The 111,293-nt window shown below is 65.9% G+C and carries 110 protein-coding genes, 1 other RNA gene and 1 pseudogene (2 of these 112 running past the window's edge); 58 read left to right on the top strand and 54 right to left on the bottom strand.

Annotated features, from left to right (window positions below; genetic code table 11):
• The 3 genes from J2T07_RS09735 to J2T07_RS09725 all read left to right on the top strand — a co-directional run.
• A protein-coding gene (locus J2T07_RS09735; RefSeq protein ID WP_306849374.1) for a protein-L-isoaspartate O-methyltransferase family protein crosses the window boundary here: on the top strand, positions 1-423 show its 3' portion. The gene continues 237 nt to the left of window position 1, outside the view; 423 of the gene's 660 nt are visible here — the last part of the coding sequence; its start codon lies off the left edge, out of view; the stop codon is at positions 421-423.
• A 35-nt stretch (positions 424-458) separates the two neighbouring features.
• Complete coding sequence (locus J2T07_RS09730) at positions 459-1,859, top strand: TolC family outer membrane protein (protein WP_306849372.1); 1,401 nt, start codon at positions 459-461, stop codon at positions 1,857-1,859.
• 406 nt (positions 1,860-2,265) lie between these two features.
• Positions 2,266-2,604 carry a hypothetical protein gene (locus J2T07_RS09725; RefSeq protein WP_306849371.1) on the top strand — a complete coding sequence of 113 codons (339 nt, stop codon included), beginning with the start codon at positions 2,266-2,268 and terminating at the stop codon, positions 2,602-2,604.
• Between the two features lie 59 nt (positions 2,605-2,663).
• Here the strand turns inward: J2T07_RS09725 and waaA are convergent, their stop codons facing one another.
• A complete protein-coding gene (waaA, locus tag J2T07_RS09720; protein ID WP_306849539.1) occupies positions 2,664-3,929 on the bottom strand; it encodes a lipid IV(A) 3-deoxy-D-manno-octulosonic acid transferase in 1,266 nt (421 codons plus the stop codon).
• A 71-nt stretch (positions 3,930-4,000) separates the two neighbouring features.
• On the opposite strand from waaA, the gene lpxL reads away from it, so the two are divergent.
• Positions 4,001-4,927, top strand: a complete 927-nt coding sequence (gene lpxL, locus J2T07_RS09715) for an LpxL/LpxP family Kdo(2)-lipid IV(A) lauroyl/palmitoleoyl acyltransferase (RefSeq protein WP_306849369.1) — start codon at positions 4,001-4,003, stop codon at positions 4,925-4,927.
• A gap of 212 nt (positions 4,928-5,139) precedes the next feature.
• Positions 5,140-6,054, top strand: a complete 915-nt coding sequence (locus tag J2T07_RS09710; protein ID WP_306849367.1) for a VirK/YbjX family protein — start codon at positions 5,140-5,142, stop codon at positions 6,052-6,054.
• Here the strand turns inward: J2T07_RS09710 and J2T07_RS09705 are convergent.
• The 6 genes from J2T07_RS09705 to J2T07_RS09680 all read right to left on the bottom strand — a co-directional run bounded on the left by J2T07_RS09705 (position 6,001) and on the right by J2T07_RS09680 (position 10,885).
• The gene (locus J2T07_RS09705; protein WP_306849365.1) at positions 6,001-6,795 is read right to left on the bottom strand and encodes a glycosyltransferase family 2 protein; all 795 of its coding nucleotides are present in this window, start codon (positions 6,793-6,795) and stop codon (positions 6,001-6,003) included. The genes J2T07_RS09710 and J2T07_RS09705 overlap by 54 nt on opposite strands.
• Entirely contained in the window at positions 6,785-8,065 is a 1,281-nt protein-coding gene (locus J2T07_RS09700; RefSeq protein ID WP_306849363.1) for an O-antigen ligase family protein, read from the bottom strand. The genes J2T07_RS09705 and J2T07_RS09700 overlap by 11 nt, the downstream gene beginning before the upstream one ends.
• Positions 8,062-9,201, bottom strand: coding sequence for a glycosyltransferase family 4 protein (locus J2T07_RS09695; protein ID WP_306849361.1), 1,140 nt, complete (start codon positions 9,199-9,201; stop codon positions 8,062-8,064). Before J2T07_RS09695 ends, J2T07_RS09700 begins: the two co-directional genes overlap by 4 nt.
• 61 nt (positions 9,202-9,262) lie before the next feature.
• On the bottom strand, positions 9,263-9,469 hold the full coding sequence (locus J2T07_RS09690; RefSeq protein ID WP_167031395.1) for a zinc-finger domain-containing protein: 207 nt from the start codon (positions 9,467-9,469) through the stop codon (positions 9,263-9,265).
• A gap of 163 nt (positions 9,470-9,632) precedes the next feature.
• A complete protein-coding gene (locus J2T07_RS09685) occupies positions 9,633-10,223 on the bottom strand; it encodes a YceI family protein (protein WP_306849359.1) in 591 nt (196 codons plus the stop codon).
• Between the two features lie 68 nt (positions 10,224-10,291).
• Entirely contained in the window at positions 10,292-10,885 is a 594-nt protein-coding gene (locus tag J2T07_RS09680; protein ID WP_306849357.1) for a malonic semialdehyde reductase, read from the bottom strand.
• Positions 10,886-11,020: 135 nt separating this feature from the next.
• Between J2T07_RS09680 and J2T07_RS09675 the strand changes: the two genes are divergently transcribed.
• Positions 11,021-11,986, top strand: coding sequence for a mitochondrial fission ELM1 family protein (locus J2T07_RS09675; RefSeq protein WP_306849355.1), 966 nt, complete (start codon positions 11,021-11,023; stop codon positions 11,984-11,986).
• Positions 11,987-12,106: 120 nt separating this feature from the next.
• On the opposite strand, the gene recG is transcribed toward J2T07_RS09675, so the two are convergent.
• The 4 genes from recG to rpoZ form a co-directional block, all read right to left on the bottom strand.
• Positions 12,107-14,224 carry an ATP-dependent DNA helicase RecG gene (gene recG / locus J2T07_RS09670; RefSeq protein ID WP_430539336.1) on the bottom strand — a complete coding sequence of 706 codons (2,118 nt, stop codon included), beginning with the start codon at positions 14,222-14,224 and terminating at the stop codon, positions 12,107-12,109.
• 17 nt (positions 14,225-14,241) lie between these two features.
• The gene (locus J2T07_RS09665) at positions 14,242-14,625 is read right to left on the bottom strand and encodes a RidA family protein (RefSeq protein WP_306849353.1); all 384 of its coding nucleotides are present in this window, start codon (positions 14,623-14,625) and stop codon (positions 14,242-14,244) included.
• An 8-nt stretch (positions 14,626-14,633) separates the two neighbouring features.
• Complete coding sequence (locus J2T07_RS09660; RefSeq protein WP_306849351.1) at positions 14,634-16,817, bottom strand: RelA/SpoT family protein; 2,184 nt, start codon at positions 16,815-16,817, stop codon at positions 14,634-14,636.
• Between the two features lie 112 nt (positions 16,818-16,929).
• Positions 16,930-17,220 (bottom strand): DNA-directed RNA polymerase subunit omega, encoded by a 291-nt coding sequence (gene rpoZ / locus J2T07_RS09655; RefSeq protein ID WP_306849349.1) that lies wholly within the window; start codon positions 17,218-17,220, stop codon positions 16,930-16,932.
• A gap of 177 nt (positions 17,221-17,397) precedes the next feature.
• Here rpoZ and J2T07_RS09650 point away from each other — a divergent pair, with 177 nt between their 5' ends.
• Positions 17,398-18,225, top strand: coding sequence for an MlaA family lipoprotein (locus tag J2T07_RS09650; RefSeq protein ID WP_306849348.1), 828 nt, complete (start codon positions 17,398-17,400; stop codon positions 18,223-18,225).
• A 272-nt stretch (positions 18,226-18,497) separates the two neighbouring features.
• On the opposite strand, the gene J2T07_RS09645 is transcribed toward J2T07_RS09650, so the two are convergent.
• The 8 genes from J2T07_RS09645 to J2T07_RS09610 all read right to left on the bottom strand — a co-directional run bounded on the left by J2T07_RS09645 (position 18,498) and on the right by J2T07_RS09610 (position 26,283).
• Complete coding sequence (locus J2T07_RS09645; RefSeq protein WP_306849347.1) at positions 18,498-18,794, bottom strand: STAS domain-containing protein; 297 nt, start codon at positions 18,792-18,794, stop codon at positions 18,498-18,500.
• Positions 18,791-19,471 carry an MlaC/ttg2D family ABC transporter substrate-binding protein gene (locus J2T07_RS09640; RefSeq protein WP_306849346.1) on the bottom strand — a complete coding sequence of 227 codons (681 nt, stop codon included), beginning with the start codon at positions 19,469-19,471 and terminating at the stop codon, positions 18,791-18,793. The genes J2T07_RS09645 and J2T07_RS09640 overlap by 4 nt, the downstream gene beginning before the upstream one ends.
• Positions 19,472-19,492: 21 nt before the next feature.
• Complete coding sequence (mlaD, locus tag J2T07_RS09635) at positions 19,493-20,368, bottom strand: outer membrane lipid asymmetry maintenance protein MlaD (protein ID WP_306849345.1); 876 nt, start codon at positions 20,366-20,368, stop codon at positions 19,493-19,495.
• A 58-nt stretch (positions 20,369-20,426) separates the two neighbouring features.
• Positions 20,427-21,194, bottom strand: a complete 768-nt coding sequence (gene mlaE / locus J2T07_RS09630; RefSeq protein WP_306849344.1) for a lipid asymmetry maintenance ABC transporter permease subunit MlaE — start codon at positions 21,192-21,194, stop codon at positions 20,427-20,429.
• Positions 21,191-22,003, bottom strand: a complete 813-nt coding sequence (locus tag J2T07_RS09625; RefSeq protein WP_306849343.1) for an ABC transporter ATP-binding protein — start codon at positions 22,001-22,003, stop codon at positions 21,191-21,193. Before J2T07_RS09625 ends, mlaE begins: the two co-directional genes overlap by 4 nt.
• Entirely contained in the window at positions 22,000-22,617 is a 618-nt protein-coding gene (gene gmk, locus J2T07_RS09620; protein ID WP_306849342.1) for a guanylate kinase, read from the bottom strand. Before gmk ends, J2T07_RS09625 begins: the two co-directional genes overlap by 4 nt.
• 121 nt (positions 22,618-22,738) lie before the next feature.
• Positions 22,739-24,061, bottom strand: coding sequence for an amidohydrolase family protein (locus J2T07_RS09615; RefSeq protein WP_306849341.1), 1,323 nt, complete (start codon positions 24,059-24,061; stop codon positions 22,739-22,741).
• 32 nt (positions 24,062-24,093) lie between these two features.
• Entirely contained in the window at positions 24,094-26,283 is a 2,190-nt protein-coding gene (locus J2T07_RS09610) for a penicillin acylase family protein (protein WP_306849340.1), read from the bottom strand.
• A 114-nt stretch (positions 26,284-26,397) separates the two neighbouring features.
• Between J2T07_RS09610 and J2T07_RS09605 the strand changes: the two genes are divergently transcribed.
• The gene (locus tag J2T07_RS09605) at positions 26,398-26,844 is read left to right on the top strand and encodes a nuclear transport factor 2 family protein (protein WP_306849339.1); all 447 of its coding nucleotides are present in this window, start codon (positions 26,398-26,400) and stop codon (positions 26,842-26,844) included.
• A 2-nt stretch (positions 26,845-26,846) separates the two neighbouring features.
• Here the strand turns inward: J2T07_RS09605 and J2T07_RS09600 are convergent, their stop codons facing one another.
• A complete protein-coding gene (locus J2T07_RS09600; protein WP_306849338.1) occupies positions 26,847-27,767 on the bottom strand; it encodes a M14 family metallopeptidase in 921 nt (306 codons plus the stop codon).
• A 30-nt stretch (positions 27,768-27,797) separates the two neighbouring features.
• Complete coding sequence (locus J2T07_RS09595) at positions 27,798-28,274, bottom strand: MarR family winged helix-turn-helix transcriptional regulator (protein WP_306849336.1); 477 nt, start codon at positions 28,272-28,274, stop codon at positions 27,798-27,800.
• Between the two features lie 54 nt (positions 28,275-28,328).
• Here J2T07_RS09595 and J2T07_RS09590 point away from each other — a divergent pair, with 54 nt between their 5' ends.
• Entirely contained in the window at positions 28,329-28,700 is a 372-nt protein-coding gene (locus J2T07_RS09590) for a VOC family protein (protein WP_306849334.1), read from the top strand.
• A gap of 7 nt (positions 28,701-28,707) precedes the next feature.
• Here J2T07_RS09590 and J2T07_RS09585 read toward each other — a convergent pair whose 3' ends face one another.
• Positions 28,708-29,571, bottom strand: coding sequence for a YicC/YloC family endoribonuclease (locus J2T07_RS09585; RefSeq protein WP_306849332.1), 864 nt, complete (start codon positions 29,569-29,571; stop codon positions 28,708-28,710).
• A 79-nt stretch (positions 29,572-29,650) separates the two neighbouring features.
• Between J2T07_RS09585 and rph the strand changes: the two genes are divergently transcribed.
• The 8 genes from rph to pepQ all read left to right on the top strand — a co-directional run bounded on the left by rph (position 29,651) and on the right by pepQ (position 37,386).
• Entirely contained in the window at positions 29,651-30,382 is a 732-nt protein-coding gene (gene rph, locus J2T07_RS09580) for a ribonuclease PH (protein ID WP_306849330.1), read from the top strand.
• On the top strand, positions 30,379-30,888 hold the full coding sequence (locus J2T07_RS09575) for a GNAT family N-acetyltransferase (protein ID WP_306849328.1): 510 nt from the start codon (positions 30,379-30,381) through the stop codon (positions 30,886-30,888). Before rph ends, J2T07_RS09575 begins: the two co-directional genes overlap by 4 nt.
• Before the next feature lie 4 nt (positions 30,889-30,892).
• A complete protein-coding gene (rdgB, locus tag J2T07_RS09570; protein ID WP_306849326.1) occupies positions 30,893-31,486 on the top strand; it encodes an RdgB/HAM1 family non-canonical purine NTP pyrophosphatase in 594 nt (197 codons plus the stop codon).
• Positions 31,483-32,640 carry a radical SAM family heme chaperone HemW gene (gene hemW / locus J2T07_RS09565; RefSeq protein ID WP_306849324.1) on the top strand — a complete coding sequence of 386 codons (1,158 nt, stop codon included), beginning with the start codon at positions 31,483-31,485 and terminating at the stop codon, positions 32,638-32,640. Before rdgB ends, hemW begins: the two co-directional genes overlap by 4 nt.
• 115 nt (positions 32,641-32,755) lie before the next feature.
• Positions 32,756-34,963 (top strand): DUF1631 family protein, encoded by a 2,208-nt coding sequence (locus J2T07_RS09560; protein ID WP_306849322.1) that lies wholly within the window; start codon positions 32,756-32,758, stop codon positions 34,961-34,963.
• On the top strand, positions 34,960-35,307 hold the full coding sequence (locus J2T07_RS09555; protein ID WP_306849321.1) for a PilZ domain-containing protein: 348 nt from the start codon (positions 34,960-34,962) through the stop codon (positions 35,305-35,307). Before J2T07_RS09560 ends, J2T07_RS09555 begins: the two co-directional genes overlap by 4 nt.
• A 58-nt stretch (positions 35,308-35,365) precedes the next feature.
• Positions 35,366-35,980, top strand: coding sequence for a hypothetical protein (locus J2T07_RS09550; RefSeq protein ID WP_306849319.1), 615 nt, complete (start codon positions 35,366-35,368; stop codon positions 35,978-35,980).
• A gap of 74 nt (positions 35,981-36,054) precedes the next feature.
• Positions 36,055-37,386 carry a Xaa-Pro dipeptidase gene (pepQ, locus tag J2T07_RS09545; protein ID WP_306849316.1) on the top strand — a complete coding sequence of 444 codons (1,332 nt, stop codon included), beginning with the start codon at positions 36,055-36,057 and terminating at the stop codon, positions 37,384-37,386.
• Here the strand turns inward: pepQ and J2T07_RS09540 are convergent.
• The gene (locus J2T07_RS09540; RefSeq protein WP_306849314.1) at positions 37,371-38,441 is read right to left on the bottom strand and encodes an acyltransferase family protein; all 1,071 of its coding nucleotides are present in this window, start codon (positions 38,439-38,441) and stop codon (positions 37,371-37,373) included. The genes pepQ and J2T07_RS09540 overlap by 16 nt on opposite strands.
• Positions 38,442-38,579: 138 nt before the next feature.
• Here J2T07_RS09540 and cydP point away from each other — a divergent pair, with 138 nt between their 5' ends.
• Genes cydP through cydX form a run of 4 tightly spaced genes read left to right on the top strand, consistent with a single transcriptional unit; the run spans position 38,580 to position 41,658 of the window.
• The gene (cydP, locus tag J2T07_RS09535) at positions 38,580-38,798 is read left to right on the top strand and encodes a cytochrome oxidase putative small subunit CydP (protein WP_306849311.1); all 219 of its coding nucleotides are present in this window, start codon (positions 38,580-38,582) and stop codon (positions 38,796-38,798) included.
• Positions 38,798-40,366: a cytochrome ubiquinol oxidase subunit I gene (locus J2T07_RS09530; protein WP_306849535.1), complete on the top strand. Its 1,569-nt coding sequence runs from the start codon at positions 38,798-38,800 to the stop codon at positions 40,364-40,366. Before cydP ends, J2T07_RS09530 begins: the two co-directional genes overlap by 1 nt.
• Positions 40,367-40,377: 11 nt before the next feature.
• Positions 40,378-41,508: a cytochrome d ubiquinol oxidase subunit II gene (cydB, locus tag J2T07_RS09525; RefSeq protein WP_306849309.1), complete on the top strand. Its 1,131-nt coding sequence runs from the start codon at positions 40,378-40,380 to the stop codon at positions 41,506-41,508.
• 12 nt (positions 41,509-41,520) lie between these two features.
• Positions 41,521-41,658 (top strand): cytochrome bd-I oxidase subunit CydX, encoded by a 138-nt coding sequence (gene cydX / locus J2T07_RS09520; protein ID WP_306849308.1) that lies wholly within the window; start codon positions 41,521-41,523, stop codon positions 41,656-41,658.
• Between the two features lie 158 nt (positions 41,659-41,816).
• Here the strand turns inward: cydX and J2T07_RS09515 are convergent, their stop codons facing one another.
• Both J2T07_RS09515 and J2T07_RS09510 read right to left on the bottom strand, forming a co-directional pair.
• Positions 41,817-43,109, bottom strand: coding sequence for an aminopeptidase P N-terminal domain-containing protein (locus J2T07_RS09515; protein ID WP_306849306.1), 1,293 nt, complete (start codon positions 43,107-43,109; stop codon positions 41,817-41,819).
• On the bottom strand, positions 43,106-43,672 hold the full coding sequence (locus J2T07_RS09510) for a UPF0149 family protein (RefSeq protein ID WP_306849304.1): 567 nt from the start codon (positions 43,670-43,672) through the stop codon (positions 43,106-43,108). The genes J2T07_RS09515 and J2T07_RS09510 overlap by 4 nt, the downstream gene beginning before the upstream one ends.
• 116 nt (positions 43,673-43,788) lie before the next feature.
• Between J2T07_RS09510 and J2T07_RS09505 the strand changes: the two genes are divergently transcribed.
• The 11 genes from J2T07_RS09505 (at position 43,789) to J2T07_RS09455 (ending at position 53,461) form a co-directional block, all read left to right on the top strand.
• Positions 43,789-44,013, top strand: coding sequence for a TIGR02449 family protein (locus J2T07_RS09505; RefSeq protein WP_036116258.1), 225 nt, complete (start codon positions 43,789-43,791; stop codon positions 44,011-44,013).
• An 8-nt stretch (positions 44,014-44,021) separates the two neighbouring features.
• Positions 44,022-44,330, top strand: coding sequence for a cell division protein ZapA (locus J2T07_RS09500; RefSeq protein WP_306849301.1), 309 nt, complete (start codon positions 44,022-44,024; stop codon positions 44,328-44,330).
• A 7-nt stretch (positions 44,331-44,337) separates the two neighbouring features.
• Positions 44,338-44,520: non-coding RNA, 6S RNA (gene ssrS, locus J2T07_RS09495), on the top strand.
• A 109-nt stretch (positions 44,521-44,629) separates the two neighbouring features.
• Positions 44,630-45,241, top strand: a complete 612-nt coding sequence (locus J2T07_RS09490; RefSeq protein WP_306849299.1) for a 5-formyltetrahydrofolate cyclo-ligase — start codon at positions 44,630-44,632, stop codon at positions 45,239-45,241.
• Positions 45,238-45,696, top strand: coding sequence for an EVE domain-containing protein (locus J2T07_RS09485; protein ID WP_306849298.1), 459 nt, complete (start codon positions 45,238-45,240; stop codon positions 45,694-45,696). The genes J2T07_RS09490 and J2T07_RS09485 overlap by 4 nt, the downstream gene beginning before the upstream one ends.
• Positions 45,693-46,349 (top strand): ribose-5-phosphate isomerase RpiA, encoded by a 657-nt coding sequence (gene rpiA, locus J2T07_RS09480; RefSeq protein ID WP_306849296.1) that lies wholly within the window; start codon positions 45,693-45,695, stop codon positions 46,347-46,349. The genes J2T07_RS09485 and rpiA overlap by 4 nt, the downstream gene beginning before the upstream one ends.
• A gap of 98 nt (positions 46,350-46,447) precedes the next feature.
• On the top strand, positions 46,448-47,914 hold the full coding sequence (locus J2T07_RS09475) for a DNA recombination protein RmuC (protein WP_306849294.1): 1,467 nt from the start codon (positions 46,448-46,450) through the stop codon (positions 47,912-47,914).
• Between the two features lie 197 nt (positions 47,915-48,111).
• Positions 48,112-48,708, top strand: a complete 597-nt coding sequence (folE, locus tag J2T07_RS09470; RefSeq protein WP_306849292.1) for a GTP cyclohydrolase I FolE — start codon at positions 48,112-48,114, stop codon at positions 48,706-48,708.
• 2 nt (positions 48,709-48,710) lie between these two features.
• Positions 48,711-50,021, top strand: a complete 1,311-nt coding sequence (locus J2T07_RS09465; protein WP_306849290.1) for a hypothetical protein — start codon at positions 48,711-48,713, stop codon at positions 50,019-50,021.
• Entirely contained in the window at positions 50,014-50,676 is a 663-nt protein-coding gene (locus J2T07_RS09460) for a hypothetical protein (protein ID WP_306849288.1), read from the top strand. The genes J2T07_RS09465 and J2T07_RS09460 overlap by 8 nt, the downstream gene beginning before the upstream one ends.
• Positions 50,669-53,461: an AAA family ATPase gene (locus tag J2T07_RS09455; protein ID WP_306849286.1), complete on the top strand. Its 2,793-nt coding sequence runs from the start codon at positions 50,669-50,671 to the stop codon at positions 53,459-53,461. Before J2T07_RS09460 ends, J2T07_RS09455 begins: the two co-directional genes overlap by 8 nt.
• Before the next feature lie 296 nt (positions 53,462-53,757).
• On the opposite strand, the gene J2T07_RS09450 is transcribed toward J2T07_RS09455, so the two are convergent.
• The gene (locus J2T07_RS09450) at positions 53,758-54,138 is read right to left on the bottom strand and encodes a hypothetical protein (protein WP_306849284.1); all 381 of its coding nucleotides are present in this window, start codon (positions 54,136-54,138) and stop codon (positions 53,758-53,760) included.
• 105 nt (positions 54,139-54,243) lie between these two features.
• Entirely contained in the window at positions 54,244-55,200 is a 957-nt protein-coding gene (cysK, locus tag J2T07_RS09445) for a cysteine synthase A (protein ID WP_306849282.1), read from the bottom strand.
• Positions 55,201-55,294: 94 nt separating this feature from the next.
• On the opposite strand from cysK, the gene J2T07_RS09440 reads away from it, so the two are divergent.
• The 4 genes from J2T07_RS09440 to J2T07_RS09425 all read left to right on the top strand — a co-directional run bounded on the left by J2T07_RS09440 (position 55,295) and on the right by J2T07_RS09425 (position 59,595).
• Positions 55,295-55,639, top strand: coding sequence for a hypothetical protein (locus J2T07_RS09440; protein ID WP_306849280.1), 345 nt, complete (start codon positions 55,295-55,297; stop codon positions 55,637-55,639).
• A gap of 77 nt (positions 55,640-55,716) precedes the next feature.
• Positions 55,717-56,901, top strand: a complete 1,185-nt coding sequence (locus J2T07_RS09435) for a cation:proton antiporter (protein WP_306849278.1) — start codon at positions 55,717-55,719, stop codon at positions 56,899-56,901.
• Positions 56,902-56,912: 11 nt separating this feature from the next.
• Entirely contained in the window at positions 56,913-58,172 is a 1,260-nt protein-coding gene (locus J2T07_RS09430) for a TCR/Tet family MFS transporter (protein ID WP_306849276.1), read from the top strand.
• 58 nt (positions 58,173-58,230) lie between these two features.
• Positions 58,231-59,595, top strand: a complete 1,365-nt coding sequence (locus J2T07_RS09425) for a GGDEF domain-containing protein (protein WP_306849274.1) — start codon at positions 58,231-58,233, stop codon at positions 59,593-59,595.
• A 14-nt stretch (positions 59,596-59,609) separates the two neighbouring features.
• Here J2T07_RS09425 and J2T07_RS09420 read toward each other — a convergent pair whose 3' ends face one another.
• Both J2T07_RS09420 and J2T07_RS09415 read right to left on the bottom strand, forming a co-directional pair.
• Positions 59,610-60,314, bottom strand: coding sequence for a VIT1/CCC1 transporter family protein (locus J2T07_RS09420; RefSeq protein WP_306849272.1), 705 nt, complete (start codon positions 60,312-60,314; stop codon positions 59,610-59,612).
• Positions 60,311-60,913, bottom strand: a complete 603-nt coding sequence (locus J2T07_RS09415) for an FUSC family protein (protein WP_306849270.1) — start codon at positions 60,911-60,913, stop codon at positions 60,311-60,313. The genes J2T07_RS09420 and J2T07_RS09415 overlap by 4 nt, the downstream gene beginning before the upstream one ends.
• Before the next feature lie 105 nt (positions 60,914-61,018).
• Between J2T07_RS09415 and J2T07_RS09410 the strand changes: the two genes are divergently transcribed.
• Positions 61,019-61,525 carry a DUF1993 domain-containing protein gene (locus tag J2T07_RS09410; protein WP_306849268.1) on the top strand — a complete coding sequence of 169 codons (507 nt, stop codon included), beginning with the start codon at positions 61,019-61,021 and terminating at the stop codon, positions 61,523-61,525.
• Positions 61,526-61,578: 53 nt separating this feature from the next.
• On the opposite strand, the gene J2T07_RS09405 is transcribed toward J2T07_RS09410, so the two are convergent.
• Together J2T07_RS09405 and J2T07_RS09400 are read right to left on the bottom strand one after the other, a co-directional pair.
• The gene (locus tag J2T07_RS09405; RefSeq protein WP_306849266.1) at positions 61,579-62,340 is read right to left on the bottom strand and encodes an ABC transporter permease; all 762 of its coding nucleotides are present in this window, start codon (positions 62,338-62,340) and stop codon (positions 61,579-61,581) included.
• Positions 62,337-63,293, bottom strand: a complete 957-nt coding sequence (locus J2T07_RS09400) for an ABC transporter ATP-binding protein (protein ID WP_306849263.1) — start codon at positions 63,291-63,293, stop codon at positions 62,337-62,339. Before J2T07_RS09400 ends, J2T07_RS09405 begins: the two co-directional genes overlap by 4 nt.
• Before the next feature lie 196 nt (positions 63,294-63,489).
• Between J2T07_RS09400 and J2T07_RS09395 the strand changes: the two genes are divergently transcribed.
• The 5 genes from J2T07_RS09395 (at position 63,490) to J2T07_RS09375 (ending at position 67,704) form a co-directional block, all read left to right on the top strand.
• A complete protein-coding gene (locus tag J2T07_RS09395; RefSeq protein WP_306849261.1) occupies positions 63,490-63,981 on the top strand; it encodes a DUF1993 domain-containing protein in 492 nt (163 codons plus the stop codon).
• 26 nt (positions 63,982-64,007) lie between these two features.
• Positions 64,008-64,592 (top strand): DNA-3-methyladenine glycosylase I, encoded by a 585-nt coding sequence (locus tag J2T07_RS09390; protein WP_306849259.1) that lies wholly within the window; start codon positions 64,008-64,010, stop codon positions 64,590-64,592.
• Between the two features lie 90 nt (positions 64,593-64,682).
• A complete protein-coding gene (locus J2T07_RS09385; protein ID WP_306849257.1) occupies positions 64,683-64,964 on the top strand; it encodes a DUF2188 domain-containing protein in 282 nt (93 codons plus the stop codon).
• A 68-nt stretch (positions 64,965-65,032) separates the two neighbouring features.
• Positions 65,033-67,129: an ATP-dependent DNA helicase DinG gene (dinG, locus tag J2T07_RS09380; protein ID WP_306849255.1), complete on the top strand. Its 2,097-nt coding sequence runs from the start codon at positions 65,033-65,035 to the stop codon at positions 67,127-67,129.
• Positions 67,126-67,704, top strand: a complete 579-nt coding sequence (locus J2T07_RS09375; protein WP_306849254.1) for a HutD/Ves family protein — start codon at positions 67,126-67,128, stop codon at positions 67,702-67,704. The genes dinG and J2T07_RS09375 overlap by 4 nt, the downstream gene beginning before the upstream one ends.
• 142 nt (positions 67,705-67,846) lie before the next feature.
• Here J2T07_RS09375 and J2T07_RS09370 read toward each other — a convergent pair whose 3' ends face one another.
• Positions 67,847-68,137, bottom strand: coding sequence for a hypothetical protein (locus J2T07_RS09370; protein ID WP_306849253.1), 291 nt, complete (start codon positions 68,135-68,137; stop codon positions 67,847-67,849).
• 215 nt (positions 68,138-68,352) lie between these two features.
• On the opposite strand from J2T07_RS09370, the gene J2T07_RS09365 reads away from it, so the two are divergent.
• Positions 68,353-68,889 carry a lipocalin family protein gene (locus J2T07_RS09365; RefSeq protein WP_430539335.1) on the top strand — a complete coding sequence of 179 codons (537 nt, stop codon included), beginning with the start codon at positions 68,353-68,355 and terminating at the stop codon, positions 68,887-68,889.
• Positions 68,890-68,995: 106 nt separating this feature from the next.
• On the opposite strand, the gene J2T07_RS09360 is transcribed toward J2T07_RS09365, so the two are convergent.
• From J2T07_RS09360 to J2T07_RS09350, 3 genes and pseudogenes are all read right to left on the bottom strand, one after another.
• Positions 68,996-69,778, bottom strand: coding sequence for a hypothetical protein (locus tag J2T07_RS09360; RefSeq protein WP_306849251.1), 783 nt, complete (start codon positions 69,776-69,778; stop codon positions 68,996-68,998).
• 2 nt (positions 69,779-69,780) lie between these two features.
• Positions 69,781-70,487: pseudogene (locus tag J2T07_RS09355) on the bottom strand (transposase); the annotation flags it as partial.
• Positions 70,488-70,638: 151 nt separating this feature from the next.
• Positions 70,639-71,118: a hypothetical protein gene (locus J2T07_RS09350; RefSeq protein WP_306849248.1), complete on the bottom strand. Its 480-nt coding sequence runs from the start codon at positions 71,116-71,118 to the stop codon at positions 70,639-70,641.
• Between the two features lie 554 nt (positions 71,119-71,672).
• Here J2T07_RS09350 and J2T07_RS09345 point away from each other — a divergent pair.
• Both J2T07_RS09345 and J2T07_RS09340 read left to right on the top strand, forming a co-directional pair.
• A complete protein-coding gene (locus J2T07_RS09345; RefSeq protein WP_306849245.1) occupies positions 71,673-72,050 on the top strand; it encodes a YchJ family protein in 378 nt (125 codons plus the stop codon).
• Positions 72,047-72,355, top strand: a complete 309-nt coding sequence (locus J2T07_RS09340) for a hypothetical protein (protein ID WP_306849243.1) — start codon at positions 72,047-72,049, stop codon at positions 72,353-72,355. The genes J2T07_RS09345 and J2T07_RS09340 overlap by 4 nt, the downstream gene beginning before the upstream one ends.
• 188 nt (positions 72,356-72,543) lie before the next feature.
• Here the strand turns inward: J2T07_RS09340 and J2T07_RS09335 are convergent, their stop codons facing one another.
• The 4 genes from J2T07_RS09335 to gltB form a co-directional block, all read right to left on the bottom strand.
• Positions 72,544-73,338 carry an SDR family NAD(P)-dependent oxidoreductase gene (locus J2T07_RS09335; protein WP_306849241.1) on the bottom strand — a complete coding sequence of 265 codons (795 nt, stop codon included), beginning with the start codon at positions 73,336-73,338 and terminating at the stop codon, positions 72,544-72,546.
• Between the two features lie 135 nt (positions 73,339-73,473).
• Complete coding sequence (locus tag J2T07_RS09330) at positions 73,474-74,235, bottom strand: NRDE family protein (RefSeq protein ID WP_306849239.1); 762 nt, start codon at positions 74,233-74,235, stop codon at positions 73,474-73,476.
• A gap of 314 nt (positions 74,236-74,549) precedes the next feature.
• Positions 74,550-76,004, bottom strand: a complete 1,455-nt coding sequence (locus J2T07_RS09325; RefSeq protein WP_306849237.1) for an FAD-dependent oxidoreductase — start codon at positions 76,002-76,004, stop codon at positions 74,550-74,552.
• Positions 76,001-80,452: a glutamate synthase large subunit gene (gltB, locus tag J2T07_RS09320; RefSeq protein WP_306849235.1), complete on the bottom strand. Its 4,452-nt coding sequence runs from the start codon at positions 80,450-80,452 to the stop codon at positions 76,001-76,003. The genes J2T07_RS09325 and gltB overlap by 4 nt, the downstream gene beginning before the upstream one ends.
• Positions 80,453-80,716: 264 nt before the next feature.
• On the opposite strand from gltB, the gene J2T07_RS09315 reads away from it, so the two are divergent.
• From J2T07_RS09315 to J2T07_RS09300, 4 genes are all read left to right on the top strand, one after another.
• Positions 80,717-81,889 carry a murein hydrolase activator EnvC family protein gene (locus J2T07_RS09315; protein WP_306849233.1) on the top strand — a complete coding sequence of 391 codons (1,173 nt, stop codon included), beginning with the start codon at positions 80,717-80,719 and terminating at the stop codon, positions 81,887-81,889.
• 14 nt (positions 81,890-81,903) lie between these two features.
• Positions 81,904-83,259, top strand: coding sequence for a S41 family peptidase (locus J2T07_RS09310; RefSeq protein ID WP_306849231.1), 1,356 nt, complete (start codon positions 81,904-81,906; stop codon positions 83,257-83,259).
• Positions 83,260-83,361: 102 nt separating this feature from the next.
• Positions 83,362-83,622, top strand: coding sequence for a hypothetical protein (locus J2T07_RS09305; RefSeq protein ID WP_306849229.1), 261 nt, complete (start codon positions 83,362-83,364; stop codon positions 83,620-83,622).
• A gap of 104 nt (positions 83,623-83,726) precedes the next feature.
• Positions 83,727-87,944 (top strand): neuraminidase-like domain-containing protein, encoded by a 4,218-nt coding sequence (locus J2T07_RS09300; protein ID WP_306849227.1) that lies wholly within the window; start codon positions 83,727-83,729, stop codon positions 87,942-87,944.
• Between the two features lie 48 nt (positions 87,945-87,992).
• Here the strand turns inward: J2T07_RS09300 and J2T07_RS09295 are convergent, their stop codons facing one another.
• From J2T07_RS09295 to J2T07_RS09275, 5 genes are all read right to left on the bottom strand, one after another.
• Entirely contained in the window at positions 87,993-88,622 is a 630-nt protein-coding gene (locus tag J2T07_RS09295) for a hypothetical protein (RefSeq protein ID WP_306849225.1), read from the bottom strand.
• 4 nt (positions 88,623-88,626) lie between these two features.
• Complete coding sequence (gene tatC / locus J2T07_RS09290; protein ID WP_306849223.1) at positions 88,627-89,385, bottom strand: twin-arginine translocase subunit TatC; 759 nt, start codon at positions 89,383-89,385, stop codon at positions 88,627-88,629.
• On the bottom strand, positions 89,372-89,785 hold the full coding sequence (gene tatB / locus J2T07_RS09285; RefSeq protein WP_306849221.1) for a Sec-independent protein translocase protein TatB: 414 nt from the start codon (positions 89,783-89,785) through the stop codon (positions 89,372-89,374). The genes tatC and tatB overlap by 14 nt, the downstream gene beginning before the upstream one ends.
• 13 nt (positions 89,786-89,798) lie before the next feature.
• Positions 89,799-90,044, bottom strand: a complete 246-nt coding sequence (gene tatA / locus J2T07_RS09280) for a twin-arginine translocase TatA/TatE family subunit (protein WP_306849219.1) — start codon at positions 90,042-90,044, stop codon at positions 89,799-89,801.
• A 71-nt stretch (positions 90,045-90,115) separates the two neighbouring features.
• Complete coding sequence (locus J2T07_RS09275) at positions 90,116-90,805, bottom strand: lipid-binding SYLF domain-containing protein (RefSeq protein WP_306849217.1); 690 nt, start codon at positions 90,803-90,805, stop codon at positions 90,116-90,118.
• A gap of 109 nt (positions 90,806-90,914) precedes the next feature.
• Between J2T07_RS09275 and hemH the strand changes: the two genes are divergently transcribed.
• Both hemH and J2T07_RS09265 read left to right on the top strand, forming a co-directional pair.
• On the top strand, positions 90,915-92,036 hold the full coding sequence (hemH, locus tag J2T07_RS09270; RefSeq protein WP_306849215.1) for a ferrochelatase: 1,122 nt from the start codon (positions 90,915-90,917) through the stop codon (positions 92,034-92,036).
• On the top strand, positions 92,029-92,868 hold the full coding sequence (locus J2T07_RS09265) for an alpha/beta fold hydrolase (RefSeq protein ID WP_306849213.1): 840 nt from the start codon (positions 92,029-92,031) through the stop codon (positions 92,866-92,868). The genes hemH and J2T07_RS09265 overlap by 8 nt, the downstream gene beginning before the upstream one ends.
• Before the next feature lie 145 nt (positions 92,869-93,013).
• Here the strand turns inward: J2T07_RS09265 and cyoE are convergent, their stop codons facing one another.
• The 4 genes from cyoE to J2T07_RS09245 are packed head-to-tail and all read right to left on the bottom strand — an operon-like array spanning position 93,014 to position 96,371.
• Positions 93,014-93,925 carry a heme o synthase gene (cyoE, locus tag J2T07_RS09260; RefSeq protein ID WP_306849532.1) on the bottom strand — a complete coding sequence of 304 codons (912 nt, stop codon included), beginning with the start codon at positions 93,923-93,925 and terminating at the stop codon, positions 93,014-93,016.
• A 2-nt stretch (positions 93,926-93,927) separates the two neighbouring features.
• Positions 93,928-95,076, bottom strand: coding sequence for a COX15/CtaA family protein (locus J2T07_RS09255; protein ID WP_306849211.1), 1,149 nt, complete (start codon positions 95,074-95,076; stop codon positions 93,928-93,930).
• Positions 95,076-95,642 carry a hypothetical protein gene (locus J2T07_RS09250; RefSeq protein WP_306849210.1) on the bottom strand — a complete coding sequence of 189 codons (567 nt, stop codon included), beginning with the start codon at positions 95,640-95,642 and terminating at the stop codon, positions 95,076-95,078. The genes J2T07_RS09255 and J2T07_RS09250 overlap by 1 nt, the downstream gene beginning before the upstream one ends.
• Before the next feature lie 18 nt (positions 95,643-95,660).
• A complete protein-coding gene (locus J2T07_RS09245) occupies positions 95,661-96,371 on the bottom strand; it encodes an SURF1 family protein (protein ID WP_306849208.1) in 711 nt (236 codons plus the stop codon).
• A gap of 41 nt (positions 96,372-96,412) precedes the next feature.
• Here J2T07_RS09245 and J2T07_RS09240 point away from each other — a divergent pair, with 41 nt between their 5' ends.
• A complete protein-coding gene (locus tag J2T07_RS09240) occupies positions 96,413-96,649 on the top strand; it encodes a twin transmembrane helix small protein (protein WP_072322441.1) in 237 nt (78 codons plus the stop codon).
• Positions 96,650-96,709: 60 nt separating this feature from the next.
• Here the strand turns inward: J2T07_RS09240 and J2T07_RS09235 are convergent, their stop codons facing one another.
• Complete coding sequence (locus tag J2T07_RS09235; protein ID WP_306849204.1) at positions 96,710-99,307, bottom strand: TIM-barrel domain-containing protein; 2,598 nt, start codon at positions 99,305-99,307, stop codon at positions 96,710-96,712.
• Between the two features lie 270 nt (positions 99,308-99,577).
• Between J2T07_RS09235 and ilvA the strand changes: the two genes are divergently transcribed.
• The gene (ilvA, locus tag J2T07_RS09230) at positions 99,578-101,116 is read left to right on the top strand and encodes a threonine ammonia-lyase, biosynthetic (RefSeq protein WP_306849202.1); all 1,539 of its coding nucleotides are present in this window, start codon (positions 99,578-99,580) and stop codon (positions 101,114-101,116) included.
• Positions 101,117-101,123: 7 nt separating this feature from the next.
• Here the strand turns inward: ilvA and J2T07_RS09225 are convergent, their stop codons facing one another.
• The 5 genes from J2T07_RS09225 to J2T07_RS09205 are packed head-to-tail and all read right to left on the bottom strand — an operon-like array spanning position 101,124 to position 105,228.
• Positions 101,124-102,014 (bottom strand): cytochrome c oxidase subunit 3, encoded by an 891-nt coding sequence (locus tag J2T07_RS09225; RefSeq protein WP_306849200.1) that lies wholly within the window; start codon positions 102,012-102,014, stop codon positions 101,124-101,126.
• Positions 102,015-102,049: 35 nt separating this feature from the next.
• Positions 102,050-102,175: a hypothetical protein gene (locus J2T07_RS09220; protein ID WP_306849199.1), complete on the bottom strand. Its 126-nt coding sequence runs from the start codon at positions 102,173-102,175 to the stop codon at positions 102,050-102,052.
• A gap of 3 nt (positions 102,176-102,178) precedes the next feature.
• On the bottom strand, positions 102,179-103,792 hold the full coding sequence (ctaD, locus tag J2T07_RS09215) for a cytochrome c oxidase subunit I (protein ID WP_306849197.1): 1,614 nt from the start codon (positions 103,790-103,792) through the stop codon (positions 102,179-102,181).
• Between the two features lie 33 nt (positions 103,793-103,825).
• A complete protein-coding gene (gene coxB / locus J2T07_RS09210; RefSeq protein ID WP_306849195.1) occupies positions 103,826-104,725 on the bottom strand; it encodes a cytochrome c oxidase subunit II in 900 nt (299 codons plus the stop codon).
• A gap of 20 nt (positions 104,726-104,745) precedes the next feature.
• Positions 104,746-105,228 (bottom strand): DUF2244 domain-containing protein, encoded by a 483-nt coding sequence (locus tag J2T07_RS09205; protein WP_306849193.1) that lies wholly within the window; start codon positions 105,226-105,228, stop codon positions 104,746-104,748.
• Between the two features lie 171 nt (positions 105,229-105,399).
• On the opposite strand from J2T07_RS09205, the gene putA reads away from it, so the two are divergent.
• From putA to J2T07_RS09180, 5 genes are all read left to right on the top strand, one after another.
• Complete coding sequence (gene putA, locus J2T07_RS09200; RefSeq protein ID WP_306849191.1) at positions 105,400-108,561, top strand: bifunctional proline dehydrogenase/L-glutamate gamma-semialdehyde dehydrogenase PutA; 3,162 nt, start codon at positions 105,400-105,402, stop codon at positions 108,559-108,561.
• A gap of 139 nt (positions 108,562-108,700) precedes the next feature.
• On the top strand, positions 108,701-109,204 hold the full coding sequence (locus J2T07_RS09195) for a hypothetical protein (protein ID WP_306849189.1): 504 nt from the start codon (positions 108,701-108,703) through the stop codon (positions 109,202-109,204).
• A 155-nt stretch (positions 109,205-109,359) separates the two neighbouring features.
• Complete coding sequence (locus J2T07_RS09190) at positions 109,360-109,812, top strand: DUF2599 domain-containing protein (protein ID WP_306849186.1); 453 nt, start codon at positions 109,360-109,362, stop codon at positions 109,810-109,812.
• Between the two features lie 90 nt (positions 109,813-109,902).
• Positions 109,903-110,502, top strand: a complete 600-nt coding sequence (locus tag J2T07_RS09185) for a hypothetical protein (protein ID WP_306849184.1) — start codon at positions 109,903-109,905, stop codon at positions 110,500-110,502.
• A 119-nt stretch (positions 110,503-110,621) separates the two neighbouring features.
• Positions 110,622-111,293 carry the 5' portion of a hypothetical protein gene (locus J2T07_RS09180; protein ID WP_306849182.1) on the top strand. It continues 276 nt past the right edge of the window, so 672 of the gene's 948 nt are visible here — the first part of the coding sequence; the start codon lies at positions 110,622-110,624; the stop codon falls past the right edge of the window.

Below are 111,293 nucleotides of genomic sequence, written 5' to 3'. Positions count from 1 at the left end.
ACCGACGAGGTCCTCGAGATCGGCACCGGTTCGGGTTACCTCACCGCCTGCCTCGCCCGTCTCGCCGGCAAGGTCACCAGCATCGACATGCATGCCGACTTCGTCGAGTCCGCGGGCCAGCGTCTGGCAGCGGCGGCGGTGACGAACGTCTCGCTGGAGACGGCCGAGGCCGTCAACGGTTACAAGCCCACGGGCGTTTTCGACGCCGTCGTGGTCACGGGAGCCGTGCACACGGTGCCCGAGAAGTTCGTGCGCTGGCTGAAGCCTGGCGGGCGCATGTTCGTGGTACACGGCGATTCACCCGCGCAAACGGCGGTCCTGCTTACCCACGAGGGTGAGGGTCGCTTCCGCGAGGAGTCGCTGTTCGAAACGGACCTTCCCTACCTGGCGCATGCCGCGCCGGTGAAGCGCTTCGTGCTCTGACCCACCAGATTCCCTATCACCCACGAGGCGAAACCATGCGCTTGAAGCTGCTCACCGTCGCGCTGGCATTGGCCGCGATGCCGTTCGCGAGCCATGCGGAAGACTTGCTCGACGCCTACCGGCAGGCCCGGGCCAACGACCCGGTGCTGTCGCAGGCCGACTCCACCCGTCTCGCCACCGGCGAGGGCGTGACGCAGGCCCGGGCGCTGTTGCTGCCGCAGATCAATGCCCAGCTCAGCCTTAACCAGAGCGACCCGAACGGACCCTCACGCTCGATCGTCACCGATGCCGCCGGCAATCCGGTGGTCGATGGGGCCGGCAACCCGGTGCTCACCTCCGACGCGGGCCATACCCGCACCCGTGAGCTGAGCGCCACCATCAGCCAGAGCGTGGTCGACTTCAGCAAGTACGCCGACCTGAAGGCCGCGCGCTCCTCGTCGGAGGCGCAGGACGCCACCTATGAGGCGGCCTTGCAGCAGCTCGCCACCCGTGTCGCCACCGCGTATTTCCAGGTGCTGACCAACGACGACGCCCTGACCTTCGCCAAGGCGAACGAGCAGGCGCTGGCCCGTCAGCTCGAACAGGCCCAGCAGCGCTTCGATGTCGGCCTTTCCGCGATCACCGACGTGCAGGACGCCAAGGCCCAGCACGACACCGCGGTGGCCGCGGTGATCACCGCCGAGAACACGCTGGCGGATTCCCGCGAGGCGCTCACCCAGATCACCGGCAAGCCGGCCGACAACCTGAAGAAGCTGCGCGAGCAGCTGCCGATGGACCCGCCGTCGCCCAACGATCCGAAAGCCTGGGTGGCCGAGGCGGTCAAGAGCAACCCGACCATCATCGCCTCGCAGTACAACGTCGAGTCAGCCGAACACAGCATTTCGTCCGCGCGCGCCGGGCACCTGCCCACGCTCGATGCGACGGTCGGCTACAGCAAGAGCACGGCGTGGACCCAGAACGCCGGTACCGCGTCCTCCGCGGGCACGCTCGGCACCAGCAGTAACGGCCGTGGAGCGACCAGCGTGGGCCTGACCCTCAGCGTGCCGATCTTCTCCGGCGGCGCCACCCAGTCCCGCGTGCGCCAGTCGATCTACCAGCGTGACGCGGCACAGGATTCCCTGGAGTCGTCCCGCCGCCAGGTCGTGCGCGACACGCTGAACTACTACCGCTCGGTCGTTGCCGGCATCAGCAAGGTCGAGGCGACCAAGGCCGCCGTCGAGTCGTCCGAAAGCGCACGCGACGCCACGCAGGCCGGCTTCGAGGTCGGCACGCGCACCATCGTCGACGTGCTGATCGCGCAGCAGAACCTCACCCAGGCACTCAGCGACTATTCGCAGGCCCGCCATCAGTTCATCCTCGACAAGCTGCTGCTCAAGCAGACCGCGGGCACGGTGGATGTGAAGGACCTCGAGGCGATCAACGCGCTGCTGCAGTAACTTCGCCAGGCGCGTGATGGAAAGAAGAAAAAGGGCCCTCATGAACTGAGGGCTTTTTTTTGGTTCTTCGCGGAGGATCGGGGGGGCAACTTCGCGATTCGGCTCGGCTTCGCCCCCCTCACCCGGATGGGAAGCACCACGGCGAGCGGCAGCGGCACGTTGCGGGCTTTGCCCTTCTCCTCCAGCCCACCGCGGTCGTGGTCGAGCGGCCGGTGCCGGTGCCGGTGCCGACAGGGTCGGCTCCCACCGACAAAAAGTTCATTCGCGACGAACTTTCTTGTTTTGCCTCGGCATCCTATCGGAATCGGACTACAGCGCCTTGGGGCTATCGCCTGTACCAGCGCCACCGTGCTGGCTACATCATTCGCTAGCCCGGTCCGGGCGATCACAACGACCAAGGACGATCATGAAAACCCCGTTCCTCATCGGCGCCCTCGCGCTTGCCTCCTTTGCGACGACCGCGAACGCTGAATCCGATCCCTACGAGCCGTACGAGTACGAGTTGACCTATAACGGCAGCAGCAAGCGGCAGGCCTACGACCACGTCATGGTCGAGGCTCCCAAGAAGTGCGACGAGGAAGGTGGTTTTGTCGCCAACGTGCGCTACGACTACATCGGTGGCTGGGGCTCGATGGCCAACATGCATTTCCTGAAGGCCACCGTCCTGTGCAAGCCGGTACGCCCCAACGTTCCGCCGCGCCCGGTCGCTGATCTCTCGCGCCCAGGCGCCATGGTCCTGCAGTAACGTATCGGCCAGATCCATCGCCGAAGCCGCGCCCGCTGTCGAAGACACGACGGGCGCGGTTATTCCTGCAGCAAACTGTCGACCAACTTCATCACCTTGCCGACCGAGCCCCGCTCGCTGTCGAATACATGACGCGCAGCCTCGCCCATGTGCCGTCGCCGGGCAGGATCTCGCAGCAGCGACAACACCTGTTCGCCGAGCTCGTCGCCATCGTTCACCCGCTGCCCGCCCTCTTCGTCGAGCAGGGCCTGGGTGATTTCCTCGAAATTGAACGTGTACGGACCGACCAGCACGGGCTTGCCCAGCGCCGCCGGTTCCAGGACGTTGTGGCCGCCGATCGACACCAGGCTTCCCCCCACGAAGGCGACGTCGGCCGAAGCGAAGAAGCGCAGCAACTCGCCCATCGAATCGATCACGAAACACTGCGTGGTGTGGCTGGGAACGCCGTCGCCGCTGCGCGTGGCGACCTGGAAACCCAGGCTGCGCACGGACGCTTCCACGGCCTTGAAGCGCTCGGGATGACGTGGCGCGATCAGCAACAGGGCGTCGGGCAGGCGGCGCATCACGTCGAGGTGGGCTTCGAGCACGCACATCTCTTCGCCTTCGTGCGTGCTGGCGGCGATCCACACGGGACGCCCGGTACCCCACGCCTCCCGCATCGCCGTTCCCGCCTCGAGTGCCGCCTGCGGCACGGGCATATCGAACTTGAGGTTGCCGCAGACCGTGAGCTGGCTGGGCTCGGCGCCCAACAGGCGGTATCGCGCCGCGTCGGTACGCGATTGCGCGGCGATATGGCTGACACAACGCAAGGCGCGCTTCACCAGCGAACTCATCCGCGCATAGCCACGCAACGAACGCTCGGAAAGCCTCGCGTTGGCGATCAGCAGCGGAATGCCGTGGCGGCGGCAGGCGAAATACAGGTTCGGCCAGATCTCCGTCTCCACGATCACCGCCAGCCGGGGCCGGGTGCTGCGCAGGAAACGCTTCACGGCGAACGGCAGATCGTAAGGGAGGTAGACGCTGTGCACGCTGTCGCCGAAGAGCTGGCGGACACGCTCCGAGCCGGTCGGGGTCACCGTGGTCACCAGCATCGGCGCCTGCGGGTAGGCCTCCATCAGAGCCTTCACCAGCGGCTCGGCCGCATTCACCTCGCCCACCGATACCGCATGCACCCAGAGGCAGCCGGCCAGCCGTGGCTCACGGAAGCGGCCGAAGCGTTCGCGCCAGCGCACGTGGTAGTCGCCATAACGCATGCCGCGCGCCATCAGGCGGAGCATCACCAGCGGCGTAAACAGGTACATGGCGAAGTTGTAGAGCAGGCGCAGCAGCACGCGGATCCCTGGTATTGCCATCGACCGGGCAGTATAGCCGCCCCCATTCGTTACAATGACCGGCCATGCCCGGTATGCCCCGTCCCCACCTCACGCGCCGCCTGCTCACGCCCCGCCACTGGCCGGCGTGGCTGGGCGTGGCCTTCATCTGGCTGATCGCACACCTGCCCTTCCGCCTGCTGATGCGCCTGGGCCGGCTGGCGGGCCGCCTGGCCTTGCACCTGAACCCGGAGCGGCGGCGGATCGCGGCGACCAATATCGCGCTCTGCTTCCCGGAACTGGACCGCGCCGCGCAACAGGCGCTGGTCCGTGCCAACCTGTGCGACGTCGGCATGATGCTGGCCGAGTTCGCCCTCGGCTGGATGGGTTCCGACCGCGCCATCGCCCGGGTACCGGTCACGGTGGAAGGACTGGAACACCTGGAGGCGGCGCGGCGCGCCGGCCGCGGCGTCCTGCTCGTCGGTGGCCATTTCTCGCATCTGGAATTGTGCGCACGCCTCGTTTCCCAACGCATCCGCATCGCCGGCATGTACCGGCGCATGGATTCGGACGTCTTCGAATTCACCGTGCTTCGTTCGCGCCTGCACTACGCCGATGCGATGTTCGAAAAGGACGATATCCGCGGCACGGTGAAGTACCTGAAGGCAGGCGGCACGCTGTGGTACGCGCCCGATCAGGACATGCGCAGCAAGGACAATGTCTTCGTTCCGTTCTTCGGTGTGCCGGCGGCGACGATCACCGCCACGCACCACCTCGCCCGCCTGTCCGGCGCGCTGGTGATCCCCTTCTTCCACCGCCGTCTTCCCGGCGATGCCGGCTACGCGATGCGCCTCGGCGCTCCCCTGGAAGATTTCCCCAGCAAGGACGCCGCCTTCGACACGGCGCGGGTAAACGCGCAGATCGAACAAATGGCGCGCGAAGCGCCCGAGCAATATCTCTGGGTCCACAAGCGTTTCAAGACACGCCCGCCGGGCGAGCCGAAGATCTACTGAGCCCCTTACCTTTCTGGTGGAAAGCACGCTGGCGCGCGAAGCCGGCACCCAAAGCACGGCCTTGCAGGCCGCGATCTTTCATCGGGCTTTCCCTGATCTTTCGCGGTGCATAACGCCTGCACAACGACGAACCTTTCGTCCGAAATAACGAAAGCCTCGCGAAAAAACGCCAGCGTAGAAAGTGCGTCGTGCCCACTGGACGGACCTTTGCGATGCAGTCGATCTTTCGTTTCGCGCGATCACTACGCGGCCGTGCCGGATGGCACAGCACGCGCACGCATGCCATCGGTGCGGTACTCACCTATGCGCTGCGTTGTGTGTCGCGGTGGCGCGCGCACGATGCATGGCTGGCCTTTCTCGAGAAACCGCCGATGGCCGGCATGTCCTCCGTCGACAGCGTACTGGTAGAGCGCTACCAGCATCGCTACATCAGCAAGGCGTGGAGCAAGGAACGTCGCCTGAAGGCGCTTCGCGATCACTACGACTTCGCGCTGGCGCGTTTCCCACGCCCGTTCTTCCACACCCTCTACCGCGAGCGCCAGGTGCTGGCCGGACGGGTGACGCTGCGCGACGGCAGCCCGCTTTCACTGATCGTCAAAGCTCCGTTGCGCCGCGGCCGTGAAGGCGAACTCAGCCTTTCACTGACCGACGGGGACGGTCTGCAGATTTCCTATGCCACGATCTCCTTCATCGACGAAGGCCGCACGATCGTCGTCGGCTGCCTGCAGGGCGCCGCGAACAACGCGGGGCGAGACGTCGTGCGCGAACTCACGCGCCAATGCCATGGCCTGCGCCCGAAAAACCTGTTGCTGTCGATGATCCGTGCCCTGGCCGACGTCTACGCGGTCGAACGCGTGCTTGGCATCGGCAACGCCGCCCACGTGTTCGCTGGCATTCCGGACAAGGTAAAGGCCGACTACGACGCCTTCTGGATCGAGTCCGACGGGGTCGCCGGTGAAGACGGCTTCTACGAGCTTCCTCCACGCGAACCCATGCGTTGCGCATCGGAGATCGAAAGCAAACGCCGTAGCGAGTTCCGCCGTCGCGAGGCCCTGCGCCGCGAAGCCTGCGAGTTACTCGTCGCCGCGTTCGGTTTCGACCGTTCCGCTATCGCGCTGGCCGCCTGACCGGCGCAGCTCGTAAAGCTTGGCGTACTTCAGGAACGCGTAGAACGCGTGCACGCGCGCCGCGACGAAGCCAGCCCAGCCGCCACGCCAATGACCGCGCCAGAAGTAGTAACGGGCGAATGCCACCGCCGGATAGAACACCATCCGCGTACGCAGGAAACGGGGCGTCCGCGTGTGCCTGTCGCGCACCTGCAACGACGAATAGCGGTTGGCCTTGTCGACGCGTCCTTCGATGTCACGTTCGCCATGATGGTCGATCACCGCGTCCAGCCGCTGCACCGGCCCGTCGACGACGACGCTTTCATGCACCTGGTGGCCGCTCATGCGCGCCCGCGTATGGTCGAACAGGCGCACGTAGTGGTTGAGCCGCGCACGCTCCGGTTGCCAACGCCAGAACACCCACTCGCGGCGGAGCAGCATGTAACCGGCGGCTTGTGGCGTGTCGAGCGCGGCGCGGATGCGCTCCGCGGCCATCGCCGGTATCGCCTCGTCGGAATCGAGCAGCAACACCCATCGATGCCGGGCCAGATCGATCGCCGCCTGCTTCTGCGCGCTATAGCCGGCAAACGGCTGCACGTGGACACGGGCACCGTGGCGGGCCGCGATCTCGCGGGTTCCATCCGTCGAACCGGAATCGAGCACGACGATGTCGTCGGCAAAAGCCACCGAGGCGAGGCACCCGCCGATCGTGGCCGCATTGTCGAACGTGGTGACGACGACCGACAGCGGCTCACGCGGCATGACCGGCCTCCACATCGGACAGGTCGGCGAACAGGGCCGCGCACCACACCGACAGCAGCCATGCCGCCAGCAAACCCCACCAAGCCGAGTAGAACGCCATGTGCGTATTCAACGGAAACAGGATGGCGGCCAGCGCCACCGTCGGCGGAAACGCGCGCGCGCGCGCGACCGCACCGGCGCGCCACCAGGCGCGCGCCGCGTACACGGCGGCCGCGAGCCAGGCCATGAGACCGAGGGTGCCTGTTTCCGTGGCGACTTCGAGCACGACCTGGTGCGCGTGGCAGGCCCCCTCGCCTTCCCCGCATTTCTCGATCGTCAGGAAGTGATCGCCCGGTGAGGCCAGTGAAGGGTAGGCGACGCGGAAGCCACGCACGCCTACGCCGTTCACCGGATGCGCGGCGTACATGCGCAGCGACGTGGTCCAGATATCGAGACGGCCCGTAAGTGCCGCGTCCACTCCCGCGGAGGTGCCCGACAACGCCGGTAGCGTATGCGCCACGCGATCGCGGAAGCGCGGCGACACCTGCCACGCCAGCGCGAGGGCAAGGGCCACGACCACCCCGGCGGCGGCGCATGCGACCGCGAAGCGACGGAACGACCCGGCTTCGCGCCAGACGAAGCACAGCGTGACCACGGCATAGCAAATCCACGAGGCACGCGACCCGGACAAGAGCACCGGTCCCAGCGCGAGCAGGAAGGCGACGATGAGCCCATGCCATCCCCAGCGCTCGCGTGCGGCCCACAGCAGGAACGGCGCCAGCGCGGACAAGGCGGGGCCGAGCTTCAGGTTGTCCGCGCCGAAGATGCCAGAGAGCCGATCCGAGTCCGAAGCGCCCGCCAACCCATAGCCCGTGAGCGCCTGCACCCAGGCATCGGCCACCCAGACCGCGACCACCGCGGCCGTGGCGACGTAAAGCGCGCGGACCTTTCCCGGCCGGCGCACGGCGAAGCAGGTATATACGCCCAGCGGGGCGAAGCGCAGGATACCGGCGACCGTGCCCCAGCTCTTGCCGGGCGACACCGCGTCCACCGCGGAAACCAGCGCGGCCCCGGCGTAGGCCAGGAACAACCACAGGAACAGCTTCGCGCCCGGATGGTGGCGCAGCGCCTGCGGTTCGCGCACGAGTAGGAGGATGCTGCCAATGAGGGCGAGAAAGACCCCGAGCTCGGCGCTGCGCCCGAACGGCAGCAAGGCCGGTACCAGCCAGACCGGCAGCAGCGGCGAGGCAAGCCCCGCCCGGATCGCCGCGCCGAAGCTACGCCCGCTCACGCGGCCGGCACGCCTTCCACCACCTCCGCGTACAGCGCCAGGGTGGCCGACTGCATGTCGGACAGGCGATAGCTGCGCGGCGGTGGGATGGACGGTGCGAAGCGAAGCAGCTCCGCGACCCGTTCGACCAGCTTCTCGCGGTCACCCAGCGGGACGCGGCCGGCGGGATAGAGTTCGGCCAGCAATTCGCCTACGCCGCCGTGGGCGTAGCCGATCACCGGCCGGCACAGCGCCAAGGCTTCCACCACGGTGCGACCGAACGACTCGGGGCGCCTGGAAAGCTGCAGCACGAGCGTCGACATCGCATAGATATCGCGCACGTCCGACCGCTGTGGCGAGATCACCACCTTGTCGTCAAGCCCACGCTGATGGATCAGGTTACGCAGTTCGGCCACATAGGCCTCGCGACCGGGCTCGTCGGCACCGAGCAGGAGCAAGCGCACGTCGATGGCCCGATGGGTGAGGTCGGCGATCAGTTCGATCGCGTCCGCATGGCCCTTCAGGCGCGTGCCCCGTCCCGGCAAGGTCAGCAAGGGTGCACCTTCCAGCTGCGGGTATTGCTCGAAGAACGCGCGCTGCCAGCTGTCGTCGGGGCGGTAACCGTAGGGAAAAGCGTCGATATCGATTCCGCGGGGGATCACGGTGATGCGCGAGGTCTCGATGTCGCTGGGGTAATGGCGGAGCACGTAGTCGCGCAGGGTCTGCGAGACCACGATCACCCGTTCACCGCGCAAGAGGATCGCGCTGTAACGGCTGGGCGTGTTCAGGCCATGCACGGTGGTGACGAAGTGCGGGCGCGGCTTGACGCCCCGCATCGCCCACCAGCCGATCCACGCCGGCAGGCGAGAACGGGCGTGCACGATGTCCGGCTGGATGTCGCGCAGGACGCGGCGCAGCTTACCCACGGTGAACAGGGTGCCAAAGGACTTCTTGCCGATGGGCAAGGCGATGTGTTCGCTACCTTCGGCTTCCAGCTGTTCGACCATCCGCCCGCCGGCGGAGACGACGACGGAGCGATGGCCGGCCTGGACCAGGGCCTTGGCGATTTCCAGGGTCGAGCGCTCGGCTCCCCCCGAATGCAGGGCGGGAATGAGCTGTACGACGGTCATCGTCCGATTGGGAGAGACGGTGGCCATGGGTCGGTCCGTTTGAGAGGGTACGAGGACAATGCACGAAGCATGCCCACGTGGGGGCCGATCAGTCTTTCAGGACGTAGGTCGCGCCGCAATAGGAGCACTTCGATGTGCCGCCGTCGTCCTCGATGGGCAGATAGACACGCGGATGCGAATTCCACAGGTACATGCCCGGCATGGGACAGGACAGCGGCAGGTCGGCTCGGGTCACTTCGTAACGATTTTCGGCGTTCGCCGGGATCAGCGGGGCGGCCGCGGGATTGGGGCGCATGGGAAAACTCCGACGATGCGGTGGAACCGGGGATAAGAGGCGATGTTAGCAGGAACGAAATGCCGGGCGTGACGACGCGGCGGGAGGCAACGGCACCGCCGGAAACGAAAAAACCCGCGCCGTCACCGGCGCGGGTTCGGCTGCCTCGCGTGAGGCGGGCGGCTTACTTCTTTTCGGCCGAGGCGTCGTGCGCTTCGGTCGTGATGCGGATCTTGATCTCGTCCGAGACGTTCGGGACATATGCGCCCACGCCGAAATCCGAGCGCTTGATCGTGGTGGTGGCGTCGAAGCCGACCGTCTGCACCTTCATCATCGGGTGCGGGCCGACCTTGTTCAGGCTGACGTCGAGGGTGACCGGCTTGGTCACGCCGTGGACGGTCAGGTCGCCGGTGACCTTCAGCTTGCCCTTGCCCGCCGGCACGACCTTGGTGCTCTTGAAGGTGACGGTGGGGTACTTGGCGGCGTCGAGGAAGTCGGCCGACTTCAGGTGCTCATCGAGCTTGGGCACGAAGCTGTCGAGGCCCGAGAGCGGCAGGGTCGCTTCGACGGTGGCCTTGGACGGATCCTTTTCGTCATAGACGAGGGTGCCCTGGACCTGGCCGAGGTTGGCCGTCGGGTTGGAGAAGCCGAAGTGGTTCCAGCTGAACAGGACCATCGTGTGGCCCGGGTCGAGCGTGTAGGTGACCGGGGCGGCGACGGCGGTGCCGGCGGTGGCCAACAGGGCGGCGAGGGCGACATAACGAAGAGCGCGCATGGTGTATCTCCTGCAGTGAGGTGGGTACGGCGGTTGACGGCGGGACCGTGCGGTCACCGCGGGAAGAATCAGGCGATTCGTGCGGCTTCGTCGAAGTCCAGGCGCGGCAGGCGTTCGAACAGGTTCTTGTCGGGATCGCCGTAGCCGATATTGACCAGGAAATTCGACTTGACCTGGGTGCCCGCGAAGAACTCGGCGTCGACGCCGGCCTGGTCGAAACCGGACATCGGACCGCAGTCCAGGCCCAATGCGCGGGCAGCCATGATCAGGTAGGCGCCCTGCAGCGAACCGTTACGCGTGCCGGAGGACTGGATCATCGGCTCGTTGCCGACGAACCAGACGCGCGCGTCGGCGTGCGGGAACAGCTTGGGCAGATGTTCGTAGAAAGCGAAATCGGTGGCGACGATCGCGGTGACCGGTGCCTGCATGGTTTTTTCGACGTTGGTCTCGGAGAGATAGGGCTTGAGCCGCTGCTTCGCGTCCTGCGATTTCACGAAGACCACGCGCATCGGCGAGGAGTTGGCCGCGGTGGGGCCGAATTTCGCCAGGTCGTACAGCCGGTGAAGCTGCTCGTCGGTCACCTCCTTTGGCAGCCACGCGTTGTAGGTGCGGGCCTTGAGGAAAAGCTGGTCAAGCGAAGCATCGGTCAACGGAGCACTCATGGGTATCCTTGTACAGTGATGGCCTGCCGAAACACCGGCATCGTTACAGTGTAAGCGTCACGACGCGATCGTGGACAAGCCAGCCAGGGAACGAACTGTGCGGAAATCGACAACAATCAGGGGGCGGGGCGCCACGTGAACACGCTATCGCACGAGTCCTGCTGGGTCGTGACCGATGGCGCCGCCGGCAACCGGCGCCAGGCACTGGCCCTGGCCGAGGCACTGACGCCGTCGATCCGGGAGATCATCGTCCAGTTGCGCGCGCCATGGTCGTGGCTGGCGCCACGGAACCTGCCAGGCGCAAGGGTGGCGCTCGGGCGCAATGAGGATAGCCTGTTACCGCCGTGGCCGAAGCTGGCGATCGGGTGTGGCCGCCAGGCGGCCTGGGCCACGCGGCAGATCCGCTGCTGGTCCGGCGGAGCTACGCTCGCCGTGCAGATCCTCGATCCGCGGATCGATCCGGCGCACTGGGACCTCGTGGTGACGCCCCGGCACGATGGCTTGCTCGGGGACAATGTGCTCCATTCGCTGGGGTCGCTCCATCCGATCGACGACGCCTGGCTGGCCGACGGGCGTGACGCCTTCGCGCAATTCGCCGCCCTGCCCGAGCCACGGCTCGGAGTGCTGATCGGCGGAGACCGGCACGGCTCGCGGCTGGAGCCCGCCGCCCTGGATGCCTTCCTCGCGGCGACACGAGCGCGGCACGCGGCGGACGGTGGATCGATTCTTGTCGCCGCGTCGCGGCGTACCCCGGCTTCGAGCCTGCCACGTATCCGCGAGGCCTTCGCCGGATTGCCCGGCGTGGTCTGGACCGGCAGCACCGATGGACCGAATCCGTATCCCGGGATCCTCGGCTGGGCGGACCGGCTGGTCGTCACCCCTGATTCCGTGAACATGCTTTCGGAAGCCTGCGCGACCGGACGTCCCGTGCATACCCTCGTGTCCGCGCCGCTACCCGAGAAGCTGGCACGTTTCCACGCCGAGCTACGCTCGGCCGGGCTGTTGCACGACATCGACGCGGTTACCGCCGAGCGGCAGGCCCCATTGCGTGAAACCGCGACGATCGCTGCGGAAGTGCGCCGGCACCTGGGAGTGGCCTAGCCAGCCCCATCGCCGACAGGGTCGGCTCCCACCAGGCATGCTCCCAGCCCGGCAGCCCCATCGCAAGACCCGTTTGGTGGGAGCCGACCCTGTCGGCGATACAGGCCGCCTCGGTCCGGCTCAGGCATCCACATACCGAGCCGCATCGCCCACCCAACGCGCGATCAGCAACTCGCAACGCGCGGGATGGTCCTTCATCATCGCCTCGGCTACACGCTGCACCTCGGGCATGAGGTGCGCGTCGCGCGCGAGGTCGGCAATGCGGAACTGCAACTGGCCGGTCTGCCGGGTGCCAAGTACCTCGCCCGGGCCGCGCAGTTCGAGATCCTTCTCGGCGATGCGAAAACCGTCGTTCGTCTCGCGCATCACCTGGAGGCGTTCCCTGGCCAGGCGCGACAGCGGTGTCTGGTAAAGCAATACGCAATTGGATGCGATCGCCCCACGCCCCACCCGCCCGCGCAACTGATGCAATTGTGCGAGGCCGAGCCGCTCGCTGTTCTCGATCACCATCAGGCTTGCATTGGGTACGTCCACGCCGACCTCGATCACCGTGGTGGCCACCAGCACAGCGAGGTCGCCCGCCTTGAAGGCGTCCATCACCGCCTGCTTTTCCTTCGGCTTCATGCGCCCGTGGATCAGGCCGACCGCCAGGTCCGGCAGCGCGGCGGTGAGTTCAGCGTGCGCCACCTCCGCAGCCTGCGCATTGAGCTGTTCGGATTCCTCGATCAACGTGCACACCCAGTACACCTGGCGGCCCTGCATGCACGCCGCGTGGATGCGTTCCATGACGTCGAATCGCCGCTCGTTCGACAACGCCACGGTCTGCACGGGCGTGCGCCCCGGTGGCAATTCGTCGATCGAGGAGACGTCGAGATCGGCATAGGCGCTCATGGCGAGCGTGCGCGGGATCGGCGTCGCCGTGAGCACGAGCTGGTGCGGAATCAGTTCACCCTCGGCACCCTTGTCGCGCAGCGCCAGCCGCTGGTGCACGCCGAAACGATGTTGCTCGTCGACGATGACCAGACCCAGCTTCGCGAAGGCCACGCCCTCCTGCATCAATGCGTGCGTGCCGACGACGACGTGCGCTTCGCCACTCGCCGCGCGGTCGAGCGCCTTCTTGCGCGCCCTGCCCTGCACCTTGCCGGCCAGCCACTCCACGTCCAGTCCCAGCGGTTCGAGCCAGGCGCGGAAGTTACGCAGGTGCTGCTCGGCAAGCAATTCGGTCGGCGCCATCAGCGCCACTTGATAGCCACTTTCCACGGCGGCGACGGCAGCCAGCGCCGCGACCACGGTCTTGCCGCTGCCGACATCGCCCTGCACGAGGCGCAGCATGGGATGGGCACGTGCGAGATCGCGCGCCACCTCTTTCGACACGCGCGCCTGGGCCTTGGTGAGGGCGAACGGCAGTGCCTCCAGCAACCGGTCACGCAGCGCGCCGGCACTTTTCAGCGCCGGTGCCTTGCGCTTCTTCACCGCCGCGCGCATGCGCCGCAGGGTGAGGTGCTGGGTCAGCAGTTCCTCGAAGGCGAGGCGTTTCTGCGCGGGGTGCCTGCCCTCGCCGAGTTCGCGGAGATCGACCTCCGGTGGCGGCCGGTGCACGTAGAGCAAGGCCTCGCGCAAGGACGCCAGGCCCATCGGGCGACCGATCGACTCGGGGATGAGTTCCAGCCTGTCGTCCACCGGCAAGTGGGCCAACGCCCGCGAGACGAGGCTGGCCAGCCGCCGTGGGCCGAGACCTTCGGTGGTCGGGTACACCGGTGTCAGCCGCTCGTCCACCACCACCGGTTCGTCGGGTTCGATGCGCTGGTATTGCGGATGGACGATTTCCAGGCCCTGTGGCCCCTGGCGCACTTCGCCGAAGCAAAGCAGGCGCGTGCCCTTCGGCAACTGGTCGACCTGCGACTTGCGGAAGTGGAAGAAGCGCAGCAGCAGCACGCCGCCGGACTCGTCGCCGATGACCACCTTGAGTTGCGGCCGGAAGCGGAAGCCACGCTCGACGAACTCGACGATGCCTTCCACCTGCGCGCGGTCGCCGGGTCGCAGGTCGGCGATCGGCCGCACCTGGGTGCGGTCTTCGTAGCGCAGGGGCAGATGGAACCAGAGATCCTGCACCTCGCGCAGTCCGAGCCTTCCCAGCGTCTCGGCGAGCGCGGGGCCCACGCCGCCGAGCGTCGTCAGCGGCGCGCGCCCGGGGTCCGCCATCGGCGCGGCGGGAATCGGCGATGCATGGCGAGCCACGGAAACCGCGCTATGGCTTACGGCAGGACGAGGATCGCGTCGACCTCGACCTGGGCACCCTTCGGCAGGCCCGAGACCTCGATGGTCGAACGCGCCGGATACGGCTGCTGGAAGTACTCGGCCATCACCGCGTTCACCGCGGCGAAGTTGCCCAGGTCGGTGACATAGATACCGACGCGGACGATGTCCGACAGCTTGCCGCCCGCGGCCTCGGCGACAGCCACGAGGTTGTCGAAAACACGGCGGGTCTGCGTGGCGATGTCGCCTTCGACAAGATGGCCGGTGGCCGGATCGAGAGGGATCTGACCCGAGAAGTACACGGTGTTGCCGGCGCGCACGGCCTGCGAATACGGGCCGATGGCCGAAGGTGCCTTGTCGGTGGCGATGGTGCTGCGGGTCATGGGATGTCCTAGAGCGGGTGGCGGTAGACGCCGCTGACCACGCCCGTGCGGCGCACACGGCGCATCACGTCGGCGAGGTGCTTGCGGTCCTTCACCTCGATGGCGAAGAGTAGCGTGGCCGCGGTGCTGTCACGCTCGATGTATTCGACGTTCTCGATGTTCGAACCAGCGTCGGCGATCGCGGCGGCGACGGTGGCGAGCACGCCCGGGCGATTGAGTACCTCGATGCGCAGTTCCGCGCGGTAGTCGCCCGAGACGTCACGATCCCATTCGATGGCGACGATGCGTTCCGGCGTCTTGCGGAACTCGGCCACGTTGGGGCACTCCACGCGATGCACCACGATGCCCTTGCCCGAGGACAGGAAACCGATGATCTCGTCGCCCGGCAGCGGGTGGCAGCAGTTACCGAAGCTGAGCACGCCGCGCTCGGCGCCGCTGATGCGGATTTTCTCCGCCGAATGCTCGGCGGGCGCCGGCGTGTGGCTCTCGCCCGGACCGAGCAGCGCCACCAGTTGCGTCGCTACCTGGTCGGCGAAACGGTTACCCAGGGCGATCTCGGACAGGAGTTCTTCCAGGCGCTTGAGCTTGGCGTCCTCGAGGAAGCGGTCGAGCGTGGCGCCGGGGATGGCATCCAGGCTGAGCCCACGGGCATCGAGGGCGCGGTCGAGCATGCGGTGGCCGAAGTCCACGGCATCCTCGTGCTGCAGGTGCTTGAGGTATTGGCGTATCGCCGTGCGCGCCTTGCCGGTGACCACCGCCTCGAGCCATGCGGGATTGGGCACGGCCGATGGCGCGGTGATGATCTCCACTTGCTGTCCGGATACCAGGCGCGTGCGCAAGGGCACCAGCTTCTTGTCGACGCGCGCGGCCACCGCGTGATCGCCCACGTCGGTGTGCACCGCGTAAGCGAAGTCGAGCGCCGTGGCGTTGCGCGGCAGCGAGAAGATGTCGCCGCGCGGCGTGAACAGGTAGACCTCGTCGGGGAACAGGTCGATCTTGACGTTCTCGAGGAACTCCGACGCCGATGGCGTGTTCGCCTGGCTGTCGGCCAGCGCGGAAAGCCACTCGCGCGCCCGTGCCTGCGCGCTGTTCGCCGGGCCGGAATCGCTCTTGTAGGCCCAGTGCGCGGCCACGCCGCGTTCGGCCACCGACTCCATCTCCGAGGTGCGGATCTGGATTTCGATCGGCGCACCGAAGGGGCCGAGCAGCACGGTGTGCAGCGACTGGTAGCCGTTCCCCTTGGGGATGGCGATGAAATCCTTGAAGCGGCCATCCACCGGCTTGTACAGGCCGTGCACGGCGCCGAGCGCCATGTAGCAGTGCATGGCCGAATCGGTGATGACACGGAAACCGTAGACATCCATGAGTTGCGCGAACGACTTGTGCTCGTTGCGCATCTTCGAATAGATGCTCCACGCCGACTTGATCCGGCTCACCGCGCGGCCGGGAATCTTCTCAGCGGCGAGGCGGCCTTCGAGCGCCATCTCGATCTTGGCCATCGCCTCTCGGCGGTTGCCGAGGGCGGCACGGATGCGCTCGCCGATGATCCGGTGACGATCCGGGTAAAGCGCCTTGAAGCCGAGGTCCTGCAGTTCGGCCTTGAACTTGTTCATGCCGAGGCGTTGCGCGATGGGCGCGTAGATCTCCAACGTCTCGCGCGCGATGCGCCGGCGCGACTCGGCATCCTTCGCACCGAGCGTGCGCATGTTGTGCAGTCGATCGGAAAGCTTGATCAGGATGACGCGCAGGTCGCGCGCCATCGCCAGCAGCATCTTCCGGAAGCTCTCGGCATCGGCTTCGGCACGGCTGGAAAAACGCATCTTGTCGAGCTTGGTGACACCGTCGACCAGTTCGGCCACGGTTTCACCGAAGGCACCGGCCAGCTCCGTCCGTTCGAGCTTGGTGTCTTCGAGCGTGTCGTGCAGGATCGCCGCGATGATCGTCTCGGCATCGAGGCCGAGCTCGGCGAGCACATGGGCCACGGCCACCGGATGGGTGATGTACGGCTCACCGGACTTGCGGGTCTGTCCTTCATGGGCGGCGGCGCCGACCAGGAAGGCCTTGCGGATACGCAGCACCTGCTCATGTGGCAGGTAGGCGCCCACACGGTCTTCCAGTGCCTGCGCATAGGGAGGCACCGGTCCGTCATCGACCACGTCGGTCAGTTTTTTTTTCGCAGGGATGACTTCCATGGGAGAACCTCGCGCCCTCAGGCCGCGGAGCCTCCCGCACGCGGCCTGGCTAGCCGCGCGTCAGCGTGCGCAGGGTGAGGATGAATGCAGGGCCGACAACGACCCGGCGTCATCAGTCATCTCCGCCCTTCGAGAGGTCGTCGTCCACTTCGGTGGCGGCCCACTCGAGGGCTTCACGCTCGGCACGTTCACGGGCGGCGCGGTCGATTTCGTCGATCATTTCGTCGCTGACGCGGCGATCGGCGATCTCGCGCAGGGCGAGCACGGTCGGCTTGTCGTTGTTCGGGTCGAGGGTCGGTTCGGCGCCCTTGGACAACTGGCGCGCGCGCTTGGTCGCCATGAGCACGAGCTCGAAGCGGTTGTCGACTACCTCGAGGCAGTCTTCGACGGTAATACGGGCCATTTCAAATCCTTGACAATAAAGATACTTCTGACCGTGCAGTTTAGCCGCCCGGCCCGTTGGCTGGCAATCGGGGGAGGGGTATCATGCGCGGTTCTGACCAGGACGGACGGGCCCTTCGTGCAAATAATAATACCGCGCGGTACACTAAAGCACCGCCCCACCCCTAAAGCCACATCGATGCGCCCCAGAACCCTGCAACGGACCGTCCGCACCGCGTTAGGTCTCCTCGCCGCCGCCCTGCTGGCCGCCTGCCATATCGCTCCCCCGCGTACCGACGATCCGAACGAGAAGTTCAATCGCAAGGTCTACGCCTTCAACGACTCGCTGGACAAGGCGATCATCCGCCCGGTCGCCGTCGGCTACCGGAAGGTGACCAACCCGCCCGTACGCACGGCCATCAGCGACTTCTACACGAATATCCGCTTGCCGGTGACGGTGGCCAACGACCTGCTCCAGGCCCGGCCCAAGCAGGCCTTCCTGACCACCAGCCGCTTCGTCGTCAACCTGACGATCGGCTTCCTGGGCTTCAAGGATCCCGCCAGCCTGCTCGGCCTCCCGCTGGAGCAGAACGACTTCGGCGTGACCCTGGCCCGCTGGGGCGTGCCCGAGGGCGACTACCTGGTGCTCCCCTTCGTGGGCCCGACCACGGTCCGCGATGTCTGGCGCCTGCCGGTCGACAGCTATTTCTTCGATCCGCTCAGCTATTACACGCGTAACCACGACTTCAAGTACGGTCAGCAGTACGTGCCGCAGGTCCTGTATCTCGTGACCCTGCGCTCGCGCGGCATCGATGCGGAAAGCTTCCTCGCCTCCGCCTACGACCCGTACGTATTCATTCGCGACGCCTACCGCCAGCAGCGCCTCTACAGCATCTATTACGGCAACCCGCCGCCGGAAGCCATCGAGCAGATGCAGGGCCTGAACGACAGCAAGGACTTCGACCCGGACAAACTGCTCGACGAGCAGCACAACTGGGAACGACAGAACGGCGAAAAGCAGCAATGACGAAAAGGGCCCCTCGGGGCCCTTTTCTTTGGTTCCTCGCGGAAGCTTTGGAAGGGCACTTCAGCTCGGCTTCGCCCTCGCATTGGGTTTGTGCGTGGCGAGGGAGCTGCCGGGCGCCACCCTCGGCGCGACGGTGTAACCGGAGCGACGAGGGTGGCGGCCGACGGCTCTGCCCCGCCCTGCCCGCTATCGCGGGATCGCCGACAGGGTCGGCTCCCACCAGGTCGGGTCACACTTGGGCTGCAGGGCCACATGGGGCCACATTGGGTGAATTAGAAGAAGGAGTCGACGCCGGAGACGCGTGCCAGGGCTTGCAGGCCGGCGGGCGCATGGGTGACCGAAAGCGCCCTGCCCTGGCTGCGGGCATGGGCCAGCAAGGCCAGCACGGTGGCGAGACCGGCACTGTCCACCTGGGATACCCCACCCAGGTCGAGGTTGACCTGCCGGCCGCTGTCCAGCTGGTGGCGCGCGGCCACCAGGGCGTCGGCCGCGGTGGCGAAGGTGAGCGCGCCGGAGACCGCGAGGGTCTCCGGCGCCGGGTTGCCGAACTGGAACGCCGGCAAGCTCACTTGCGGGTGGCGCCGGTCTGTTGCTGCATCTCGTCGATGGCCGCCGAGCCCTTCTGCTCGAGGTCGGCGGTCAGCTTGTCCAGGCCTTCTTTCTTGATCTCGGCGTCGACCTGGTTGCGGTAGTTCGTGATGTACGAAATACCCTCGATGATCACGTCATAGGCCTTCCAGTCGCCCGTCTTCGACTTGCGGAACGCATAGTCGACCGAGACCGACTTGCCGTCGTCGAGCATCACCTGCGTACGCACGACCGTGCGCTTGTTGTTGAGATCGCCGCTGAACGGAAGGACCTTTACGCGACCACGGGTGTAGTTGAGCAGGCCTTCCGCATAGCGATGGGTGATGGAGTTGTAGAAGGCCTTGGCGAAGCGTTCACGCTGCTCGGGCGAGGCCTTGGAGGCATTCTGGCCGAGCACGAGGATCGACGCGTAGTCGATATCGAAGTGAGGAAGGAACACGTCGTCGATGACGGCGATGAGCTTTTCCTTGTCACTCTTCAATTCGGCCTGGTGGCCCTCGATAGCCTTGGCGAGATCGTCGGAAATGGTCGCGACGATGCCCTGCGGCGACTGCGCGTCCACCGGCGCGGCCGGCGCGGGCGCGGCCTGCGCGAGGACGGGCGCGGCGGCCGCCGTGGTCATGGCGAGGGCGAGGGCGAGGGAAAGCTGACGCAACATGCGGTGTCTCCTGGTCCGGCCTTACTTCTTGCCGGCGTTGTCGGGTTGGGTGGAGCCCTGGGCGCCACCGGACTTGTTGTCGCTCGGCGAACCGTTCACCAGGAACTTGCCGATCAGGTCTTCCAGCTGGAGCGCGGACTGCGTGAGCACGAAGCTGTCACCTTCCGCCAGGTATTCCGGCGACCCGCCGGGTTGGATCGCAACATACTGGCTACCGATCAAACCGCTGGTGAATACCGCGGCCGACGAGTCATCGGGTATCTGGGAGTAGCGCTTGTCGATCCCAAGGGTCACCGTGGCTTCGCTGCTGCCGGGCTTGATCACCACCGAGTCGACGCTGCCAATGGGCACGCCGGCCATTTTCACCGCCGCGCCGGGCTGCAGGGCACCCACGTTGGTGAATTCGGCGGTCACGTGGAAGGTGCCGCCGAGGCGGTCCGGCGCGCTGCCGCCACCGAAGAACTTGCCGAGCATTTCCTCCAGCTGCTGGGCCGGACGGGTCAGGCCGATCTCGCCGCCTTCCTTCACCGGCGTTTTCGACCGGCCGAACTGGATGCCCACATACTGGTCGCCCAGCAGGCCGCTGGTGAAGATCGTGGCGACGGAATCGTCCGGGATGTCCTTGTGCCGGTCATCGATCGACAAGGTGACCTTGGCCTCTTCCTTGCCCGGCACCAGTTCGATCGACTGCACCGAACCGACGCGAACGCCGGCGATCTTCACCGGCGCGCGGGTCTTCAACTGACCTACGTTGGCGAAGTGCGTTTCCACCATATAGCTGGCGCCCTGGGTGGCATTGGCCACCGAGGTGGTCTGCGTGGCGAGGTACGCGAGGGCGGAGAAACCGAGCACGATGAACAGGCCGGTGCCGACGGCATAGGAACGTCTCTGGGTCACGGCACGATCCTCGAATGGGCGATGAAGGAATGACGGGTCATGGCGGGTCTCCGGTGCCTCAGATCAGGAACGAGGTGAGGACGAAGTCCAGCGCCAGGATGGCGATGGACGAGGCCACCACCGTGCGGGTCGTCGCATAGGCGACGCCTTCACTGGTGGGCGGGGTGGTGTAACCCTGGAACACCGCGATCAGGGAGACCACGATGCCGAAGGCGAAGGATTTGAGCAGCACGCCGTTGACGATGTCCTTGTGTACGTCGACGGTGGCGGTCATGTTCGACCAGAAGGTGCCGTTGTCGATGCCCAGCCAGGTGACGCCGACCAGATGGCCGCCGAACACACCCATGGCGCAGAACACCACCCCGAGCAAGGGCAAGGCGACCACACCGGCGAGGAATCGTGGCACGGCCACGTAGGCGATCGGATCGACCGCCATCATTTCCATGGCGTCGAGTTGATCGGTGGCGCGCATGAGGCCGATCTCGGCGGTGACCGAGGTACCGGCGCGCCCGGCGAACAACAACGCGGTGACCACGGGCCCCAGCTCACGGTAGATCGCGATGGCCACCACGGTACCCGTGGCCGAGGTACCGCCGAAGATCGAGAGCACGTCGTACAACTGCAGGCCCAGCACCATGCCCACGAAGAGCCCGCAGGTCATCACGATGGTGAGGCTCATGGCGCCGACGAACCATATCTGCCGGACCGTTTCACGGCCATGGCGCAAGCTGCGTGGGACGGCCGCGAGAATGGTCAGCAGGAACAAGCCACAGGCACCGATCTGCGTCAGGCTGCGGATGACGACGTTGTCGCCCTTGGCGGTCATGCCTTGCCTCCGGGAAAGCCGAGCGCGGTGGCGTAGTCGCCGGCGGGATACTGGAAGGGAACCGGACCGTCGGCTTCGCCACCGAAGAACTGCGCCGTCCACGGCGAGCCGTCGTCGGCCAGGGAATCCGGCGCACCTTGCGCCACGACCTTGCCGTTGGCGATCAGGTAGACGCGCTCGGCCACCTTCTGCACGGCGGCCAGCTCGTGGGCCACCAGCACACTGGTGATGCCCAGGGTCTGGTTGAGCGTACGGATCAGCAACAGCACCTGATTCAACGCGATGGGGTCCAAGCCGACAAAAGGCTCGTCGTAGAGGATCAACGCGGGATCGAACACGATGGCACGCGCCAGCGCCACGCGACGGGCCATGCCACCGGAAAGCTCGGTGGGCATCAACCGCGCCGCACCGCGCAGGCCGACGGCCTGCAGCTTGTTCAACACGATGTTGCGGATGAGTTCTTCCGGCAGCCGGGTGTGCTGGCGCAGCGGAAACGCCACGTTCTCGAAGACGTCGAAGTCCGTGAGCAGCGCGGAGTTCTGGAACAGGTAGCCGATGCGTTCGCGCAGGCCGAACAGCCGCTCGCGCGACAGCGCCGGCACGTTCTCGCCGTCCACCTCCACGCTGCCCGCATCACCACGCATCTGCCCGGTGATGTGCTTCAGCAGCGTGGTCTTGCCTGTGCCGCTGGGTCCCATGATCGCGGTGATCCTGCCGCGCGGGATGTCCAGGTCGAGGTTGTCGAAGATGGTCTTGCCGTTGAGGACGGTGGTCAGGCCGCGGATGCGGACGATGGCGTCGTCGGTCATGGTGCGAGCAACTCCTCGATCAGCGATTCGTGGCGGCGGGCCGACCACGGTGTGCGCTGGCGGACGGCGCGGACGATCGCCTGGAGATCGCCCAGGGCGTCCTCGAAACGGTCGTTGACGATGATGTAGTCGAACTCGTGCGCATGCGCGATTTCCTCGCGGGAGTTGAAGAGGCGGCGCTCGATCACCTCCGGCGCATCCGATCCTCGACCCCGGAGACGGCGTTCGAGTTCCCCACGGGACGGCGGCAGGATGAAGACGCTGACGCAGTCCGGCTTGCCCATGCGCACCTGGCGCGCACCCTGCCAGTCGATTTCCAGCAGGACGTCGGCACCTTCGGCCAGCTTGCCCTCCACCACGGTACGCGAGGTGCCGTAGAGGTTGCCGTGCACTTCGGCGTGCTCCAGGAAGATGCCGTCGGCGATCTCGCGCTCGAAATCCGGGCGCTCCACGAAGAAATAGTGCCGGCCGTATTCCTCGCCCACCCGCGGGGGCCGCGTGGTGTGCGACACGGACAGGGATATGCCGGGCTCGCGCTCCAGCAGCGCATTGACCAGCGTGGACTTGCCCGCCCCGGAGGGCGCGGCCACCACGAACAGGGTGCCTTCGATCATCCGCGGGTATCTCGCAGGGGGTTCATGGCTCGCTCCCGGTGGCACCGGCGCACCGACCGGGCAAAAGGCGATTGTACCGGGTTTCGGCTATCGGCCACCTTTCGCCCGGACGATCCGGGTCTCAGTCCGGCCGCTTGTAGACCACCCCGCCCTTCATCACGAAAGCGACGTGCGCGAGCGACCCGATGTCCTTCGTCGGGTCGCCGGGCACCGCGATGATGTCGGCTTGCAGCCCGCTGCGCAGCTGGCCGATCCGGTCCTGCTGGCGAAGCACCCTGGCGTCCACCGCCGTCGCGGCCAGCAGGGCACGGGCGGGCGTCATGCCATCGCGCACCATCCACTCCAGCTCCTTGTAATTGGTGCCGTGCGTGAACACGCCCACGTCGCTGCCGTTGCCTATGGTCACACCGGCGTCCATCGCCAGCTTGAACGCCTTCGCCGACTTCGCCATCGACTCGGTCGGTGGTTGCCCGGGCTTCCACCCGCCAAAGTATTCGGCGTAGGCGGCGCTGGCTTCGAGCGTGGGCATGTAGGCCACGCCGTGCTTCTTCATCAGCGCGAAGACTTCCGGCGTGCCGTCGTAGCCATGCTCGATGGTCTCGACGCCGGCCATGACCGACCGCCGCATGCCTTCGGCGGTCGAGGAATGCACGGCCACCGGCAACCCCAGCGAGTGCGCGGTCTCGACGGCGGCGTTCAGTTCCTCCTGGCTCAACGTCGGCATCGAGCCCTTGGCCTTGCCGCAGTGGTAGTCGGCGTAGAGCTTGATCCAGTCCGCGCCATGCGCCGCCTGGTCACGCACGGCGTCGATCATCTGCGCGGTACCGCTGACCGGCGCCGCGCCCTGCGGCAGGTCGATATCGTCGCGAAAGCCGAGCGGACCCGGCCCATAGCAGTGCCCCGCCACGATCGCGCGCGTCGCCACGAACAAGTGCGGTCCCGGGATGAGGCCCTTGTCGATGGCTTGTTGCACGTCCACGTCGGCGTAGCCCGCGCCTTCCGTGCCCAGGTCGCGCAACGCCGTGAAGCCGCTCATCAAGGTATCGCGCGCGTGCTTTACCGCTTGCACCGTGCGAAATGCCAGCGTCTCCTTGAGGACCTGGTCGTTCCACAATGTTTCGTTGTACGGATGAAGGAAGACATGCGAGTGGGCGTCGATGAGGCCCGGCAGCAAGGTCATTCCCGGCAGGTCGATGGTCTGCGTGCCTGGTGGCACCGAAACCTTCGCGGACGGACCGACATCGGCGATCTTGTCACCCTGGACGATGACCACCCAACCGGCGTGCGTCTGTTCGTCGCGGGCATCGAAGACGCGGTCGGCCTTGAGCAGCCACGCGTGGTCCGTACGCCTATCGCCATCGGATGGCACGTCGGCGGCGAACGCGATGGCCGATGCCGCGACGCCGGACAGTGCGAGAAGCACTCTTGGGATCCACTTAGCCATGCGATGTTTCCCCTCGGTAAACCATTGGACGCTTATCGGCCACCCGGATGGTACGTCCGCTCGACGTGCCCTTCGAGCTCTTCGGGCCAGAAATACACCGTGCGCAAGTTGCCCGTGGTGTAACGCTCGGCCTCGTCGTTGAAATGTTTCGACGATGGGTCGCCGCTTTCGCCACCGGCGGTGATCGCCCGGGCGTGCACCTTGTCGCCGAACTCCACGACCGCGACGAAGCTGTTGCCGCTGGTGCCGTAGTAACGCGTCGTACCCGGCCAGCGATGCGCGCCGAACGAGGCGAGCGAGCCCCAGCGCGACGACGTGAACGGCACCGGGATGCTCGGCTTCGCATCGTCGAAGCGCTGCTTGATCGCGCCATCGACACGCTGGAAGCGATTGACCTCGCCCCAGGGAACGCCCCAGCTGCCGAAGTCCTTCTCGAGTCGGTCCGCTGCCTCGGCCAGCGCATTCAGTCGCACTTTCGGACCCGCCTTATCCGCCATCACGTCGTACACCGAAAGGCCTTCCGCCGTATCCAGCTTGCTCGCCTCGTCCCACAGGATGTCGCCCCAGAACACGGCTAGCGAAGTCGGCATCGAGGCGATGCCCCAGCGGTAGTCCCAGGTACGCAGGAGCGCGATCGGTCCCGCGAGTTGCCGCTTCAGCGGCTCGGTGGCGGGAAGCGCGTCGTAATCCGCGATCAGGATCGGCAGTTGCCGTGCGAACGCCGGCAGGTACGGGTCGAACGCGGCGTCGATCAGCGACGCCAGCGTGAAGTCGCGCCTTCCCGTAAGGACGCGCGTCGCGTGCAAGCCACGCGGATTCTCGCCGACGGAATCCATGTAGCGTGGAAAATCGTCCTGCTTCGGGCTGTCGGGACCGGCGGCCGAGTACGGCCAGTCGTTGGTGTTGAAGATCCACCCGGTCGGCGGATTGAACAGGTGCGGCGCCTTGTCCAACGGAAGCGTTCCCTTCCAGTCGGTCGCCGGATCGCTGCCGTCGACGGGCTTCGTATAGTCGAAGCGGTCGTCGCGGTTCGGGATGAACTGCGGATGCAGGTAAGCGATGTTGCCCTTGTCGTCCGCGTAGATCGTGTTGTTCGACGAATTGGCCTTGAATCCGGCCACTTTCATATAGGTCGCGTAATCGTTGGCCTTGGTTCGCAGCCAACTCTGTTGCAAGGCCTCCAGCGGCTTGTTCATCAACGCCACGGCGATCCACTTGCCGCCTTCCGAGCGAACGACAGGACCATGGTGCGTCGCATGGACGGTGAAGCGGCGTTCGGATAGCGAGCCATCGGCCGCACGCACGGGCACGGCGATCTCGCGCGATGTCACTGGGCGGAGTTCCTTGCCATAGCGATAGAACAGTTTTCCGCCCTTGCGCTCGATGGTCTCGGCGAATTCGTCCACCACGTCGGCACCGGTGGAGGTGTGCATCCAGCCCACATGCTTGTTGAAGCCCTGGTAGATGAAGAACTGGCCCCAGGTGACCGCGCCGTAGGCGTCCAGACCTTCGTCGCTCGACATCTGCAATTCGGAGCGGAAGAAGAACGAGGTGTGCGGATTGATCAGAAGCAACGCGTGACCGTTCGCCGTGAGTTTCGGTGCGATGGCGATGCCGTTCGAACCCGTCGGCTCGGCCCAGCTCGACGGCGGCACGAACTGCGCCAGGGCACCGGCGGCATCCTTGCCATAGAACGCCTGCAAGTCGGCCGTCTTCACCCGTTCGATGTCGCCACCGATGCTGCCTTCGCTGAAGCTCAGCGCCATCCACGGTTCGAAGTGCCGGATCACGCGCGGGTGCACCTCCGGATGGCTGGCGAGGTAGTAGTTGAGTCCATCGGCCCAGGCATCCATCAACGCCTTGAGCCACGCCGGGCTCCGCGCGTAGTCGCGCTTCAGCATCTCCGGGTCGACGAACAGCTTCTGCCGCAGATCCTGCCAGAGCGCCGACTCCCCTTCGGCCTCGGCCGTGCGCCCCAGCGAAGTGAGATAGTTTGTCTCCACGCGATTGAAGTCGTCCTCGGCCTGTGCATAGGCCATGCCGAAGACGGCGTCGGCATCGCTCTTGCCATGGACATGCGCGATGCCCCAGTCGTCGCGGACGATGGTGACGGCCTGGGCTTCGTGCCGCCAGCGGACCGCGGCGTCCGTTGCGGCATGGACGCCAGGGGTGGCGAGCAAGCCGCCCAGCGACATGGCGAGCATGGTGTGACGAACGGACATGGGCGCACCTTCCCCTGGATGGATCGTCGATCCTAGCCGTGCGGATCGAGGGTACGTCAAGTGCCGGCAAGGCCGATTTGCGGTACGTTTGCCCGACACTGCCTGGAGACGTCCATGCGCACCGCCTCGCTTTCGTCGTTATTGCCAGCCCTGCTCTTCGTCAGCATGCCGGCCGTGTCCGCGGAGAAGGACGACCTGCGGAAGATACTGGAATCCGACCACGACATCTGCGCGGCTTTCGAACGCGAGGATGCCGATTGGCTGGAGCGGCACCTGGACCCGACCTTCACGCTTACCAGTTCCACCGGCAAGGTCACCACGCGGGCCGACGAGGTCGCCGACTTGCGTGGCGGCACGAAGTACGACGTGTTCCGCAACCGTGACGTGAAAGTACGCCTGTACGGCGACGCGGCCGTCGCCACCGGCATCACCCGGGTGGAGGGCAAGGCCGAAGGGAATCCGTACGCCCTGGATTTCCAGTTCACCGATACCTACGTGCGCAAACCGGGTGGCTGGGTACTGGTGGCCAGCCACGCGTCGCGGTTGCCGGTACCGCGGTGACGTCAGCGGTGCGTCAGCGCGTAGTCGATCGCGGCGCGTACTGCCACCACCTGCGCATCGTTGCACTGCTGCGGCGTGGCCCGCGGGCTATCCGGATACACCTCGGTGGTGGTCGTGTAGCGCGCACCGGTGATGCCCGCACACAAGCCCAGCGCCTTCAATGCGTATTCGATGACGCCGGGTGCTACCTGGGGTGAACCGATGATCTCGCCGTGCGCATCGGCGGGAGCGATATGGGTGACCTTGGCTACCGCTTCGATCACCGCCTGCTGGAACGCGGGCTGGGGGTTTTCCGTATCGTCCACGAGGTAGAAGCCATCGGGTATCTCGCCCGGCTCGAAGTCCTTGCCGTCGCGTGCGGCCAGGGCGGGACGGAATTCCGATTCGTCCGAATCGGTGGTTTCGTGCAGGTCGATATGCATGAGGACGCGACCGTGCAGCGGCGCCAACAGGTGCACCAGCGCTGACGCTTCACCCGAAGGGCTTCCTTCGCGGAAATTCCGGTTCGGATCGATCGCATCCGGATTCCAGCGGTGGATGCGTTCATAGGCCCAGGGACTCACACAGGGCACTACCAGCAGGTTGGCGCGCCCGGCGTAGTCCTGGGCGTGATCGCGCAGAAACTGCAATGCCCCGTGCACGCCACTGGTCTCGTAACCATGCACACCGCCGGTCACGAGCATGAGCGGCAGCTCCTCGCGCCAGTCACGGCTACGGACGGCCATCAGGGGGTAATGCTCTCCCGTGTAGTCGAGCGCACCGTATTCCGTGATGTCGAAGCGTTCGCGCAGGGGCTCCAACGCGTGCAGGACATCAGCGGCATAACTGCGCCGCTTCACCTGTCGCGAACGCCAGTCGGCGACTTCCACGGCACCCCACGGCTGTCCGTGGCTACCGATGGGATACGACGCTTGGCTGTTCATGGCAAAGGGAATCCTTGTCGAAAGAGGTCGTCACTTTATCATCGGGCCTCGGTCGGATGGCTCGTCGTCCAGGGCGGCGGCACAACGCTTGAGCAACTCGCGAAGAAGCCGGGCCTCTTGCGTCGACAGCGTGGAAAGCATCTGCCGCTCCACCGCGTCGGCGGCTTTCGCGCCATCGGCGGCCGCCTTATGACCGGCCGCCGTCAACTCGGTCATGATGACCCGGCCATGTTCCGGGTGCGGATTCCGCACAATCAGGCCTCCGCGTTCGAGATTGACGAGGATCCCCTGCATGGTCTGCGGCGTGACAAACGCCGCGCGAGCCAACTCGGCATTCGAGATTCGCGGATTGCCTGCCACGGCGAGCAGCACCGCGTTCTGCGGCGCCGTGATGCCGAGCCGCGCGAGCTCCGCGTCCAGGCGTTGCCGCAATCGATGTTGCGTGATCTTCAGGTTGTAACCGATCCAGTCGAGTCCGCTTCGAGGCGCCGGCTTCTCCGTTGACATATCAGGTACCTTATATTAGTGTCAGGACACTTATATTGCTCGCCAGGAGCTAACATGACAACGCCCATCGGCCCCGACTTCATCGCTCTGCAAGTGCGCGATCTCGCCGCATCCCGCACGTTTTACGTCGAGATTTTCGGTTTCGAAGCCGCACCGCAGAGTCCTCCCGGAGCTGTCATTTTCAAGACCGCGCCGATCCCGTTGGCACTGCGGGAGCCTGTGCGTGCGCTTCCCGAAACGGGGCCACTCGGTGTGGGCATGGCGCTCTGGATCGCATGCGACGACGCCGACGCGCTGCACGGCCTCATCGTCGCGCGGGGCGGCAAGATCCTCAGTCCGCTCGCTGACGGTCCCTTCGGTCGCTTCTTCGTCGCCGGCGATCCCGATGGCTACGCGATCACCTTTCACACGGCGTCGCGGAGCTGACTGAACATTACTCGATGTTCTGAACCTGCTCGCGCATCTGCTCGATCAACACCTTGAGCTCCACGGCGGCGTTGGTCGTGCGCGAATCCACCGACTTCGACCCCAGCGTGTTCGCCTCGCGGTTGAATTCCTGCATGAGGAAATCGAGCCGGCGCCCGACCGGCTCCTTCAGCGCCAGCACGCGGCGGGCTTCGGAGATGTGCGTGGCGAGGCGGTCGAGTTCTTCGTCCACGTCGATGCGGGTGATCTGCAGGACCAGTTCCTGCTCCAGGCGGCCCGGCTCGACCGGCTGACGGATATCGGCGAGGCGCGTTTCGAGGCGGGCGCGCAATGCCGCGCGAATTTCCGGAATCCACCCGCGCACGTCGCCAATGATCTTGTCGACGGCGTCCAGGCGCTCGCGCAGCATGTCGCCCAGCTTGGCGCCTTCGCGACCGCGGGTGTCACCCAGGACGGTGAGGGCGCGGTCGAGCACCTCGAGCAACGCACCCTGCAAGGCATCGGCGTCGGTCTCCGGCTGCTGCAACACACCGGGGAAGCGAAGCAATTCGGTGAACTCGATGTGCATGCGCGGGAACCGCTGTTCCAGGTCCAGCGCCAGCTCGGACAGGCGCGACAACACCGAGCCGTTCACCCGAAGGCCTTCGCCCGAACCCGTTTCGGCACGCAGGCGGACGGTGACGTCGACCTTGCCACGCGACAGCCGCGCCGCGATCCGCTCGCGCACGGCGCTCTCGAAGCCACGCATGTCCTCGGGCAGGCGAGGACTGATCTCGAGGTAACGGTGATTGACCGTGCGCAACTCGCAGGTCAGCGTGCCGGACGGGCCGGCGCTCTCGGCGGAGGCATAGGCGGTCATGCTGCGGATCATCGGATTGCCTTCGCTCGCGCGTGGAGGAAAGGGCGCAATGGTAAACTGACCCACCGTCCGTGCCCAAATCAGGCCTCACATGACCTTTTCCCGTCCGAGCGGCCGTGCCGCCGACCAGTTGCGCGCCGTCAGCATCGAACGCCACTACACCCGCCACGCCGAAGGCTCCGTGCTGGTGTCCTTCGGCGACACGAAGGTGCTCTGCACCGCCTCCGTCGAAGAGCGCGTGCCACCGTGGCTGCGCGGCAAGGGCGAGGGCTGGGTCACCGCCGAGTACGGCATGCTGCCCCGCGCCACGACCGACCGCACCCAGCGTGAGGCCGCCCGGGGCGGCCAGGGTGGCCGCACGATGGAGATCCAGCGCCTGATCGGGCGCTCCCTGCGCGCCTGCGTGGATCGCGCCGCCCTCGGCGAGCGCGTGATCACGCTGGATTGCGACGTGATCCAGGCCGACGGCGGCACACGCACGGCGGCCATCACCGGGGCCTATGTCGCCCTGGTCGACGCGGTGGCGACGCTGACCCGGCGCAACGCGATCAAGCGGAATCCCATCCTCGGCGCCATCGCCGCGGTATCGGTCGGCATCTACAACGGCGTACCGGTGCTGGACCTCGACTATGCCGAGGATTCCAACTGCGATACCGACATGAACGTCGTCATGAACGATGGCGGTGGCTTCATCGAGGTGCAAGGCACGGCCGAGGGCCATGCCTTCCGCCGTGAGGAAATGGACACGCTGATGGATCTCGCTGCCAAGGGCGTCGACGAACTGGTCGCCGCGCAGCGCGCCGCCCTCGAGGACACCCCGTGACCGAGGTTCGCGCCGCCATCGCCACCGACCTGGAGGCGATCCTCGCCGTGCACCGTGCCGCTTTCGGCCGCGACGCCGAGGCCGGCCTGGTCCGCCGTCTGGTGGCGGCCGGTCGCGACACGATCTCCCTGGTCGCGGTCGACGAAGGCGATGCCGTCCTCGGCCACGTGCTGTTTTCGCCGGTGACCGTGGAGGAAGGCGACGACGGCAAGGCCCTCGGCTTGGCTCCCGTCGCCGTGCTACCCGGGTACCAGCGGCAAGGGCTTGGCCGTGCCCTCATCGAGGAAGGCATCGGTGCCTGCTTCGTGCGGGAGGCGCGCGCCATCTTCGTGCTCGGCTCGCCGGTCTATTACGCGGCGTTCGGTTTCAGCAAGGCCTCCAGCCATGGCCTGCACGACGCCTTCGAAGGCGGCAATGCCTTCCAGGTGCTGCCACTGACGGTCGAAGGCCTCGCGGGTTACCGCGGCCGCGTGGACTACGCTCCCGAATTCTCCGAAGGGCTCTGATCCGATGCGCATCGTCCTGGCTTCCGGCAACGCCGGCAAGGTGATCGAACTGGAACAGTTGCTGGCCGGCAGCGACGTGGAACTCGTGGCGCAGACCGCGCTCGGGGTCGGCGATGCCGACGAAACCGGCCTTACCTTTGTCGAGAATGCCCTCATCAAGGCCCGTCACGCGGCTCGCGCCACCGGCCTGCCCGCGCTCGCCGACGACTCCGGTATCTGCGTCGATGCGTTGAACGGCGCGCCAGGGCTCTATGCCGCGCGCTATGCGGGAACCCATGGCGACAGCGCCGCGAACAACGCGAAGCTTCTGCGCGAGCTCGGCGGCGTGCCACCGGAGCGGCGCAGTGCCTATTTCATCGCCGTGCTCGTCCTGCTGCGCCATGCGGACGATCCCGCACCACTGATCGCCGAGGGCCGTTGGCACGGGCGCATCCTGGAGGCACCGCGCGGCGACGGTGGCTTCGGCTACGACCCGCTGTTCCTCCCCGATGGCCACGACGTTTCCGCCGCGGAACTGGAACCGGCGCGGAAGAACCGCCTGAGCCATCGAGGGCAGGCCCTGGCGTTGCTCAAGGCGCGTTTCGCCGAACTGGCATGAACCTGATCCCACCGCCGCTATCGCTGTACGTGCACATGCCGTGGTGCGTGCGCAAATGCCCGTACTGCGACTTCAACTCGCATGGCGTGCGCGGCACGCCCGCCTATGCGGATTATGTGGATGCCCTGTTGGCCGACCTCGATGCGGACCTGCGCGATTTCGGCACGGCCCTCGACGGACGCCGTATCGCCACCGTCTTCTTCGGCGGTGGCACGCCCAGCCTGTTCGCTCCGGAACTGATCGGCCGTTTCCTCGATGGCGCACGCGAACGCCTGCCGTTCGCGCCCGATGCGGAGATCACCCTGGAGACCAATCCGGGCACCGTGGAACACGGACGCTTCGATGGTTACCTCGCGGCCGGGGTGAACCGCATCTCGTTCGGCGTGCAAAGCTTCGACAACGACAAGCTGCGCCGCCTGGGCCGTATCCACTCGGCCGGCGAAGCGGCCGACGCGGTTCGCCAGGCGCAAGATGCCGGCATCGGGAACATCAACATCGACTTGATGTACGCCCTGCCCGAACAGACCCTGGAGGGTGCGCTCGACGACATCGATCGCGCCGTCACGCTGGGGCCGACGCATGTCTCGCACTACCAACTCACCCTGGAACCGAACACCGCCTTCGCCGCCAACCCGCCGCCACTGCCCGACGACGATGCCGCATGGGCGATCCAGGAAGCTTGCGAGGCCCGACTCGGTGAAGCGGGATACGGGCAATACGAGGTGTCGGCATATGCCCTGCCGGGGCGGCGCTGCGCGCACAACCTGAACTACTGGCGTTTCGGCGATTACCTGGGCATCGGCGCCGGCGCGCACGGGAAGATCAGCGATGCGAACGGCGTGCGCCGTCGCTGGAAAACCCGACTGCCCGCGGCCTACCTTGCCAGCGCCGGCCAGCCCGCCCGCATCGGCGGCGATAACCTCGTCGCTCTCGACGACCTGCCGTTCGAATACATGCTCAACGCCTTGCGGCTGGTCGACGGGGTTCCGATGGCGGATTTCGCCGAGCGAACCGGCCTGTCGCAGGCCGCCATCGCGCCCGCCATGGCGGCCTGCGTGGCCAGGGGCTGGCTGGTCCACGATGCCGTGACACTGAAGACGACCGCCCTGGGCCAGCGCTTCCTGAACGACGTGATCGAAGCGTTCATGGCCTGATCGGCCCGCTGCCTATTCCAATCGCCCTAAGCCATAAGCGGGTCGCCGATGCGCTGGCGCCTGCATGGGATGGACTCCTAAACTCGACAGGCAAGGTCGGGGAGGACCTTTTCGAATGACTGCAGGTACGCAACCGCCGTACGGCCGGACGGGACCGCATCCCGTCGCCCTGTCGCCGCGTGCGGAACGCGAAGCACAACAGGGGCTGTCGCTTTGCCTGACCTGGCTGGACATGCCCTTGCGCGACTCGCTGCGCGATTTCGACCAGCGCCTGTTCGCCGCGGCGGAAAGCAGTCGCAACCATCTCGAACAACAGGCCTGCTTCGAAAGCCGGAATATCGTCGAACGCGATGGCCCAGGCTTCCGTAACCGGTTCGCGGCCCATCTGTCCGAGCGCTTCCGCCGGCTCGGCGAAATGAGCGAACAGAAGGCTTCCACCGCCGTCGAACACCTGACGCTCAGCCTGGTCGATCCCGAGGAGCAGGAACAAGCCGACGCATTGGCGAGCATGGCGGCACGCGGCGAAGCTCGCAGCGCCAGCAGCCTGTTCGAACTCGGCTATCGGCTCGCGGTATTGGCCGGCACGCCCCCACTGGAGGGCGAGGCCCTGCCCGCCGGCCCGCGGGCGCTCATCGCCGCGCTGAAGGACGCCGTCACGCCGATGCCCTTGTCGACAGCCCACAGGTTGCTCCTGTTCCACGCGGTGGATGCGCGGGTGCTCGGCCACGGCGAGGCCTTCTACGGCGCACTCAACGAACATTTCCGCACGCGCGGCATCTTGCCGGGCTTCCGTGTCTACCCGAACGTGCGCATCGCCGCGGCGGCCGCCGCCGACCGTCGCGCGAATGCCGCCGAACCAGCCATGGGCGGCGCGCCGCCCGATGCGAACGCCGGTACGCTCGTCGAGGGCCACATCGGCGTACTGGAGGGCCTGCGCAGCCTGCTCGCCCGGCGCATGGAAACCGGACGCGGCGCGGGTTTCGCACCGGGCCGGCTGGCGTCGGACGACGAGTTGCAGACCGCCCTGCTCGCCCTGCAAGGCCATGTCGTCGATGTCACCGACGCGGCGCAACGCGAGATCCGCAGCGCGCAGGCGCTGCGCGACGAATTGATCCATCAGTTGAACCGCGCGCGTCCAGCTGGTTCACCGCCCGCCGAACTCACCATCGAGCAAGGCGACACCGTCGAACTCACCGCGCGCCTGTTCCAGAGCCTTGGTCAGCAGCTCGGCGCGGCGAGCCCGGGCCATGCCGTCCTCGGCGGCCTGCAGTGGCCGATGTTGCGCGCGGCGGTGAACGATCGCGGTTTCTTCGACCAGCCCGAGCACCCCGCGCGCCAGCTGCTCGATACGGTGAGCGAGGCGGCGCACCACTGGCTCGACCCGGCCGAGGGTGAACCGGACGCAGCCCTGGTCGACCGTCTCGAGCGGCTGGTCGTGGAAGCCCGCCACGCCCAGGTGATCGACCCTGCGTGGCGAGCCGACATCGAGCAACAGATCGCCCTGTTGTCACGCAAGGCGCATGTCGCCGAGCGACGCCAGATCGAAGCCATGGAAGGACGCGATCGGCTGGAACGGGCACGCCAGCGCGCCACCGACATCATGGCCGAACGCATGGTCCGCGGTGCCGCCCCAAGGGGCGTACTACGCATCCTGCTCGAACGCACGTGGGCCGACGTGCTCGCCCTGCACATCCTGCGTGGCGGCGAGAACGGCGAGGCTTTCCTCTATTGCCTGGGCGTCACCGACCAGTTGCTCGGCCGGCGGCCCATTCCCGACGCGCGCAAGCTGCGCCAGGACGTGGAGCGCGGGCTCGAGCACCTGGGCATGCATCCCTCTGAAGCCGCCCAGGTCGCGGCCGGGCTGTTCGATGGCCCCGCGCGGCATGGTGACGATGGCCTGACACCCACGGATGTCGCGGTGCGGCTCAAGCAACGTCCACGTCTGGGCGAAGGCACCGCGCACGGCGAGCCCGTGGACCCCGTGCGGCCGACCCCGCTCGATCCGGCGGCGCGTGCCGTATACGAAGGCTTCGCCAGCCTGCGTTTCGGCACCTGGTTCGAGTTCGTCCAGGCCGACGGAAGCATCGTCTTGCGCAAGCTCGCCTGGTTCTCTCCGACCACTGGCCGCTGCCTCTTCGTGAACCAGCGTGGTGGCCGTAGCGAGGACATGGATCTCACCCGCCTCGCCCGGCTGATCGCCAATGGCGAGGCGCGCGAATGGAAGGAACAGAAGATGTCCATCGTCGACCGTGCATGGCAGGCGGTGGCACGTAACCTCCGCCGCGAAGGCGCAGGCGATACACGCTTGGCGGGCCGCGCATGAAATCCGAATTCGAACAACGCCGTGCACCACGCAAGCGGGCCAGCTCTCCGATGCCGGTGATCGACGTCATGAGCGAGGGCGTGGTCGGCCAGCTTGGCAACCTCTCGGCCACCGGCCTGATGCTGCTCGTCGGCAACGCGCCCCGCAGTGGCGTGGTGCAACAGGTGGCCTTCACCCTGCCCGATACCCAACATCGTGAACACAGGGTCGAAATCGGCATCCAGGAGCAGTGGCATGAACCCGCCGCGTCGGCGGGACAGTACTGGGCCGGATACCGTATCGTCGCGGCGAGTGAAGACGACGTGCGCGCCATCGACGAGTGGATCGGACCACCCGCGGACTGAACGGAAGCCTCTCGCCATGCTTTACGACGCCCCACATGAAGGACCACCATCGCTTCTCATGAGCGATGCCACCACCATCCTGGTCGACACCGATCTCGAGCGAGACGACGCCGCGGCGGCCGCGACCAGCCTGTACCTGCACCTCGTCGGGGACGGCACCATTTCACCCTTGCCCATCGGAGACGAGGAAACGCGGTTCCGCGTGCTCGACGAGCGGCTCGTGGCCGACACCGGAATCCGGGCCATCGGCCTGCATGCCAGCGGACACCGCTGGCATGAGGACGGCAACGGCGGCGCGCGCCTGGTGGACGGCGGCCGCGAGAACGGGATCTTCTGCCGCTACGACGGCGGCTTCGTCATCCGCTGTCCCGAATGCCGGGAGACGCTGGCACCCGGTGACGAGGGCAGCGAAGCCCTGGAGGAAGCACTCGCGGTGTGGTGCGACGCACCCGATTCCGCCTATGTGGCCTGTCCTTCCTGCGCCACGTGGACGCCCCTGCACCTGTGGCGATCGCCCGCCAACGATTTCGCCGTGGGCCACTTCGCCATCACCTTGTACGGCGCACACCTCAAGGGCCTCGCCCGCGACGGCGACGAACACGCCGCCACCGCGTTGCGACAGCGCCTGGGTGATATCGCCGGCGACTACACCGTGGTGTTCGCCAAGGCCTGAATGGCGTTCCGGGGTTGGCGATGGGCCGGCGGAGGCGCACCATTGCGGTTTGCCCCACGCTCCGGAGATCCCCGATGAACGACGCGCTGGCCGCGCTTTACCCGCAGCATCTCGCCACCTTGCGTGAGCGCACCGACACCGCGCTGGCGCGCGGCGGTTTCGACCACCTGGTCGTACCGGCCGGCCGCCCGATCACCAAGTTCCTGGACGACCAGGATTACCCGTTCGTCACCAATCCGCACTTCAAGCACTGGCTGCCGCTGACCGACGCCCCCGGTAGCTGGCTGGTCTACTCGCCGGGCGAGAAGCCGAAACTCGTTTTCCTCCAGCCACGCGATTACTGGCACGTGGTGCCCGAGGCACCCGCCGGCTACTGGGTCGACCATTTCGACATCGTCGTGGTGCGCAAGCCCGCCGACGCCATCGCCGAGCTTCCGGCGGCACTCTCGCGTTGCGCCATCATCGGCGACCAGTTCTGCAACTTGCAGGATGTATGCGCCAACAACCCGGCGGCGGTGATCGACCACCTGCACTACCACCGCGCGTACAAGACGCCGTACGAAGTCGAACTGATGCGCGAAGCCAGCCGGCGCGGCACGCGCGGCCACCGTGCCGCCGAGCGCGCCTTCCGTGACGGCGAAAGCGAACTGGGCATCCACCTCGCCTACCTCACCGCCGTGGGGCAGATCGATGCCGAGCTGCCTTACGCCAGCATCGTCGGCCTCAACGCGCACGGCGCGGTACTGCACTACACGAACTTCGACCGCACCGCACCCGCGGAAAGCCGCTCCTTCCTGATCGATGCGGGTGCGAGCGCCGCGGGTTACGCAAGCGACATCACACGCACGTATGCAGGCGCGCACGCGAGCGAATTCCAGGCCCTGATCGATTCGGTCGATGCCGCCGAGCGATCGTTCGTGGCCAGGGTGCGCGCGGGCCAGAGCTACCCGGAACTGCATGTGCATGCCCATCACGTGCTGGCCGGCGTGCTGCGCGAGCACGGCTTCATCCGCATGAGCGCGGAAAGCGCCGTGGAATCGGGTGTCTCGGCCGCGTTCTTCCCGCACGGTCTCGGTCACGGCATCGGTCTGCAGGTGCACGACGTGGCGGGATTCCAGGCATCCGAGACCGGCGGGACGATCGCCAAGCCGGAGGGGCATCCGTACCTGCGCCTCACCCGGAAGCTCGAACCCGGCATGGTGGTGACGATCGAACCCGGCCTCTATTTCATCGACATGCTGCTGGCCGAACTCAAGAACAAGCCGATCGCCGCGGACATCGACTGGGTGAAGGTGGAAACGTTCCGCCAGTATGGCGGCATCCGGATCGAGGACGACGTGGTCTGCACGGCGGATGCGCCGGAAAACCTGACGAGGGACGCGTTCGCGCTTCAGACCTTCAGGTAGATCCCACGCCGATCCATCCAGCGCACGACCAGCCACCACACGGTGACAAAGGCGACGCCCCACGCGGCCGACGGCACATACGGCCCGAACAAGGGTGTCATCCACGACGCGAAGGCATGGCGGTACAACGGGCCCGCCATGCCCGACGCGATCAACAGGTACACCATCAGGCCCGAGCCGGCATAGGCGGCGATGGCGTTGAGGCCGAAGGCACGGCCGGGCAGGCGCCAACCGCGGCGGTCGACCAGGCCGTGGACGGCCGCCAGCAAGGCGAACGACCAACCGCCCGTCCAGAGGACGTAACTGGGCGTCCACAGGTTCTTGTTGAACGGCCACAACGCCTGCGCCAACCATCCCAGGGCCAGGCACGCGACCGCCGCCACCACCAGCTTCCTCGTATCGCCCACGCGTAACCATGTACCGGCACGCATGCCGAGCAAGGTCGTCGCGACGGATGGCAGCGTCGCCAGGAGCCCCTCCGGGTCGTGCCCCCGGCCCGTGGCCGGATCCGTCACGTAGACGAACGCCCCGAACACCGCCGAGTCCAGCTGGCTGGCGAGGTTCGTCCATGGCGCCATGCCGCCAGCCAGCAGCAGCACCCCATAAACGGCAAGAAGTGCGACGAACAGGACATCGCGCGTGCGTGGCCGCGTGTACACCGCGAGCAGGGCCGCCGCCGCGAAGCAGATCCCGATCCGCTGCAGCACGCCCGGAAGGCGAAGGTGCGCCTCGGGAATCGCCAGCCAGGCGACGAGGTTCAGCAGCAGGCCGAGGCCGACGATGCGCAGCGCGCGGCGCCCGGCCGCCCGCCGGACAGGCGCCTTCGCGGCACCGGCCTCGATCCGCGGCACGATGGCCAGCGACACCGATACCCCCACGATGAAGAGAAACAGGGGAAACACGAGGTCGGTCGGTGTACAACCGTTCCATTCGGCGTGTTCCAGGGGCCACCAGACATGGCCCCAGTCGCCGGGATCGTTGACCAGCAGCATGGCCGCCACGGTCAATCCGCGCAGCACGTCCACGGAGGCGTAACGCCCTTTACTCTCGGCCATGAAGGAATATGCTGCACAAAAGGGGGAAAGTGGAAGGATACGCGGTCAGCCGGTTGCGACAATCGGCCATCGGCTGCGTCTGGCGCGCCCGGCTTACGATGCCGCGCAGATGTTCGCAAGAACGAGGGAGTCGCACCGATGGTCGTCGACAGTCCACCCAGGCGCCGCCCATGGCGCGACAAGCCACTGCGAAAGCTCGTCCTCGAGCTTTCCGTGATCGTCGTCGCCAAGCTCGCCGTGCTCATGCTCATCTGGTACGTGGCCATCCGGCCATTGCCCCGCGCGGACGTCTCACCCGCCGGTATCGGCCGGGTGCTCGCGCCCGCTTCCGCCTCCACCCAGGGAATCCAGCCATGATCGTCGACCCCGATGTCGTCGGCTTGTCGCGCCTGCAATTCGCATTGACGGCGCTCTACCACTTCCTCTTCGTCCCCCTCACGCTGGGCCTCGCCTTCATGCTCGCCATCATGGAAAGCGTGTACGTGATGACGCGGCGCGAGGTATGGAAGCGCATGACCCAGTTCTGGGGCGTGCTGTTCGGCATCAATTTCGCCATGGGCGTCGCCACGGGCGTCACCATGGAATTCCAGTTCGGCACCAACTGGGCGTATTACTCGCACTACGTGGGCGACATCTTCGGCGCGCCGCTGGCGATCGAAGGCATGATGGCCTTCTTCCTCGAAGGCACCCTGGTAGGCCTGTTCTTCTTCGGTTGGGATCGCATCTCGCCGGTCAAGCACATGCTGGTGACCTGGTTCCTCGCGCTCGCCACCAGCCTCTCCGCGCTGTGGATCCTCATCGCCAACGCCTGGATGCAAAACCCGGTGGGCGCGGCGTTCAATCCACAGACGATGCGCATGGAAGTCACCTCGTTCAGTGAAGTGATCTTCAATCCCGTGGCGCAGTCCAAGTTCGTCCACACCGTGAGCGCCGGCTACACGATGGGCGCGATGTTCGTGCTCTCGATCAGCGCCTGGTACCTGCTGCGCGGACGCAATATCGATTTCGCCAAGCGCTCGATGACGGTCGCCGCGAGCTTCGGCCTCGCCGCATCCTTGTCGGTGGTGGTCCTGGGTGACGAATCCGGATACACCGTTTCCGAGAACCAGAAGATGAAGATGGCGGCGATCGAGGCCATGTGGGAGACGGAGCCGGCGCCGGCATCCTTCACGCTCTTCGGCCTGCCCGACGTCAAGACGCGCGAAACCCATGCAGCCATCCGTATTCCCTGGGTGATGGGCCTGATGGGTACACGGTCGCTGGACGAGCCGATCATCGGTATCGCAAACCTGGTGGACGATGCGAAGCTGCGCATCGCCGACGGCATCAAGGCCTATGACGCGATGCTCGTCCTGCGCGAGAACAAGGACGATGCGCAGGCCAGGGCGATCCTCGCCGCGCACGACAAGGACATGGGTTACGCCCTCCTGCTCAAGCGCTTCATCGACGATCCGCGAAAGGCCACGCCGGCCGATATCCAGAAGGCCGCCGACAGCACGATCCCGAACGTGCCCGTATTGTTCTGGTCGTTCCGCATCATGGTGGCCTGCGGCCTCTACTTCATCGCACTGTTCGCGTACGCGTTCTGGCGTGCCAGCAAGCGCCGTCTCGACGGACGTGGCTTTCTCCGCGCCGCGCTGTGGAGCCTTCCGCTGCCATGGGTCGCCGCGGAACTGGGCTGGATCGTCGCGGAATATGGCCGCCAGCCCTGGGCGATCGAAGGCGTGCTGCCGACGGCACTGGGGGCGTCGTCGCTCACCGCGGGACAGGTCTGGATCTCACTCGGCGGTTTCGTGCTCTTCTATACCGCGCTCGCCGTCATCGACGGCTACCTGATGGTGAAGTTCGCCCGCAAGGGTCCCGACGGCCTCGGCATGTGGCCGAAGCAGGCGGACACCCTCCCCGTTACCGCGCAGACGGCTTGAAGGAGAACCTCATGTTCGACTACGACACCCTGCGTATCATCTGGTGGGCGCTCATCGGCGTCCTCCTGATCGGTTTCGCGATCATGGACGGCTTCGACTTCGGCGTGGCGGCACTGTTGCGCGTGCTGGGCAAGGACGAGCACCAGCGCACGGTATTGCTGGAAACCATCGAGCCCACCTGGGAAGGCAACCAGGTGTGGTTCATCCTGGGTGGTGGCGCGGTGTTCGCCGCGTGGCCGCTACTGTATGCGGCATCGTTCTCCGGCTTGTATGTCGCGATGTTCGTGCTGCTCGTGGCCTTCATCATCCGGCCGGTAGGTTTCAACTTCCGCGAGAAGATGCCCGATCCACGATGGAAGGCCGTATGGGATTACTGCCTGATCGCCTCCGGCGTCATCGTGATGCTCGTGTGCGGCGTGGCCTTCGGCAATCTCTTCCTGGGACTGCCCTTCCGCTACGACGGAGACCTGCGCATGTCCTGGGAAGGTGGATTCTTCGGCCTCTTCCGCCCGTTCGCACTGCTTTCCGGGCTGATCAGCCTCAGCATGCTGCTGGCGCACGGCGCGAGTTGGGCGGCGATGAAGGCCGACCATGTCATCGCGGAACGCGCGGCGAAGATCGCGCGCATCGCCTCGCTCGTTTACCTCGTCCTGTTCGTGCTGGCCGGCGTGTGGCTCGCCTACGGCATTCCCGGATACGCGATCTCCGGACCGGTGGCGGCGGGCGGGCTGTCCAACCCGCTGGCAAAGCAAGTGGCGGTGGGCGCGTCGTGGTTCACCGGGTACATGACCCATCCCGCGTTCTGGGCCGCCCCTGTGCTCGCCTTCGCCGGTGCGCTCGGCGTGCAGCTCTACGTTGGCCGGCGCGGCTTTGGCGGTTTCTTCTCCAGCTGCCTCGCCGTCGCCGGCACGATCCTCTCGGCGGGGCTCGCGCTGTTCCCCTTCCTGATGCCATCGTCGCTGGATCCCGCGTCGAGCCTGACCGTCTGGGACGCCTCGTCCAGTCGCGGCACGTTGCTCATCATGCTCGGCGTCACCGTGGTGTTCATCCCGATCATCCTGCTCTACACGGGCTGGGTCTATCGCGTGATGCGCGGCCGCGTCACCCTCGAACACGTGCGCAAGTCGCACAACATGTACTGAAGGAGCAACGCCATGTGGTACTTCGCCTGGATCCTCGGCCTCGGCCTGGCCTGCACCTTCGGCATCCTCAACGCGGTGTGGTTCGAGGTGCACTCGGACGACGAGGCGAGCCGTGCGCGCGAACCGGTGCCGAAGCGCGAGGGGACCTGAGATAGGGCATCGCCGACAGGGTCGGCTTCCATCGGGCCAGGAGGATGGCTCCCACCAGACGGCTCTTGGTGGGAGCCGACCTTGTCGGCGATGGGTGCTTGCTCCAACCTGGCCCCTTGCCGCCTGATCGCCGCTGACACGGCTCCCACCGGGTCTGCTCAGCGTTCCAGGGCGTCCGGGAGCTTAGGAACCATCGCCGTCATCACCTCCGGGGCGCCCTTGGTCACCGCCACGTCGTCTTCGATCCGGATACCGATGCCGCGCCAGCGCTCGTCGACGCGCTTGTCATCCAGGGGAACGTAGATCCCCGGCTCCACCGTGACGACCATGCCCTCTTCGAGAACACGTGGCTCACCGTCGATGCGGTAATCGCCCACGTCGTGGACATCGAGGCCGAGCCAGTGGCCCGTCTTGCTGGGGAAATAGGTCTTGTAGCTGCCTTCGGCGATGATCCGGTCGGCGCCGCCGCGAAGGATGCCCACCGCGCAGAGGCCTTCCGCGATGACGCGCACGGCGGCGTCGTGGGCATCGCCGAACGAACGGCCGGGGCGGACCGCGTCGATCGCCGCCAACTGGGCCTGGAGCACGATGCCGTAGAGCGCGCGCTGTTCCTTGTTGAACCGTCCGCCGACCGGAAAGGTGCGGGTGATGTCGGAGGCGTAGCAATCCACCTCCGCACCCGCGTCCACCAGGAGCAGGTCGCCATCCTTCAGGGTGGCGCGGTTCGCCTGGTAATGCATGATGCAGGCGTTGGCGCCGCCGGCGACGGTGGGCGGGAAGGCGGGCACCGCGCCACGGCTACGGATGGTGCGGAGGATCTCGCCCTCCACCTCGTACTCGGCCACACCGGGCCGGGCGATGGCCATCGCGGCGAGGTGGGCCGCACCGGCCACGTCGCCGGAACGACGCATGAGGATCAGTTCGTCGCGTGACTTGAACAGGCGCAGGTCGTGCAGCAAATGCCCGAGGGCCACCAGGTCCTTGGGCACGACGCCGCCACCCCGGGCCGTGCGCAAGCGGCGCATCCAGCCAAGCAGGCGGGCGTCGAAATCGGGCTCCTGGCCGAAATGGCAATACACGCGCGCCCGGCCCTCGATCATGCCCGGAAGGATGTCGTCGATATCGTCGATCGGGAAGGCGTCGTCCAGGCGCAGTTCGCGCGCGGCGCGATCGGTACCCATGCGTTCGCCATCCCAGCGTTCGCGATCGGCATCGCGCTCGCGGCAGAACAGCACGCTTTCACCGTGGGCGCGACCCGGGAGCAAGGCCAGTACGGCCTCTGGTTCGTCAAAACCGGTGAGGTAGTGAAAATCGGAATCCTGCCGGTACGGCCAGGGCGCGTCGGCGTTACGCATGCGCTCCGGGGCGGCGGCGAGGATCAGCACCGCGTCCTCGCCGGCCATCCGCATCAGCTCCCGGCGGCGCCGGGCGTACTCGGCCGCGGCGATCAATGCAGGGTATCGTTGGCCGGTCGGGACGCGCGGCTCAGCTCGGCGTGCAACAGCATGGCGCCGGCACGGACGAATTCCTCGAGTTCGATCAGGCTCTCGTCGTTGATGTCATCATCCGGATCGAACTCGAAATCGGCTGTGGCGATGCCGGCCATGTCCTGCAGGACTTCCTTCGCTTCGTCGCTCATGCCCCGGTTGACCTCCACCGAACCGCCCAGGCCGAAGCCGCCGAGGAAGCCTTCGACCCATTCGCTGAGACCCTCGGCGCGTTCCGGGATAGGCGCGTCCTCGTCGGGCAGCCAGGGCGAGAAGGTCAGCTCGGGGTCGGCCAGCCATTCCTCGGTCTGATGCCTCAGGCGGGTGAGCATGGCCATTTCCTTGTCGCTCGGTTCCGGGTCGGGCTCGAGTTGCAGCGCCCCCAGCACGGAGCCATGCGGGAAGTGGCCACCGGCGCTGAGATAGCCCACCAGGGCACCATGGAATTCACTGACCGACACGGACAGCTTGCAGCGGGCGATAAGCTCGGCGATCTCTTCCGGATCGACGGTCTGGTTGGCCGACATGACGGCTACTCCTGGATACGCGAAACCGAAGTCTAATGCAGGCGCCTTCACGCCGCTGGCGCATTCGTCTTCACGGGCTGCCGACAAGGCCCGACATCCTGTTATATAGTCCGCGCATGACGAACCCGGATGCCTTCAAGACCGAACTGGAAGCCCTGAGCGCGACGCTCGACCGGCTCGTCGATACCGTCCGCCGGCTGACCGAGGAAAACCGCAGCCTGCGGCATAGCCAGGAACAGCTGGCGAACGAACGTGCAGGGCTGATGGCGCGCAACGAACAGGCCCGTAGCCGTGTGGAAGCAATGATCCAGCGCCTGAAGGCGCTCGAGAACACGGGCTGATACCTCCAATGAATGCCACCGCCAGCGAACCGGTATCCCTGCGCCTGCTCGACCGCGAGTTCCATATCGCCTGCGCCCCGGAAGAACGCCCCGGGTTGATCGCCGCCGCCCAGTTCCTCGACGGCAAGATGCGCGAGCTGAAATCGAACGCGAAGGTTCCCGGATTCGACCGGATCGCCGTACTGGCCGCCGTGAGCATCGCTCACGAGTTCCTCACGCTGCGGAAGGAGCACGACTCGCAGGAACAGGTGCTGACCGATGGACTGGCCTCCTTGCGAAGAAAGCTTGATGGTCTGCTCGACGCATCGGTAAAATAGCGCCGGGCGTTCCCTGCGGTGTTCGCCAGCGCACTTTACATTTGCCTTGTTCCTACATACGACCCCGGGTCGGCTTTTCGCGACTGTTGTGCATGTCCGCCTCGTACGGAAAGCCTTGAAGTTGTGTAGCCCTCCCACCTGATCCTTTGGATCAAGGTCGTTTGGTGCGCAGCGGCATCGCGGAGAACGCCTCCTTATTTCCCCGGCCGGCCGGTTCCAGACCGGTCAGCGTCCCCTCCGCGGCACCGGAGGGGGCGGCTCGACGGCAACCTTGCCTGTGCCGTTCGGCTGAACGACCCATGTCAAAGCTACCCGAGAGACGTGAACTGCGAGCCGACCTCGTGCAGCGCCGCCGCCAGCTGAAGCCGGCGGAGCGTGTCGCCGCGGCACAGGGACTGCGCCAGTCCCTGGAGCAGTTGCCCGAATTCCTCACCGATGAACACGTGGCCGGCTACTGGGCCACGGGCGGCGAGCTGCCACTCAACCTCGCCATCGCTCCCATGGCCGAACGCGGCCAGACCTTCTACCTGCCCGTCGTCACCAAGTCGGGCGGCAAGCGCCGCCTCACGTTCGCCCCCTGGACCACCGGCGAGGACGTCGAGGCCAACGAAATGGGCATTCCCGAGCCGAAGGCCGCCGAACGCATCATCGAGGCGAGCAAGCTCGACCTCGTGCTGGTGCCGTTGCTGGGCTTCGACCGGGGCGGCAATCGCCTCGGCTTCGGCGGTGGCTATTACGACCGCAGCTTCGAGTTCCTCCGCGGACAGCCCCGTCCGGCACGGCCGTTGCTGGTCGGCGTCGGCTACGATTTCCAGGAACTGGATGCGATCGAGACCGCCGACTGGGATATCTCGCTCGACTACATCGCGACCGACAAGGAACTGATCGACTGCACGGGCGCCAAGGCATGAAATACTGGCTCATGAAGTCCGAGCCGGACGCCTTCTCGATCGACGACCTCAAGCGCAAAGGCATCGAACCCTGGGATGGCGTGCGCAACTACCAGGCGCGCAATTTCATGCGCGACGGCATGAAGGTCGGTGACAAGATCTTCTTTTACCATTCCAACACGGATGTCCCCGGCATCGTCGGCATCGCCACGGTGGCCTCGCCCGCCTATCCGGACGACAGCCAGTTCAACCCAAAGTCGAAGTACTACGACGAGAAGAGCACCCGCGAGGAACCGCGCTGGGTGCTGATCGACGTGAAGTTCGAGCGCAAGCTCGCACGCACGATCTCGCTGGAGGAACTGAAGGGATACGACGAACTCGTCGACATGCCGCTCGTGCGAAAGGGTAACCGCCTGTCGGTGATGCCCGTGGCCAAGGGCGATTGGGACTTCATCCTGAAACTGGAAAAGTCATGAGCCAGGACAACGAGAAACGCCTTGCCGCCGAAACCGCCGCCTTCCGCTTCGTCGGCGATGGCAGCTTCAAGGACGGGATCATCGGCGTGGGTACCGGCTCCACGGTGAATTTCTTCATCGACGAGCTCTCGCAGTACCGCGACCGCATCAAGGCCGCCGTATCCAGTTCGGAAGCCTCCAGCGCACGCCTGCGCAAGCTCGGCATCGACGTGATCGACCTCAACGCGGCCGGCCGGCTCGACCTCTACGTCGATGGCGCCGACGAATGCGACCCGCACAAGCGCCTGATCAAGGGCGGCGGCGCGGCACTCACCCGCGAGAAGATCGTGGCCGCCGCGTCGGACACCTTCGTCTGCATCGTCGACGCGAGCAAACTGGTCGACGTGCTGGGCAAGTTCCCGCTGCCGATCGAAGTGATCCCCATGGCGCGCAGCCACGTGGCACGCGAGATCGTCGCCCGTGGGGGCAACCCGGTGTGGCGCGACGGCGTGGTAACCGACAACGGCAACTGGATCATCGACGTGCACGGCTGGCGGATCGCCAATCCCGTGGAACTGGAAGCCGATCTCAACCAGATCGTCGGCGTGGTCACGGTGGGATTGTTCGCCAAGCGCCCGGCCGACGTGGTCGTTGTCGGCAATCGCATACTCTGAGACGCCCGCCTGCCAGTCTCTGACCACCCTTCCTGTGGGAGCCGCGTCAGCGGCGACGGCTTCGCCAGGAGCCACGAACACAGGTACCCTCTCGCTCCATGACGCTCGAAACCATCCTCCTGATCGCCCTGCTGGCCGTCGCGCTGGCATGCCTGGGCCTGCTGATCGTCCTGCTTTCCCGTGGCAGGCAGGACGATGGCACCACCCTGCGCCTTGACGCGCTGCGCGACGACAACCGCCGGCTGGAAACCGTCATCCGCGACGAACAGCGCGCGGGCCGCGGCGAACTCGGCGAGAGTTTCGGACAATTCCGCGGGCACGTGCAGGAACAACTGCAGATCGCGGCCGAACGCCAGCATGAGCGCATCGAGGGCTTCGGCCGCCGCCTGGACCAGCTCACCGAGCGCACGGACATCGGCCTGCAATCGCTGCGACAGGGATTGGCCGACGATTCGCGCAAGACCCGCGAGGAATCCGCGCTGACGTTGAAGCATTTCGGCGAGGTCCTCGACCAGCGTTTCGCCGCGCTCACCGCCGACAACGAAAAGCGCCTTGGCGATGTCCGCGCCACGCTGGAAACGCGGCTGGCCGCGATCCAACAAGACAATGCGGCCAAGCTCGAGCAGATGCGCGCCACCGTGGACGAGAAACTCCAGTCCACCCTGGAGACACGGCTGGGCCAGTCGTTCCAGCTGGTGTCGGAGCGGTTGGAGGCCGTGCAGCGCGGGCTCGGCGAAATGCAGGCACTCGCCGCCGGCGTGGGCGACCTGAAGCGCGTGCTGACCAACGTGAAAACCCGCGGCACGTTCGGCGAAGTGCAACTGGGTGCGTTGCTCGAACAGATCCTCGTGGCGGAACAGTACGCGTCCAACGTGGCCACGGTGCCGGGTTCGAGCGAACGTGTCGAGTACGCCATCCGCCTGCCCGGCACCGAGGAAGGCACGCCGGTCTGGCTGCCGATCGACGCGAAATATCCCGTGGAGGACTACCAGCGTCTGCTCGACGCGCAGGACGCGGCCGATGCCGAAGGCGCGCTGCTGGCCGGCAAGGCACTGGAACTGCGCGTGCGCGAAGAGGCCAAGCGCATTCGCAGCAAGTACATCGCGCCGCCACACACCACCGACTTCGCGATCCTCTTCCTGCCCACCGAAGGCCTCTACGCCGAGGTGATCCGCCGCCCCGGGCTTTCCGAGCAATTGCAGCGCGACTGCCGCGTCACCGTGGCCGGCCCCACGACGCTCACGGCCCTGCTCAACAGCCTGCAGATGGGCTTCCGGACACTGGCGATCGAAAAGCGCTCGTCCGAGGTATGGCACGTGCTGGCGGCGGTGAAGAACGAGTTCGGCAAGTTCGCCACGGTGCTGGAGAAGACCCGGAAGCAGCTGGACACGGTACGTAACAGCATCGACAGCGCCGGCATCCGCACCCGCGCCATCGAGCGCAAGCTGCGCGGGGTGGAATCGCTGGGCGCGGACGAGTCGCAAGTCCTGCTCGAACTGGCACCGGGCCTGGACGATACCGAGGCCGAGGGCGACGCCCCCCCCACCCCGCCCTCCGAAGACTGACAGCCCGATGGGAGCCGACCTTGTCGGCGATGGGTGCTTGCCTCGACCCTGAACCCTTGTGGGAGCCTGAACCCCTGTGGGAGCCGGCTATGCCGGCGATGGGTGCTTGCCTCGACCTGGCCCGCTGCCGCGGGATCGCCGGCAGAGCCGGCTCCCACTACAATGACCCCTTTGCTTCCACCAAGGAATCCGTCCCGATGAGCGACGACGCCAAGTCCCGCCTGGTCAGCCGTGAACAGGCCGAGGAGGCCGTGCGCACGCTGTTGTTGTGGGCAGGCGAGGACCCGAACCGCGAAGGCCTGCTCGATACGCCCAAGCGCGTGGTCAAGGCCTACTCGGACTGGTTCAAGGGTTACGACGAAGACCCGGCCGACTACCTGCGCCGGACCTTCGAGGAAGTGGCCGGGTACGACGAGATGATCGTCCTGCGCGACATCGAGTTCGAAAGCCACTGCGAGCACCACATGGCCCCGATCATCGGCCGCGCGCACGTGGGCTATGTTCCCACCGATCGCGTCGTCGGCATCAGCAAGCTCGCCCGCGTGGTCGACGGTTTCGCCCGTCGTTTCCAGGTGCAGGAAAAGCTCACCGCACAGATCGCGCACTGTATCGAAGACACCCTGCGCCCGCGCGGTGTCGGCGTGGTGATCGACGCCAGCCACGAATGCATGACTACCCGTGGCGTGCACAAACGCGGCGTGTCGATGATCACCAGCCAGATGCTCGGCAGCTTCCGCGAAGATCCCCGCACGCGGGGCGAGTTCCTCCGCTTCGTCGGCGTCGACCGTCGCTGACATTGAGCGGTCCGGCCGACACCACCGTCCACGACGAACGCCTGCAGGATCTTTTCCGCGACGGCGTCGTCGCCGAGGACCTGCCTTCCGTCTTCCCGCTGCTGCGGGGACGCGGCCTGCTGCGTACCTTTTCCGCCCTGTTCCACGGCAGCGAGGCGCAAGTGCTGCTGCGTCTGCTGGTGTTGCGCACGCTGGGCGGCCGCTCGCACGCGACGGAATGGACGCCGCAGGAGATCCGTGACCACCTGGCTTTCGTCGACCCGGTGAAACTCGAGACGGTGGTCCAGCGGCTCAAGGACCACGACCTGCTGGTCTACGACAACGAGACCCTGCGCTACCGTGTGGGCCCGTTGGGCCGCAAGGCGCTCGGCGCGCTTGCGGCGATGCTCGAGTTCGAGAACGACGACGACGACGGACTCGGCTACCTCACGGCGCAACTCGCCGCGGGCCAGGCGATGGGACGCGTGTCGGTCGATGAACTCGGCCACCTGCTCTCGCGCCTGACCGAGCTGAAAGAGGATTTCGACCGCGCGGTGCTGTCCGGGTCCGAACACCGTATCCGTCACGCCGCCGAACGCCTCGATTCGGTCTGGACATGGGTGGAGAAGGGTACCGAGGTGGTCGCCGGGATCACGGAGAAGGACGACCTGGAGCCGGCGGCGCACCGCCTGGCCCAGGCCGTCGGCCGTGCGCAGAGCGCCCTGCTCCGCCAGGCCGGCACGTTCCAGCGCGAACTCAACAAGATCGACCAGCACCGCGTGCACCTGGGCCGTACCGGCCTGTCCTCGTCGGACCTGGTCGGCTGGCTGCGCGCGCAGGACATCGACACGCTGGCCGCCTTCGAGGACGGCCAGCTCCTGCTGCCCTTGCCCGCCCCCTTCATCCATGACCAGATCGCGCTCGATGTCGCCGAGTTCGAGCTACTCGAACGCGAACGGCTCGCCGCCGAGAGCACCGCGCTGCCGGGTGCGGAAGAACCGCCCGAGACCGCCGACCTGCCGATGGACGAGGAAGACCTGCGCTTCCTCGACGACTGGCACGCGGAACTGGCGGCGATCGCCGAACCCCGCGAACTCGAGGCCACACTGATCGGCGACGACTACGCCCTCTCCGCCTATCGCCTTTCCTTGCTTGGCCTGCTGGGCGACCCCGAGTCGACGGCGCTGGAAGGCGGCACCGCCGACCTCGCGCGCCTGCCGCTCGCGCTGGAAGTCGAGGCGCGCCTGATCGAGACCGACCTGCCCCAGATCGCGCTGGTCAGCGCCGGACGCCTGCGTCCGCGCGATGCCGCGAAGGACACCACCGATGCATGACGATACCGCCAGCCTGATCACCCGGCTGCTCGCCCAGCGCTGGCTGCCGCGCGAGGACACCCAAGCGCGCAAGGCGTTGCTCGACGAAGGCTTCCGCGAGGAACTCGACCGCCGCCTCGATGCGGTCGGCCTCGAGCTGCGCGAACATCCCTATGCCGCCTACATCGGCCTCGCCGTGGCGCGAAAGAGCGAGCGTGCCGTCTTCGGCGGCAGCGACAGCTGGATATCGAACACCTTGCAACTCGACCGCGACGGCGTGGCCCTGCTGGTCGTCATCTGGGCGCTGATCGTGCTGCCCAAGCGGCAGCGTCAGGTCGAACGCCAGGATGCGGAAGCGGCCGCCTCGCAAAGCCAGATGTTCGCCGAGGACAAACCCATACCGCGCGATCCGGTCATCTCGCCGGTGATCGCCGAACGCACCTTGCTGGCCGACTTCGGCGACAAGCTCGGTGGCAAGACGCGGGTGGGTTTCAACCTCGGCACGCTGAACCGCCTCGGCTTCATCGTGCGCCGCAAGGGTGAGGTCGCCGAAGGCCCCCTGCTCGACCTCGCCTTCGACTACGAACGCACGGCACGCCGAATCCTCGATGGCGCGCTCGGCGACCTGCTCGCGGATGCCGCTTCGCGCCCCGCCGTGGAGAACAACGATGTTTGATTTCCGCAGCCTCGAAGTGGTGCATTGGGACTACTGGCAGCGTTTCAGCCTGCCGCTCGATACCAACATCGTGACCGTGGTCGGTCCCAATGGCTCCGGCAAGACGACCTTGCTCGATGCCTTGCGCACCCTGCTCACCATCGACTGCGCCGGCAACCGCGACTACAAGAGCTACTTGCGCCACAACGGCAAGCCTTTCGCGTGGCTGCGCGCGCGAGTGGGCAACACGCCCGGCCCGAGCGGCGAGCGCCCCTTCTTTCCGCTGATGGACCGCGAGGTGACCCTCGCCTGCCGCATCCAGAAGAAAGGAGGCGAATGGACGCGCCAGTACGCCGTGCTCGGTGGCGACGTCAGCGTGGAAGAGATCGAAGCGCGTGGCGACTTCCTGGGCCTGCGCGAATACCGCGTGCGCCTGGAAGGCGCCGGGCTGTCGCAGGCGATCCGCCGCGTGCTCACGCTGGAGCAAGGCGCGACGGACAAGCTCTGCCAATTGCCTCCCAAGGCGTTGCTCGACCTCGTCTTCGACGTGTTCGGCGACAAGGCCGTGCTCGACGACTACCAGCGCGCGCGCAACGAGCAGGCCGAGGCCGATCGCGAGCAGCATGGGCTGGAGCACCAGCTCTCGCTCATCGGCGTGAGCCTGCAGGAAGCCGAGGCGCGGGCACGGTCGTACCAGGAATGGAACGCGCTGAAGAGCGAACGTGTCGAACTCGTCGCCGACATCCTGCCGCGCACGGAATTGGCCGAGCTGAGCGCAGGCATTCGCGGCGCGCGTCCACAACTCACCGGCGTGAAACGCCGCGTCGCGGAACTCGAGCGGCGTGACGTGGAACTGACCCGCCAGCTGGACGAACTCGACGCCACTGGTGAAGCGTTGCGCGCGGAGCAGCACGAGGCCGACCTCGCACGTCAGCAGACCCAGAAGAGCCTCGACGCCGCACGCGCCGAACTCGCCCAGAACGACCTGCTGATCAAGCAGGAGACGCGGCTGCGCGAAATGGTCGCCGCTCAAGGCGGCGCCGATCACGAACGACTCGCCGACGTCGCCCGCGATGCGCGGGCCCGGGCGAACGCGTTGCAAGCGGAGGAGACCCGTTTGCGCCAGGACCTGACGACCCTGACGACGCAGCTCTCCGCCTGGCGTAGCGGCAGGCGTTACACGCCGGATTTCGAAGCGTCGTTCCGCCGCGCGCTCGACGAGGCCGGCATCCGTCACAGCATGCTCAGCGAGATTGTCGAGATCGTCGAACCCCGCTGGCAACCGGCCGTGGAGGCCGTGCTCGCGGGCTATCGCCATGTCGTGCTGCTGGACGATCCACGCGATCGCGAGAAGGCATGGGAGCTGGGCGAGCAACATCGCTACAAGCATTTCGTCGTCGCGGACCGTGCACCGGCGAGCGCGGCCACGCGCGGTTCGTTGCTGGAGGTGGTCGAGTTCTCGGCCGCGGCGCCCGACTGGCTCTTGCGCAATCTCGATCGCATCCGCCGCGTGGACGATGTCGCGGACGGGGCACGCGCCGGCAAGGATCAGGACTGGATCACGCCGCAGGGCTATTTCCGCGAACGCCGCGGCGGGCGTCATCTCGGTGTCGAGGACATGTACTTCGGCGCCGGCGCGCGCGAACGCCAGCTACGAGACGGCGAGGCCAGGCTGCGCGACATCGAGGGCCGCCTGCGCGACATCGCCATCGAACGCAAGGACACCCTCGCGCGGGCCAGCGATGCGGAAGCCGTGTTGCGTGGCGCCAGCGCCAGCAGCCAGCTCGCCGACCGCGCCGACGAATTCGCCGAGGCACGCGAGCAACAGGCACGCCTGCGCGAAGACGTGCAGCGCACCGCCGACAGCCATGCCGCGGCTGAAAACCATTACGAGGCGGTGCGCGAGAAGCGGCTGAAGACATCCAACGCGCGCGACAACGCGGCGCGCGAGCAGCGTTCCATCCAGAACCAGCTCGCCGACACTGTGCGCCAGCATCATCAACTGCGTGGTGAGCAAATCGACCGGCTCAAGGCATTCCGGGTGAAGCGCGCCCACGTCGCCCTCACCCATCGCACGCGCGGCGCCATGGTGGCGCTCCGCGAACGCTACGAATCACCCTCCGCCGTGCGCCGGGAAATCGACCGCATCGAACGCCGCCTCGAGGAAGGCCATTGGGAGCAGGACCCGAGCGTCCTCGCACTGCGCGAAAAGTTCGGGGCCGACCACGAAGGCCTGAAGCAGGACCTGGAAAAGCGCCGCGTACACCTCGAGCGCGCGTCGCGGATCACGCATGAGGCCCGTGGCGCATACATCCAGGTGCTGCGCAACACGGTCCGCCGCTACGCGAAGAACCTCAAGGTGCTGGCCGAACTGGCGGGTATCGGTGTGGATGTCGACCTGCCGGAGTTGAGCAACGACGACCTCGCCCTCGCCTCGGCTGCCTTGCAGGTGCGCTTCGAGTTCGACAAGAAGGGCTGGATCGGCATGGACGATGGCGAAGCCTCCGGCGGCCAGCAGGTCATGAAGTCGCTGTTGCTGCTGGTGGCGCTGATGCGCGACGAGGATCGCCCCGGCGGCTTCGTCTTCATCGACGAACCTTTCGCCCACCTCGACATCTTCAACATCGACAAGGTGGGTGCCTTCCTCAAGAGCACGCGTGCACAGTACATCCTGACCACACCGGCGACGCACAACGTCAATGTGTTCCAGCCATCGGAACTGACCCTGGTCACCAGCAAGCGCCGCCCAGGAGCAACATGGGCACAGCCGCTGGCGGTGCTGCGCAGGCGCTCGAACGCGGCATAAGCGTAGCGGGGCCAAGCCACGCGGGTGCCCCTAAGCCCTGGTGAAAACCCTAGCCCTGGTGGTAGCCCTGGCCTGGTGGGAGCCGACTTTGTCGGCGATCCCGCGGCAGCGGGCCAGCCTGAGGCAAGCACCCAATCGCCGACAAGTCGGCTCCCACAACAGCAGGCCAGGGTTGAGGCAAGCACCCATCGCCGACAGGGTCGGCTCCCACCAAGTCGGCTCCCACCAAGTCGGCTCCCACCAGAGCGGCTCCGACCAAGGCGGCTCCTACCGTGGCATTCCTACACGTAGCGGGTCTAATACAACCCCGTCTCACCCGGAATGGGGTTGTCCTCCCCCGATCCATCCAGCGCGTCGCCGCTGCTGTTCGTCGGCCGCTGCCGCGTCGGATCATGTTCGTCGTGCTCGTCATGCAGGCGCGCATGACGCCGTGCCAGCAGGTACGCGGTCGCCAGCGCGCCGAGGCTGGCGCCGATGGCGATGCTCAACCCCATGTTGCGGCGGACACCGCGTCCGGCGACCCCCACGGCCTTGCTCGCCAGGGCGCCGGCCTGCCCCGCGTATTCGCGCGCGGCGTCCCATCCTTCGCGGGGATGGTGGTCGGTGACGGCGCCCGCGACACGGCGCGCACGTCCAAGGGCTTCTTCGCCGATGCTCTTGCTGCGGAACAGGGTCATGGTGGAATCCTCCTTTCGAAGGATCTACCGTGACGCGTCAGGCGTGACGGAAACGCAGTGCGTTTGTAAGCCGCCGATGATGGTTCACCGGCGGCATCACGGCTGTCACGGCAGGCTGTTCAGCCATGCGTCGTCGGACCCTTCCTCGACACCTTCGAACAGGAAGGTGGAAAGGTAACGCTCGCCCGTGTCCGGCAGCATGGCGAGGATGACGCTTCCCTCATCCGCGCCTTCGGCGTACTTCAAGGCCGCCGCCACGGTAGCGCCGGCGGACACGCCGACGAAGATGCCCTCCTCCTGGGCGAGCCGCCGCGCGGTATCGCGCGCCAGCACCTCGTCCACGGGCAGGTTCACGTCGAAGATCTTCCGGTTGAGCACCTCGGGCACGAAGTCCGGTGTCCAGCCCTGGATCTTGTGCGGCGACCACGGCTTGTCGGCAAGCAGTGGCGCGGCGGCGGGCTCCGAGACGACGATCTTCACCTCGGGACGAGCCAGCTTCAGCATCTCGCCCACGCCCGTGAGCGTGCCGCCCGTACCCCAACCGGTGACGAAGGCATCCAGCCGGCGGCCGGCGAAATCCTGAAGGATCTCCGCTGCCGTCGTGTTGCGGTGGTAGGCCGGGTTGGCGGGGTTCTGGAACTGCCGCGGCAGGAACCAGCCGTGCTTCGCGGCCAGTTCCTCCGCACGCTTCACCATGCCGCTGCCGCGTTCGGCGGCGGGCGTAAGAATCACCTTGGCGCCGTAGGCGCGCATCAGTTTCCGGCGCTCCACCGAAAAGCTGTCCGCCATCGTCGCAACGAACTTGTAACCCTTGGCCGCGCAGACCATCGCCAGCGCGACACCCGTGTTGCCGGAGGTCGCCTCGACCACGGTGTCGCCCGGCTTCAGCAGCCCCTTCCGCTCGGCGTCGAGGATCACGGCGATGGCGAGGCGATCCTTCACCGACCCGCCCGGGTTGAACGATTCCACCTTCGCGTAGAGGGTCACGTGGGGCGGGGCCAGCCGATGCAGGCGCACGATGGGCGTGCGGCCGATGGTGTCCAGAATGCTGTCGTGGATCATGGGCGTATCCCTTGGCGAAAGGTGCAAGGGCTCAAAGGTACTCCCGTTTCCCACGGGGCGACAAACGGCTGGGGATCGAGCAGACTGCCGGCCCATGAATCGACGTCCATACGGCTTGCTGGCCACCCTGCTCCTGATCGCCCCGGCATTCGGCCAGGATTTCCCGCGAACACCCGTGGAATACCTTCGCCGTATGGACGGCAATGGCGATGACAGGATCGACGAGGCGGAATATGTCCGTTACATGAGCCAGGGCTTCCTGCGCATGGACGTCAACGGCGACGGGGTGCTCGACGCCAACGATGGTCCGATGCGTCCTGGTGCGAGACCGGTGCGCCTGGACGAGTTCCAGCGCAACCTGATCCACCAGTTCCACAAGCTGGATCGGAATGGGGATGGGGTGCTGAACGCGAAGGAGCTTTCGCAGCCGCCGCGATAGTTGGAGAGCATCGCCGACAGGGTCGGCTCCCTCCGGGGTCGACTTCCGCTACCCTCTGGCGAGCCTGGGGAGGGTGAATGAATACGACCGAATTGTTCCTGATCGCGATGACGATCATTCTTGGCGTGCCGTATCTGGTCTGGCGCGTCTTCCGGACCGACTATTGGGCTCCGCTCGTGGTGGTGCAGATCATCACCGGAATCCTGTTGGGGCCGGGGGTTCTCGGCAAGATTTTCCCGGATTATTACGGCACCGTGTTCGCCCCGCCGGTCATCGGTGCCCTGAACGGCATCGCCTGGTGGGCGGTGATGGTGTTCGTCTGGATCGCCGGGATCGAGCTGGACCTGCGCGAGGTCTGGAAGCAACGCCGCGAATGCGGTACCACGGCGGGGCTCGCGTTGGCGGGGCCACTTGTCGCGGGTTGCCTCGCCGCGCTGGCGATGCTGGCGTGGCGAGACGGGTGGATAGGCGAAGCGGCGGCCACCTGGCAGTTCGTGCTGGGCGTGGGCATGGCCTGCGCGGTGACCGCCCTGCCCATCCTCATCCTGCTCCTAGAGAAGCTGGACATCCTGCGCCGGCAGCTCGGCATGCGCGTGCTGCGTTACGCCAGCCTCGACGACCTCGCGATATGGGGCGTGCTCGCGATCATCCTGCTCGACTGGAAGCGCGTAGGACACCAGGCGGCGTTCCTCGCCGGCTTCGCCGTGGCGGCCTGGCTGTTCCGCCAGCTGATGGCGCGACTGCAGGAAAGCGACCGGTGGTATGTCGGCCTGATATGGCTTGCCGCCTGCGGGTATGGCGCCGACTGGTGCGGCCTGCACTACATGGTCGGCGCTTTCCTCGCCGGCGCCGTCATCGATCGCGACTGGTTCACGCTCGACCACCTGGACAAGCTTCGCCATCACGTGTTGCTGGTCGTGATGCCGGTGTTCTTTCTCTCCACCGGCCTTCGCACGAACTGGTCGGTCGGCGGCACGGCGGTGTTCGTCGCCGCGGCATTGCTGCTTGTGGCATCCGTGGCGGGCAAGCTCGCCGGTGTGGGGTTGGCGGGCAAGCTGCTCGGCTGGGCGCGGGGCGACGCATGGACGATCGGCTGGCTGTTGCAGACCAAGGCGCTGATCATGATCATCTTCGTCAACATCCTGCTCGATCGCCACGTGATCACCAGCGAGACGTTCACCGCGCTTCTGTTGATGGCGGTGGCGAGCACGATGCTGACGGTGCCGATCGTGGCGCCGCGGCTGAAGCGACTCCTGGACTGACCACGGACACCATGGAAACGAATACCCACACCCCTGTGCGGCGCGCCGCCGTGGTCTTCATCTTCATCACGGTGCTGATCGACATCCTGGCGTTCGGCATCATCATTCCGGTGTTGCCACACCTGATCGAGCAGATGACCGGCAACACCGTGTCGAACGCTGCATGGTGGGTGGGTGTATTCGGTACCGTATTCGCCATCGTGCAGTTCATCGCCTCGCCGATCCAAGGTGCCCTGTCCGACCGGTTCGGGCGGCGGCCAGTGGTGTTGCTGTCGAACCTCGGCCTGGGGCTGGACTTCGTCTTCATGGCCGTCGCGCCTTCGCTATGGCTGCTCTTCGTCGGACGCATCATCTCCGGTGTCACCGCGGCGAGCTTCACCACCGCCAACGCCTATATCGCGGACGTGACCCCGCCGGAAAAACGCGCGGCCGCGTTCGGCATGCTCGGCGGCGCCTTCGGCATCGGCTTCATCGTCGGTCCGGCGCTGGGCGGTTTCCTCGGCGGGATCGACCTGCGCCTGCCGTTCTGGGTGGCGGCGGGGTTGGCACTGACCAATTTCCTGTATGGCTTCTTCATCCTTCCCGAGTCGCTGCCTCCGGAGAAACGGGCGGCACGCTTCGAGCCGCGTACGGCCCATCCGTTCGGCGCGCTGAAGATGCTGCGCCGCCACCGCGAGGTGTTCGGTCTTTCCATCGTGATGTTCCTGTTCTATCTCGCCCACTACGTGTTGCAGACGGTGTTCGTCCTCTACGCGGACTATCGCTATGGATGGGGACCGCAACAGGTGGGTTATGTCCTGGCCTTGGTCGGTGCCTGCGACGGCACGGTGCAGGCCTTCCTCACCGGACGCCTCGCTGCCCGCTTTGGCGAACGGCGTGTCCTGCTCGCCGGCATGGCCTTCGGCACGGCATCGTTCGCCGTGATGGGCTTGGCCCCCGTGGGCTGGGCCTTCCTCGTCGGCATCCCGCTGATGTCGCTATGGGGCTTGGCCGGTCCACCCATCCAGTCGATCATGACCCGCCACGTGGCGCCGGACGAACAGGGACGCCTGCAGGGTGCCGTCACCAGCCTGGGCAGCTTCGCAGGAATTTTCGGTCCCTACCTGTTCGCCCAGATCTTCGCGTTCTGGATTTCGCCGGCACGCACCGTCCACCTGCCCGGCTTTCCCTTCCTCGTGGCTGCAGCCCTCGTGGCCTTCGGCATCGTGGTGGCGGCGCGGGCCACGCGGGACGAGCCGGAGCCCGCCCTGGCCGGGAAAAACGTGAGCTAATTCGCAAACTTCATCGTATTATGTGATCCAAATCGGCAAACAACGCGACGGTTGGGACGTGCGTTTGGACAACCAGCTCTGGGAAAGCAAGTATCACGAAGCCGTGGAGCGGTTGACCCGTGAAGAGGCGCAGTGGCGCACCGCGGAGTCCCTCCTGCGCCAGCTGGTCGGCTGCCTCGGCCGCGTCGCCCACGGCGCGCATGACCAGGTCGATCCACATATCGAGCGTCTGTCCGCCGCGTTGAGCGGCACCATGGAACCGTTGGCACTCGAACCGCTCGTCACCGAACTCGCCGAAGCGATCGAGGGCCTCGGTGCCCGTCCCCGTGGCGTGAACGACGAGCGGTCCATTCCCATCACGCGTCCGCAGCGCACCGAGCACGGCTCGTCCGTACAGTCGTCGCTGAGCCGCCTGGTCGACCGCATCGTCATCCTGCCGCGACTCGCCGACCGCGCCAACGACCTGCGCCACGATGTCGCCGACGCGGGCGACCTCGTGGCGCTGGCCGCCTGCGGCGACCGCCTGGCCGACCTCGTCAACGAACAGCGCATCGGTTTGCAGCGCGAGATCGACGCCTTGCAGGCCGTGCTCCGCCACGTCACCGGCCGTCTCGACGAGATGAGCCAGTACATGTCGCGGGAACTGGCCGATCAATCCACCGGCGAAGCGAACGGCCAAGCCCTGGATGCATCGGTGGCGCACGAGATGCGCCTGCTCGGCGAGGCCGCGCTCGAGATCGACGACATGCACGAGTTACGCGAGCGTGTGAATCAAAGCCTCGAGACCATCTCGCTTTGCTTCCGCGATTTCCGCGACCGCGAGGGCATCCGGCTCACGGCGTATCGTGAGCGCGCGGAACGAATGCGCCTGCGCATCGAACAGCTCGAGACCGAACGCAACACCTTGCAGCGTTCCCTCGAACGCGAGCACGAGCTCGCGCAGACCGACACCATGATCGGGATGCCCAACCGCCTTGCCTACGAGAAGCGGATCGAGGCGGCCTATGAGAGCTGGCAGGCCACCATGCGGCCGCTGAGCGTCGCGGCCATCGACATCGACCACTTCAAGAGCATCAACGACACCTACGGCCATACCGCGGGCGACGCGGTGCTTCGCATCATCGGTCAGGCGCTGCTGAAGCACATACGCCCATGCGACTTCGTCGCCCGCTATGGCGGCGAGGAATTCATCGTGATCTTCGATGGCGCCGACGAAGCGGAATCGCTGCAGGTGTGCGAGCGGCTGCGGGGCAAGATCCAGCACCTCGCCTTCCATGCAAGCCGGCAGCCCGTTCGCGTGACCGCATCGATCGGGTTGACCCAGTTCCGACCGGGCGATACGCCACAGTCGGTGTTCGACCGCGCAGACCTCGCGCTGTATACGGCCAAGAACGGCGGCCGCAATCGCTGCGCCGTCGGCTGACGCCCCGGCAAGGCTCAGGCCGCCACGCCGAAGAGACGTCCCACCGACGCCGTCAGCGCCATCGCCGCCGCGCCCCAGAACACGACCCGGACCACGCCACGGGCGATGCCCGCACCGCCCGTCCAGGCCGAGACCCCGCCAAGGATCGCCAGGGCGACGAGGGACACGGCCACGGTCACCACGGTGACCGACTCATGGCCCGCTAACGCGGCGGCGACTATCGGCAGGAGGGCCCCGCTGGCGAAGCTCAAGGCCGACGCCGCGGCGGCCTGCAGCGGCCGCGCCGCCATGGTCACGGACAAGCCCAGTTCGTCCCGGGCATGCGCCTCGAGGGCGTCGTGCGCCATCAACTGCCCGGCCACGCGATCGGCCAGCTCCCGGTCCAGCCCGCGGCGAACGTAGATCTCGGTCAGTTCCTTGTGTTCGCCATCGGGATCGTCGCGCAACTCACGCGATTCCGTCGCCAGCTCGGCCTTCTCGCTGTCGGCCTGCGAGCGAACCGATACGTACTCGCCCGCCGCCATCGACATGGCCCCGGCGACCAGACCGGCCACGCCGGCGATCATGATGTCACCCGGCCCTGCCCGTCCCGCCGCCGCCACGCCCACCAGCAGGCTGGCCGTGGAGAGGATGCCGTCGTTGGCGCCGAGCACGGCGGCGCGCAACCAACCGATCCGGTCGAGCCGATGCCGCTCGCTGTGGCGCGTTCGTGGAATCATGATGCCTCCGTTTCCTGTTTGCGGTCCGCGTGTTCTTCGAGGCGCGATACCAGCCAGCCGATGACGAGCGCGCAGAGCGTGCCGAGGATGACTTCGCCCAAACGGTACAAGGGAACCTCCCACCGAGGCCCCTGGCTGGGAACCAGCAGCACGATCGCGGTAGTGATGCCGCCGATACGCGCGGCCGGGCCCGCGTTCGCCGTCCAGCAGGCCAGCGTCACCAGCCCCAGCGCCAGTCCGAACGAAAGCATGTCGCCGCTACCGCCGATCGACAGGCCCAGCAATCCCGCGATGCCGCCGAAGACCGTGCCCAGGCAGCGGTCCCGGCCTGCGCCACGGGTATCGCCGAAGTGTGGCTGGGTAACCGCCACGGCACTGATCGCGGCCCAGAAGGCCTGTTCGGTATGCAGCGCGCTTCCGATCGCGTAGGCGGCCAGGGCCGAAAGCACGGTCTTGAACGCCATGAATATCCCGGTACGGACCCGGCGGCCGAGTGGCAGCGAACGAAACAGTCCGTCAAGCGCCCGCTGCGCACGGCGCAGGCGAATCACCCGCAGGGTGGCGTCGGTACGGGAGGGATGCGTATCCGGTGGACTCATGTGCCCATCCTAACCCGCCGCCGCCGTCGACGCGCCGCCAACGACACCGCACAATACGCCGCCGCGGCCGGCTGGCCGACACCCACCCCAAGAGTTTACGAACCCATGCCCATCACGATGTACCAGACCTGCGTGCCCGTATTGGTCCGCGCCCTGTCCAACCTCTCCGGCGTGCTCGCCAAGGGCGCCGCGCACGCGGCCGAGCGCAACATCGCGCCCGAGGTGCTGCTCAACACGCGTATCACGCCGGACATGTTCCCGCTCATCCGCCAGGTGCAGATCGCAACGGACATGAGCAAGGGCGCCGCCTATCGCCTGGCCGGCGAAGAGCCGCCGAAGATGGAAGACAACGAGGCGACCTTCGATGACCTGCAGGCACGCATCGCGAAGGTGATCGGTATGCTGGAGTCGTTCAAGCCCGCGCAGTTCGAAGGCAGCGAGGACCGCGAGATCGTACTGAAGATGCGCAGCGGCGAGATGCGCATGAATGGGCAGGACTACCTGCTCAACTTCGTGCTGCCGAACGTCTATTTCCACACCACCACGGCCTACGCGATCCTGCGTGGCGTGGGCGTGGTGCTGGGCAAGGCCGATTTCCTCGGCAAGGCCTGAGGCCGCGGAAGCCACCGGGCTCCTTCGCAGGAGCCCGGTGGCTTCTTGCTCCGCTACGACTTCAGTTTCCAACCCGTGCGGAATATCCACCACACCACCGCAAGGCAGAGCAGCAGGAAGCCCACCGTCATGCCCGCGCTGACCACCACGTTCACATCCGCCTTGCCGTAGAAGCTCCAGCGAAACCCGTTGACGAGGTACACGACCGGGTTGAACAGCGTGATCTTCTGCCAGACCGGCGGCAGCATCGAGATCGAGTAGAAGCTGCCACCGAGGAAGGTCAATGGCGTGATCACCATCAACGGCACCACCTGCAGCTTCTGGAAGTCGTCGGCCCACAGGCCGATGATGAAACCGAACAGGCTGAAGGTCACGGCGGTGAGCAGCAGGAAGGCCACCATCCAGAACGGATGCAGGATCTCGTAGTCCACGAACAGCCGTGCGGTCACGAGGATGAGCAAGCCGAGAATGACCGACTTGGTCGCCGCCGCGCCGACGTAACCGAGCACCACTTCCACGTAAGACACAGGTGCGGAAAGCAGTTCGTAGATGGTGCCTGCCCACTTCGGCATATAGATGCCGAACGCGGCGTTGGAAATGCTCTCGTTGAGCAACGACAGCATGATCAGACCGGGGATGATGAAGGCACCGTAGCTCACACCACCCACCTCGCCCATGCGCGAGCCGATGGCGGCGCCGAAGACGACGAAGTAAAGCGACGTGGAAAGCACCGGCGAAGCGATGCTCTGCATCAGCGTGCGGAAGGTGCGGGCCATCTCGAAGCGGTAAATGGCGCGGATCGCGTAGACGTTCATGCGCGTGCCCTCACCAGGCTGACGAAGATGTCTTCGAGCGAACTCTCGCTCGAATGCAGGTCCTTGAAGTCGATGCCGAGCTCTCCGAGCTTGCGCAGCAACTCCGCGATGCCGGTGTCCCGGCCCTGGGTATCGAAGGTGTAGACGAGGCAACCACCATCGGCCGACAACTCCAGTGGCCAGTTCGCCAGGCCTTCCGGCACGGCCTGCAACGGTGTCTGCAATTGCAGCGACAGCTGCTTCTTGCCAAGCTTGCGCATCAGCGTGTGTTTTTCTTCCACCAGCACCAGTTCGCCACGGTTGATGACGCCGATGCGATCGGCCATCTCTTCCGCTTCCTCGATGTAGTGCGTGGTGAGGATGATGGTGACGCCCGATTCGCGCAGGCGATGGACCATCTGCCACATGTCATGACGCAATTCCACGTCCACGCCGGCCGTTGGTTCGTCGAGGAAGAGCACGCGCGGCTCGTGCGCCAACGCCTTGGCGATCAGCACGCGGCGTTTCATGCCGCCGGACAAGGTCATGATCTTCGAATCGCGCTTTTCCCACAGCGAAAGCTCGCGCAGGATCTTTTCCAGGTAGGCCGGATTCGCCGGCTTGCCGAAAAGGCCACGACTGAACTTCACCGTCGCCCACACCGTCTCGAAGGCATCGGTGGATAGTTCCTGCGGCACGAGGCCAATCAGCCCCCGCGATGCGCGGTAGTCACGGGCGATGTCGTGGCCGTCGACGGTCACGCTGCCCTCGCTGCCATTGACGATGCCGCAGACGATGCTGATCAACGTCGTCTTGCCTGCGCCGTTGGGGCCGAGCAGGGCGAAGATCTCACCCCGGCGAATTTCCAGGTCCACGCGCTTGAGCGCCTGGAACCCGGTCTTGTAGGTCTTGGAGAGGCCGCGTATCGCGACGATGGCGTCGGGCGCGGATGGGGTGGCATCGAGTGGCGGCATGGGGACCCGCGGGATCGGTGGGTAAGGCGGCCGATGGTAGACCCGAACGATCCTCGGTGCGAGGCTTGGTGGCAGGCCCGGCGTAAGGGTGCGAGGCGCCGTGCAAGGGTGCGAGGCCTGGTGGGGGTCGGGCTTGTCGAAACCTTGTGGCATCCCCACGTCGATCGGGGTCGCCCTCCTCAAGAGACACCACCGCATGAGCATCTCCACCTACGACGCCTCCGCTCCTGTCTTCGTCCGCGGCTTCCGCGTCCTCTCCGAGCTCCTCGCCAAGGCAGAGGCACACGGCGGCGATTCCCTGGTGGAAGCTCGGCTCGCCCCAGACATGCTGAATCTCGCTGGTCAGGTCCAGCGCGCCAGCGACACGGCGAAATTCGCCGTCGCGCGCCTTGGCGACGTACAGCCGCCGTCGTTCGAAGACAACGAGGCCACCATTGCCGACCTTCGCAAGCGCATCGACGCCACGGTGGCCTGGATTCAATCGGTGGACCGCGCAGCGCTGGAGGCCGGCGTCACGCGCGAGATCTCGCGCAAGTTCAAGGATACCGAGCACAGCTTCACCGGCGCGTCGTACCTGCTGACCTTCGCCATCCCCAACTTCTTCTTTCACGTGACCACCGCGTACGACATCCTCCGCCACAACGGTGTCAGCGTGGGCAAACTCGATTACCTGGGTTTCGGCGGGTAATCGATGGTGAATGCGCGAGCTGCCGCATGACGCTTCCTCTCGTACGCTGCCCCTGGGGCGACGCCGACGAGCTCATGCGCGGGTACCACGACCGCGAATGGGGCGTGCCCGAGCGTGACAGCCGCAAGCTCTGGGAGAAGCTGATTCTCGATGGCTTCCAGGCGGGACTGTCGTGGCGAACGATCCTCGCCCGCCGCGAAGGTTTCCGGCAGGCCTTCGATGGCTTCGATCCGGAGCGTGTCGCCGCCTATGGGCCGCGCGACCTCGAACGCCTGCTGGCCGATGCCGCCATCATCCGCTCCCGAAGCAAGATCGAGGCGGCGATTCGCAATGCCAGGGCCTATCTGGCGATGCACGACGCCGGCGACGATTTCGCCCGCTTCGCCTGGGATTTCGTCGACGGCGAACCCCTCGCCTGGGAAGGCCCGGTGCCGCCGAACAGCCCCCTGTCCGAGCAGGTATCCAAGGCTTTGCGGAACCGCGGGTTCACCTTCGTCGGACCCACCATCGTCTTTGCCTGGATGGAGGCCACCGGCCTGATCAACAGCCATGCCCCCGAATGCTTCCGGCGCGCGGAAGTGGCCCGGCAACCCCTGCCCGCCAAGGGTTAACGGGTTTTTTAGCCGATTCGGCGTAGCGTGGAACGCGAGGCCGCAGGAGCGGCCTCGCCCGTCTGGCACACCCACCATCGAGAGGGTCCCATGGCTTCCAGTTCCGCCCAACTGTTCATTCCGTATAGCGAATCGACACAGGGACCGTGGATCGTGCGCCGTGCCTCGCTTCCCCTGGGCCGGTATGCCTCGCAGGCCGCGGCCATCACCGCCGCGGAAGCACTGGCGCCGGGCCTGTCCGACAGCCTCGGCCGTCCCGTCGAGATCCACGTGCAGCAGGCCGACGGAACGTGGGAAGAGCATACCTTCGTGGTGGCCGGACTCGTTCCCGGGCTTCCCACGCCGTCCACCGGGATGAACCGTCACGCGTGAGCCTCGTGGGCTGAGACGACGATAGGGTAACCTTGCAAGGTTGCCCCGCGCGTTCCCATGTCTGCCCGATGCTCACCGACGACACCAAAGCCGCGATCCGCGCCGCCTATGCGCGGCTGAAGGACGGCCTTGCGGGGTTCCGTGGGCGCACCTCACAGCTGAAGATGATCGCCGAGGTGGCCAAGGCGCTGGCCGAGCCCGCGGGTGCAGCCGTGATCGAGGCGCCGACCGGCACGGGCAAGTCCATGGCTTACCTGATCGCCGGGCTCGAAGTGGCCCGCGCGCAGAAGAAGAAGCTGGTGATCGCCACCGCCACGGTGGCGTTGCAGGAACAGCTCGTCCAGCGCGACATCCCGCAATACCTCACCTTGTGTGGCGTCGAGGCCAAGGTGGCGCTGGCCAAGGGCCGTGGCCGCTATCTCTGCCCCCGCAATCTGCGCGCGGCAGGTGCGGAGCCCTCGGCACAGGGAGGCTTCGAGTTCGACGCCGATCTCGCCTTGTGGTCGCGCCCGCCCGCCGAGCGCGACACCAAGGCCATCGAGAAACTCGGCAAGGCGTTCGAGTCGCGCGAGTGGAACGGTGACATCGACACGAGTCCCGAGCCGCTCTCCGACCTCGTCCGCGGCATGATCACCACCAGTGCCGGCGGGTGCACGGGACGCAAGTGCGGCGCCTTCGCCGTCTGTCCGTTCTTCGTCGCCCGACGTGCCATCGGCGAGGCCGACATCGTGGTGGCGAACCAGGATCTCGTGCTGGCCGACCTCACCATGCCACGTGACGAAGACACCTTCGGCGGCGTGATCCTGCCCAAGCCGGAAGACACGCTGTACATCTTCGACGAAGCGCACCACGTGCCCGGCAAGGCGATCGACCGCGGCGCCGCCGACGTGCACCTCGCCACCGCCGTGCGCCGGATCGGCCGCCTGCAGAACCAGATCCATGGCGCCTATTCGCTCACCGACAAGGAAAGCATCGGCAACCTCACCCTGGAAGCGGGAGACGAGAAGCTGCTGGCGATGTCCAACGCGCTCGAGGAGATCGAGCGCGAGATCCGCCTGTCGTGGACACCCTCGTCGAGCGAGACCGAGCCGGTGTTCCGCGCGTCGCTCGGCCAGCTTCCGGACAACTGGAAGATGCACGCCGAGCACCTGCACCTCATCACCAGGGATATCCAGCGCTGGTTGCGCACGGTGCGCCGTACGGTGGTGGAAATGGAAGCCGGCGGCCCGACGCAGGAAGCCTTGTCGCGCGAACTCGGCGTGGCGCTGGAGCGACTCGATCGCCAGGTACGCACCTGGTACGCCTGGTCCACCGACGACCGCGAAAACAATCCGCCTCTGGCTCGATGGGTCAGCATGACGCCGGAACAACAACTGGTCTGCCACGCCTCCGCCGTCTCGGCGGGCGGGCTGTTGCGCAGCGTGCTCTGGGACAATGCGTCCGCGGTGGTGATGACCTCCGCCACGCTGAGCGCCGGAGGCAACTTCCGCGGCTTCGCGGATTCGGTGGGCCTGCCCAACGAAGCCCTCACGCTCAGCCTGCCGTCGCCGTTCGACCTGGAGAAACAAGCCAGGCTCGAAGTGCCCGCGCTGAAGACCTTGCCGGAAGATCGCGAAGGCCATGCACGCGAAGTGTCCGAGTGGCTGGCCAAGCACCTCGACTGGAACGCGGGCAACCTCGTGCTGTTCACGTCGCGGGCGAAGCTCGATCGCGTGCTGCAGATCCTGCCGATCGAGTTCGTGCGCAAGGTGCGTGCGCAGGGTTCGCTGTCGAAGTCCCAACTCATCGCCGAGCATTGCGAAGACATCGACGCCGGAAAGGGAAGCACGCTGTTCGGGCTCGCGTCATTCGGCGAAGGGCTGGACCTGCCGGGCAAGCTCTGCGAGACCGTCGTCGTCACTCAATTGCCATTCGCCGTGCCCACGGACCCCGTCGGCGCCACCTATGCGGAATGGCTGGAATCGCGGGGACGCAATCCCTTCATCGAAGTGAGCGTGCCGGATGCCACGCGCCTTCTTACGCAGTACTGCGGTCGGCTCATCCGTACCGAAACCGACACGGGCCGCATCGTGCTGCTGGACCGCCGCGTGATCACCAAGCGCTATGGCACGGGCATGCTTCGCGCGCTGCCGCCCTTCGCCCGCGAGATCGAGCGCGTCGCATGACGATCCTTCGTTTCGATGACCTCAAAGCGGTGCCGTGGAAGAACGGCCTCGGTGTCACGCGTGAGATCGCCGTGAAGCCAGCCGGCGCGTCGATGGACGATTTCCTCTGGCGCGTCAGCATCGCGGATGTCGACACGGCTTCGCCGTTCTCCCTTTTTCCGGGCATCGACCGCACCATCGTGCTGCTGGAAGGCGACGGGTTCACGATGACGCTGGATGGAGAGCGTGAGCACGCGTTGACTACACCACTCGCGCCCTTCGATTTTCCCGGTGAAGCTCGCGTCGACGTGACGCTAGCCGGTGGTGCGACGCGCGACTTCAATCTCATGGTGCGACGTGGTGTGCGGCGTGGACGTGTCGATGTCGTGCGCGGGCCTATGAGTGCGACGTTGGCGAAAGACGCCGTACTCCTCCACGTGGCCCGCGGCGAGGCGCATATCGACGGACAACTCTGCCGTCAGGGCGATTCGGTTGTTGGACCGGCTTGCACTCAGGGTGACTTGGCCGAGGCGCCTCGCCATCTCGAGTTGCCGCACGGCGCCACGGCGCTCGTCGTCGTGGTTGGCGAAACCTGACGCTCCTGTCGAAGTGCCATCGCCGACAAGGTCGGCTCCCACCGAGCAGGTGACGGCTGACGATCAGATTGCGACGGTCTGGTGGGAGCCGACCCTGTCGGCGATGCTCTTCCCCACCAAGATCATCGATGCCCCGACTACCTCACGCCGCACTCTCCACCACGTCACCCTCGCCACCCGCCGACGCCCGCGTCCAGAGATCCACCGACGTCAACTGGAAAGCCACCGGCGGCACGGCACGCTGCCAATACTCGATTCCCGGGAAATAAGGTCGCAGGTCGTCGACCAGTGCGTGGAAGCCCTTGTCCATTTCCGACACGGCGAGCGTCTCTTCCCCCTCGACATGGAAGAACAGGAACACCGTGTCATACGCGGCATCGTCGCGGTTGCCCGCCTCCACGCGCACGATGCGATCGACCGACACTTCGCGCATCCGCAAGTGTCCGGGGCACGCGACGATAGCCCCCGCATCGCGATCGAAGCGGACCGCCACCCGGCCGACAAGACGCTCCCGCAACCGCCTCAGGAGCGGTCTGCGGACGAGAGGTGGGTTCCTGTCCATGCGATGGCATGCCCCGGTGCAGCGTGGTTCAAACGACGTTCACTCCCCATGGGCATCGTAGGGGGTCGTTCCGAAGGAATCCAGCCATGCGCTCCGTATTCATCGCCCTGATCGGCTCCATGGCCACGGCCACCGTCGTCGCGACCACGCCGGTAACCGCCGTCCCCCACCTGGACCTCGCCCGCTACGCCGGAACGTGGCATGAGATCGCCCGCCTGCCGATGTACTTCCAGCGCAAGTGCACAGGGCCCGTCACCGCGCGCTATGCGCCCCAGGCCGACGGCACCGTTGCAGTGCACAACGAATGCGTCACCGCCGAAGGTACGACCATCGCCAGCGACGGTGTCGCACGTCGGCCGGAGCCCTTCGCCCAGGGCAAGCTGGAGGTGCGCTTTGCGCCGAAATGGCTGTCGTGGCTACCGCTGGTCTGGGCGGACTACTGGGTCGTGGCGCTGGACGATGACTACCAGTGGGCCATGGTCGGGCAACCGGGGCGGAAGTACCTCTGGATACTCTCGCGGCAGCCCTCACTGGATCGGAAGACGTTCGAGATGTTGAAGGCGCGAGCCGTGGCGATGGGGTATGACTTGTCGGGGTTGATCGTGTCTAGGGAGGTGATTTAGCCACACTCAGCTGCTACCGCTTGGCCAATAGTCGCCGGCCCCGCACCCGCGAACTTCCACTCGACATTACTTAGCTGGATACGAAAGCGCAGTCGACCGTATCAGCTTAACTGCGAACAGTCGTAGCTACTTGCCACCCTCGGCTTGACAGGCAGAAGGTGGCAACCCTTGGGGGGGAATACACTGAAGCTAGACCTTCCCTTTCAACGCGTACACATTGCTTCCCATTTAATATCCACGTTTCAGCAGTCCGTCGATCGACAAAAATTTCCATACTCGTACGGTTTTGTGACCGTACAGCAAATCGAAAGAAGTCATCGATTTCTCCGAGCGCTGTAACCGATGCACCGCCTGCTGCTTCGCTTCGTTTCGGGATACTTTTCTCCGCCACGGTCTTTGCCTCCTCGATTGAGAGCGGCACACCAGAATTTTCAGCATCGATACAAAGACGCACTGGATTAGACTTTATCTCATCGCCGAATGCGGCAAAGTTACTTGCCATTTTATCGCGGTATATCACAGAAATGTCGTAGCAGCCGACGCCCATCCCGTACATATGCGCGATGAACCACTTTCCGAAAACTTGACCGTGAACAAACCCCGTCGGTAGCCGAATATACGTTGCCTCTGTAGGAAGATTGGGATTGATGTGCGCGGACAGCGGCAGTTCAGTCGTACCCTTACGTACCTTGAAACTCAAACTTCCGACTAGCGAATCAAGAAGAAAGTCCGTCCTCACCTTAAGAGCTTTATCGCCATGATTGCTTAGCAGCACGTAGACCTCGCCATCATCCACGAGCATTTTCAGGGCCGGCCCATTCGCTGCCATTGCACTAGGCATGACAGCAATCATCAACGATACACAAAGTCCCGGCCTGAGCTTGCGCATATCAATAGCTCGTAACGCAGCTTGCCATTGAAGCTTTCGACGAAGCCGTTCCGCCATGGGCTTCCCGGCGCGATGAAGGCCGGGCCAATGGCGGCATCGCACATCCATCGCATCACCTTGTTCGCGGTGAACTCAGCACCATTGTCCGAACGTGCAAAGGCCGGTTTGCCATACAAGCGTATCAGCCGCGACAAGGTCAGGATCACGTCCTGCGCCCGCAAACTGGCCCCGACCTCGATGGCCAGGCACTCCCGGGTGTACTCGTCGATCACACAAAAGCAGCTTCAAGCTACGCCCGTCGACCATTTGATCGTGGACAATGTCGTCGCTGGCGCAAGGCGTGGTGCGCCACCCGCCGACTCAGACACAGGTAGCCTCAAGCTTCGCGCTGAGATAGCCCCCGACGAATCAACACGTCCACCGCGTGGCGCCGTGCCGCCGGGATCATCTTTTTTTTAATGATTTCCTTCATCCCTTCAATCGCCAGAAACTGCTCGGCGACCAAGCCCTTAAGCCTGGCGCTCTCCGATTCCAGATCCTTCAACCGCCGAGCATCAGGTACTTCCATTCCGCCGAACTTGTTACGTCAGCGAAAGAACGTCTGTTCGCTGATGTTGTGGCGCTTGCACAGCGTTTTGACCGGTGTCGTGCCGCTCTCTGCCTCGCGCAGAATCGTGATGATCTGTTCTTCGGTATACCGCTTCTTCATGAGCTCTCCTTGCTGTTTCAGGATAGAGAACCCACCTTCCGATTGGCTATACGTTTTGTCTCAGGTCAATGGTGCGGCCTTCCGCAGCCGACACCATCGCGGTTTCTGCAAGCAGCATGCTGCGAGCGAGCACATTCTTCTAGTCGCCCTCTTAGTAAGTTACATCACAGCGCTCCGACACCGAAGGCAACACACGGCTCGACTTTCCTTCAATAACGTCGATAGCGTTCTCAATTTGCGGAATCGCGCTTATGCCGAGAATCAAGGTTCCAGCCTCAGGATGCATTTTTTTATCCAAGAGCTTACGCATGGCGGGCAGAGAGCTAGACGCTTGCGATCCGATCAACGCAAGACTCCGCACTGCAAAATAGCTGACACCCTCATCATCAGAATCTAAAGCCTGTGCTAGATCATCCATCAATTGTTTGGATGCTATGTTGTGCTCCCTTGTCGCCGCGACCAAAGTGCATATGTGGATTGCTGCTGTTCGCGCATCTTCTACATTTTTTGAATGGACAAGCATCAGCCGCTGCTGCTCTAACTCTGCATAACGCGAACTTACTTCACTTGCAACTGCATATCCATTTGCAAAGAGCAGCAGAGCTGTCAGAAGTGCGTGGATCACGTTCATCGTGGCCAACTCGTAGTGTAGTCGAAATTTAGGATATTGCTGGACGGCGAACCCAGGTGTGGATCAATCGATGTAGCCGGAGCCCTTCCCGCTTCTTTTACGCCACCATCAATAAAGCTTGAGGGCAGCTTCAGCCCTTCGTAGAACGCGGCCTGTCCGGTCCATGTTATGGAACCAGACGCCAATCCACTTGGGGCACCTTTAAAGTAAAACGTATCATTACTATCTGCGATGTTGTTACCTGGAAGCACTCGGAACGCCTCCCAGAAGGTTGTATCGCGATGGAGAACAACGAAAAAAAACGTACGGGGAGTTATCAGGCACCATCGCCAGATCGCACCCCATGCGAACCTTCAAGGCCTGTCCGCAATATGCTTTCTTAGGACGATGAAATTCCACGATTGACGATGCATCGCTAGCTCATCAGTCATAAACATCCCCCCAGTGACCCAAGCAGAACACCCCACCGCATTACATGCCACCGTCCTCGCTCCTGCTGGGCAATGGGCGCCGGGTGCTCGAGCTAACCAAGAACATGCGAAGGACGAACGGCTATGAATGAGTGTCCTTGTGGATATGGCGATTACGCCACCTGCTGCGGCCGATGGCACTCGGGCGAACCCGCACCAACAGCCGAAGCACTCATGCGGTCGCGCTATAGCGCCTACGTACTCGGCCTGGAGACCTACCTGCTCGAAACATGGCACCAGAGCACGCGACCGGCTTCACTTGGCCTGGCCACGCAGGCGCCGAAGCCGACATGGCTCGGCTTGACCGTCAAACGCCACGTGAATCCCACGCCGGACACGGCCATCGTCGAGTTCGTCGCGCGATTGCGGATGGGTGGAGGAAGCGCGGAGCGCATGCATGAAACCAGCCGGTTCGTGCGTGAGGACGGGCGCTGGCTCTACGTGGACGGGGACGTGTCGTGAGTCGCTTCGAGGCGACGATTTGCGAGGCCATCGCCTCGATGCGGTTGTTGCTGGTGGAGTACGGGGACACGGCGCGGCTGGTGCAACCGCATGTGTACGGCGACGACCACGCGGGTGACCGGTTGTTGAGTGCTTACCAGGTGTCCGGCGAAAGCGCGTCGGGCGCGTCCGCCGGATGGAAGTTCTTCCGGATGGATCGGGTAACTTCAGTGACACTGAGCGAACAACGGTTCCGTGCGCCGCGGCCGGAGTTTCAGCGGAACGATGGGGCCTTTGCGCGGATCATCTGTCAGCTGGGCGATTGAATGGCGTGTGTGGGAGCCGCTTCAGCGGCGATGGGTGCTTGCCGGTACCTGGCCCGCTGCCGCGGGATCGCCGCTGAAGCGGCTCCCACAAACAAGCGGCTCACACAAACAAGCGGCTTCCACAACAAACTGCTCCCACACACGAAGCAGCCCCAGACACGCGAAGCTGCTTCCAGCGCGGCGCTCGATCAGATGATGGAGCGGGTGACGCCGCCGTCGACGCGGATCGAGGCACCGGTGGTGCCGGAGGCTTGCTCGGAGGCGAGGTAGACGGAGACGTTGGCCACTTCCTCGACGCTCAGCAGGCGCTTGATGAGCGACGTCGGTCGGTGGGTCTGGATGAAGTCGCGCTCGACCTCGTCGAGGCTCTTGCCCTGGCTCTGCGCGATCTTGCCGAAGAACTCGCTCACGCCTTCGGACAAGGTCGGTCCCGGAAGAATCGCGTTCACCGTCACGCCGGTGCCGGCGAGCACCTCGGCCAAGCCGCGCGACACACCGAGCTGGGCGGTCTTGGTCACGCCGTAGTGGACCATCTCGGCGGGGACCTGCACGCCCGATTCGCTGGAGATGAACTGCACGCGGCCCCAGCCACGCTGGGCCATGCCCTTGGCGTAATGGCGTGACAGCCGCACACCCGAAGTGACGTTCACCTCGAAGAACCGCGTCCACTCGGCGTCGTCGATGTCGAAGAAATCCTTCGGCTCGAAGATGCCGAGGTTGTTGACGAGGATGTCGGTGTCGGGCACGGCCTTGATGAGGGTGGCGGCACCTTCGGCGGTACCGAGATCGGCAGCGATGCCGCTCACCTTCGCACCAGGGACGGCCTTCTTCACGGAAGCGATGGCTTCGTCGACGCGCGCTTGCGTGCGGCCGGTGACGACGACGGACGCGCCGGCCGCGGCGAGGCCGGTGGCGATGGCCAGGCCGATACCCGCGGTGGAACCGCTGACGATGGCGCTGCGCTTGCTGAGGTCGATGTTCATGGTGGCTCCGGGAGATTGATGAAAGGACGCGGCTTGGCGTACCCATCCATCGTCGGGGCATACGCGGAGCGATTCAATCGCCTGGAAGGCAAAAGACTCTCGCCTGAAAGCCAAGGACGGTGAGGCGGACGTGGCCTATGCGACGGACAGGCGGGTCTCGCCCGCCGGCACGCCATGGGGGCCGAAACGTCGTTCCGCGATCAGGGTGCGGTCTTCATGATCGACCAGGATCACGGTGCTGGCCCGGGTGCCGTAGTTCTCGCCGACGATGAAAGCGCTCGACAGCAAGCGCTCCCGTTCGATACCGATGCCCGTGTCGGGCAGCAGGTCGTCCGGCCAGCGGCCCTGGTCGGACAACATGGCGAATAGCGCCTCGATGTCGTCGTCCTTGCCTTCCTTGAGCCACTCGTCCAGACGGTGTACCAGGGCGCGTGTTTTTGGCCATGGGGCGTTGAAGTCGGCGTTGCTCAGTCCGTGGACGCCCGGCTCGACGGGTTGTGCACGCGCGTTCGGATGGTTGCCCAGGTAGTACGCGTCGTCGCGGTCGAAGGTCAGCAGGTTGAACGGACGGTAGTCCTTGGCGCTGGCCATCAACTCGATCGCGTGTGTCCGTACCGGGAGGGTCGAGCCGAGGTAGTCGGCGACGAGCAGTCCGCGCGAGAGACCGCTGTGGTCCGCGGACATGTCGCGCACGTTGGTGATCACGCCGGCTCGTCCCTGCGTTCCCACGCCGGCCCACGTACCGCCCGCCTCGAGGTCGCGTCCCGCGAGGATTTGCGGCGCTTCGTCCCAGGGGGCGAGCGGTGCGGTGGGGCGGGCATGGAATTCGTCGCGGTTGCCGACGAGAACAAGGCGCCAGCGCGGGTGGGCGCGCCAGGCGAAGGCGATCAGGCACATGGAGTTTTGGCTCGGGGGAGCATCGCCTTATTGTGCTCTCTCGTGTTGCCGTTCGGGAACCTGGGTATTGGTGATTACCCAGGGTGGTAACTACCTAAGTTGGAAGCCGCCTCGGCGGGAGCCGACCCTGTCGGCGATGGGTGCTCGCTCAACCCTTGACCCTATGTGGGAGCCGGCTATGCCGGCGATGGGGGTTGATTCGGTCTGGCCCGCTGCCGCGGGATCGCCGACAGAGTCGGCTCCCACCAGGTCTTGGGGTCATCAGCCTCAAGGCCTCAAGAACTGAGACCTTGAGGCCCTGAGCCCTCGAGGTGCTAACGAAGGCTTTCCGCGAGGCCTTGGACCTTGGCATCCGTCTTCTTCGCCGCCAGCATGCGGGCGATCGAGGCGGCGGCTTCGCGGCCATCGTAGACGGCGCGGACGACAAGGTCGGCTCCGCGTACGTTGTCGCCACCGGCGAAGACGCGCGGGTTGCTCGTTTGCAGGGGCAAGCGGCCTTCGCCGCCGGCGACGATGCGGCCGCTGCGGTCGCGCTCGATACCGAAGGCGTCGCACCAGTCGGGCGGGCTCGGTTGGAAACCGAAGGCCTGGATCACCACGTCGGCGCGCAGGTCGGTCTCGCTGCCTTCGACGTTGCGCGGGCGTGGACGTCCATCGCCGTCGTCGACGAGCTGGGTCTCCACCACGCGCACGGCGCTTACCTTGCCTTCCTCGCCCACCAGCGCGATGGGTTGACGCTGGAACAGGAAGCGCACGCCTTCTTCGCGGCTGTAACCGACTTCCCGGCGTGATCCAGGCATGCTCGGCTCGTCGCGGCGGTACACGCAGGTGACCGACGCCGCGCCGAGGCGGATCGCCGTGCGGTTGCAGTCCATGCCGGTATCGCCACCGCCCAGCACCACCACGTGCTTGCCGGCGAGGTCGTATTCCGGCGCGGGCATCTCGTCGTGCAACAAACGTTCGGTATTGGCGATGAGGAAGGGAAGCGCATCGTGCACGCCTCGCAGGTCACGGCCATCGAGTTGACCATCGACAAACGTATAGGCACCGGTGCCGACGAACACGGCATCGTAATCCGCAAGCAATTCGTCGAACTCGATATCGCGGCCGATCTCGACGCCAAGATGGAAACGCACGCCCATGCCTTCGAGGACCATGCGCCGCGTCCGCACCACCGACTTGTCGAGCTTGAACGGAGGAATGCCGAAGGTGAGAAGGCCGCCGATCTCGTGCTGGCGGTCGAAGACGTCCGCACCGATGCCGGCCAGGCGCAGGCGATCCGCGCAGGCGATCCCTGCGGGGCCCGCGCCGACCACGGCGACGCGGGCCCCGGTTTCGCGCACGCGGGAGAGATCCGGACGCCAGCCCTGCCGGATGGCTTCGTCGGTGGCCCAACGCTCGACGCTGCCGATCGTCACCGCGCCGAAATCGCCCTGCTCCAATGTGCACGCGCCCTCGCACAGGCGATCCTGCGGGCACACGCGGCCGCAGATCTCCGGCAACGGATTGGTCTCGTGCATCAACGTGGCCGCTTCGAAAAGGCGGCCATCCTGCACCAGCTTCAGCCAGTTCGGAATGTAGTTGTGGACCGGGCAAGCGTGCTCGCAATACGGGTTGCCGCAATCGATGCAACGCTCCGACTGCGACGCGGCTTCCGTCGGCGCGAAGTCGCCGGAGATCTCGCCGTAGCCGAGCACACGCACCGCGACGGGGACGGTGCGCGGCGTCTGCCGGGGAACGTCGAGGAAGCGGAAGTCCTTCGCGCTCATGCGGCACTCCGCAGTTCTTCGGCGAGCGCATCGAGGCTCGCCGCCTTGGGCTTCACCAGCCAGAATCGCTGCAGCAGCCCGCGGAAGTCGCCGAGCACGCGATGGCCCCAGGCACTGCCGGTGAGTTCGGCATGACGGGCGATGAGTTGGCGCAGGTGCTGCATGTAGTGTTCCATGCCTTCGTGCGAAATACGCACGATGTCGACGAGTTCATGGTTGTAGCAGTCGACGAAGCTGCGTTCGAGATCGAGCACATAGGCGAAACCGCCGGTCATGCCCGCGCCGAAGTTGAGCCCGGTGTGGCCGAGCACGGCCACCACGCCGCCGGTCATGTATTCGCAGCAGTGGTCGCCCGCGCCCTCCACCACGGCCAGCGCGCCGGAGTTGCGCACGGCGAAACGCTCGCCTGCCTGGCCCGCGGCGAACAACTCGCCACCCGTCGCGCCGTACAGGCAGGTGTTGCCGATGATCGAGGCGTCCTGGCTGGCGAACGGCGAGTCCGCCGGCGGACGGATGACCAGGCGGCCACCGGCCATGCCCTTGCCGACGCCATCGTTGGCTTCGCCCACGAGATCGATGTGCACGCCCCCGGCGTTCCACGCGCCCAGGCTCTGGCCCGCCGCACCCTCGAGATGCAGATCGATCGGCTTGTCGGCCATGCCGGCGTCGCCCCAGCGGCGTGCCACATCGCCCGAAAGACGAGCGCCGATGGCGCGGTCGGTGTTGACGATGGGATAGCGGAACGTGCCACCGAGACGATCGGCCACGGCAAGGCGCGTATCCGCGGTGATCCGGTTGGCCAGCGACGCGGGATCGCGCATCGGATTGCGTGCCAGCGTGCAGGCGAAGTCGACCTGCTCGCCCAATCCGTCTTCGGTGATCAGAGGTGCCAGGTCGAGGCGTTCCTGCACGGCGGTGACACCGTCGCGCTGTTCCAGGCGGCCACTCTGTCCGATCAGCTCGCCCAGCGAGCGGACGCCAAGGCGCGCGAGGTGGCGGCGCACGTCTTCCGCGATGAAGCGGAAGTAGTTCATCACCATGTCGGGCAAGCCGAGGAAGTGCTTCTGGCGCAGCACCGGATGCTGGGTGGCCACGCCGGTGGCGCAGTTGTTCAGATGGCAGATACGCAGGTACTTGCATCCCAACGCCACCATGGGGCCGGTGCCGAAGCCGAAACTCTCGGCGCCCAGCATCGCCGCCTTGATCACGTCCAGGCCCGTCTTCAGGCCGCCGTCGGTCTGCAGGCGTACGCGTCCACGCAGGTCGTTGAGACGCAGGGTCTGCTGTGTTTCCGCAAGACCCAACTCCCAAGGTGTACCCGCGTACTTGATGGAGGTGAGCGGGCTCGCCCCGGTGCCGCCATCGTGCCCGGACACCGTGATGAGATCCGCACCCGCCTTCACCACGCCGGCGGCGACGGTGCCGACGCCCGCGTGCGAGACCAGCTTCACCGAGATCAATGCCTGGGGATTCACTTCCTTCAGGTCGTGGATCAGCTGGGCGAGGTCTTCGATGGAATAGATGTCGTGGTGCGGCGGCGGAGAGATGAGGCCGATGCCCGGCTTGGCGTAGCGCAGCCGGGCGATCGTCGCGTCCACCTTGTGGCCGGGGAGCTGACCACCCTCGCCCGGCTTGGCGCCCTGGGCGATCTTGATCTGCAACACCTCCGCATTCACGAGGTAGGCCGGCGTCACGCCGAAACGGCCCGACGCCACCTGCTTGATCTTCGACGCGCGGTCGGTGCCGTAGCGCGAGGGATCTTCGCCACCTTCACCCGAGTTGCTTCGCGCGCCCAGGCGGTTCATCGCGATGGCGAGCGCCTCGTGCGCCTCCGGCGACAACGCACCGAGCGACATGCCGGCGGAATCGAAGCGCTTGAGGATGGCCTCCACCGGCTCGACCTCGTCGAGCGGGATCGGCGTGGCCTCGCGCGGCACGAGCAGGTCACGCAGCGCCGACGGAGGACGGGCGTCCACGTAGTGCGCGTACTTCTCGTAGTCCGACCATTCACCCGTGCGCACCGCCACCTGCAGGCTGGCGATCACGTCGGGGTTGTACATGTGGAACTCGCCGCCATGCACGTACTTGAACAAGCCGCCCGCGCGCAGCGCCTGCGCCTCGTCCCATGCCTCGGCCGCGAGCAGGCGCTGCTCGTGCTCGAGATCGGTGAAGGTGGAACCACCGATGCGCGATGGCGTGCCAGGGAAGCAAAGCGACACCACGTCCGGCGAGAGCCCGACGATCTCGAACAACTGCGCGCCACGGTAGCCCGCGACCGTCGAGATACCCATCTTGGACAGGATCTTCAACAGGCCCTTGCGGATGCCGCGCCGATAATTGCGGCCGATCTCGCGCGGCGCGCCCTCGCCGTTGCGGATGTGGCCGCTGCGGCCCATGTCGAACAGGCTCTGGTAGGCCAGCCACGGATAGATCGCGGTGGCGCCGAATCCGATCAGGCAGGCGAAGTGGTGCGGATCGCGCGGCGTGGCCGTCTCGACCATGATGTTGCACTGGCAACGCAGGCCCTTGTCGACCAGTCGCGCGTGCACCGCGCCCGTGGCGAGCAGCGAGTGGATCGGCAGCATGTCGCGGCGCGGATATCGGTCACTGAGGAAGACGATCTTCACGCCACCGCGTACCGCCGCCTCGGCGTCATCGCAGATGCGAAGGAGAGCCTGCTCCAGCGTCTCGTCCGCGCCGTACATGAGGTCGAAGCGCGGTGTATCGGCGTAGTCGGGATTGGCAAGGATCTGCCGCAACTTGCGCTGCGAGAGGATCGGCGAGTTCAGCAGGATCTGCTTCGCGTTCTCGGGACCGAGGTCGAAGATGTTCCGCTCCTGCCCGATCTGCGTCACCAGCGACATGACCAGGCGCTCGCGCAGCGGGTCGATGGGTGGGTTGGTGACCTGGGCGAAACCCTGGCGGAAGCGGTCGAAAAGCGGCCGGATCTGCCGCGAGAGCACCGCCATCGGCGTGTCGTCGCCCATGGAACCGGTGGCCTCGGCCTCGGTTTCGGCCAGCACCTTCAACACCGACTCGCACTCTTCGCGCGAGAGGCCGTAGAGCTTCTGGTACCGGCGCAGTTCGTCCGCCGGCAGCGGTTCGGCGGCGAGGCTTGGATCGATGAGGTCGGATTCGAGATAGGTGACGCCATCGCGCAGCCAGTCGCGGAACGGTGCGCGGGCACGATTGATCGCGTCGATATCGGCGTCGCGCAACAGGCGGTGCTCGCGGAAATCCACGGCGATCATCTCGCCCGGGGCGAGACGGCCCTTGGCCACGATGCGCGAGGACGGCACATCCCAAAGACCCGCCTCCGAGGCGACGATGAGGTGGTTGTCGTCCGACAACGCCCAGCGCGCCGGGCGCAGCCCATTGCGATCGAGCGTGCAGGCGGCATAGCGCCCGTCGCACATCACCAGCCCGGCGGGACCGTCCCACGGCTCGCTGTGCAACGCGTAATACTCGTAGAACGCGGCGAGATCCTCGTCGATGTCCTCGCGTGCGCCATAGGCCGGCGGCACCAGCACGCGCATGGCGGTGAGCAGGTCCATGCCGCCCATCAGCAGCACTTCCAGGGCGTTGTCGAGGCTTTCGGAATCCGAACCGCTCTGCCGCACCAAGGGGCCGATGTCCGACAGGTCGACCCGTTCCGAACGCATCACCGACGTGCGCGCCTGCATCCAGCGGCGATTGGCGCGGATCGTGTTGATCTCGCCGTTGTGCGCCAGGAACCGGAACGGCTGGGCGAGGCGCCACTGCGGCGAGGTATTGGTCGAAAAACGCTGGTGAAAGACCACCGCGTCGGCGACCAGGGCCGGGTGCTTGAGGTCGGGGTAGACGTCACGCAGGTGGCCGGGCGCGGCCATCGCCTTATAGGCGACCACTTCACCCGAGAGCGATACCACGTAGAACTGCTTGTCGTCGGCGAGTTTCAACTCGGCACGCCGGCGTGCGCGGAACAAGGCGGCCTCGAACGCGGCCGGGGCGAGATCGCCCGGCGCGTCGACGAACACCTGGCGTACGCACGGCATCGACGAAGCAGCCAGGGGGCCGCATGCGGCGGCATCGACGGCGACATCGCGCCATCCCGCCACGTGGAGATTCACCTCGGCCAGTTCGGCCTCGAGCACCCGTGCCGCCGAATCGTCCCCGTTGGGATCGAGGAAGACGACGCCGCTGGCGAAGTGCGTGGCGAGCGAGATGCCCGCTTCACCCGCCAGCGCGCGCAGCCATTCCACCGGCCGCCGGATAAGCACGCCGCAACCGTCACCGCTGATGCCGTCGGCGTTCACGCCACCGCGGTGGGAAAGCTTGGCCAGGGCGGAAAACGCTGTATCGACCAGGGCGGCGCTCGCGTGACCGTCGATCTGCGCGACGATACCGAAGCCGCAGCTGTCGTGTTCGAACGCCTCGTCGTAGAGGCGCGGAATGCCTTGCTTCACCATCCGCCTCCTCGTGGCTGTTGGTTGTGCTGGGTATGGCGCGCATCGGGCCCCGCGACCTGGAACGGTCGCCCTTCACGTGCGCGCTAAGGACATGCGTCCCACTTTAGTCACAATTGCCGCGCTGCGTCAAAGCATTCGGACGTCCAAACAGAATAAGCACGGAAAACTTACGGGGTACCCATGAGACCAGTTGCTGGAAACGGCTCCCGGCGCGGAGGACGGGCCATACCAGCCAGCCGCCGCGGGATAGGTAATAATCATCCGATGCGCCCAGTCCCCCGCCTGCCTTTCGCCCTCGCCCTCGCCCTTGCCACGTTCGCCCCCCTCCCGCCGGCCCATGCCGAGCAGGACGCCAAGGCCCGTGCCCAGCAGGAGGAGGCCCGGCAGAAGCTCGAGGGGGTGCGCAAGGACATCGACGCACTCACCCGCCAGCAACGGGAGACGGCCAATGCCCGCGACAGCGCCAACGCCGCGCTGGCAAGGCAGGCCGAGCAGGTCTCCTCGGCGGCCAAGGCGGTCCGTGCCACGGAGGCCGAGCTGGAACAGCGCCGGCACGACCTCGAACAGCTGAACCAGCAGCGGGCCGGCATCCAGGAGGGCCTGGACAAACAGAAGGGCGCGCTCGGGGATCTCCTTCGCGCCACCTATACCCTGGGCCGGGGCTCGGACCTCCAGTTGCTCCTGGGCGACGAGGACGTCAACCGGATCTCGCGCGCCCTCGCCTACTCCCGCTATTTCCAGGAGAACCGCGTGGAGCGCATCCGCGGCCTGCTCGCGGATCTTTCCCGGCTGCAGGAGGTCGAAGCCGCCATCACGGCCGAACAGCAGAAGCTGGAGGCCGCCCGTGCCGAGCGCGAGAAGCGCGCCGGCGAACTGGAAAAGCAGCGGTCCGACCAGCAGAAACTGGTCGCCGAAGCGGATTCGAAATACAAGGACCAGGCGCAGCGCATGGCCGCCCTGAAACAGAACGAGCAGGACATGAACGCACTCGTCGCCCGGCTGCAGAAGGTGATCGACGAGGCCGCCAAGGCCGCCGAGCCCGCGCCGGCACCGAAGGGCGCGCCGGCCAGCGCCCCCATGGGCAACCTGCGAGGCAACCTGCCGTGGCCGGCCAACGGTCCCGTGCATGCCTACGGCAACGGCGTGATCATCGTCGCCCCCCGCGGCAGCGAGGTGAAGGCCGTCGCGCGCGGTCGCGTGGTGTTCGCCAGCTTCCTGCGCGGCTACGGCATGATGATCATCGTGAACCACGGCAATGGATTCATGAGCATGTACGGCAACAACGAGACGCTGCTGCACGGCGTGGGCGACACGGTGGAGGCCGGCGAAGCCGTCGGAACCGCCGCGGCGCCCGCCGGTGACAACGGCGCCTACTTCGAGCTGCGCCAGGGTGGCAAGCCCATCGATGCGCGCGGCTGGCTCGGCAAACGGCATTGATCCCGGAGAAAGGCATGCGTCAGCACCCCCTTCGCCTCGCCCTCGCGCTGGCACTCGGCGCCGTCGCGGCGATCCCCACCGCCCAGGCGCAACAGAAGCCGCTCAGGCAACCGGATGCGCCCGCGGCGTCCTCGACCAGCGCGGCAGCCGTCGTCGAGAAAGCCGACGAAGCGGTCAGCCTGGACGATGTTCGCAATTTCACGCGGGTGTACCACATCGTCCAGCAGGCCTACGTCGAGAAACTCGACAACAAGACCATCATGAACGCCGCCATCAGCGGCATGCTGCAAAACCTAGATCCGCATAGCGAATACCTCGACAAGGAAGGCCTCGACGAACTGGACGAGGACACCACGGGCCAGTACGGCGGCCTCGGTATCGAGGTCTTGCAGGTGGATGGCATGCTGAAGATCGTCTCGCCGATCGACGACACCCCCGCCTCGCGCGCGGGGATCAAGCCCGGCGACACCATCCTGAAGGTCGATGGCATGGTGGTCGACAGCCAGAACATCGACGAGGCATTCAAGAAGCTGCGCGGCGACCCTGGCAGCAAGATCACCCTCACCATCCTCCACGAGAAGTCGGACAAGCCGATCGACCTGCCGCTGGTGCGCGAGCGCATCAACGTCACCAGCGTGAAGGTGCGCCAGCTCGATCCGGGTTACGTGTACATCCGCCTGAGCCAGTTCCAGGAGGACACGGCCACCGACCTGGACAAGAAGCTGTCCGACTTCATCAAGAAGAACGGTGCGCCGAGGGGCGCGGTGCTCGACCTGCGCTCGAATCCCGGTGGCTTGCTGACCACCGCCGTCGGCGTCGCGGATGCCTTCCTCGACTCCGGCACCATCGTCACCACCAAGGGACGCCTTCCGGACGCCAACCTGCATTTCGATGCGCATCCAGGCGACCTGCTCAAGGGCGCGCCCATGGTGATCCTCACCGACAACGGCACCGCTTCGGCCGCGGAGATCGTCTCTGGCGCACTGAAAGACAACCACCGCGCGCTGATCATGGGCCGACGCACCTTCGGCAAGGGCGTGGTGCAGACCGTGTTGCCGCTCGACCAGGACCACGCGGTGAAGATCACCACCGCGCGTTACTACACGCCCAACGGCACGTCGATCCAGGCCGAGGGCATCAAGCCGGATATCGCACTGGCCGATCTCGCGGTCAACAAGGCGGACACCCCGCCACAGCTGATCGGCTCCGAGGCGGATCTGCCGAACCATCTCGTCAACGAGAAGGCCGCCGCCGATGACAAGAATGCCACGGACGACGACGGCAAGCTGGCCATCGAGGATTACGCGCTGTCGCAGGCGCTGAACGTGCTCAAGGGCATGGCGCTGAATCGGCAGGTATCCAACCGGTAGACGCCTACAACCAATGCCGTATGGCGCAAGCCGATGCGAAGCGGGACGCTGTGCGAGGAAACCGGAACGTCCCGTTTCCGTCATTTCAAGGAGGAGCACGCCATGAGTAGGAAGAGCAAGGAAGAAATCCTGGAAGTCATTCTCCGCGAAGCAAAGAACAAACAAGGCACGGAGGCGCAGGCGTGCGTCGAGTTGACGGCTTCGACCGAAATCGCCCCGCTGGTCATTGAAAAGAACAGCCTGGTCAACGATGTGGCGAAAGCGCTTGCGGCCAAGTACGCCGTGACGTTCCCGAAGGATCTGGGAACGTTGGGCACGATCGATGGTGCCGCCGCGTATATCGTCGAGAACATGGACCCATAACCCGGCCGAGGGCGGGCGTCGGTTCGATGCTCGACGACTCCCGCCCGCATCCCGAGGGTTGATCGACGAGGAAGTCACCCGGTTTCCGTGCGAAAGGATTCGCCATGTCTCAGTCGTTGGAAAATGCGCCGTCGCTGGCAAACACTTTCACCGCCGACTATCCGAACCTGTTCGGCGACCAGGGGATCGACCGCTGCCCGGATGAAGCACTCGAAAGCAGCTTCGGTCCGTTCGCCTATGCGGAATCGCTGATCGGCATCGTGCGCAGATTGGAAGCGGCGGTCGGCACCCCGCCGGTCAAGCCCCTGGCGTATCGACGCCCGGACATTCCCGGATTGATCCTCGACGAACCTGCCTTGAACCGGCGGGTTCCACGATTGAGCCTTGTCATCGAATGCCTCGAGGCCATGGTGGAGTCCACACACCCCGGCGACGAGAAGGCCGCGTCCGTGTTGGCCGCCGCAACCTCGCCGGCCAACCTGCCCTTCGATCGTGCCTGGGCCTTGGTTATCCAGGTGCTGCGAAGCAAACGTCAGCAACCCTGGCAACTGCTGCGCCAGACAGACGAGGACTATCCCAATTTCTCCCATCGCGCGGTCGTCAACACGTCGATGCGCAACGCGTTGACGCTTTGCACGGGCTTGGCACCTGCGCAGCTGCGCGCGCTGCAAACCACCCCGGCAACCGACGACGCTCTATGGTCACGCCTTGGACTGCCCACCGGCAGCACCGTCGAGAGCCTGGCCGATTCGGCGACTTTCCTGCGTGCTACCAGCCTGAACCGCAAACGCTTGCGGCAATTGCTGGCCGTCAATGGCGTGGCTCCGAAAGACGATAGCGGCACCTACTCTTCCGTGACCGTCAGCAAAGCGGGAAAACCTGGTGGCCTGGCCGATAGCAGCGCTTTCGGCGCCCGCTTCGTCAACGACGGCCAATCGCCTGCGCTGCGGCTCGTCGCCGGAAGTGCGACGAACAAGACCACACGCATCGACAACTTGAGTACCGGCCACCTCCAGCGCATCGACACCATGCTTCGCCTTCATGCAGGCATGAGCCTGCCGTTCGCGGCCATCGACCGTCTTCTCCAGGCCATTTTCGCCGCCCAGGGTAGCGACGAGGATTTTCAGGTCGATGTCCATGTCTTGCGCGCCCTCGGCCTCTATTGCCATCTGCGCGACAGCCGGCAGGTAAGCCTGGAAGCCTATGCGGCCGTTATCGACGAGATATCTCCCTACGCGACCGGCCGCGACACCCCCTACTACGACGAGCTCTTCCATGCCGGTGCCGGCGGCAGCGATCTCGCCGGCACCGGTGCGCCACTTACCATGGATGACGGAGCGTTCGCGATAGATGGCGGCGATGCGACGGTGCAACAGCTCTGTGCCGGCCTGGGAATCGGCACGGACACGCTGTCCGTCCTGCTTGAATGGACTGTCGAGGCCCAGGAACTCACGACGCCTTCGCGCAACCTGGCACTGATCTCCGCGTGTCATCGCCTGGCCGTGCTACCCCGCTGGCTGGGGCACGATGAGAAGGACGGCCTGGCCTTGCTGCGCCTGTATGAAAAGACGCACCCTGATCTCTTCGAGCAACTCGCCGGCGTGCCGACACTCGGCAAGGTCGATGCCACGCTGGCATCCGACGATACGGCCACGGATGAGCCCGACATCGTCGATGCGATCGTCACGCTCATGAATTTCTCGGACTGGCTGCATCGGCACCGCCTGGACGCCATGTCGATAGGAAGCCTGCTCGACGCAAGCGCTCTCACGCAAGCTGATCTCACCCGTCTCATTCCGAACGTGTCCGCCCGGACACAAACCGTCACCGATGGCCGCCTGCGTGACGCCTTCCTGGAAATGCCCTTCGCGATCGATGCCGAACGCGCTCCAACCCAGGTATTGTCGCCACTCATCGAAAGTACCGGCATCTTCAGGGACAGCGTGTTCGACCTGGACCAGGCCGCGCTGGACGTGCAGATAGGGAGCGCGCTCGATGCAGTGAAGGACACGACCACGGGCAAGCTCGTAACGACCGCCACCAAGCTGGTGCGGACGAAAACCCGTATCGGGCAACGTCTTCGCGAGCTGCTCGATGGCCAGCGAGCCCTCGCGGACCAGATCCTCGCGGTGCTGATCCCGGAGGTCACCGACCCCGATACGCGCGCGAGCCTTGGCAAATGGGCCGGTGCCACGCCGGCATCGATCCTGGCCCTGGTCGATGGCACCGGTTCAACCGGCAGCGAAACCATTCCCTGGTTGGATGCATTACGCCAGCGATCACAGCTGGTTTCCCGACTGGCTATCGATGCGCCCACCCTGGAGGCACTGCGCGCTCATCGCGAGTGGTTCGACCTTGACGAAGACGACATACGGAACCCTGGGCTGATCGTCGTTCATCGCCTCACCGAGTGGAACAAAACGGTGCGTGATGTAGCCGCCCGTTCGGGTAGCGAAGTAGAGAAGGCAGGTATGGAGTTGATCGCCTACCTTGGTTCAGCCGGTGAAAACGCACAGGGTGATCCGGCCACGCGACTTGCCGGCTTGCTGGGTGTGGACAAGGCCGTCGTGGCGTCCGTTGCCGCCCGGATTTCGCCACCCCCATCGGGCCGCTCACTGACCACTGCCAGCCATATCGCCTGGTTGTTGCGCCTGCAAGCGCTGGCCGACCGGACCACGATATCTGTCGAGGCCATGCTGGCTCTTGGCAGCCTCGAACCCCAAAGCAGTGCGGCGGACATCGAAGCCGCGGCGCAATTGCTGCTCGCCACCTGTCAGCCTTCCGAACGCGATCTCATCGTAGGCACTCACAATGAAGCGTGGCGCGACGCCATGGTCGCCTGGCTCCTCGTCCATTCAACGGATATCGACGGCCGGAAATTCGCCGAGCGCAACGAACTTTCGGCTTGGCTCCTCGCCGATCTCGAGGTCGGCGCCGAACCGGAAACCACACGTCTGGCCGCCGCCCTCGACAGCCTTCAACTCTACATCCACCGTTTGCTCAGTGGCCTGGAAAGGCATCTGAATCCGAATGCGGACATCAAGGAGGAACGACGCCAATGGAGCGCTTTTCGCTCCCGCTATGTCGACTGGCGACAATACAGGGAACGGCGGGAATACCCCGAAAACCACATCCATCCCGCGCGCCGCCAACGCAAGACCGCCGCCTTCCTCGACCTGGAGACACAACTGGCGCAGGGGCAGGCCCGACCCGCCGATATCGACACGACCCTGCTCAGATACCTCGCGGATTTCGAGCGAACCAGCAATATCCAGGTAATCTCCGCTTATCACGACGGCGTCGACCCTGTCCGGGACGAACTCCACCTGGTTGGCCGAAGCAATATCGAACCCTATGAATACTTCTGGCAGTCCGCCCGAATGGACGTCGAGGCGGCGGATGGTCACACCGGCATGCTGGCCTGGAGTGGCTGGACAAAGATCGACCTGCCGATCAACGGCGAACTGACACGAACGAAGATTCCCCAGCCGCTCAAATCCGCCGACACCCTGGCCAAGACATTGGCCAACGACATCTCCGCCGCGGGAGCCGCACGGAGGAAAGCCTCGGCGTGGCCCGGCATTAAAGAAGGTCAGCGCGTATGGGTGCGCTGCGAGGGCGTGAGGGCCGATGGCTCCGTGAGCGAGCGGGACATGTTTCCGTTATCACGGACGGTGACAGCCGCCGAAGTCATCGAAGGACTCCGTGTTCCGCTGCCATTCGACTATGTCGATGACCTGGGCGACCATGGCCAGCTGCACATCATCTTCAAGGCCGCTCTGGACGGGGGCGCAAACGAATCCAATGCGGCAGCATTCCCGGTGTCCGTACTCGATATCCCGAAATGCGTGACGCTCTCCGTAAGGACTGCGGCGACGAACGCGGATTGGGTCTTGCACACTTCGAGAGCGGTACCATCCATTTCGACCATCGCGGGTTACTTGGCCCTATCGGCGGAGGAAGGACCAACCAAGCTGGTGCATGAATTGCCTTCACCAAGCTGGTTGCGGGCTACGGCGGTAGATTCCCGCGGAGTCGAACATGCGATCAGCTTGGTAGATTCCCGCGGAGTCGAACATGCGATCAGCTTGCGCGCCAGGCGCCTTGCGGAGGGCGGCCCGAGCTACGCGATCAACACCACCACGGTGATTCCAAACAAACCTTTCAACACCTATTTCCGCATTCAATGCCTTGCGTCGGACAATCCGGGGCTACCCGCTGGAGCATACAAGGGGCAGCTGGTCCTCCAGTTGACGGGAAAGGACGTGCCAAAGGTGATCGAGTCGATCTTCATCGACATCGACATCGACATCACCGCGTGACGTCGGCGACAACAGCAGCATTGGGCCGCGCACAACGCCGTGCGCGGGTCACCAGAACTTCCACCACGGCCGCGAGGCCTTCTCCACCGCCTTGCGTACCTTGCGCGGGAGGTCGGGATCGGACGGTGGAGCGGCGGTGGCTTCGGCCACGACCCAGCCTTCACAGGCCGTCGCGCCATAGGCCGACGCGGGCAGGTCGGCGTGGAAGGTGGTGACGCTCTGCGCGAGTTCGATCGGCAGGGAATAGTAGTGGTCCACGTCGTCGCCTTCCGCGTCGGCCGCGTCCTGCAGGCCCTCGATGCGCGCATGGATGGCGTCGAACGCCGCCGGAAGGCTGCCGCTCGTGGAGAGGTCGCGCGTGTCGTCCTGCTGCCCATCGTGCTCGGCGCGCCAGTTGCGGATGCCGTTGATGTAGCAGGTGGCGGAACTCACCATCACGTCGTCATCGTATTCGCAGGTGACCAGCACGCAACCGCGCGACAGCCGGCGCATGTCATCCTCGGCGATCAGTGGCGCCGCGAAGCGGGTGACCACGACGAACCAGCCGTTCGGCAAGGCAATGGAGAAACCACGGCGCGGCTGGGTCGCCGTCTGGCCATTCGGCACGAGATCGAGCGCCACGCGCACTTCGTCACCGCCCTTGCCCTTGACCGCCAGCCAGCCGATCGAGGCGCCCATGGCATCAATCCCCGGCGGGTGGCTTGAGCAGGAAACGCACCGCCAACAGGCCCAGTTCGTAGAGCAGGCACATGGGCACGGCGAGCATCACCATCGAAAGCAGGTCGGGCGGGGTGATGAACGCCGCGATGGCGAACGCGCCCACGATGGCATAGCCACGACCCTTGCTGAGTTTCTCCGCGTCGACGACGCCGATCGCGGCGAGGATCACCACAGCCACCGGTACTTCGAAGCAGAGGCCAAAGGCGAAGAACATCAACATCACGAAATCGAGGTAGTGCGTGATGTCGGTCATCATCGCCACACCTTCGGGCGTGACCGCGTTGAGGAACTTGAAGGCCGCCGGCAGCACCACGAAATACGCGAACGCGCAGCCGGAGTAGAACAGCACCAGCGAGGCGACCAGCAACGGCCGGGCCAGGCGCTTCTCGTGCCGGTACAGGCCCGGGCTGACGAAGGACCACAGCTGGTAGAGGATCATCGGCATGCTGATGAACAGCGCCACGAAGAAGGCGAGCTTCAGCGGCGTGACGAACGGACTGGCCACTTCGGTGGCGATCAGGTGCGCGCCTTGCGGCATACGCTCGACCAACGGCTTGGCCAGCTCCGCGTAAAGATGGTTCGCCACCGGCACGAGGGCCAGCAAAACCAGCAGCAGCACGACGATCGCCTTCAGCAACCGCGTGCGCAGTTCCATCAGGTGGGAGAACAGGCCCTCTTCGACCACGTCGTCGGGCGACGGATCGGGCTCACGTGCGGTCATGCTGCTCGTTCCCGGACGGCGCGGGCTCGTCGCGCTTCAGCGGGAGCATGTCGACCGCGGGGTCGGGCTCGCCGGCCGTGGCACGCGCCGTTTGTGTTTCCGTGAAGGTGTCACGCACGCGCTCGCCGGCGCCGCGGATCTCGGCGCTGGCGGCGTGGATGTCCTGGCGCACGCTGTCGTGGGCGGCCCGGGCGTTGTCGGCGGTCTCGCGCAAGGTGCGTTTGATCTCCTCGGCCTGGATTTCCCGCTCGACCTCGGCGCGCACGCTGTCCCAACCGTTGCGCATGCGGCGCAACAGGGCTCCCGCGGTGCGGGCGGCATGGGGCAGGCGTTCAGGGCCGAGGACGATGAGGGCGATCACCGCGAGCAGCAGCAGCTTGCCTAGACTGATGTCGATCATGGCGGCGCCAGGATCACTGACCGCGGTCGCGCGGCTCGCTCGTCTCGCTGTGGACCGGCGGCACCTGGGTCGACGACGGCGGATCGGCGCGCAGCTTTTCCTCACGCTCGCGGGCCGCCTTGGCCTCTTCGTCGCCATCCAGGCCCTTCTTGAAGTCGCGCATGGCGCCGCCCAGGTCCGAGCCGATGTTGCGAAGCTTCTTCGTACCGAAGATCAGCACGACGACGAGCAGCAGGAGGACGATATGGGTAATGCTCATGGAAACCTCGAGGGCGCCCTCATCGGCGCCGGTGGGACGGGCCGGCGCCCAGGGGGAGCGCCGGTTGACGATCAGCGGTTAGTGTACTCCTCCAGTTTATCCCTGAATTCCACCACCTCGCTTGGAACATTCGTCACACCGCCTTCGAAAATACGGCGGGGGGTGATCCCCGGGCCGTAGATTTCCTCGTTGGAATCGTCGTCGATGCTGATCCGGGCGCCGTCCAGCGCGATGCCCGCGAAGAGGCCCTTGGAACGGGAATAGGTGTAGATCTCGGCCTTCATCTGGCCGTCGGTGGCCGCCGTGGCCGACCGGCCCACCGGGCCGGCAGCGGCCGATGCGCTGGCGCCCATCGTGAATTTGCCGTCGATGATGCTGTCCACGCCGCGGTCGGTGCGGAAGACGAGGATCACGTCGGTGGACTGGATGCCCGCCTGGAAGCCCACCCCGGCGGCGGCGGTGGAGATGAAATTCGGGTTCGACCAGGTACCGTCCCGTGTCTTGATCGAGATCAGGCCCTCGCCCTTGGCGCCGGAGAACACGAAACCGCCCTTGACCATGCCCGGGATCACGGCGATGGCGCGAGCGTTCTTCAGAAGGTCGGCCGGCAGGGACTTGTCGGGGGCGTCGTCGATCATCTCCGAGAGCACCCGAACCGCTTCCCTGGCCTGGGTACGCGGCGGGTCTGCCGCCTGCGCCGCCATGGACGGGAGCAGGGTGAGAAGTCCGAGGGCGAGCAGACGGGACAGGCGTGGGGACATCGGGTGGCTCCTTTCTGACGCGGGAAGGCATCGGCTGCGGCAACACGGGCAAGCCCCGCCGCGCCGCCGTATGGCAGACTGCGGCGATCCCCGCGAGCGCCGGACGCCGATGCCAGGTACGCCAAACTATACCGGCCTTGCCGGCCATTCCCACGACACCCCGTCCCAGGCGGCGGTGCTGCTGGTTAATCTCGGTACACCTGACGCGCCCACAGCAGCCGCGGTCCGGCCCTACCTCGCCCAGTTCCTCGGCGATCCGCGTGTCATCGAGTATCCGCGCCTGCTCTGGCTGGCGATCCTGCACGGCGTGATCCTGCGCGTGCGGCCCAAGCGTTCGGCGCACGCTTACGCACGCATCTGGACGGCGGACGGCTCGCCCCTGCGCGTGGGCAGCGAGGCCCTCGCCACCGCGCTCCAGGCGGAACTAGCCTCTCGCGTGGCCGGCCCGGTCCGCGTGGCGCTGGCGATGCGCTACGGCAAGCCCGACGTCGCAAGCACCATCGCCGCCTTGCAGCGCGAGGGCGTGCGCCGCCTGCTGGTGCTTCCGCTGTATCCGCAGTACTCGGCCACGTCCACGGGAAGCGTTTTCGACGCGGTCGCCGACACCGTGAAGGGGCTGCGATGGCCTCCGGAACTTCGCCAGGTCAACGACTATCATGGCGAGGCGAGCTACATCGCCGCGCTGGCCGATAGCGTCCGCGCGCACTGGGCCGCCAACGGCCGGGGCGAGAAGCTATTGATGAGTTTCCACGGCATCCCTGAGCGGTACCTGCGCGCCGGGGATCCTTACTTCTGTCAGTGCCATGCCACGGCGCGCCTGCTTCGCGAAGCCCTGGGCCTGTCCGAGGACGAGGCGCCGATCAGCTTCCAGTCGCGGGTGGGGCGCGAGCGCTGGTTGCATCCGTATACGGATGAGACGGTCAAGGTGTTCGGCGGGCGCGGCATCAAACGGATCGACGTGATCAGCCCCGGCTTCGCCGTGGATTGCCTGGAGACACTCGAGGAAATCGCCATGCAGAACGCGGACTTCTTCCGCGAGGCCGGTGGCGACACGCTGAGCTATATCCCCTGTCTCAATGCCACGCCGGCACACGTGCAGGCCTTGACCGACCTTGTCCTTCGGCATGGCCAGGGTTGGCCCGAGTTCTCGCCCGACTACGATGGCGCGGCCGCCGCGGCGCACCTGGCCGCCGCTCGCGAGCGTGCCCGCCGGATCGATGGCGATGCGTGAGCTGAAGGTGTCGATACCGGGGCTGGAACTGGCGGCCCTGAGCTGGGGCGAGCCGGATGCACAGCCGCTGGTGATGCTGCATGGCTGGCTCGACAACGCCGCCAGCTTCGCGCTGCTAGCGCCACATCTCGCCGGCCGCTTCCACGTGATCGCGCTCGACCTGCCCGGGCACGGTCATTCGCGACACCTTCCCGAAGGCACGGTCTACCAGCACGTCGATTACGCACGCGCCGTGCTGGCCGCCGTCGACGCCCTCGCCCTGCCCCGCTTCCACCTGCTCGGGCATTCGCTCGGTGCCGGCGTGGCGACCATGGTGGCCATCGCGGCGCCGGAACGCATCCGCGGGCTCGCCCTCGTCGAAGGCCTGGGCCCGCTCGGCGACGACGGTTCGCGCACGCTCGACCGCTTTCGCGAAGCGATGGCGGTGAAGGCCCATGGCGGCAATCGGCCATTGCGCGTGTTTCCGTCCATCGACGACGCGGCCCGCGCCCGTGCCTTGGCCAGCGGCCTCGATGCTTCGCTGGCGCGGCATATCGTCGAGCGCGGCCTGCGCGAGGTCGCGGGCGGTTACAGCTGGCGCAGCGACCCGCGCCTGTCCCGGCCCACGGCGATCCGCCTTGCGGAAACCCAGGTCATGGCGCTGTTGCTGGGTCTCGCGGCGCCGACTTCATTGCTGCTCGCCCGCCCCCACGCACCTTACCTCGAACCCGAGGCGATGCAGGTGCGCATCGACTGCGTGGCGGACATCCGGGTGACCCACATGGACGGCGGTCACCACCTGCACCTCGAACGCCCTGCCGACGTGGCGAGCTGGCTGCACACAGCGCTCTAGTACAGCCTTTGGCAACCTTGTGGGAGCCGCTTCAGCGACGATCGGGCGCTCACCTCAAACGGGCCCGCTGCCGCGGGATCGCCGCTGAAGCGGCTCCCACAGTAAATAAGCTCCCACCGTGAAGCGGCTTTCACGCTTTTGGCGATCAGGCGACCGGTTCGAAGCGGAAACCGGTCTGGATGACGGGGTCGACCAGCCAGTGGTCGGCCAGCAGGAAGGCGAACAACACCATCAGGTAGACGATGGAATAGTTGAACATCTTCATGGCGAAGAGATCGTCCGGCGGGTTCAGCATGCGGACCGCATACCAGAGGAAACCCGCACCGAGCACCACCGCGCCGAACAGGTAGATCAACCCGCTCATGCCGGTGAAGAACGGCAGGAGGGTCACCACGAAGAGCAGGATCGTATAGAACAGGATGTGCCAGCGCGTGTAGGTGACGCCGTGGGTCACCGGCAGCATCGGCACCTGCGCGCGCGAGTAATCCTCGACGCGGAAGATCGCCAGCGCCCAGAAATGCGGGGGCGTCCAGACGAAGATGATGAGCAGCAACTGCAACGCATACGGATGCAGGGAACCCGTGACGGCGGTCCAGCCGAGCATGGGCGGTGCCGCGCCGGCGATGCCGCCGATGACGATGTTCTGCGGCGTCGCGCGCTTCAGGTAGGCGGTGTAGATCACCGCATAGCCGATCAGCGAGAAGAAGGTGAGCACCGCCGTGAGCATGTTCACCAGGAACACGAGGATCAGCATCGAGACGATGCCCAGGCTCATCGCGAACACGAAGACCTGCATCGACGTGAGCTGGCCAGTGGCCAGCGGGCGATGCGAGGTCCGCGTCATCAGCTTGTCGATGCGCTGGTCGATCAGGTGGTTGAACGCCGCCGCCGATGCCGAAGCCAGCCAGATGCCCAGCGTGCCGAAAACCACGGCGTGCCAGCCTGGCAACACGCGCTGCCCGTTCGCATCCACCGCGAGGAACATGCCGATGATGGCGCAGAAGACCAGCAACGCGACAACGCGCGGCTTGGTCAGTTCGAGGTATTGACCGAGCATGCTCAAGGGGACTCCGGCACGGGCAGGCGCTGCGTGCTGGCAAGCGCCACCAGCAGGGTGAACAACAGCAGCGCGGCTACGCCATTGTGCGCCGTGGCCACCGGCAGCGGCAGCCCGAGGTGCACGTTGCCGATGCCGAGCAGCACCTGGGCCACCAGTACCACGGCGACGGCGATACCCGCCTTGCGCAGCCCTGCCCTGGCCAGCCGGTGAGACAACCAGCCGAGGTAGCAGAAGGTCACCAGGGCGCCGATGCGATGGGCGAGTTGGATCGCACTGCGCGCGGCCATGTCGAGCACGCCACCTTCGTAGTTGACACCGATGCCGCGCCAGAGCACGAAGGCCTGCGGGAAATCGGTCTCCGGCCACCATTGGCCAAGGCACTTGGGGAAGTCGATCCCGCATGCGAGCGCGGCGTAGTTCGAACTGGTCCAGCCGCCGAGGGCGATCTGGCACACCAGCACGACGATGCCGATCGCGACCGGCGCACGCAAGGCGGCGAAGCGGTCGTCCGGCGTGCCGACACGCCACCAGCGCAACGCCACCCAGGCCAGCAAGGCGAACGTCGCCAGCCCGCCGAGGAGATGGCCCATCACCACGATGGGTTTCAACAGCAGGGTCACCGTCCACATGCCGAGCATGGCCTGGAAGATGATGACGGCCAGTGCCGCCACACCGACCTTCCACGCGCCAGGACGGTCGAGCGTCGCCGCGGCAATCAACGGCAAGGCGATCGCCAGCGCCGACACGCACGACGACACCACGTGCTCGCCGCGCATATACATGACCACGCCCACCGCGGCGAACACCGCCGCGAGCGACACCGCCACCACGGCGAACCGGCGGCGCCACGCGGCGATCAATGCGATCGCCAGCACCATCACACCCAGGCTGCCGGCAAGAAAACGGTGCACCTGCTCACGCCAGGCCTTGTGCGTCTCGTAGGGGCGGTCGGGAAAGGCTTCGTTCGCCTGCGCGATGTCCTGCGCATGGCCCGGCCAGGTGGCCTTGCCGTAGCAGGTCGGCCAATCGGGGCAGGAGAGCCCCGCGTTCGACAGGCGCACGAAGGCGCCGAACATCACCACGCCAAAAGCGAACAGCGCCGCGAGCAGCGCGAGCGTCCTCAGGATCTTCACGGAACGCGGCGACATCAGCGAATCACCTTCTGCAGGTCCTTGCGCAGCCCATTCGGGTCGAAGCCTGCCGGGTAATACGACAACGCGGTCGCGTTGGACTCGACCAGCACGGCGGCCACGCTGTCCGGTTCGGTGGGGCGGAACTCGCCGAAAGCGTCCGCGGGATCGCTGCCGACCTTATAGGCGGCCATCACCGCATCCGCCCCGGCCGCCGTCGGCGCGCCGCCCAGGTAAAGCAGGCGCAGCCGGTCGGCGTTGCGGTTGAGCACGATCCGCGCATTGCGCATGAGGCCGAGGGTGTGCACGCAACGCACCGCGCAATCCGGGCCCGGCAGCGCCACCAGGGTGAGGCGCGGTTCGACATCGCGCCATGCCCAGGGCTGGCCATCGACCTCCACGCGTACGCCGGCGAGGCTGCGCTGCGGCACGATCGGCTGCCCGTTGCCCTTGCCTTGGGGTTGCCAGCCGGAAAGGGTGAGCAACCCCGCGGCGACGATCGGCGCGAGGAAGACCAGCATGATCAGGACCAGCTTGAGGCGGCCGCTGCGGGGTGTCGTGGTTCGGACGGTCGGATCGGTCATGAGCTCTCGGGCCGCTACTCAGCGTCGCTTGCGGTGCAGGAGGACGAAGATCACCAGTGCCGCGAAGGCGAAGGTGAACCACTGGAATGCGTAGGCGCGATGGCGTGCCGGAGGCATGAACCCCGGCGTCCAGTCGCGCGTATAGATGCTTGCCGGATCGGCGTCCAACAGGAGCACGCGAGGATACAGCGAGCGCCCCAGGTCGGCCCCGATTTCCTTCAGGTCCACGTAGACGACCGTCTTCTCCGCGCTCTTCTGCAAGGGCAGGCGGTCGCCGCCCATGCGGATGCCCACGCCAGGCGGCGGCACGTACAGCCCGCGGACGCTCGTCTGTCCCATCGGCAAGGGCGGCAGGCGGGGGTTCGCGCCGGATTCCTTGGGCAGGAAGCCGAGGTCGACCAGCAGGTAGGGGTCCTTGCCGAACGGGGCGAACGGCGCGTACACATGCACCCCCACCTTGCCCCCGTGGGTCTGGTCGTCGAGCAGGTAGTAATGGCCGGGCACGAAGGCGCCGCGCACGTCGACTCGCGGGTAGCGGTCGCCGGGCGGAACCTCGGCCACCGCGCCGAAGTCCTCGACCTCGGCCGAAGCCGATGCGGCGAACCGCCGCAGCAGCTCGTCCTTCTCGTCCGCGCGATCCAGTTGCCAGACGCCCAGGCGCACGAAAACCAGCACGCCAGCCACGGTGAGTGCGACAGCGAACCACGTCGGACGGCGCAGGAAGGTCATGCAAGACCCTGCGTGGTGACCGCTATACTCGGATTGTCGAAATGGGGCGGAACGGTCACGTGGAAACCATCTACAAATACGCGCTGGTGATCCTGCTGCTGGTGGTGCTGTTCAACCTGGGGCAGGCCCTGTTCTTCATGATGACCGACAAGGGACAGAGCAAACGCACCGTCTGGGCCCTCACCCGCCGCATCGGCCTGTCGTTGCTGCTCATCGCCATGGTGGCGCTGGGCATCTTCATGGGCTGGCTGCACCCCCACGGGGTGGGCCAATTCTAGCGCCTGCGCCGGGAAGACCAAGGCGCGGTGCGGCAATCGGTGCCGCCCCGCGCCTTGGGATCAGCGACTCGCATCCAGCCGCGCCCTGAACGTCGCGCGCATGTCGGCCGGCACACCACCCAGCTCCAGCGCCTTGTCCAGCTGCGCATAGCGCTTGCGGAAGGCCGCGACTTCCTCCGCGAACCGCTCCGGGTGGTAATCGATCAGCAGATCGGCCTGTGCGGCGAGCGAGACCTCGTCGGGAACGCCGTTCACGTCGTCCCAGTGCGCCTTCAGCCACGCCACCGCCTCGCGCACGTCGCGCATCTGGCCCGTGAGGCCGTTCACATCCGGGGCATTCGCGGGCCAGGTCACCTCGACCACCTGCGCGGTGTCGTAGCCATGCTCGGGAAGGGTCACGTGCAGCGTGAGGTCTTTGCCGATGAGGCGCCAGGCACCTGGCTTCGCGTCGTCGGAGCGGCCGAGCGCCACGCCATCGACGATGATGCTCACCGGCATCGCCGAGCCCACGACATCCACGGACCACTGGCGCGACGCGGGCATGCCCGGATAGCTGCCGGCACGGGGTGCGATCTTCACGCGAAGGGCGTGCTTCGACCACTCCGACGAGAGCGCCGTGCGTGCGAACGCGTCGGTGCGGTACGACTCGTCGTCACCCGCGTCCTCGTAGAGCTCCGCCTTGCCGTTACCGCCCGGATAGACACGCAAGGTACGTGCACCACGGTCGTGAGCCACGCTCACGGACGGATCGGTGCTGGTCGGGACGATGGCGCCGGCACGCATGAATACCGGCACCTCGTCCAGGCGATAACGGCCACCGAACATGCGGCCACCCTTCACGACGCTGCCGTTGGTGGTGTCGAACCAGCTCCCCGGCGGCAGCCACGTCTCGTGCACGGTGAAGCCGTTGACGTCACCCGCCGCGGTCACCGGCGAGACCAGAAGGTCGTCGCCGAACATGTACTCGCCGACCGCCTTATAAGCCTCGTCGCTATCGGGCCACCCGTAATACATCGGGCGCACCAACGAGATACCCGTGTCATACGCCTTGCGGCCCATGGTGTACGTATAAGGCAGAAAGGTGTAGCGCGTGAGCACGGTATCGCGCAGCGCATCGAACTGCGCCGGTGCGAAACGCCACGGCTCCTTCGTGAGGTTCGGGTTCTTGGTGGTATGCGTGCGCATGATGGGGCTCCATGCGCCGAACTGCATCCAACGGATGTACAACTCAGGATCGATGCGGCGCGTGGCCGGATCGCTTTCGTCTCGGAACGTGTGGCCGCCGAGGTCGTGGCTCCAGTAGCCATACAGCACGTTGGACGCGGTGGCCGTGAAGCGCGGCTGGAACGCCAGCGAGCCCCACGAGATGATCGAATCGCCCGAGAAACCCACCTGGTAACGATGGTTACCCAGGCCACCCCACCGGTGGTAGATCAGGGCGCGCTTGTCGCCCTGCTCTTGCATGTGGGTGAAGAACACATGGTTGAGCCACCACGTGTTGGACAGGCCCGGCATCGCCTTCGACTCCTTCCACTGCTGCCAGTCCAGCCACCAGAAGCTCACGCCCATGGCGTGCAAGGGATCGAGCACCGTGCTGAAGTACGCCGCCATGTACGTCGCGTCGGCCGCCTCGAACGGCAGCGGCTTCGCCGGGTCGGCCTTCAACGCGGCCATGAAATCCTTGTAGGCATCTTCGTGAGGCAGGATGCCGGACGCCGGATGCAGGTTCAGCGTCGTCTTCAGCCCCTGCTCGCCGAGCCAGCGAAGCAGGCGGCCCGGTTCGGGGAACAGGCTGCGGTTCCACGTATAGCCCGTCCAGCCCATGCTCTGGCCGTTGATGTCCTTCTTCGGATGCACCCACGAAAGACCGTCGGTACGGTGCCAGTCCATGTCGATCACGAGGACGTCGAGCGGAATGCCATACCGGTTGAAGTGGGCGACGAGATCGCGCAGTTCGTCGTCGCTGTAGTTCCAGTAGCGCGACCACCAGTAACCGAAGGCGTAGCGTGGCGGCAGCGGTTCGCGCCCGGCGACCAGGGCGAAATCGCCCAGCGCAGCGGTGTAATCGTGGCCGTAGCCGAAAAAGGTGTAGTCGGTGCAATCCTGGCAGGCGCGACGGTGCACCCAGGGCAGTTTCTCGTTGCCCAGCACGAAGCTACCGGTGTCGTCGACGAGATGCCAGCCATCGCGCGAGATCAGGCCGTCGCCCAGGTCAAGCAACGAGTTGTCCGACGCGTGGCGTTCGCCATCCACCTGGTCGAGCGTGCGCGCGGTGCCGCCGAGGTTGGCGGCTTCCTTCAAGCCGGGGTGCCAATCGATGGCAGGCTTCGTCGTCTTCGACGCGATGCCGAGGTTATCGGCCGTGAAGGCACCCGAGCCTTCCCTGTAGCGCAGCGTGAGCACGCCCGTGCGGATGACCAGCCACCCCTTTTCATGATCGACCCTGGCCTTCACGTCCGGGGCGTCGCCACGCGTGGCGAAGACCAGCGATGGAGCGTCCTCGAACTGGGCGTTCGGCGAATACTCCATGCGGATAACGCGTGGCGTGAGCACCGTGAAGCGGGCTTGTCCGCTGACAACGGGCGTATCGGTGGCGTGCAGCGGCGCGGTGGCGGCACACGCGAACACCGCGAGCGCGGCCAGGCGATACATCTTCATGCGGGACCTCCCCTTTTTCAGGAGGCCCGAACCTAGCATGAGATCGATTTAGCCGGGTTAGCCATCCAGACTTCCCAACAGTTGACACCCAGCCACCACCGCGCGAGGATCGACCCATGAATCGTCCGTCCCACCTGATTACGCCGATTAGCATCGCCATCGCATCGATGGTGGGTTGAATCACGCGCGCAAGGTGACCGACAACCCGCCCCCAGAGGCGGGTTTTTCATAGCCGCCTCCGGCCCACCGCCCGACCGGAGACATGTTTCGATGCAAGCCCCTGCCCCAGACGCCGCCGACTACCTCCGCCGCATCCTCAATGCACGTGTCTACGACGTCGCGCGGCGTACCGAGTTGCAGCACGCCACCGTGCTTTCCGAGCAACTGGGACACGACATCCTTCTCAAGCGCGAAGACACCCAGCCGGTGTCGTCGTTCAAGTTACGCGGCGCATACAACCGCATCAGCGGCCTTCCCGCCGACGTGCTGGCGCGAGGGATCATCACCGCGTCGGCGGGCAACCACGCGCAAGGTGTCGCCTGGTCGGCGGCGCAACTTGGCGCGCCTGCGGTCATCGTCGTGCCGCAGACCGCTCCACGCGTCAAGGTGGATGCCACCCGCCGCTTCGGCGGCCCGACGGTCGAAGTCGTGGAGGCCGGCGAGTCGTACAACGAAGCGTTCGCGCACGCATTGGCGCTCCAGCGCGAACGGGGCATGACCTTCATTCCCGCCTTCGACGATCCGGACGTGATCGCGGGGCAAGGTACCGTGGCCATGGAGATCCTCGGCCAGCACCAGGGCCGGATCGATGCCATCTTCGTGCCCATCGGCGGCGGCAGCCTCGCCGCCGGCGTCGCGACCTACGTGAAGATGGTACGTGCGGACATCCGGGTGATCGGCGTGCAGACCCACGATTCCTGCGCGATGGCGCGATCGATCGAGGCGGGCCATCGCGTCGAACTGCCGGAGGTCGGGCTGTTTTCCGACGGAACGGCCGTCAAGCTGGTCGGCGAGGAGACGTTCCGGTTATGCAGGGATTATCTGGACGACGTGATCCTCGTCGACACCGATGAGGTCTGCCTGGCCATCAAGGACATCTACAAGGACACGCGGCGCTTCGTCGAACCGGCGGGCGCCCTGGCCGTGGCGGGAGCACGCCGATATGCCTCGCAAGCCGGAGCGCAACGGCTCACGCTGGTGGCGATCACCTCGGGCGCCAACCTCAACATCGATCGCATCCGCTTCATCGCCGAACGCGCCGCCGTGGGCGAATCGCGCGAGGCGATCTTCGCCGTCAGCATTCCCGAGGAACGCGGCAGCTTCCTGCACTTCTGCGAACTGGTAGGCGAGCGCAACGTCACCGAGTTCAACTATCGCTTGGGAACGGACGACAAGGCACGGATCTTCGTGGGCTTGCAGATCGACGACAGGGCCGACGAGGCGCCGCTCGCGGCGACCTTCGAGGCCGCCGGTTTCTCCGTCGTCAACCTGGGCGGCGATGAACTCGCGACCCAGCACATCCGCCACATGGTCGGCGGCCGTTCGACGGGCGCGCAAGGCGAGCGGTTGTTCCGTTTCGAATTCCCCGAGCGACCCGGCGCGCTGATGCGCTTTCTCCGCTCGATGTCGCCGGAGTGGAACATCAGCCTGTTCCACTACCGGAACCAGGGCGCCGATTGCAGCTCCACCTTGGTCGGCATCCAGGCCGGCGCGGACGACGATGCCGCGCTGACCCAATTCCTCGACCGGCTCGGCTATCCGTACCGCGAGGAAACCGCCAACCCGGCCTATCGCCTGTTTCTTCGGTGAACGCCGGTCAGAGCACGTAGACGAAGAGGAACAGCGCCAGCCAGACCACGTCGACGAAATGCCAGTACCACGCGACCGCCTCGAAGCCGAAGTGGTCGTCCTTGGAGAAGTGGCCCTTCGCGCAGCGCACCCAGATGATCGCCAGCATGATCGTGCCCAGGGTCACGTGCATGCCGTGGAAGCCGGTGAGCATGAAGAACGTGGCGCCGTAGACACCACTGCCGAGGGTGAGGTTGAAGTGCTCGTAGGCCTCCGCGTATTCGTGGGCCTGGAACCACAGGAACAGGCAGCCCAGCAGCACGGTGGCGCCGAGGCCGATCAGCAGTGTCTTGCGGTGACCCGCCTTCAGCGCGTGGTGCGCGATGGTGATGGTCACGCCCGACGACAGCAGGATCAGCGTGTTGAGCAGGGGCAGGCCCCACGCCGGAATGGTCTGGAACGAACCGCCGATCTTCTCCGGGCCGCCGCCACCGCTGGCACCCCATGCGGCTTCGTAGCCTTGCCAGACGAACTGGTGGGTGAGCACGCCGTGGCCTTCACCACCCAGCCAGGGCACCGCGAAGAGCCGGGCGTAGAACAGCGCACCGAAGAAGGCACCGAAGAACATCACTTCGGAGAAGATGAACCACATCATGCCCATGCGGAACGAGCGGTCCACCTGGCCGTTGTAGTTGCCGGCCAGCGATTCGTTGATCACCGAACGGAACCAGCCGAAGAACATGCCCAGGATCATGGCGATGCCGACCCAGAACAGCGGCTTGCCGAAGCCGCCCTCGCCAGGCTGCGCGTTCAGCCAGTGCGCGGCACCGAACACGGTGACGAACATCGAGACCGCTGCCACGATGGGCCAGTAGCTCTTGCTCGGTACGAAATAGACGTCTTGTTGCTGGTGACCCATGGTGGTTTCCCGTGGATGTCGCTTGTTTTAGCCGGTCAGATCTTCAGCATCTGCACGATCGAGAGCAGGAACACCGCCACGGCGAAACCGCCCGCGATCAGCGCCGTGCGGCGGGCGCGCTTACGGCGCGCCCCGATCTCGATGTCCGTGGTGTCCTGCATCGATCAGTGTTCCGTGTTGCCGTGGGCGAGCTCGTCGTCATGGATGACGGGCGGCACGTCGAAGGTATGGAACGGCGCCGGCGACGGCACGGTCCACTCCAGGCCCTTGGCGCCTTCCCACGAGCGGTCGGCGGCCTTCTTCTTGGAGAAGAACACGCAGTGGATGACCACGCCCAGGAAGATCAGCTGCGAGGCACCGAACCAAAAGCCACCGATCGAACTGATCATGTTGAAGTTGGCGAAGGCCACGTTGTAGTCGGGAATGCGGCGTGGCATGCCGGCGAGGCCGAGGAAGTGCTGCGGGAAGAACAGCACGTTGACCGAGATGACGCTGGACCAGAAGTGGATCTTGCCCCAGGTCTCGCTGTACATGTTGCCCGACCACTTCGGGATCCAGTAATACGCGGCGGCCATGATGGAGAACGCGGCGCCGGTCACCAGCACGTAGTGGAAGTGCGCCACGACGAAGTACGTGTCGTGGTACTGGAAATCAGCCGGGGCCAGCGCGAGCATCAGGCCGGAGAAGCCGCCGATGGTGAACAGGATCACGAAGGCGATCGAGAACAGCATCGGCGTCTCGAAGGTCATCGAACCACCCCACATCGTGGACACCCAGTTGAAGACCTTCACGCCCGTCGGCACCGCGATCAGCATCGTCGCGTACATGAAGAAGATCTCCGCGCCCATCGGCAGGCCCACGGCGAACATGTGGTGCGCCCAGACGATGAACGAGAGGAAGGCGATGGAGGCGATGGCGAACACCATCGCGCGATAGCCGAAGATCGGCTTCCGGGCGAAGGTGGGGATGATCTCCGAGATGATCCCGAACGCGGGCAGGATCATGATGTAGACCTCGGGATGCCCGAAGAACCAGAAGATGTGCTGGAACAGCACCGGGTCACCGCCGCCGGCGGCATTGAAGAAGTTGGTGTGGAAGTACTTGTCGGTCAGCAGCATGGTGACCGCGCCTGCCAGCACCGGCATCACCGCGATCAGCAGGAACGCCGTGATGAGCCAGCTCCACACGAACACGGGCATCTTCAGCAGGTCCATGCCCGGCGCGCGCATGTTCAGGATGGTCGCGATGATGTTGATCGCACCCATGATCGAGCTGATGCCCATGAGATGGACGGCGAAGATCGTGTACGCGATGGACTCACCCTGCAACGACAGCGGCGGATACATCGTCCAGCCACCGGCGGGGCCACCGCCCGGCATGAACAGTGTCGACAGCAACAGGATGAACGCGAACGGCATGATCCAGAAGGACAGGTTGTTCATGCGCGGCAGCGCCATGTCGGGCGCGCCGACCATGAGCGGGATCATCCAGTTCGCCAGGCCCACGAACGAAGGCATGATCGCGCCGAAGATCATCACCAGCGCGTGCATCGTCGTCATTTCGTTGAAGAAATACGGCTGCACGAGCTGCATGCCTGGCTTGAACAGCTCCGCGCGGATGACCATCGCGAAAGCGCCGCCGATGAAGAACATCGTCAGCGAGAAGATCAGGTACAGCGTACCGATGTCCTTGTGGTTCGTGGACATCACCCATCGCTGGAAGAACCCCTTCGGGGCCCCATGGTGATCGTGGTGGTCGTGGGTGGCTGCGTGCGCCATGGCCTTGCACCTCTACCTTAAAACGTAAGCGGGTTAACCCTGGGGGGCCGGGGCGGGAGCGTTCTGGGCGGTCTGCGCGGCCTTGCGTACCTTGGCCTCGTCTTCCTGCGTCGCCAGCCACTGTTCGAATTCGGCCTTGGGCACGGCCTTGACCACGATCGGCATGAAGCCGTGGTCCTGGCCGCAAAGTTCGGCGCACTGGCCGCGGTAGACACCAGGCTCCTTGATCTTGGTCCAGGCCGCGTTGGCGATGCCCGGGATCGCGTCCATCTTCCAGCCCAGCGCCGGCACCCACCACGAGTGGATGACGTCGCCGCCGACGATGATGAAGCGGATCTTGGTGCCGACCGGGACCACGAGGGGCTTGTCCACGTCCAGCAGATAGGTGTGATACCCGTCGACCTGGATCTTGTCCGGATCGAGGTTGGACTTGAGCTGGCGGGTGCGGTCGGAGGTTTCTTCCAACTTCGACATGAAGCCGACCTGGTCGACGCCCTTGCCCTTGTAGTCGACATAGTCGTAGCGCCACTTCCACTGGTAACCGGTGACCTTGATGGTCATATCGGCGTTGGTGGTATCGGCGAACGAGGTGAGGCCACCGGTCGCCAGGTGGGCCAGGAAGATCAGGATGATGACCGGGACGACAGTCCAGACCACTTCGAGCTTGGTGCTGTGCGTCCACTTCTCCGCCACGGCGCCGCGCGACTTGCGGAAGCGGAACATGGCCACGAACATGGCGCCGAAGACGACGACGCCGATGACCACGCAGACCCACAGGGCCACCATGTGCATGGCGTAGGGCGACCACTCCGCGGCGCCCTTGGTCATGTTCAGCTGGTTCGGTTCCGGGTTGGCCCAGGCCGTCCCTCCGAACAGCGCGAAGGCGCCCGCCGCCCACGCCGATACCGATCGTCCGATGCCGCCAGATGTCATGTCTTGCACCTTTATTGAACCTACCTGCGCCTCTGGCCGGAAACGTCGGACAGCAGCACCATGAGTTTCCTTGACGCCTCGACCCTTTCCTCTTCCCCAAGGAAAGCGCCGATTTCCAGCTCGTTGCCGTGCGACGTGAGCAACAGACGCTTTCGCCCGTCCCCCGGTGCCAGCCCTACCTTCAACCAGTACGTCTGGAACCGGACCGTCCGGTGTCCCGGCACGGCACGAACCTCCAGCATATCCGGCCCTATCGCGATACGTTCACCCCTGCCGCCGGCCCGCCAGGCCGCGCCAAGCGCGAACCCCACGACGAAGGCCTCCACCAGGGCGAACACGGGAGCAAACACATTCCCCTGCCATGCACCGAGTGACGCCGTCGCCAGGGCCATCGCCGCCAGGCCGATGATCAGTCGACGCAGACCGCGCTTGTCCAACGCACGGTTGGGCTTGAGCCACAACACGCGCGGCTGACCCGCGGCGGTCGGTCGAAGCACGATCATGGGGACCCGGCGTGCCTGGAACGTTGGGATGATAGGGCGCTAGTCAGGAAGCGGCAAGGTTGGAAGACGGCGCGTTGTCGCACCCGGCATGCGTGGCCGCGCCAGCGCGCCGCACCGCAATAACACACGAGGGGCCGGGAACCCTACAATGGGCGGTCTCCCCCGCCCCCTATGCCCCAAGTGAATCCCACCATCCTTCGTTCCGAACTCCCGACCGGCGCCGAGCCGGCGCGTGCGCGCATCACGGCTGCCTGGCTGCGCGACGAAACCGAGGCCGTCAACGACCTGCTGGCCCAGGCTACCCTGCCCCCGACCGAGCGCGAGCACGTGATCGACGTCGCCGCGGGCCTGGTCACGCGCGTCCGCGCGCGGGCCAAGGACCAGAGCGCGGTCGAGTCCTTCATGCGCCAGTACGACCTTTCCTCCGAGGAGGGCGTGCTGCTGATGTGCGTCGCCGAGGCGCTGCTGCGCATCCCCGACAAGGCCACGGCCGACAAGCTGATTCGCGACAAGCTGGGCGAGGCGGACTGGAAGAAGCACCTGGGCCGCAGCGAGTCGCTGTTCGTCAATGCTTCCACCTGGGGCCTGATGCTCACCGGCCACCTGGTGAACCTCGCGGAGGAAACCCGCCACGACTTCAGCTCCGCGCTGCGCCGTCTCGTCGGCCGCGCGGGCGAGCCGGTGGTGCGCCTGGCCGTGCGCCAGGCCATGCGGATCATGGGCCACCAGTTCGTGATGGGCCGCACCATCAAGGAAGCGCTCGACCGCTCCGCCGAGAAGGAGCACGCGGTCTATCGCTATTCGTACGACATGCTCGGCGAATCCGCGCTCACCCAGGCCACCGCGGAGCGCTACCAGCAGGACTACCGCGACGCGATCAACGCGCTCGGCGCACGCGGCCCGTTTCCGAGCAATCTGGAAGCCCCGTCGATCTCGGTGAAGCTCTCGGCGCTGCATCCGCGCTACGAGGTCGCCAACCGCGCCCGCGCCCGCGCCGAACTGGGCGCGAAGCTGCTCGAACTCTCGCAGCTGGCGTTCAAGAACGGCATCGCCCTATCGGTGGATGCCGAGGAGGCCGATCGCCTCGAGCTCTCGCTCGACATCATCGGCGATGTCTTCGAGCATCCGTCGCTGGAAGGCTGGAATGGCCTGGGCATCGTCATCCAGGCCTACCAGAAGCGCGCGCCGTTCGTGATCGACTGGGTCACCGAGAAGGCCCGCGCCACCGGCCGCCGCTGGTTCGTGCGCCTGGTGAAGGGCGCTTACTGGGACGCGGAGATCAAGCGCGCCCAGGAGAACGGGCTTTCCGGGTACCCGGTATACACGCGCAAGCCGAACACCGACGTCTCCTACCTCGCCTGCGCCCGGCGCCTGTTCGCCGCCGGCGGCGATGCCGTGTACCCGCAGTTCGCCACGCACAACGCGCACACCATCGCCGCGATCCACCATATCGCGCAGGGCCGCCCGTACGAGAACCAGCGCCTGCACGGCATGGGCGCGGATCTCTACGCCGAGGTGATCGGCAAGGACAAGCTCAACGTACCCTGCCGCGTCTACGCGCCGGTCGGCAGCCACGAGGACCTGCTCCCCTACCTGGTCCGCCGGCTGCTAGAGAACGGCGCGAACACCAGCTTCGTCAATCGCGTGGTCGACGAGAGCGTTCCGGTGCGCGACCTCGTCGCCGATCCGTGCGAAACGGTGCGCGCCTTCGCCTCCATTCCCCACCCCCGCATCCCCTTGCCGGTCAATCTCTACGGTGAACTTCGGAAGAACTCCATGGGCATGAACTTCGCTAACGACAACGAGCTCAACGAACTCGCCGACGCCGTCAACAATCACAGCGGCCCCTGGACCGCGGCGCCCCTGGTCGCCGGCGGTGGGACCGGCGGCGCGAAGGTCGAGGTCACCGACCCATCGGATCGCCGCCGCATCATCGGTACCGTGGAAAACGCCGATCCGGCCCTCGTCGACCAGGCCCTGGCCGCCGCCGTGAAGGCGCAACCGGGCTGGGACCGCCTTCCGGCCGCCAGCCGCGCCGCCATCCTCGAGCACGCCGCCGAACAGCTGGAACACAACCGCGCCGAGTTCATCGCGCTGTGCGTGCGCGAGGCGGGCAAGAGCCTGCCGGACGCCATCGCCGAGATCCGCGAGGCCGCCGATTTCCTGCGCTACTACGCCACGATGGCGCGCCGCTTGTTCGGCCAGCCCGAACAGCTGCCGGGCCCCACCGGCGAAAGCAACCAGTTGTTCCTCAACGGCCGTGGCGTGTTCGTCTGCATCAGCCCGTGGAACTTCCCGCTGGCGATCTTCCTCGGCCAGGTGGCCGCCGCCCTCGCCGCAGGCAATTCGGTGATCGCCAAGCCGGCGGAACAGACCTCGCTGGTCGGCTATGCGGCGGTGAGGTTGCTGCACGCGGCCGGCGTGCCGGCCGATGTCCTGCAATACCTGCCCGGCGACGGCGCCACCGTCGGTGCCGCGCTCACCCGCGACCCGCGCGTGGCCGGCGTGGCCTTCACCGGCTCGACCGAAACCGCCTGGGCGATCAACCGCGCGCTGGCCGCGCGCAACGCGCCGATCGCCGCCCTGGTCGCCGAGACCGGCGGCCAGAACGCCATGATCGCCGACTCCTCGGCCCTGCCAGAGCAGATCGTCAAGGATGTCATCGCCTCGGCCTTCCAGTCCGCCGGCCAGCGTTGCTCCGCCGCGCGCGTGCTGTTCGTGCAGGAAGACATCGCCGACAAGGTGATCGCGATGCTCGCCGGCGCGATGGCCGAACTGAAGGTCGGCGATCCGGGCCAGCTGTCGACCGACGTGGGCCCCGTGATCGACGAGGACGCCCGCCAGATCCTCGTCGACCACGCCGCGCGCATGGACCGCGAGGCGAAGAAGATCGCCGAGGTGGCCTTGCCGGAATCCGCCGCCCATGGCACGTATTTCGCTCCGCGCGCGTATGAGATTCCTTCGTTGGCCACACTCACCCGGGAGATCTTCGGTCCGGTGCTGCACGTGATCCGCTGGAAGGGTTCGGAACTGGACAAAGTCGTCGAGCAGATCAACGGCACCGGCTTCGGCCTCACGCTGGGCATCCACAGTCGCATCGACGACACGATCGAGTACATCCAGAGCCGCGCGCGCGTGGGCAACTGCTACGTCAACCGCAACCAGATCGGCGCGGTGGTCGGCGTGCAGCCGTTCGGCGGCGAGGGCCTCTCGGGCACCGGCCCGAAAGCGGGCGGTCCGCACTATCTGCTCCGCTTCGCCGGTGAGCGCACGCTCACCATCAACACTACCGCCGCGGGCGGCAACGCCTCGCTACTCACGATCGGCGAGTAACGCCGACAGGCGAGCCACCCGGACCGCGCCCGTGAGGGCGCGGTTTTTTATGGACGCTTTTTTTGCGCATTCGACTTCCTGCCGCGCGGCTAGAATGCCCGGCGGCCGTCGTGGCCGCGATGGATTCCAGGGAGGAATCATGCGCAACCGTACAAGCATCGCCCTGTTGGCAGCCCTCACCGTTCCTGGCGCGGCCACCGCGCAAACCGTGATCGAACCCTTCAACCATCTCCCGGCGCAGACGATCGAGTCAGGCCGCCCGCTCGTCCTCGAGCACTTCGATATCGACATACTCGGTTCCGCCGCGGCGGCCATCAAACCCGCGACGCACGACGACGACATCGCTTCCGGCATGACCCTCGGCATACCCGAAGGCCATTCGCTCGCCACGATGTTCTTCTACTTCAAGCAACCATGGCACCGCGTGGATTTCACCCTGGTCGTTCCGCCTTCCCATCCGCTGATCCAGTCCGTCGCGATGCTTTACGGCAACGCAGAACATCCCTATGCCATGACGATCTGGCACAGCGCGGCCGGACATCGCGTTCGCCTTTCCCTGAGCCAGCCAGACGGGACGCCGTTCACGTCGATGCTCCTGCATCTGCAGCGAGGCGCCTACATCGACAACGTCGAACTGCGCTGACGGCCCATGCCATGGATCGCTAAGCCGTTTCGGCAAGGCGATGGCGAAGACCGTGTCCGGCAATGGACCCGGTCTCCGCCACGATCCGGAGCGAACGGATCGCCGATGGTACGATCACAGCCGCTCACCACGAGCATCCAGGGAAAGGAATCCTCATGGACAACAGGACATGGAATGCAGCCCGCATCCTCGTCATCGCGCTCGCCATCCTGGGCGCAGGAACGGCCTGCACGCATGGCGACGCCAGACAGGCCAAGGCCGGGCGCCCCGCTACCGGCGACTGCCCACCGCCGTACATCTCGAATGGCGTGTGGAGCCTCGATGAGTACGGGCCCGTGCTGGCGATCACGCCCACGGATTGCGGACGCAAGGTCGTCGGCGCCGAGGTCGATTCGTTGATCCTGGAAGCCATCGAGAAGTTCGGCAACAACCCGCGCCTTACAAGAAACCTCTTCGGGTCGATGAACCAGCTGGCGTGCCACGTGAAACTTTTCCCCGACAAGCCGACATGGAACCTCGAGCCTGAGCGTCCGTACGTCGGACTCGAGAATACCGAAGCCGCCGAATGCAATCCCTCGGTCGCCGTTCCCGATCAGCCCTACTATTGACCGGTGCTCCGGCACGCCTACGCCATAAGGCGTATTGCGACGTGCACAAGCACCTTGCTTAGCTAGCGGTTCACCAGGGAGGGTTGCGACATGACGTTGCCACTACGGATCACGCCCGTGCTATCGACGGGTTCAGGGAACGCACTGCCGGGAGTCCCGGCCGGCCGAACGGAGCGAGGCGGGAAGAGCCACTCATGGGACGATCCGCGCCTGCGCTCACTGCTCGAGGGCCACGGAGGCGTGCTCGGTCCTTGCGCGATCGAGCAGCACTTCGGCGATGAACACCTTGGCCTCGTCAGGGCGGGAGAGATGCTCGCGCTACCCGCGCTCGTGATCGTCGCAGGCGAGGCCGACGCGATCATCGAGCAGTCCGACGACGGCAACGTACTGACCGGCCGGCGCAGTTCCTCGAACGACTGCCGCCTGATCTTCCGGCACGCATACGGGCGCGTGCGCTGCACCATGCGTACCGTGGGAAACACGGGAGATGTACATATCGGCCTGCTCGAGCATCGCCGCTTCGACGAGGTGCAGGCCGTTAACCTGCTGCGTCCGAGAGGCAGCCGTGGCGACACCCGCGGCAGCCTGTGGACGACGATCGAATACCGCGCCGATCCCCTGTGCGAGTTGCAAGGCATCGCATGGCGTGGTGGACTCATCCAGATCGCGAGCATCTCGCTGTCGCCCTGAGCGGTGCAAAGCGCAATTTCAACTTGCGTTCGCGCCCTTGTCAGCCGCACCTCATCCGCGCGCGCTGCTATCCTGCGCGCGGCCATTGAGGCCGTACTGACATTCCAGGGAGGAATGAATTGAAACGCACTCTGTTATCCGCAATCGTTCCGGCAATCATCGCACTCGCCCCAGGCACCGCGTGGTCCGTGCGCGGTGTCGATCTCGAAACCTTCGACCAGGCCCGCGCCGGCATCATCCAACCCGGCGACGAACTCAAGCTCGAACATTTCCGCATCGCGGCCATGAATGACGGCGCCGCCGTCATCAAGCCCGTCGAACAACCGGATGACCTTGCCTATGGTCTTGCATTGGGCGGTGTCGAACGGGCCGGCCCCGCGTCCGTCGACATTCAGTTCGACAAACCACTGCGAAGCGTGGCGTTCACCGTCGTCTTGCCACCTGGCGCGCCAGCACTCGCATCCACGGCTACCCTCTACATCGATGAACGGGAGCGACAGTCGCTCGCACTCCAGCACGGCACGACAATCAACCGGCTGCGGCTCATCATGAGCTTGCCGGAAGAGCAAGTCTTCAACAGGCTTTCATTGCAATTGCAGCGCGGCGCATACATCGACGGCGTCGAAATGCATTCGCCCCCTATTACCGACGGTACGCTGATCGACTTCGATGAGCTCCCTACGGGCACGCTACAGGGCTTGATCGACCAGGGTCACTACATCATCCTCGCCAATTCCAGCGGACTGGAAATCACGGCCTCTAGCGACGGGGAAACCTCGGGACAGGTGCTG

Origin of the sequence: Luteibacter jiangsuensis, assembly GCF_030812295.1 — a bacterium.
In the GTDB taxonomy this organism is placed as follows: domain Bacteria; phylum Pseudomonadota; class Gammaproteobacteria; order Xanthomonadales; family Rhodanobacteraceae; genus Luteibacter; species Luteibacter jiangsuensis_A.
This window is presented reverse-complemented; position numbering and strand designations above follow the sequence as displayed.

Excerpts from the sequence above, each read along its gene's own strand:
- J2T07_RS09730 (WP_306849372.1), top strand. The coding sequence starts at position 459 with ATGCGCTTGAAGCTGCTCACCGTCGCGCTGGCATTGGCCGCGATGCCG.
- J2T07_RS09725 (WP_306849371.1), top strand. The coding sequence starts at position 2,266 with ATGAAAACCCCGTTCCTCATCGGCGCCCTCGCGCTTGCCTCCTTTGCG.
- lpxL (WP_306849369.1), top strand. The coding sequence starts at position 4,001 with ATGCCCGGTATGCCCCGTCCCCACCTCACGCGCCGCCTGCTCACGCCC.
- J2T07_RS09710 (WP_306849367.1), top strand. The coding sequence starts at position 5,140 with ATGCAGTCGATCTTTCGTTTCGCGCGATCACTACGCGGCCGTGCCGGA.
- J2T07_RS09705 (WP_306849365.1), bottom strand. The coding sequence starts at position 6,795 with ATGCCGCGTGAGCCGCTGTCGGTCGTCGTCACCACGTTCGACAATGCG.
- J2T07_RS09695 (WP_306849361.1), bottom strand. The coding sequence starts at position 9,201 with ATGGCCACCGTCTCTCCCAATCGGACGATGACCGTCGTACAGCTCATT.
- J2T07_RS09690 (WP_167031395.1), bottom strand. The coding sequence starts at position 9,469 with ATGCGCCCCAATCCCGCGGCCGCCCCGCTGATCCCGGCGAACGCCGAA.
- J2T07_RS09685 (WP_306849359.1), bottom strand. The coding sequence starts at position 10,223 with ATGCGCGCTCTTCGTTATGTCGCCCTCGCCGCCCTGTTGGCCACCGCC.
- J2T07_RS09680 (WP_306849357.1), bottom strand. The coding sequence starts at position 10,885 with ATGAGTGCTCCGTTGACCGATGCTTCGCTTGACCAGCTTTTCCTCAAG.
- J2T07_RS09665 (WP_306849353.1), bottom strand. The coding sequence starts at position 14,625 with ATGACCCGCAGCACCATCGCCACCGACAAGGCACCTTCGGCCATCGGC.
- J2T07_RS09660 (WP_306849351.1), bottom strand. The coding sequence starts at position 16,817 with ATGGAAGTCATCCCTGCGAAAAAAAAACTGACCGACGTGGTCGATGAC.
- rpoZ (WP_306849349.1), bottom strand. The coding sequence starts at position 17,220 with ATGGCCCGTATTACCGTCGAAGACTGCCTCGAGGTAGTCGACAACCGC.
- J2T07_RS09650 (WP_306849348.1), top strand. The coding sequence starts at position 17,398 with ATGCGCCCCAGAACCCTGCAACGGACCGTCCGCACCGCGTTAGGTCTC.
- J2T07_RS09640 (WP_306849346.1), bottom strand. The coding sequence starts at position 19,471 with ATGTTGCGTCAGCTTTCCCTCGCCCTCGCCCTCGCCATGACCACGGCG.
- mlaE (WP_306849344.1), bottom strand. The coding sequence starts at position 21,194 with ATGACCGCCAAGGGCGACAACGTCGTCATCCGCAGCCTGACGCAGATC.
- J2T07_RS09625 (WP_306849343.1), bottom strand. The coding sequence starts at position 22,003 with ATGACCGACGACGCCATCGTCCGCATCCGCGGCCTGACCACCGTCCTC.
- gmk (WP_306849342.1), bottom strand. The coding sequence starts at position 22,617 with ATGATCGAAGGCACCCTGTTCGTGGTGGCCGCGCCCTCCGGGGCGGGC.
- J2T07_RS09615 (WP_306849341.1), bottom strand. The coding sequence starts at position 24,061 with ATGGCTAAGTGGATCCCAAGAGTGCTTCTCGCACTGTCCGGCGTCGCG.
- J2T07_RS09610 (WP_306849340.1), bottom strand. The coding sequence starts at position 26,283 with ATGTCCGTTCGTCACACCATGCTCGCCATGTCGCTGGGCGGCTTGCTC.
- J2T07_RS09605 (WP_306849339.1), top strand. The coding sequence starts at position 26,398 with ATGCGCACCGCCTCGCTTTCGTCGTTATTGCCAGCCCTGCTCTTCGTC.
- J2T07_RS09600 (WP_306849338.1), bottom strand. The coding sequence starts at position 27,767 with ATGAACAGCCAAGCGTCGTATCCCATCGGTAGCCACGGACAGCCGTGG.
- J2T07_RS09595 (WP_306849336.1), bottom strand. The coding sequence starts at position 28,274 with ATGTCAACGGAGAAGCCGGCGCCTCGAAGCGGACTCGACTGGATCGGT.
- J2T07_RS09590 (WP_306849334.1), top strand. The coding sequence starts at position 28,329 with ATGACAACGCCCATCGGCCCCGACTTCATCGCTCTGCAAGTGCGCGAT.
- J2T07_RS09585 (WP_306849332.1), bottom strand. The coding sequence starts at position 29,571 with ATGATCCGCAGCATGACCGCCTATGCCTCCGCCGAGAGCGCCGGCCCG.
- rph (WP_306849330.1), top strand. The coding sequence starts at position 29,651 with ATGACCTTTTCCCGTCCGAGCGGCCGTGCCGCCGACCAGTTGCGCGCC.
- rdgB (WP_306849326.1), top strand. The coding sequence starts at position 30,893 with ATGCGCATCGTCCTGGCTTCCGGCAACGCCGGCAAGGTGATCGAACTG.
- hemW (WP_306849324.1), top strand. The coding sequence starts at position 31,483 with ATGAACCTGATCCCACCGCCGCTATCGCTGTACGTGCACATGCCGTGG.
- J2T07_RS09560 (WP_306849322.1), top strand. The coding sequence starts at position 32,756 with ATGACTGCAGGTACGCAACCGCCGTACGGCCGGACGGGACCGCATCCC.
- J2T07_RS09555 (WP_306849321.1), top strand. The coding sequence starts at position 34,960 with ATGAAATCCGAATTCGAACAACGCCGTGCACCACGCAAGCGGGCCAGC.
- J2T07_RS09550 (WP_306849319.1), top strand. The coding sequence starts at position 35,366 with ATGAGCGATGCCACCACCATCCTGGTCGACACCGATCTCGAGCGAGAC.
- pepQ (WP_306849316.1), top strand. The coding sequence starts at position 36,055 with ATGAACGACGCGCTGGCCGCGCTTTACCCGCAGCATCTCGCCACCTTG.
- J2T07_RS09540 (WP_306849314.1), bottom strand. The coding sequence starts at position 38,441 with ATGGCCGAGAGTAAAGGGCGTTACGCCTCCGTGGACGTGCTGCGCGGA.
- cydP (WP_306849311.1), top strand. The coding sequence starts at position 38,580 with ATGGTCGTCGACAGTCCACCCAGGCGCCGCCCATGGCGCGACAAGCCA.
- cydB (WP_306849309.1), top strand. The coding sequence starts at position 40,378 with ATGTTCGACTACGACACCCTGCGTATCATCTGGTGGGCGCTCATCGGC.
- cydX (WP_306849308.1), top strand. The coding sequence starts at position 41,521 with ATGTGGTACTTCGCCTGGATCCTCGGCCTCGGCCTGGCCTGCACCTTC.
- J2T07_RS09510 (WP_306849304.1), bottom strand. The coding sequence starts at position 43,672 with ATGTCGGCCAACCAGACCGTCGATCCGGAAGAGATCGCCGAGCTTATC.
- J2T07_RS09505 (WP_036116258.1), top strand. The coding sequence starts at position 43,789 with ATGACGAACCCGGATGCCTTCAAGACCGAACTGGAAGCCCTGAGCGCG.
- J2T07_RS09500 (WP_306849301.1), top strand. The coding sequence starts at position 44,022 with ATGAATGCCACCGCCAGCGAACCGGTATCCCTGCGCCTGCTCGACCGC.
- J2T07_RS09490 (WP_306849299.1), top strand. The coding sequence starts at position 44,630 with ATGTCAAAGCTACCCGAGAGACGTGAACTGCGAGCCGACCTCGTGCAG.
- J2T07_RS09485 (WP_306849298.1), top strand. The coding sequence starts at position 45,238 with ATGAAATACTGGCTCATGAAGTCCGAGCCGGACGCCTTCTCGATCGAC.
- rpiA (WP_306849296.1), top strand. The coding sequence starts at position 45,693 with ATGAGCCAGGACAACGAGAAACGCCTTGCCGCCGAAACCGCCGCCTTC.
- J2T07_RS09475 (WP_306849294.1), top strand. The coding sequence starts at position 46,448 with ATGACGCTCGAAACCATCCTCCTGATCGCCCTGCTGGCCGTCGCGCTG.
- folE (WP_306849292.1), top strand. The coding sequence starts at position 48,112 with ATGAGCGACGACGCCAAGTCCCGCCTGGTCAGCCGTGAACAGGCCGAG.
- J2T07_RS09460 (WP_306849288.1), top strand. The coding sequence starts at position 50,014 with ATGCATGACGATACCGCCAGCCTGATCACCCGGCTGCTCGCCCAGCGC.
- J2T07_RS09455 (WP_306849286.1), top strand. The coding sequence starts at position 50,669 with ATGTTTGATTTCCGCAGCCTCGAAGTGGTGCATTGGGACTACTGGCAG.
- J2T07_RS09450 (WP_306849284.1), bottom strand. The coding sequence starts at position 54,138 with ATGACCCTGTTCCGCAGCAAGAGCATCGGCGAAGAAGCCCTTGGACGT.
- cysK (WP_306849282.1), bottom strand. The coding sequence starts at position 55,200 with ATGATCCACGACAGCATTCTGGACACCATCGGCCGCACGCCCATCGTG.
- J2T07_RS09440 (WP_306849280.1), top strand. The coding sequence starts at position 55,295 with ATGAATCGACGTCCATACGGCTTGCTGGCCACCCTGCTCCTGATCGCC.
- J2T07_RS09435 (WP_306849278.1), top strand. The coding sequence starts at position 55,717 with ATGAATACGACCGAATTGTTCCTGATCGCGATGACGATCATTCTTGGC.
- J2T07_RS09430 (WP_306849276.1), top strand. The coding sequence starts at position 56,913 with ATGGAAACGAATACCCACACCCCTGTGCGGCGCGCCGCCGTGGTCTTC.
- J2T07_RS09420 (WP_306849272.1), bottom strand. The coding sequence starts at position 60,314 with ATGATTCCACGAACGCGCCACAGCGAGCGGCATCGGCTCGACCGGATC.
- J2T07_RS09415 (WP_306849270.1), bottom strand. The coding sequence starts at position 60,913 with ATGAGTCCACCGGATACGCATCCCTCCCGTACCGACGCCACCCTGCGG.
- J2T07_RS09410 (WP_306849268.1), top strand. The coding sequence starts at position 61,019 with ATGCCCATCACGATGTACCAGACCTGCGTGCCCGTATTGGTCCGCGCC.
- J2T07_RS09405 (WP_306849266.1), bottom strand. The coding sequence starts at position 62,340 with ATGAACGTCTACGCGATCCGCGCCATTTACCGCTTCGAGATGGCCCGC.
- J2T07_RS09400 (WP_306849263.1), bottom strand. The coding sequence starts at position 63,293 with ATGCCGCCACTCGATGCCACCCCATCCGCGCCCGACGCCATCGTCGCG.
- J2T07_RS09395 (WP_306849261.1), top strand. The coding sequence starts at position 63,490 with ATGAGCATCTCCACCTACGACGCCTCCGCTCCTGTCTTCGTCCGCGGC.
- J2T07_RS09390 (WP_306849259.1), top strand. The coding sequence starts at position 64,008 with ATGACGCTTCCTCTCGTACGCTGCCCCTGGGGCGACGCCGACGAGCTC.
- J2T07_RS09385 (WP_306849257.1), top strand. The coding sequence starts at position 64,683 with ATGGCTTCCAGTTCCGCCCAACTGTTCATTCCGTATAGCGAATCGACA.
- dinG (WP_306849255.1), top strand. The coding sequence starts at position 65,033 with ATGCTCACCGACGACACCAAAGCCGCGATCCGCGCCGCCTATGCGCGG.
- J2T07_RS09375 (WP_306849254.1), top strand. The coding sequence starts at position 67,126 with ATGACGATCCTTCGTTTCGATGACCTCAAAGCGGTGCCGTGGAAGAAC.
- J2T07_RS09370 (WP_306849253.1), bottom strand. The coding sequence starts at position 68,137 with ATGCGCGAAGTGTCGGTCGATCGCATCGTGCGCGTGGAGGCGGGCAAC.
- J2T07_RS09365 (WP_430539335.1), top strand. The coding sequence starts at position 68,353 with ATGCGCTCCGTATTCATCGCCCTGATCGGCTCCATGGCCACGGCCACC.
- J2T07_RS09360 (WP_306849251.1), bottom strand. The coding sequence starts at position 69,778 with ATGCGCAAGCTCAGGCCGGGACTTTGTGTATCGTTGATGATTGCTGTC.
- J2T07_RS09350 (WP_306849248.1), bottom strand. The coding sequence starts at position 71,118 with ATGAACGTGATCCACGCACTTCTGACAGCTCTGCTGCTCTTTGCAAAT.
- J2T07_RS09345 (WP_306849245.1), top strand. The coding sequence starts at position 71,673 with ATGAATGAGTGTCCTTGTGGATATGGCGATTACGCCACCTGCTGCGGC.
- J2T07_RS09335 (WP_306849241.1), bottom strand. The coding sequence starts at position 73,338 with ATGAACATCGACCTCAGCAAGCGCAGCGCCATCGTCAGCGGTTCCACC.
- J2T07_RS09330 (WP_306849239.1), bottom strand. The coding sequence starts at position 74,235 with ATGTGCCTGATCGCCTTCGCCTGGCGCGCCCACCCGCGCTGGCGCCTT.
- J2T07_RS09325 (WP_306849237.1), bottom strand. The coding sequence starts at position 76,004 with ATGAGCGCGAAGGACTTCCGCTTCCTCGACGTTCCCCGGCAGACGCCG.
- gltB (WP_306849235.1), bottom strand. The coding sequence starts at position 80,452 with ATGGTGAAGCAAGGCATTCCGCGCCTCTACGACGAGGCGTTCGAACAC.
- J2T07_RS09315 (WP_306849233.1), top strand. The coding sequence starts at position 80,717 with ATGCGCCCAGTCCCCCGCCTGCCTTTCGCCCTCGCCCTCGCCCTTGCC.
- J2T07_RS09310 (WP_306849231.1), top strand. The coding sequence starts at position 81,904 with ATGCGTCAGCACCCCCTTCGCCTCGCCCTCGCGCTGGCACTCGGCGCC.
- J2T07_RS09305 (WP_306849229.1), top strand. The coding sequence starts at position 83,362 with ATGAGTAGGAAGAGCAAGGAAGAAATCCTGGAAGTCATTCTCCGCGAA.
- J2T07_RS09300 (WP_306849227.1), top strand. The coding sequence starts at position 83,727 with ATGTCTCAGTCGTTGGAAAATGCGCCGTCGCTGGCAAACACTTTCACC.
- J2T07_RS09295 (WP_306849225.1), bottom strand. The coding sequence starts at position 88,622 with ATGGGCGCCTCGATCGGCTGGCTGGCGGTCAAGGGCAAGGGCGGTGAC.
- tatC (WP_306849223.1), bottom strand. The coding sequence starts at position 89,385 with ATGACCGCACGTGAGCCCGATCCGTCGCCCGACGACGTGGTCGAAGAG.
- tatB (WP_306849221.1), bottom strand. The coding sequence starts at position 89,785 with ATGATCGACATCAGTCTAGGCAAGCTGCTGCTGCTCGCGGTGATCGCC.
- tatA (WP_306849219.1), bottom strand. The coding sequence starts at position 90,044 with ATGAGCATTACCCATATCGTCCTCCTGCTGCTCGTCGTCGTGCTGATC.
- J2T07_RS09275 (WP_306849217.1), bottom strand. The coding sequence starts at position 90,805 with ATGTCCCCACGCCTGTCCCGTCTGCTCGCCCTCGGACTTCTCACCCTG.
- hemH (WP_306849215.1), top strand. The coding sequence starts at position 90,915 with ATGCCAGGTACGCCAAACTATACCGGCCTTGCCGGCCATTCCCACGAC.
- J2T07_RS09265 (WP_306849213.1), top strand. The coding sequence starts at position 92,029 with ATGCGTGAGCTGAAGGTGTCGATACCGGGGCTGGAACTGGCGGCCCTG.
- cyoE (WP_306849532.1), bottom strand. The coding sequence starts at position 93,925 with ATGCTCGGTCAATACCTCGAACTGACCAAGCCGCGCGTTGTCGCGTTG.
- J2T07_RS09255 (WP_306849211.1), bottom strand. The coding sequence starts at position 95,076 with ATGTCGCCGCGTTCCGTGAAGATCCTGAGGACGCTCGCGCTGCTCGCG.
- J2T07_RS09250 (WP_306849210.1), bottom strand. The coding sequence starts at position 95,642 with ATGACCGATCCGACCGTCCGAACCACGACACCCCGCAGCGGCCGCCTC.
- J2T07_RS09245 (WP_306849208.1), bottom strand. The coding sequence starts at position 96,371 with ATGACCTTCCTGCGCCGTCCGACGTGGTTCGCTGTCGCACTCACCGTG.
- J2T07_RS09240 (WP_072322441.1), top strand. The coding sequence starts at position 96,413 with ATGGGGCGGAACGGTCACGTGGAAACCATCTACAAATACGCGCTGGTG.
- J2T07_RS09235 (WP_306849204.1), bottom strand. The coding sequence starts at position 99,307 with ATGAAGATGTATCGCCTGGCCGCGCTCGCGGTGTTCGCGTGTGCCGCC.
- ilvA (WP_306849202.1), top strand. The coding sequence starts at position 99,578 with ATGCAAGCCCCTGCCCCAGACGCCGCCGACTACCTCCGCCGCATCCTC.
- J2T07_RS09225 (WP_306849200.1), bottom strand. The coding sequence starts at position 102,014 with ATGGGTCACCAGCAACAAGACGTCTATTTCGTACCGAGCAAGAGCTAC.
- J2T07_RS09220 (WP_306849199.1), bottom strand. The coding sequence starts at position 102,175 with ATGCAGGACACCACGGACATCGAGATCGGGGCGCGCCGTAAGCGCGCC.
- ctaD (WP_306849197.1), bottom strand. The coding sequence starts at position 103,792 with ATGGCGCACGCAGCCACCCACGACCACCACGATCACCATGGGGCCCCG.
- coxB (WP_306849195.1), bottom strand. The coding sequence starts at position 104,725 with ATGACATCTGGCGGCATCGGACGATCGGTATCGGCGTGGGCGGCGGGC.
- J2T07_RS09205 (WP_306849193.1), bottom strand. The coding sequence starts at position 105,228 with ATGATCGTGCTTCGACCGACCGCCGCGGGTCAGCCGCGCGTGTTGTGG.
- putA (WP_306849191.1), top strand. The coding sequence starts at position 105,400 with ATGCCCCAAGTGAATCCCACCATCCTTCGTTCCGAACTCCCGACCGGC.
- J2T07_RS09195 (WP_306849189.1), top strand. The coding sequence starts at position 108,701 with ATGCGCAACCGTACAAGCATCGCCCTGTTGGCAGCCCTCACCGTTCCT.
- J2T07_RS09190 (WP_306849186.1), top strand. The coding sequence starts at position 109,360 with ATGGACAACAGGACATGGAATGCAGCCCGCATCCTCGTCATCGCGCTC.
- J2T07_RS09185 (WP_306849184.1), top strand. The coding sequence starts at position 109,903 with ATGACGTTGCCACTACGGATCACGCCCGTGCTATCGACGGGTTCAGGG.